We start from the raw sequence: 114,967 nt of genomic DNA, 5'->3' as shown, positions 1-114,967 counted from the left end.
GGGGCGAGGGCGGGCGCCTGTCCCGCTGGCGGAGCGGCGACCTCGGCGACGATCCCCGCGAGGCCGCGAAGGCCTCCGCCGATCTGGTGACCCGCGCGTTCGCCGACGTGGCCCTGGACGCCGAGCTCGTCCTCCCGGAGATCCGCGACGGCGGCGCCTTCCCCGCGTCCCTGGCGATCGGCTTCCACCTCGTCGACCTGGTCGTCCACGCGTGGGACGTCGCGGCCACGATCGGCGTCCCGTGGGAGCCCGCTGAGGACCTGGTCGGCGCGGCGCTGAAGGTCGCCGCGATCGTCCCCGAGGACGGCCGGGGTGCCGGCGAGCCGTTCGCCCCGTCCGTCCCCTCCCCGGACGGCGCCCGGCCGGAGGACCGGCTGCTGCGCATGCTGGGCCGCGCGCCCGGGTGGCGCTGACCCGTCAGGCCGTGGCGGTGGCGGGGGTGCAGAGCGCGGCGGCGTCCCGGTAGTAGCCGATCTTCGTCTTGATCTGCTCCTGCTGCGCGCGCAGCGTCGCGATCTGCTCCTCGACCCGGCGGTCGTGCTCCTGCAGCAGTTCGAGCCGCTCATGGACGGTCTCGCCTCCGCCGCGGGCCAGCTCGGAGTAGCGCAGCATCTCGGCGATCGGCATCCCGGTGCCGCGCAGGCAGCGCAGCATCCCGAGCCACTGCAGGTCGCCGTCACTGAACACGCGCCGCCCGGACGCGTTCCGCGCGATCCCCGACAGCAGCCCGATCTTCTCGTAGTAACGCAGCGTGTCGATGCTGAAACCGCTCTTCTCGGCGGTCTCCGCGGGAGAGTAGTGACTCACGTCTCCCAGGATCGCACCTGGAGTGCACTCCAGGTCAACGCCGGCCGCACTTGACCTGGAGTGCGCTCCAGGTCACAGAGTGGGAAGTGACGGCTGAGAAAGCGAAGACCCGCTACGAGACGTGAGGGACGGCCATGCGCGTTGGACTCCAGATTCCGAGCTTCACCCACCCCGGCGGCCCCGAGGAGATCGCCCCGGCGTTCGGGCGCATGGCCCGCGAGGCCGACCAGGGCGGGCTGCACTCGCTGTGGGTGATGGACCACTTCTTCCAGATCCGCGGGGTGGGGCCCTCGGAGGACCCCATGCTCGAGGGCTACACCGCGCTCGCCTACGCGGCCGCGCTCACCGAGCGGATCACGCTCGGGACGATGGTCACCGGCGTCACGTACCGGGAGCCCGGCATCCTCGTCAAGACGGTGACGACGCTGGACGTCCTGTCGGGCGGGCGGGCCTGGCTCGGCATCGGCGCGGCGTGGAACGAGGAGGAGTCGCGGGGCCTCGGCGTCGCGTTCCCGCCCACCGCGGAGCGTTTCGAACGGCTGGAGGAGACGCTGCGGATCGCCCGCCAGATGTGGGAGGGCGACGAGGCGCCGTTCGAGGGCGAGCACTACAGGCTGGAGCGGCCCCTGAACTCGCCGCCCGCGCTGCGCCGCCCGCACCCGCCGATCCTCATCGGCGGAGGCGGGGAGAAGAAGACGCTCCGGTTCGTCGCGAAGTACGCCGACGCCTGCAACCTCTTCGACGGCGACGAACTGCCGCACAAGCTGGACGTGCTGCGGGAGCACTGCGAGCGCGAGGGCCGCGACTACGGCGAGATCGAGAAGACGGCGCTGACACTGCTGGAGGGCACGCCGTCGGCCGACCAGGCCGCCGACACGATCGGGCGGCTCGCGGAGCGCGGCATCGACCACGCGATCTTCTCGCAGCGCACCGGGCAGGACCTCGCCCCCGTCCTCGCCGAGGCCCTCACCCGGACCGAGAAGATCGTCCCGGCCGGCCGCTGAGCCGGACGCTGGGCGGCCTCACGCCGCGGCGGGGGTGAACACCCACTTCTTGTACGACCAGTAGCGGAACGCCGAGCCGAGCCCGACGCCGGCGAGCAGCCCGAGGTTGTAGGCGACCCCGCCGTGGAGGCCGAGGGTGTAGTAGGTGAAGCCGGTGCACAGCACCTGGATCAGCAGGCCGACGCCGTTCAGCGCGAAGAAGATCGCGACCTCCCGGCCGGAGCCGTCGCTGTCGCGGTGCCGGAACGTCCAGAAGCGGTTGAGCAGGTAGGAGGACAGCGTGGACACCACGGCCGGCACCACGACGCTGGTGACCGGGCTGCCGCCGAGCCACGCGCGCATCAGGTTGGCGCCGAAGATCATGATCAGCGTGCCGACGCACCCCACGAAACCAAAACTGAGGAGTTCACGGAGGAATGTCCGGTACGCCGGGGCGGACGAGACCGTTTTAGCGGGTCTCGACCGCTGCATGGTGTCCACCCGCCCAGACCTTACCTGAGTAGGACATATACGGAAGTCGCAAGCCGGTCAAAGATCAGGATCCGTGACCGGCCCGCGACCCGCCGTGGCGGCCGCCGGGGCCAGCAGGACGATCAGCCCGGCCAGCGCCACCGGGACGGCCAGCGCCCACGTCAGCCCCACGCCCTGCGCGACGAACCCGATGACCGGCGGGCCGCCGAGCAGGCCGAGGTAGCCGACCCCGGTGACCCGGGAGATCCCGGCCGCGGCGGGCACGCCGGGGACGTTGCCGGCCGCGCTGAACGTGACGGGCGCCACCACCGCGACCCCGAGGCCGAACAGCGTGAAACCGGCCACCGCCGCGGTCGGGTCGCCGGCCGCGAGACCCAGCCCGAGACCGAGCGCGGCGAGCAGCGAGCCCGCCCGCAGCACCCGGACCGGCCCGAAGCGCGCGACCACCTGGTCGCCGGTGAGCCGCCCCACGGTCATCGCCACCGCGCACCCGGCGTAGCCGAGGCCCGCCACGCCGGGCCCGGTGCCGAGGTTCTCCCGCAGGTGGATCGCGCTCCAGTCCGCCATGGCGCCCTCGCCGACGAACGAGCACAGCCCGATCACGCCGAGCATGAGCAGCGGCCACCGGGACCGCGGCCCGGCGGCGGGCACGGCGCCGGCCGGCTCGGGCACGGCGTCCGCGGAACGGTCGAGCAGGTTCCTGCAGGACGCCAGGACCAGCACGGCGAGGACGGCGGCGGCCACCGCCAGGTGCAGCGGCACGGGCACCCCCGCGTGGGCGGCACCCGCGCCGGCCAGCGCGGCGAGCAGCGTCCCGATGCTGTAGGAGCCGTGCAGGCCGGACATCAGCGGGCGGCCGTACCCGCGCTCGACGGCCACGCCCTGCGCGTTCATCGCCACGTCCATCAGGCCGAGGGAGGCGCCCATCAGCAGCAGGGCGCAGATCAGCGCGCCGAGGTTCCAGGCGAGGCCGAGCGGCACCAGCGACACCGCGCAGGCGACCCCGGCCCCGGCCGTCGCCGCCCGGCTCCCCCACCGCGCGACGATCGGGCCCGCGAACCGCACCGCCGCGACGAGGCCGGCGGGCGCGCCGAGCAGCGCCACGCCCATCGCGCCCTCGCCCAGCCCGAGATGCTCCTTGATCTGCGGGATGCGGGCGACCCAGGCGGCGCCGATCAGGCCGTGCGCGGCGAACACCAGCGTCACCGCGAGACGGGCGCGCCCGAGCACCGCGAGATTCTCCGTGACCACCGGCCCGACTGTACGTGCCCGGCGGTCGGCCCTCACACCAGATCGGCGAGCGGCACGGCGGCGTCGGCGAGACGGACCGCGTCCACCGGCCGCCCGGAGCGGATCAGCGCCTGCACGTCCCCGGTGACGTCCCACACGTTGACGTTCATCCCGGCGACGACCCGGCCGCCGGACAGCCAGAACGCGATGAACTCCCCTCCCTCGGCGTCGCCGCGGTACACGATCTCGTCGTACTCCCCCGGCGCCACGGCGCCCGACATCTCCATCCCGAGGTCGTACTGGTCGCTGAAGAAGTAGGGGACCCGGTCGTAGACGACGTCCTGGCCGAGCATGGCGCGGGCGGCGGCGGGCCCGCCGTTCAGCGCGTTCGCCCAGTGCTCCACGCGGATCCGGCGCCCGAGCAGCGGGTTGTAGGCGTTGGCGGCGTCCCCGGCCGCGAAGATGTCGGGGTCGGACGTGCGCAGCGACTGGTCGACGAGGATCCCGTCCGACACCTCCAGCCCGGCCGCCTCCGCGAGCGCGGTGTCCGGCTTCACCCCGATGCCGACGATCACCACGTCCGCGGGCACCTCGGCGCCGCCCGAGGTGACGACGGCAGACACCTGCCCGGCGCCCCAGAAGCCGGCGACGCCCTCGTCCAGCCGCAGGATGACGCCGTTGCGGCGGTGCAGGTCGGCGAACCTGCCGCCGAGCTCGGGCCCCATCGCGGCGTGCAGCGGCGTCGGCTCCGGCTCGATGATCGTCACGTCGTTGCCGTAGGCGCGGGCGGCCGCGGCGGTCTCCAGCCCGATCCAGCCCGCCCCGGCCACGACGACCCGCCGCCCGCCGTGCGCGAGCGCCTGCTTCAGCGCCGCCGCGTCGGCCATCGTCCGCAGGTAGTGGATGCCCTGCAGCTTGGACCCGGGGACGTCCAGCCGCCTCGGGGTGGCGCCGGTCGCCAGCAGCAGCCGGTCGTAGGAGATCGGTTCCTTGGTGGACAGCCTGACCTGGTGCGCGTCCCGGTCGATCGACGCGACCGACATACCGACCCGCAGCTCCACGTCGTGCTTGTCGTACCAGTCCGCCTCGTGGACGTGGGCCTTCTCGCGCGGCTCCTTGTCCAGCAGGAAGCCCTTGGAGAGCGGCGGCCGCTCGTAGGGCCGCTCGATCTCGTCCCCGACCAGGACCACTCTGCCCGCGAAGCCCTCCTCGCGCAGGGTCTCCGCCGCCTTGGCACCCGCCAGGCCGGCACCGGCGATGACGAACGTCTCCTCGGGCATGGCGACCTCCTGTAGTTGACCTGTAGCTATCCCTACAGCGGCCTCCGTAACGAGACAAGGGCCGCCGATGGGCGCGTCGGGGCATATTCCTCCCCCGCGCGCGGCCCCCCGGGACGTCAGCGCGCGCGATCGCCCAGCCTGCGGTGCCGGGCCACCGCGGACAGGTCGGTCAGCGAGGCGATCTGGTCGATCACGGCGCGCAGCCGGGCCGCGTCGTCGCCGGCGTCCACGAACGCGTCCTGGAACCCCGGGTCGAGGGTGCCGGGCGCTCCGGCCAGCATCATCTCGGCCAGCTCGGTGATCAGCGTCCGCTGGCGGGCCCTGATCTCCTCGTGGCTGATCCACACGTAGTGCGCCGTGATGCCCTTGAGCAGCGCGTTCTCCAGCCGCTGCGCGCGCGGGACGATCAGCTCGGCCGCGTACCGGGTCAGCGGGCGGTCGCCGTAGGCCTCCCGGGTCGCGGTCTCGGCGGCCAGACAGAACCGCCCGATGAGGGTACTGGTCAGGTTCTTCAGGGCGGCGAGGCTGCGCGGGGTGCCGTCGTAGCGGTCCGGCCAGCACGGCTCGGCCAGCAGCGCCGCGAAGCACTCCTCCAGCTCGGCCGGCGCGGCGTCCGGGCAGTACAACTTGGCCGCCGTCGCGGCGACGAGGCGGCGCTCGGCGGGATCGGCGAGCCGGACGAAGTCGACGTGCCCGGCGACCAGCGCGTCCTCCAGGTCGTGGACGGAGTAGGCGACGTCGTCGCTCCAGTCCATGACCTGGGCCTCGAAGCACGTCCGGCCCGGGGCGGCGCCCTCCCGGACCCAGCGCGCCACGTCCACGTCGTCGTCGTAGACGCCGAACTTGCCGTTCACGGCCTCCGCCTGGGACCACGGGTACTTCATCGCGGCGTCCAGCGCGGCCCGGGTCAGGTTGAGCCCGACGCTGCGCCCGTGCAGCGGCGGGCCGTCCGGCGCGAACGACTTGGGCTCCAGCCGCGTCAGGACGCGCAGGCTCTGCGCGTTGCCCTCGAAGCCGCCGCAGTCGCGGGCGACGATGTCGAGCGCGTACTCGCCGTTGTGGCCGAACGGCGGGTGCCCGATGTCGTGCGACAGGCAGGCCGTCTCCACCAGGTCGGGGTCGCAGCCGAGCGACTTGCCGAGCTCGCGGCCGACCTGCGCGCATTCGAGCGAGTGGGTGAGCCGGGTGCGCAGGCTCTGCACGGTGTCGGCGGCGGCGTCCGCGCCGGGCGAGGCCACCTGCGTCTTGGCGGCCAGCCGCCGCAGCGCCGCGCTGTGCAGCACGCGGGCCCGGTCGCGCTCGAACGCCGTCCGGTCGCGGCGCTTGGCGGGCTCGGGCGCCCACCGCCGCCGGTCGCGGTCGGCATACCCCTGGTTCGCGTTGGTCGTCATGGCCCTATCCAGGGTAAAGGGGCGCGGTGGGCATCAGCCGCCCGGCGAGGCGGGCGGGGCCGAGGTGGCCGTCTCGGAGGGGTCGATGCGGATGCGCTTGATGGTCTCGTCCGGCACCTGGACGCTCTTGCCGAGCAGCACGTACGACAGGTACCCGCCGGTCTCCCGGAGGATGTAGTTGAACTGGGTGTCGCGGGTCTGCACGCTCGGGCCGCTGCGGGTCGGCGAGGCGGCGGCCTCGATGCCGTTGTCCTCGGCCATCTTCTTGGACCGCAGCCCGTGCCACGGGTCGGTGACGATCACGCCGGACGACCAGTGGTGCCGGTCGAACTCCTTGCCGACGGCCCTCATGCTCTCCAGCGTGTCGCGGCCCACGGGCACCGCGAAGACCCTGGACGCGGGCACGCCGCCCTTCTCGATCAGCCAGGTGCGGCCGGTGCCCGCCTCGGTGTAGTTGTCGCCGGGGGCCTTGCCGCCGACGGTCACGATGGCGGGCGCGACACCCTTGCGGTAGAGGTCGAGGGCGTGCTGGAGCCGCCACTGCAGCGTGGGGGACGGCGCCCCGTTGTACTGCGCGGCGCCGAGCACGATGATCGCGTCGGAGCGGGGGCGCTCGTCCTGGCGGGCCTGGTACCAGATCCGCGCCCCGACGACGGCGGGCGTCAGCACGGCGATCGCCAGCAGCCCGGTGACGATGCCGAGCGGGACCGTGATCCACTTGGGCCTGCGGCGCCGGACGCGCTTCTTCGGCTCGGGGGCCTCGTCCCCGGGCTCGTCCGCTCCGCGGTCTTCAGGCGGCGGCTCCGGCAATTCCACTTCCAACGTCATCGCATCGGACACGTTAGTGAGATGGTCCGGCACATGCGCCAGGTTCGCCAGGACGGTGTGTGGCGTTGGTCCCTTTCTTCCCCGGCGGGCCCGGTGGACTCCCGGCGGCACGCCGCCGTGAGGCGCGGCGGGCCGCCGGGAGGGGCGCTCAGCGGCTGTCGCTGCCGCCGGACTCCGCGTCCGCCTCGATCGCGGCGCGGCCCGCCTCCAGCCGGGCGACGGGGATGCGGAACGGCGAGCAGGACACGTAGTCGAGGCCGACCTCGTGGCAGAAGTGCACCGAGTCGGGGTCGCCGCCGTGCTCGCCGCAGATGCCGAGCTTGATGCCGGGGCGCGCCCTGCGCCCCTCCTCCGCGGCGATCCGGACCAGCCGCCCGACGCCCTCCCGGTCGAGGGTCTCGAACGGCGACACCCCGAAGATGCCGAGCTCCAGGTAGCGGGAGAAGAACGCCGCCTCGACGTCGTCCCGGGAGAAGCCCCAGGTCGTCTGGGTGAGGTCGTTGGTGCCGAAGGAGAAGAACTCGGCGGCCTCGGCGATCTGCCCGGCGGTCAGCGCGGCCCGCGGCAGCTCGATCATGGTGCCGATCAGCGCGGGGACGTCGACGCCGGTGTCCCGCCGGACCGCCTCCAGGATCTCGCGGGCCTCGTCCCGGACGGCCTCCAGCTCCTGGACCGCGCCGACGAGCGGGATCATGATCTCCGGCCGCGGGTCGCCGCCGGCCCGGCTGCGGGCGGCGGCGGCCTCGGCGATCGCGCGGACCTGCATGGCGAACAGGCCGGGAATCGCCAAACCGAGCCGCACTCCGCGCAGGCCCAGCATAGGGTTCTGCTCGTGCAGCCGGTTGACCGCCTCGAGCAGCCTGCGGTCCTTGGCGTCCGCGTCCCCGCCCGCGAGCGCGACCCTGACCGACAGCTCGGTGATGTCGGGGAGGAACTCGTGCAGCGGCGGGTCGATGAGCCGGATCGTGACCGGCAGCCCGTCCATGGCCTCGAAGATGCCCTCGAAGTCGCTCTTCTGCAGCGGCTCCAGGGCGTCCAGCGCGGCCTGCCGCTCCTTGCCGTCCTCGGCGAGGATGAGCTTCTCGACCAGCTGCCGGCGGTCGCCGAGGAACATGTGCTCGGTGCGGCACAGCCCGATGCCGGCCGCGCCGAACCGGCGCGCCCGCGCCGAGTCCCCGGGGTTGTCGGAGTTCGCGCGGACCTTGAGCGCGGCGCGCGCGTCGGCGTGCGCCATGACGCGGTCGACGGCCTTGACGAGGTCGTCGCCGTCCGCGGCCGTCAGCTGCCCCTCGAAGTACTGGACGACCGGGGAGTCCTCGACGGGCACCTCGCCGAGGTAGACGTCGCCGGACGTCCCGTCGATCGAGATCACGTCGCCCTCGCGCACCGTCAGGTCGCCGGGGGCGGTGAAGTGCCCGTTCTTGACGTCGACGTCCAGCTCCTCGGCGCCGCAGACGCAGGTCTTGCCCATGCCGCGGGCGACGACGGCGGCGTGCGAGGTCTTGCCGCCGCGGGACGTCAGCACGCCCTGCGCCGCGACCATCCCGGCGAGGTCGTCGGGGTTGGTCTCCCGGCGGACGAGGATCACGTCCTCGCCGCGCCCGGCGAGCTCCACGGCCCGCTCGGAGGTGAACACCGCCTTGCCGACGGCGGCGCCCGGCGAGGCGTTCATGCCCTTGGTGAGCTTGCGGACGCCGTCGACCCGGGCCGCGAAGCGCGGGAACATCAGCTGGGCGAGCTGGTCGCCGGTGACGCGGCGGGCGGCCTCGTCCAGGTCGATCAGCCCCTGGTCGAGCAGCTGGCAGGCGATGCGGAACGCCGCGGCGGCCGTCCGCTTGCCGACCCGGGTCTGCAGCATCCAGAGCTTCCCGCGCTCGATCGTGAACTCGATGTCGCACATGTCGCGGTAGTGGTTCTCCAGCGTCTCCATGATCTGGAGAAGCCGGTCGTAGGACGCCTTGTCGATCCGCTCCAGCTCCTTCAGCGGGACGGTGTTGCGGATGCCGGCGACGACGTCCTCGCCCTGCGCGTTCTGCAGGTAGTCGCCGTAGACGCCCTGCTGCCCGGACGCGGGGTCGCGGGTGAACGCGACGCCCGTCCCGGAGTCCATGCCCATGTTGCCGAAGACCATCGAGCAGATGTTCACGGCGGTGCCGAGGTCGACGGGGATGCGCTCCTGGCGGCGGTACAGGATGGCGCGGGGCGCGTTCCAGGAGTCGAACACCGCCTTGACGGCCAGGTCCATCTGCTCGCGCGGGTCGGTCGGGAAGTCCCGCCCCGCCTGCTCCTGGACGATGCCCTTGAACCGGCCGACGAGCTCCTTGAAGTCCTCGGCGGTCAGGTCCGCGTCGTCGTCGCTGCCGCGGGCCCGCTTGACCTCCTCGACCGCGTCCTCGAACAGGTCGCCGTCGATGTCCATGACGGTCTTGCCGAACATCTGGATCAGCCGCCGGTAGGAGTCCCAGGCGAACCGCTCGTCCCCGGCTTGCGCCGCGAGGCCGTGCACGGACTCGTCGTTCAGCCCGACGTTCAGGACGGTCTCCATCATTCCCGGCATGCTGAACTTGGCCCCGGAGCGCACGCTGACGAGCAGCGGGTCGTCGCTCTGGCCGAGCCTCTTGCCCATCGCGGACTCCAGCGCGGCCAGGTGCCGGTTCACCTCGTCCGCCAGCCCCTCGGGCAGGGTCCCGTGCTCGAGGTAGTGCCGGCAGGCCTCCGCGGTGATCGTGAACCCGGGGGGCACGGGCAGTCCGAGGTTGGTCATCTCGGCCAGGTTGGCGCCCTTGCCGCCCAGCAGATCCTTGAGGTCCTTGTTTCCCTCAGTGAAGTCGTACACGAACTTCGGCACGGGGAGCTCCTTCTCGCTCCGGTTCCACCCAGTGACAGTTCCGGGTCCGCCCGCACGAGGGCGCGCGACGTCGCGTTCCCCCAGGCGGCGGCGGGTCCGCTGTCCTGTTTGCCGGGACTGTACCCGCGAAGTCGGGACTTGCTCGGCGCCCCATGCGCCGGGGCGCGTTATCCCAGCTCAGACTGCGGATAATGGTCTATTCCACTGGTGAGACCGGGGACACACGGCGGCAACGCGCGACCCGGCGGGGCCGTCCCGGACCATGGCACGCACGACTGGCATACCCACCGCGCTGGAGAGGGAATGATGGATCAAGGAGGTGAGGTTGTGAGGCCGAGAGTCGCCGGCGGCCGGGCGGGAGATCCGTTCGCCCCCATAGCCGATTTCGGGTTCCTGTCCGACTGCGAGACGACCGCCCTGGTCGCGCCGAGCGGCAACATCGAGTGGATGTGCCTGCCGAAGATGGACTCCCCGAGCGTGTTCGGGTCCATCCTGGACCGGGACGCCGGGTACTTCCGGGTCGGCCCCGCGGGCGTCGAGGTGCCCGCGGCGCAGCGCTACATCCCCGGCACCATGGTGATGGAGACCACCTGGTGGGTGCACGGCGGCTGGCTCGTCGTGACGGACGCGCTGCTGATGGGCCCCTGGCACCACGAGACGGAGCGGTCCCACACCCACCGCAGGGCGCCCACCGACTACGACGCCGACCACGTCCTGCTGCGGATGGTCCGGTGCGTGAACGGCCAGGTCCAGGTCCGGCTCGACTGCATGCCGGTGTTCGACTACGGCCAGACCCCGGCGCGGTGGGAGCACACCGGCGCCGGGTACCACGAGGCCGTCGCGCGCGGGAACGGCGTGGGCCTACGCCTCAGCACCGACATGAACGTCGGGTTCGAGGGGTCGCTCGCCACGTCCCGGACGCTGCTCAAGCAGGGCGAGTCCCGCTTCGTGGCGCTGTCGTGGAGCGAGCACGCGGCGCCGTCGTCATGGGAGGAGGCGCAGGAGCGGCTGGTGTGGACCGTCCACCACTGGCAGCACTGGCTCGACCGGGGCCGCTTCCCCGACCACCCGTGGCGCAGCCACCTGCAGCGCAGCGCGCTCACGCTGAAGGGCCTGACGTTCGCGCCGTCCGGGGCGGTCGCGGCCGCCGCGACGACGTCGCTGCCGGAGACGCCGGGCGGCGACCGCAACTGGGACTACCGCTACACCTGGATCCGCGACTCCACGATGGCGCTGTGGGCCTTCTACACGCTCGGCTACGACTGGGAGGCCAACGACTTCTTCTACTTCATCACCGACGTCGCCGAGGCCGCCGAGGGCAAGCTGCAGATCATGTACGGGCTGGACGGGCGGGAGGAACTGCCCGAGTCCACGCTCGAGCACCTCTCCGGCTACGACGACGCCCGCCCGGTCCGCATCGGCAACGAGGCGTACATGCAGGCGCAGCACGACGTGTGGGGCGCGATCATCGGCTCCATCTACCTGTTCGTGCGCCGCCGCGACCGGCTGGACGACCGGCTGTGGAAGATCGTCGTCAGGCAGGTGGAGGACGCCCTCGCCAACTGGCGGACGCCCGACTGCGGCATGTGGGAGGTGCGCGGCGAGCCGCAGCACTTCACCTCGTCCAAGATCTTCTGCTGGGTCGCGGCCGACCGCGGCGCGCGGCTCGCCCGCGTCCGCGGCGACCAGGAGCGGGCGCGCCGCTGGCAGGCCGCCGCCGACGAGATCCACGCCGACGTCCTCGCCAACGCGCTGGACGAGCGCGGCGTCTTCACGGCCCACTACGGCGCCACCGCCCTGGACGCGTCGGCGCTGCTGATCCCGCTGCTCGGGTTCCTGCCGTCCGACGACAAGCGCGTCCGCGAGACCGTCCTCGCCATCGCCGACGAGCTGTCGGAGGACGACCTCGTCCTGCGCTACCGGGCGACGGAGACCGACGACGGCTTCGACTCGGAGGAGGGCACCTTCACCATCTGCTCCTTCTGGCTGGTCAGCGCACTGGTGATGATCGGCGAGCTGGACCGGGCGCGCGCCCTGTGCGAGAAGCTGCTGTCCTACGCGAGCCCGCTGCAGCTGTACGCCGAGGAGATCGACCCGCACACCGGGCGGCACCTCGGCAACTTCCCGCAGGCGTTCACCCACCTGGCCCTGATCAACGCGGTCATGCAGGTGATCCGCGCCGAGAACGGCGAACCCCAACCGCCCCTGGCCTGACGCCGCGGTGGCCGGGGCCCGCGCCCCGGCCACCCGGTTCCTTGATCACAAGTCGGCGACGACCGCCAGAAATGCCGCTTTTCCGGAGAGTTCCGGCTACGTTTCCGCCGTGACCACACCGCCGCCCGCTGACAACGTCCCGGACACCCCTGACTCTCCCCCGGCCTGGGCCCCGCCCGACGCCCCCGAGCCCGCCGCGTCCACCGAACCGCCGACCGGCTTACCCGAGCCCCCACCGGAGGCCGAGAGCCCGGCCGGCAGCGTCCCGCGGCGAACGAACACGCTCGCGGTGGTCGCGCTCGTCACCGCCCTCCTCGGGCTCGTCCTGCTCGGGATCGGGTTCGCCGTCGCCGCGCTGGTCCAGACCGGCCGCCGCGGCGAGAAGGGCAGAGGCCTCGCCATCGCCGCCCTCGCCGCCTCGGTCGTGTGGCTCGCCGCCGCGGCGGGCACGGCGGCCGTGCTCGGCGGCTCCGTGTTCTCGCCCGGGAGCAGAGGATCCGACCCGTCCCGGCCTGACGGCTACGTGCTGCCCTCGACGCTGAAGGTCGGCGACTGCTTCACGGCGAAGACCCACGACTCCGCCGACCCGCTGGTGTTCCCCAGCGCCTGCGACCATCCTCACAACGGTGAGGTCATCGCCAAGGCGACGCTGCCCGCCGGCCCGTACCCGGGAGCCTCGAAACTCGCCGAGCAGGCCGGGGCGGTGTGCAAGGAGCACGTCCCGGACAAGGTGAAGGACGTCATCGACGCCGACTTCGACCCGCGGGCCGGGGTTCCCGGCCGAGAGGACTGGAACGACGGGAAGCGCGAGGTGACGTGCATGCTCGTCTACGTCGGGAAGAACAACACGCTCACCACGCCGATCGCGGGCGCGTACATCCTTCCGCGGACCTTGAGGCCCGTGAACCCGGGCGACTGCATGGAGAAGTGGGTGGTTTACGGCGGTCAGCCCCTCGTCGAGTGCACCGACGAGCACCGGGTCCAGGTACTCGCGATCTTCGAGATCCGGGGGAAGGACTACCCGGGAAAGAAGGCGATCGAGGAAATCGCCATCAAGGGCTGTGCCGAGCGCGGGGCGGCGATCTGGAAGGGGGCACCACCGCCGCTCGACCTCGTCGACTTCGCGTACGTCACGCCGACGAAGGCGAGCTGGCGATCGGGTGATCGCGAGGTGACCTGCCTCCTGGAGGCCAGGGAGGGCACGCTGCGGCGGTCGCTGGTGCCGGCGCAGTGAGCGTGGGTGCCGCCGGCGCCTTGGGGGGCGCCGGCGGCACCCTGTGTCAGACGACGGCGCCGGAGTCGTCGGGGGTGCGGTGGGTGGGCTTGCGCTTGCTCTTGGGCTGCGGAGGCGGGGTCTTCGTGTGGCGCTCCAGGACGACGGCGATGGGCGTCGCGGTGAAGACGCTGGAGTACGTGCCGACGACGATGCCGATCAGGAGCGCGATGGCGAAGTCGGTCAGCGAGTCGCCGCCGAGGAACGCCAGCGCCGCCAGGATGAACAGCGCCCCCATCCCGGTGTTGATCGTCCGCGGGACGGTCTGCAGGGTGCCCCGGTTCGCGATGTCGGCGAAGCGGCCCTTGGGGTTGGCCGTCCACTTCTCCCGGACGCGGTCGAACACCACGACCGAGTCGTTCACCGAGTACCCGATGATGGTGAGCAGCGCGGCGAGGAAGACGCCGTCGATGGGTTTGCCCAGCCAGGCGAAGATGCCGGTGACGATCGCGATGTCGTGGAACATGGCGATCACCGAGCCGGCCGCGAACGTCCAGCGGAACCGGATCGTCAGGTAGGCGAGCTGCACCAGCAGGGCGACGCCGAGGGCGATGAGCGCCTTCTTGCGCAGCTCGTCGCCGAGGCTCGGGCCGATCAGCTCGTCGCGCTGCTTGGTGGCGCCGCCGCCCTCCTTCGCGAGGGCGTCCTTGATGCGCTGCTCCTCCTCGTTGGTGAGGTCGGTCGTCCGGACGGAGATGTCGTCCTGACCGGACGTCTGGACGACGGCGCGCGGGAACCCGGCGGAGGCGACGGCGGAGCGGGCGGTGTCGATGTCGACGTGCCGGCTGGTGGAGTACTCGACCAGGCGCCCCCCGGTGAACTCGACGCCGAAGTTCAGGCCCCGGGCGAAGATCCCGGTCACCGCGAGGACGACGGCGAGGGCGGAGACGCCGAGCCACAGCCGGCTGCGCTTCATCAGGTCGGGGCCGCTCTCCTCCAGCCACCGCCGGATCCGGCCGGCGCCGCCGAGGCCGCCCGCCTTCCCCTTGGCGAGCCTCGGCATGCGCGCGGCGGCGGCGTCGGTGAGGACGCGGCTCACCAGCATCGCGGAGATGAGGGAGCCGATCACGCCGATGGTCAGGGTGACGCCGAAGCCCTTGACCGGGCCGGAGGCCAGGAAGAACAGCAGGCCGCCGGCGAGCAGCGTGGTGACGGCCGAGTCGGCGATCGCCGACCACGCCTTGTCGAAGCCGACGGCCAGCGCCGCCCGCGCGCTGCGGCCGGGCGCCGCGGCCCGTTCCTCCCGCGCCCGTTCGAAGGCCAGCACGTTGGCGTCGATCGCCATGCCGATGGCCAGTACGAATCCGGCGAGTCCGGGCAGGGTGAGGGTCGCGCCGACCGCGACGAGGGCGCCGTAGGAGATCAGCGCGTATCCGGCGAGCGCGACGGTGGCGAGGAAGCCGACGAGGCGGTAGACGGCGACGATGAACAGGCCCGTGAGGATGATGCCGATGACGGCGGCGCGGGCGCTGGCGTCGATGGCCTCGTCGCCCAGCGTCGGGCCGACCACCCGCTGCTCGATGATCTTCACGGGGACGGGCAGCGAGCCGCCCTGGATGAGCGCCGCGAGGTCCTTGGCCTCGCCGGCGCTGAAGTCGCCGGTGATCTGGGTGGACCCGCCGGTGACGCCGACGCCGCAGCTCACGCTCTCGGTGACCTGCGGCGAGGAGATCACCTTGCCGTCCAGGACGATCGCGACGCGCCGCTCGTCGCCCATCGCGCAGGCCGCCTTGGCGGTCACCCTCTCCCAGGTCTTGCCGCCGTCGCCCTTGAACTTGACGTTGACGGCCCAGCCGCCGAGGTTCTGCGGGTCGTAGGAGGCGCTCGCCTCGCCGATCCCGGCGCCGGTGAGCGCCGCGGGGCCGATGATGATCGGCTGCCCGCTCTCGTCCGGGATCAGCTGCTGCCCCTTGTCGGGCTTGCCGTCGTTGGGCACCACGGGGTGTGCGGTGAGCTGCGCGGTCTTGCCGATCGCCGCGGTCGCGCGGGTCGGGTCCTGGACGTCGGGCAGCTCGACGATCAGCCGCCGGTCGCCGGACCGGGTGATGGACGACTCGGCGACGCCGAGCGCGTCGACGCGCCGCTGCAGGACCTCCCGGGCGCGGTCGGTGGACTCCCGGTCGGCCTTCACCGTCGGGGAGTCCTGGGTCTCGAGAACGATCTGGGTGCCGCCGCGCAGGTCGAGGCCGAGGCGGGCGGGCTTGGACCAGGCGAAGTAGAACGATGTGGCGAGCACGGCGAACGCCAGTACCGCCCGCACCACGTTGGCGCGAGTCAAAGGGAAACCTCCACACGGGCTCGGCGCCGCACGTCCCCGTGCGGCACCGCGGAAAGGGGAAAGCTCAGATCCGTGTGGCGGCGGGCGGGGCGCGCCCGCGCGGGACGCCGCGCGGCGCGAGGTCCGGCGCGGCCGGCGCGGCGGCGGGCGGGGCGGCGCGCCGCGACGGCGGCCTGACCTCGATGCCGGACGCGGGGAGGGTCGCGTGGGCGGGCTGGGCGTGCGGTGCCGCCGCCCCCGCCGCGTGGAGCGCGACGGCGGTGATGACGGCCTGGACCCGGCCGGGCGTCCGCGGCTTGGTGGCGGCCCGGGGGCGGGCGGGCGCGGTCTGCGCCGGTCCGGTGCGGACGCCGGCGATCGTCCCGTGGGGGGACGTCCCGCCCTGGACACCGGGTGCGGCGGGCGCGACGACGAAGCCGAAGAGGCCGAGGGCGAGGACGAGCAGGCGCGCGGCGGGCGGCCGGAGCGCGGCCAGGGAGGAACGGCCCGGGTGGCGCATTCCGGTCCTCCCTCCGTGGTCTCCGGCGGACGTCCGCGGCCGGCCGTTCCCGCCAACCTAACCCAGGATCCGGGGGCGGGGGACGCCGTTCACCGTCCGTTGCCGGAACACGGAAGCGCGCGGCCGTCAAGGCGGCCCGGCGTGACAAAGAGGTTGCCGAACCCTCACCACGGCCCCTTACCAGCAGACACTGGCAAGTGTCCCAATCCGGCCAGGCCGCAATCGGCCGCCATCCATTGCCCCCGCCCCATACGCGAATTACTTTCGCGTATGCCCACCCCGAACCGGACAGAGGAGTTTCCGGTGGCACGTTTGAGACGAACCGCGATCATCGGGACCGCCGCCCTGGCCGTCCTCGCCGCGGGGGTCGCCCCCGCGTCGGCCGCGACCACCACCATCCGCCAGGGCTCGGCCACGGCCGACCCCTACGCCGGCAACGTCCAGGCCTCGCTGCTCGGCACCGCCACGGTCTCGACATCGATCGGTGAAGGCTCCTGCACCGAGTCGGTCATGACCGGGTCCATCCAATCCGACGGAAGCAACCTCAGCGTGAGCAGCGCCACCTTCAGCGGCGACGGCGGCGGCCCCTGCTCCGGGACCACCAGCGCGACGATCGAGACGCTGAACCTGCCCTGGACGGGCGGCAGCGTCGCCTTCGACGAGGGCCACACCGGCGGCCGCGACGCCACGGTCACGATCGCGAACTTCAGCGTCCGGGCCACGGTGGACATCTTCGGCGGCATCACCTGCGAGTTCGGCGGCAACCTGACCGCCAACGGCTTCAACGGCGACAACGCCTCGCGTCCCGACACCGGCAGCTCCGAGGCGCAGGTCGGCGTCCAGAACGCCCAGGTGAGCAAGACCGGCGGCAGCTTCCTCTGCCCGTCGACCGCCACCGTCACCGCCACCTACGCGCTCAAGGGCGAGACCGCCGCCGGGTCCGGCACCTTCGACCAGTCCCTCTACGTCACGAGCTGACCCGGACGCTCCCGGAAAGAACGCTCCCCAAAGGACACGCTCCCAGGTGTGCTCCCAAAAAAGCGGGCCGCCCCCATCACGCGGGGGCGGCCCGTAGCGGTCTCCGGCGGTGCCGGCGGTCCGCGGTGTCAGCAGCCGACGAGCTGGGCGGCGAGGAACGCCTCGACCTGGCCGATCGCGATGCGCTCCTGGCTCATCGTGTCACGCTCCCGGACGGTCACCGCGTCGTCGTCCAGGGTGTCGAAGTCGACGGTGACGCAGAACGGGGTGCCGATCTCGTCCTGGCGGCGGTAGCGGCGGCCGATGGCGCCGGCGTCGTCGAACTCGACGTTCCAGTTGCGGCGCAGCCGCGCGGCGAGGTCGCGGGCCTTCGGGGACAGGTCGGCGTTGCGCGACAGCGGAAGCACCGCGACCTTGACCGGGGCGAGCCGGCGGTCGAGCCGCATGACGGTGCGCTTCTCCATCTTGCCCTTGGCGTTCGGCGCCTCGTCCTCGGCGTAGGCGTCCATCATGAACGTCAGCGTGCAGCGGTCGACGCCCGCCGCGGGCTCGATCACGTACGGGGTGAACCGCTCGCCGGACTCCTGGTCGAAGAACGACAGGTCGGCGCCGGACGCCTTGGAGTGCGTCGTCAGGTCGTAGTCGGTGCGGTTGGCGATGCCCTCCAGCTCGCCCCACTCGCTGCCGACGAAGTCGAACTTGTACTCCACGTCCACGGTCCGCTTGGAGTAGTGCGACAGCTTCTCGGCCGGGTGCTCGTACAGCCGCAGGTTCTCCTTGCGGATGCCGAGGTCGACGTACCACTGCATGCGCTCGTCGATCCAGTACTGGTGCCATTCCTCGTCGCTGCCGGGCTTGACGAAGAACTCCATCTCCATCTGCTCGAACTCGCGGGTCCGGAAGATGAAGTTGCCGGGCGTGATCTCGTTGCGGAACGACTTGCCGATCTGGCCGATGCCGAACGGCACCTTGCGGCGCGCGGACTGCTGGACGTTCAGGTAGTTGATGAAGATGCCCTGCGCGGTCTCGGGACGCAGGTAGGCGAGGCCGGACTCGTCCTCGACCGGGCCGAGGTAGGTCTTGAGCAGCCCGTTGAACATCTTCGGCTCCGTGAAGGAGCCCTTGACGCCGCAGTTCGGGCAGGAGATGTCGGCGAGGCCGTTGGCGGGCGCGCGGCCGTGCTTCTCCTCGTAGGCCTCCTCCAGGTGGTCGGCCCGGAAGCGCTTGTGGCAGGACTGGCATTCGGTGAGCGGGTCGACGAACGCCTGGACGTGGCCGCTGGCCTCCCAGACCTCGCGCGCCAGGATGACGCACGAGTCGATGCCGACGATGTCGTCGCGGCCCTGCACCATGGACTTCCACCACTGGCGCTTGACGTTGTTCTTCAGCTCGACGCCGAGCGGCCCGTAGTCCCAGGACGCGCGGAGCCCGCCGTAGATCTCGCTCGACGGGTAGACCAGGCCCCGCCGCTTGGCGAGGTTGACGATCGTGTCCAGCACATCGGAACGGCGTGCCATGAAATATTCTCCATCCGGCTGGCGGTCGGCGGGACAGTGAGTGCGCCCCGGTCCCGCGGCGACGGCGGGCGGCGGCGAGTGCGATCCCCGGTGAGTGCCCCGGCGCGGGCGTCGCCGCCGCCGGAGAGCATTTCCCAGCTTAGGGCACCCGGACGGCTGAGCAGGCCCTAGTAGACGCGCCCGTCGACGATGTTGCTGTCGATGTTCAGCGTGACGCCGCCGTGCCGCTCCCGGTGGCCGCCGCGGTACTGCTTGATCCGGCGGTGCGGGGACCACAGGTGGTCGGGGAAGTACGGGTCGCCGTACACATCGGCCCGCCCGTCCCAGTTGGCGAACCAGATGGCGACGGGCTTGCTGATCCCCTTGGCCCGGCTCACGTCCCGGATGCCGGACTTGGAGCTGCTGTACAGGCCCGGGACGTAGCCCTCGCGCTTCAGCCGGTCGACCCAGTTGTCCACGAACCGCAGGACGGCGGCCTTGCAGGCGCGGTTCCGGTGGCGGTACGCCTCCATGTCGAAGTAGACGGGGTTGCCCTCCGGAATGCCCAGCCTCCTGGCCTTGCGGGCGGCGTCCACGGCCGCCTTCGTGCCCTCCGAGGAGGCGTTGCGGGTGGTGAAGCGCTGCCGGCGGCTGCCGCAGGGAGCCTGCAGGCCGACGTAGGTGGGCGTGATGCGGTAGCCCATCGCCCGGACCTGCCTCACCCACGAGGCGCTGAGGTTCGGCTGGGCGCACCCGCGCGCCGCGCCGCCGATGTAGATGTTGGTGACCTCGAACGAGGACCGCCACGCCTCCATCGTGGCCAGGGACGGGGCGGTGCAGGTGTCGAACCCCTTGCCTCGCACCCACGGGCGCTCCAGGGCGGGAGCCTGCCCCTGCCCGGAGGGCGTGTCCACGGGGGGCGGCGGGCTCTCCCCCGGCCGCAGGCCCGTGCCGGGCGGTGCGGCGGCCCCTCCCGCGGACAACCGGGTGCCGCGCAGGATCCGCTGGAGCCGCGCCGGGTCCGTCCCGTACACACCGGTGATCGTCACCCCGGCCTCGGGGAGGGTGAAACGCGCCTCGTGGTCGGCGGACGGCGTCACGGTCAGCGACGCGAGAGCGGTGCCGTCCACGACCGTCCGGGCGGCGCGGCGGTCCCCGGCGGGCTCGGTGTGCCTTCCGGCGGGTTCGATGTGCCTTCCGGCGGGCTCGATGTGCAGGGCCTCGGTGCGGCCGACGACGCGGGCCGGGCAGTCCGGCTGCGGCCCGGGGCGGCCGAGGTAGACGGCGTGCCGGTCGAAGCGGACGCACCGGGACGGGTCCCGGTCGAGCCGGTGCACCTCCCAGCCGGCCGGGACGGGGACGCGCAGCCCCCGGTACTCGACGACGCGCGGCGCCCCGGCAGCCCCGGTCAGCGCGGCGGGCGGTTCGTGCGCGGGCCGCGCGGGGGCCGTCCCGGCCGCCGCGAGGACGGGAGCGGCGACCGCCACCCCGGAGAACACGCTGAACAGGACGGCATGGCGCATCACAACTCCCCCCGCGGCGGACGGCATGATCATCTGCGGCAAGGATGACCATGGCCGCGCCCGCCGAAACCGGGCCGGGACGCTTCTTGCCCGCCGGTTTCCCGCATCCTGACGGTGGCCCGCGACGGGCGGTCCGGCGCTCAGGCGGAGCTTGCTCAGGCGGAGCTGACGACCTCGTACGCGCCGGGCTCGTCCACGGCCATGGCCGCGAGCGGCATGAACAGGAGCCGCACGTCGTAGGCGCCGATGGCGCGGCGGTAGTGGCCCGCGCCGTCCCATTCGGTGACGAGGGCCCAGAGGCCGGGGTCGTCGACGGTCCTGGCGAGGCGGCCGGAGCGGAAGCCGGGGCTCGCGGACAGCGCCGCGAGCACCGCGGTCATGTCCTCGGCGAAGCCGCCCGAGGCCTCTCCCGGCACCCGGTACCGGGTTATCGCGATCATCCGCCCATCCTGGCAGTACGTTGGGCATGTGGAGACATCGGATGAGCGGCGGACGGGGCTGCGGGCCGCCGTCGAGCGGCGCAGCGCGGCGCCGGTGGTGTTCCTGCACCGGATGCCGCGGTGGGTCCTGCTGGTCGCGGTGTTCGCGCTGCTGGTGGTCGGGATGGCCGGGACGGGCTGGGTCGCCGCCGCCGGGGTGCTGGTCCTCGCCGCGGCGCTGGCCTGGTTCGCCTATCTGAACTGGCCCGCGCTGGACGGCCCGGGAAGGATCCTGCGGCTCGTCGCGTTGGCCGTTCTGGTGGGTTTCGCCCTGGGGCGTGGTTTCGGCCGGTTTTGACAACCGTTTTCATCTTCGTCCATAATCGGACGGTGCCCCCCACTCGCGCCGCCCTCCGGGCCCTGCCGGCGACCGCCCTGGCTCTGGCCGGCCTCGCCGCGGGGCTGACGGGCTGCGCCGACGCCGGCGCCGACGTGCCGCCCGGCAAGACCGCGGTGGTCGCGTCCTTCTACCCGATGGCCTGGCTGGCCGGGAAGGTCGGCGGCGGCGACGTCTTCGTCCGGACGCTGACCAGGCCGGGCACCGAGCCCCACGACCTGGAGCTCACCGCCCGGCAGGTCGCGCACGTCGCCGACGCCCGGCTCGCCGTCCACGTCAAGGGCGTCCAGCCCGCCGTGGACGACGCCGTGCGCACCCACGCGAAGGGCCGGTCCCTCGACGCGGCGAGCCTGGTGCGGACGCTGCCGCCGCCGGAGGAGACCGACGACGAGGAGGCCCACGACGGCGTCCGGCACCGGGAGGCGTCCTACGACCCGCACATCTGGCTCGACCCGAGCCGGATGGCGGCCGTCGCGACCGCGCTCGGCGGCCGCTTGGCCGCCGCCGACCCGGCCCACGCCGCCGGGTACCGGGAGCGCGCCCGCGCCACCGCCGCGGCGCTCGGCCAGCTCGACCGCGACTTCCGGGACGGCCTGGAAGCGTGCAAGCGCAGGGAGATCATCACCGCGCACGCGGCGTTCGGCTACCTGGCGGACCGCTACGGGCTGCGCCAGATACCGGTGGCCGGGGTGGACCCGTCGGGCGAGCCGTCCCCGAAGCGGCTGGCCGCCCTGACCCGGCTGGTGTCGGCCACCGGCGCGACGACGGTCTTCAGCGAGACGCTGGTCAGCCCCAAGGTGGCCGAGTCGCTGGCGCGGGAGACGGGGGTGCGGACCGCCGTCCTGGACCCGGTCGAGGGCATCGAGGACGGCGCGTCCGGCGACTACATGACGATCATGCGAGAGAACCTGCGGACCCTGCGGCCCGCGCTGGAGTGCTCATGACCGACCGACCGCCCGTGAACGGTGAGACCGCGACCGGGGAGACCGCGCCGCCGTTCGCGATGACCGGCGGGCACGTGCGGCGGGACGGCCGCGAGGTGCTGGCCGGCGTCGACCTGCGGGTGGACGCCGGCGACGTGCTCGCCGTCCTCGGCCCGAACGGCGCGGGCAAGTCCACGCTGGTCAAGGCGCTGCTCGGCCTCGTCCCGCTGGCCGGGGGCCGCACCGCGATCTACGGTGAGCCGCCCGCCCGGTTCCGGGACTGGACGCGCGTCGGGTACGTCCCGCAGCGGCTGCCCATGGGCGGCGGCGTGCCGGCGACGGTGCGGGAGGTCGTGGCGTCCGGCCGGGTGGCGCGGCGGTCCCGCTGGCGGCCCGCGGTGCTCGCCGACCGGGCGGCCGACCGCGCCGCCGTCGACCGCGCGCTGGAGACGGCCGGCCTCACCGGGCGCGCCCGCGACCCGGTGCACCTGCTGTCGGGCGGCCAGCAGCAGCGGGTCCTCATCGCCCGCGCCCTCGCCGGCGAGCCCGACGTGCTCGTGATGGACGAGCCCACCGCCGGGGTGGACGCCCGCAGCCAGGCGGCGCTCGCGGCGGCCCTGCGCGAGCCGGCGGTCGACGGGCGCACGGTCGTCCTCGTGACCCACGAGCTCGGGCCGATGGAGCCGCTCGTCACCCGCGCGATCGAGCTGGGCCACGGGCGCGTCGTCCGCGAGACCCGCGCGCACGAGACCCTCGGAAGGCCCGCGTGACCGAGATGCTGCAGTACGACTTCATGCGCGTCGCCCTGGTGATGGCGGTGCTCATCGGCCTGACCGCCCCCGCCGTGGGCACGTTCATCGTCCAGCGCAGGCTGTCGCTGCTCGGCGACGGCATCGGGCACATCGCGCTGACCGGCATCGGGCTGGGCCTTTTGACCGGCACCTCCCCCGTCCTCGGCGCGCTGGCCGTGTCGGTGCTGGGCGCGGTCGTCATCGAGGTGCTGCGCGCCCGCAGCCGCAGCGGCGCCGACGTCGCGCTGGCCCTGCTGTTCTACGGCGGGCTGGCGGGCGGCGTGATCCTCACCGGCGCCGAGGGCGGCGGCTCGGCGAGCCTGCAGTCGTACCTGTTCGGCTCGATCAGCAGTGTGACGGTGGCCGACCTGTACGTGGTCGCGGGCCTCGCCGCCGCCGTCCTCGCCATCGTGGCGCTGTTCGGCCGCGAGCTGTTCCTGCTGTGCCAGGACGAGGAGGTCGCGCGGGCGGCGGGGCTGCCCGTCCGGTTCCTCAGCGTGCTCATCGCCGCGACCGCCGCGGTCACCGTGGTGATCTCGATGCGCGCGATCGGGCTGCTGCTGGTCAGCGCCCTGATGATCGTCCCGGTGGCGGCGGCGCAGCAGCTCGCCCGGGGATTCTGGAGCACGATGCTGGCCGCGATGGGGATCGGTGTACTGTCGGCCGTGTCGGGCCTGGCGGGGTCGTTCCAGTACGATCTCCCCCCGGGGCCGTCGATCGTGCTGCTGGCGCTCGCGGTGTTCACGGCCGCGGTCGCCGGAGGGGCGGTCGTACGCCGCAGGCGCGCCCGCGCCGTCGCGGCCGGGGACGCCGTCTCCGGCCGGCCCGGTGTCGAGGCGCGCGTGGACGCGGAGGCGGAGGTGCTAGGGGGATGACGACGGCCCGCCGGGACGCCGTCCGGCAGGTGCTCGCCGGCTGCGAGGGGTTCCGCAGCGCGCAGGACATCTACGCCGACCTGCGCGCCGACGGCTCGAAGATCGGCCTCACCACCGTCTACCGGGCGCTGCAGGCGCTCAGCGACGCGGGCGAGGTCGACGTGCTGCGCACCGACGAGGGCGAGGCCGTCTACCGCGCCTGCCGCACCGAGCAGCACCACCACCACCTGGTCTGCCGCGACTGCGGCCGGACGATCGAGGTGGAGGGCCCGGCCGTGGAGCGCTGGGCCGACGCGATCGCCGCCGAGCACGGCTTCACCGGCATCACGCACACCGTCGAGGTGTTCGGGACGTGCGCGGACTGCGCCGCGAAGAACTCCTGAGCACCGGCTGAAGGCGCGCTGACCGCTGGCAAGACCCGCAGTTCACACGCTCTGTGCGCGTTTCTTGGCAAATTGTCATATCTACTTCTGAGTAGCTTTCATGCCATAAATGTCCCCGTCGCCACTGCAGGCCCGACGGGCGGGCCCTCCGGGGGGGTGCGTGGCGCCCGCACGAGAGGGCGTTCATGACAAGACGGGCGTTCACCAGCCGACGGACCGTGCTCCTGGCCTCGGCGACCCTGCTCGCGACGGCGGGCACCGCGGTGCCCGCGTCCGCGCGGCAGGCACCGTCCCCACCGGGCCCCCGCGCCGCCGCCGAGCAGGCGCTCCGCTCGCTCACCGCCCGCGGCGCCGAGGTGCGCGGCGGGGACGGGCAGAGCTTCAAGGTCGTCGGCGTCCTCACCGACCGGGACGGCTCCTCCCACACCCGGATGACCCGCGCCTACAACGGCCTGCCGGTGCTGGGCGGCGACATCGTCGTCCACCAGACCCCGGCGGGCAAGTGGCGGGGCAGCAGCCTCACGCTCGCCAAGGCGCCGGTCGCCGCCGGCCCGCGGGTCTCCGCCAAGACCGCGAAAAAGCGCGCCCTCACCAAGAACCGCAAGGCCGACGGCGCCCCCGCGCTCGTCGTCGAGGCCCGCACCGCCGACCACGCCCCCCGCCTCGCCTGGCGGGTGCTGACCGTCGGCAAGCAGGCGGACGGGACGCCCAGCCGGGTCTACACCTCCGTGGACGCCGCCACCGGCAAGGTCCTGCTGCGCGAGGAGACGATCCACACCGAGGCGGGCGACGGCAAGTCCCTCTACACCGGGACGGTGCCGCTGGAGACGACCGCGTCCGGCGGCGCGTTCCAGCTCAAGGACCCGTCGCGCGGCAACACCTACACCGGGGACGCCGAGAACGAGACCGACCTCTGCATCCTCATCTGGTGCCTCCGGCGCGCCCCCGCCACGCTGTTCACCGACGCCGACAACCACTGGGGCAGCGGCACCACGTCCGACCGCGCCACCGTCGCCGTGGACGCCCAGTTCGGCACCGCCGTGACCTGGGACTTCTACAAGAACGTCTTCGGCCGTGCCGGCATCGCCGGCGACGGCAAGGGATCGTTCAACCGCGTCCACTACGGCGACGGCTACGCCAACGCCTTCTGGGACGACTCGTGCTTCTGCATGACCTACGGCGACGGCGACGGCAGCCAGCTCGGCCCGCTCACGTCCCTCGACGTCGCCGCGCACGAGATGAGCCACGGCGTCACCAGCTCCACCGCCAACCTCACCTACAGCGGGGAGTCCGGCGGGCTGAACGAGGCGACGTCCGACATCATGGCGGCGGCCGTCGAGTTCTACGCCAACAACTCGGGCGACGTCGGCGACTACCTGGTCGGCGAGGAGGTCGTCCTGCCCGGGCTCGGCCGGGCGGCGCTGAGGTTCATGGACAAGCCCAGCAAGGACGGCGACTCCGCCGACTCCTGGTCGTCCAACACCAAGAACCTCGACGTGCACTACTCCTCGGGCGTCGGCAACCACTTCTTCTACCTGCTGTCCGAGGGCAGCGGCGCGAAGACGATCAACGGCGTCTCCTACAACAGCCCCACGTCCAACGGCTCCACCGTCACCGGCATCGGCCGGGACGCGGCCGTGAAGATCTGGTACCGGGCGCTGACCACGTACATGACGTCCTCGACCGACTACAAGGGCGCGCGGACCGCGACCCTGAACGCGGCCAAGGACCTGTTCGGCGAGGGCAGCACCCAGCACGCCGCCGTCGCCGCCGCGTGGTCCGCGGTGAACGTCGCCTAGGACCCCTGTTCCGGGGACGGAAGGCCCCGTGCCCGCGACCGATGTGACGCGCGGGCACGGGGCCTTCCGGTCTCCGCCCGGTCGAAGACGGGGACCCCGACCCGCCGATTGCGCGGGTTCGTGATCTGGGACGCGGGGCCATGGTGAAGAATCGGGGCATGGCTACGACACGTACTGCGAACGCGCACTGGGAAGGCTCACTGCTGGAGGGCCAGGGGACCGTCTCGCTGGACTCCTCGAAGCTCGGCACCTACGACGTGACCTGGGCATCGCGGTCCGAGGAGCCGGGCGGCCGGACGAGCCCGGAGGAACTCATCGCCGCCGCGCACTCCACCTGCTACTCGATGGCGCTCTCGCACGGCCTCGCCGGAGCCGGGACCCCGCCGGAGAAGGTGGACACCAAGGCCGAGGTCACCTTCCAGCCCGGCGAGGGCATCACCGGCATCCACCTGACCGTCCGGGCGAGCGTGCCCGGCCTGTCCGCCGCCGACTTCGAGAAGGCCGCGCAGGACGCCAAGGCGGGCTGCCCCGTCAGCAAGGCCCTCGCGGGCACCACGATCACCCTCGACGCCGGGCTGTATTGATTGCATTTCTCTCCTCCTTCGGGCCTGGCGGCCCTCCATCGTCGAGAAACGCGGGCGATCGCTGCATCGCTCCGGCTCGCCTGGCGGCTCGCTGCGCGATCAGGGTCTCGCTTCGCTCGTCCCTGCCTTCGGACGCGATCGCAACCGTGGAGGTTGTTGCGTGGTTGGGGTGACGGCTGAGGTCAGCGGGGTAGCAGGTGCAGGCAGTCCCGCACGTGCGGGTGATTCGATCGCTCCGGCTCGCCTGGCGGCTCGCTGCGCGATCAGGGTCTCGCTTCGCTCGCCCCTGCCCACGGACGCGATCGTTGCGGGGTTGCTGTGGTGGCTGAGGTCAGCGCAATGGTTAGTGCAGGTGCTCTCGATCGCTGAGGTCGCTGGAGGCCGGGCGCGGGGTCGCCGGTCAGGTGTCCGTGGGCGCCTGGCCGGCGGCGACCGCGTTGGGGACGGCGCCGCCGTAGCGGCGGTCGCGGGAGGCGTACACCTCGCACGCGTGCCAGAAGTGGCGCCGGTCGAAGTCGGGCCAGAGCGTGTCGAGGAAGACCATCTCGGCGTAGGCCGACTGCCAGAGCAGGAAGTTGGACGTGCGCTGCTCCCCCGACGAGCGCAGGAACAGGTCCACGTCCGGGATGCCGGGCTCGTCCAGGTAGCGGGCGAAGACCCGCTCGTTGATCTTGCCCGGGTCGAGCCGGCCGTCCCGGACGTCCCGGGCGATCGCCGCCGCCGCGTCCACGATCTCGGCCCGGCCGCCGTAGTTCACGCAGAACTGCAGGGTGAGCACGTCGTTGTGGCGCGTCATCTCCTCGGCCGTCTCCAGCTCCTTGATGACGCTGCGCCACAGCCGCGGCCGCCGTCCCGCCCACCGCACCCGGACGCCCATCGAGTGGAGCTGGTCGCGGCGGCGGCGGATCACGTCCCGGTTGAAGCCCATGAGGAAGCGCACCTCGTCCGGCGAGCGCTTCCAGTTCTCCGTCGAGAAGGCGTACGCCGACAGGTACGGGACGCCCAGCTCGATCGCGCCCATGATCACGTCGAAGAGCGAGTCCTCGCCGCGCTTGTGGCCCTCGGTGCGCGGCAGCCCGCGCTCCTTGGCCCAGCGGCCGTTGCCGTCCATCACGATGGCGACGTGCCGGGGCACCAGGTCCGCGGGGATCGGGGGCGGCGTCGCGCCGCCCCGGTGCGGTTCCGGGGGTGAAACGGCCCTGCTCAAACTCTCTCCCTGTCGGTCTCGTCGTCGCGCGTTCCGCGCTCCTCGGGCCCGCGCGCCTCGCGCTCGACGTGACGCAGTGAACGGATCCCGTGCTCCAGGTGCCACTGGAGGTAGGCGGCCACCAGGCCGCTGGTCTCCAGGCGGTGGCGCTGCTCGCTGCCGTCGGCGTACTCCCAGTCGCCGCGCAGCAGCGCCAGCATCAGCGCGAACGTCGGCGGCGCCGGGGTCGCGGCGCCCGGCTGGCGGCAGCCGGCGCAGACCGCGCCGCCCGCCGCGATGGCGAACCCGCGCAGCCCGCCGCGGACGCCGCACCGGCAGCACTCGTCGAGCGCGGGCGCCCACCCGGCCACCGACAGCGAGCGCAGCAGGAAGGCGTCCAGGACGAGCCGGGGGTCGTGGACGCGCTCGGCGAGCGTGCGCAGCCCCCCGACCAGCAGCAGGAACTGCCGGAGCGCCGGCTCGCCCTCCTCGCTGGTGAGCTTCTCCGCGGTCTCCAGCATCGCCGTCCCCGCCGTGTAGCGGGGGTAGTCGGTGACCAGCGCCTCCCCGTACGGGCGCAGCGTCTCGGCCTGAGTGATGAGGTCGAGGGAGCGCCGCTCGTACAGCTGGAGGTCGACGTGGGTGAACGGCTCCAGCCGCGCGCCGAAGCGGGACCTGGTCTTGCGGACCCCCTTGGCCGCGGCGCGGATCCGGCCGGTCCGCCGCGTCAGCACCGTCACGATGCGGTCGGCCTCGCCCAGCTTCTGGGTGCGCAGGACGATGCCTTCGTCGCGGTACAGGGTCACCCGTTCATTCTGACGCACGTCACCGGATGCCTCGGCGCCCGCCCGGCATCTCCCCAGGATCTGCACAAGTCACTCGACGATGCCGCTGCGCGCCGCGACGATCACGTACCGTGACCGGATTCGGCCGTAGCGTCCTTCCGAAAGTTGTGGCCCGGACCACAGGGACCTGGCAGCGTTGGGGCATGAGATGCCACATCGTGCCACCGCACATGCTGGAGCGGATCGCCCGCGACGCCGATGACCCGGCCATCCGCGACCGCGCCCGCCGTACGCTGGCGCTCACCTCCGCGCAGTACGCCGAGCGGCGGACGTCCGCGGCCGGGGCCCCCTCCCCGTCCGAGGACTTCGTCCCCAACCGGACGATCAAGGACGCCGGGCACCGCGAGGAACTGCCCGGCCGGACCGTGCGCGCGGAGGGCGCACCGGCCACCGGCGACCGGACGGCCGACCGCGCCTACGACTGGCTCGGCGCCACCTTCGACTTCTTCGAGGCCGCCTACCGCCGCAACTCGATCGACGGCGCCGGGCTCGGGATGGTCTCGACCGTCCACTACGGCGACCGGTACGACAACGCCTTCTGGAACGGCGAGCAGATGGTGTACGGGGACGGCGACGGCGTCGTGTTCACCGACTTCACCGGCCCCCTCGACGTCACCGGCCACGAACTCGTGCACGGCGTCACGCAGTACACCGCGAACCTGGAGTACTACGGCCAGTCCGGCGCCCTGAACGAGTCCCTGTCGGACGTCTTCGGCTCGCTGGTCAAGCAGTGGCATCTCGGGCAGACCGCCGACCAGGCCGACTGGCTCATCGGGCAGGGCCTGCTCGCCGAGGGCGTGAACGGCGTCGCGCTGCGCTCCATGAAGGAGCCCGGCACCGCCTACGACGACCCGCGCCTCGGCAAGGACCCCCAGCCCGGCCACATGGACCACTACGTCGAGACCTACCGGGACAACGGCGGCGTCCACATCAACTCGGGCATCCCCAACCACGCCTTCTACCTCGCCGCCGCCGGCATCGGCGGCAACGCCTGGGAGAAGGCGGGCCGGGTCTGGTACGACACGCTCACCGGCGGCGAGCTGGCGGCCGACGCGGACTTCACCGCGTTCGCCGCCGCGACCGTCCGGGCCTCGACCGCGCTGTACGGCGCCGACGCCGTCGAGACCAAGGCCGTGAGCCGGGCCTGGACGGGGGTAGGCGTCTCCCTGGAGGCGAACGGATAGCAGTGAAAGTGACAGTCGTCCGCAGCGGGGGATTCGCGGGTATCGAGCGGCGCGCCGAGTCCGACAGCGCCAGCGATCCCATGCTGTCGAGGCTCGTCGGCCGCGTCGACCTGAAAAGCGTCCCGCCGCCGGGCCGAATCCCCGACCAGTTCCTGTACGAGATCGACATCGACGGTGACCGGACCACCATCGGCGAGGCGCAGCTCCACGGCGCCCTCCGCGAGCTCGTCCACCACGTCCTGGGCCGCGCCCGCTGAGCCCGCGCCCGCCCCCGGCGGCCGGGCCGGGGGCGGGCGGGCTAGGGCCGCGGGACGTCCTTGACGAACACGATCCCGTCGATCCGTGCCAGATGGCCGGGATCGAGCGGGGCGTAGCCGAAGTAGGGGGACGCGCGGGGGGCGGGAGCCGCGTCACCGAAGGCGGCGGCCAGGCGGCGCGGGTCGACGAGGAACCGGTCCTCCGGCAGGGCGTACAGGAGGCCTTCGAGGGTGTCGCGAGGAGGGGCGTCCACCCCGCGATGCCGGATCGTGCCCAGGCCGGTGGCCAGGAAGGCGTACTCCGGACCCAGCCGGGTGCTCACGAGGGCGCCGGCGCTCCACCACTCGACCCGCTCGCCGCCCATGCGCATCGAGCTCCTGTCGCGCTGGAGATGGGCGTTGTGGGCGTGAACGAACACATCACCCCGTCCGGCGAGGGCGAGGAGGTTCGCGGCCATCATCTGGTCGCGCACGCCGACCAGCCGCGCCAGGCGCGCCGGTGAGTCGTCGGCCATCCAGTAGTGGTAGCGCAGCAGGCCGACGGCGGTGCGGCCGTACAGCCGCGCCCGGTCCCAGCCGTCCCCCGTGGCGGCGAGGTCCGGCGCCCGCGCGCCGAGCAGCGCCACGAGATCGTCGGCCAGCACCCGCAGTTCCCCGGCGTCGGCCGACCGCCCGACGGACCGGGACGGGTCCATCATCGCGGCGGGCTCGGTCCACCGGTCGTCGGCGCCGAGCAGGCGGTCGAGCGTCTCCGCGGTGCAGGGGAGCAGGCCGGCACCGACCTGGTTCGCGAGGTAGCGGTGCAGCGCGGTGAGGGCCTTTCGGGGGCTCGCGGCCGCGGTGATCTCCAGCGGGCCGTCGAAACCGGCGAAGCGGACGTGTTCGGACGCCGGCCGGCCCTCGTTGCGGGCGCGCATCCAGCGCACGAGCTCGCGGTTGGCGGCGGAGGCGCCCCAGCCGTGGCTGAACCCGCGCTCCATGACCTCGTCGAGGGTGCCCGTGCCCGAGGTGACGTGGTCGTCCACGACGAGGCCCATCAGGCAGTCGCTCTCGATCGCGATCGTCCGGCGGCCGTCCTCCTCGACGAGCCGGCGGAAGAGGTCGTTGCGGACGTCGAGCAGGACGTCCTCATCATGGGTCGGCTCGCCCAGGGCGAGCAGCCGCGGCCGGGCCGGGAGCAGGCCCATGACGGCGGTCGGGTCGACGGCCTGGACGGTGTCCGTGATTCCGGTAGCCATAAGATAAACGGTATCGTTGAACTTTCGGTTGAAACTTTATGGAGATTGCGGCGCAGGTATGGGACGAAAGCTTCAAAACGGAGGACGGCTCAGGCCGGTCGACCTGGCGCGGGAGCACGGCCTGTCGACGCAGGCGGTCAGGAACTACGAGGAGGTCGGCATCCTTCCGCCGGCCGGCCGGACGGCCCACGGCTACCGCACCTACACCCCGTCCCACGCGCAGGCCCTGCGCGCGTTCCTCGCCCTGGTGCCGGGCCACGGCCACCGCACCGCGACGTCGATCATGCGGGCCGTGAACGAGGGGGCGGCCGAGGAGGCGTTCCGCCTGATCGACGAGAGCCATGCCCAGCTCCTCGACGACCGCCGGACCCTCCGGGCGGTGGAGGCCGCCCTGCGCGACCTGGACCCGGGCGCGGTCACGGAGTCCGGCGCGGCGCCGGCGACCGGCCGGGCGCCGGCGTCCGGGAGGGCGTCCGGGCCCCGCGAGACCTTCATCGGACCGCTGGCGCGGCGGCTCGGGATTCGGCCCGCGACGCTGCGCAAGTGGGAGCGCGCGGGGCTGGTGCGTCCGCGCCGCGACCCGCGGACCGGGTACCGCGTCTACGACGAGGCCGCCGTGCGGGACGCGCGGCTGGCGCACCAGCTCCGGCGGGGAGGCTACCTGCTGGAGCAGATCGCCCCGCTGCTCGCGCAGGTGCGGGCGGCCGGCGGGCTGGAACCGCTGGAGGGCGCCCTGCGCGACTGGCACGGCCGGCTGTCGGCCCGCGGGCGCGCGATGCTCGCCGGGGCGGCCGAGCTGGACGCCTACCTCCGCGAGCGGTGAGCGCGGGGACCGCGGGCGCCTCCCAACACCCGCGGCCCCCGGTCCCCCGGGTCAATCGCGGTCGATGGTGAAGGTGGTCGTGGTGTTCCTGATGTCCTGGTGGTTGTTCGACAGTTCCAGGCCGTTGAACGTCGCCGAGCCGACCGCGGGGCCCTGCCCGGGTTCGGGCAGCTCGTTCACCCAGATCCCGAAGCCGGACTTGGCGTCGAACTCGTCACCGCTCTTGCGGGCACCGGAAATGCTGACGTTCGTCAGGACGGTGTCGGTCACGGGGTTGAGCGGCTGGCCTCCCGAGTACTTGGTCTGGAACATCATCCCGGAGTAGGTCGGATCGGTGATGTCCACGTCGCTGATGCGGATTCCCCGGAACGCGTACTCCGCCGAGTACAGCCACAGGGCCGGGAACGTCTGCTGGCCCCAGAAGTGGCCGCCGTCCCGGACCAGCGAGATGTTCTCGAACCTCGTTTGGGGGTTCGCCTCGAATCCGAGGGCCGGAATGCTCCCGAACCTCAGCGTCCCGATCGTGATCCCGGAGTAGACGAGCGTGTCGGCGATGTGGATGTCGCGGAAGGTGTTGCCGCCTCCCCCGTAGACGGCGAGGCCGGCGGCCCTCCAGGTCAGCAGCGAGGTCAGGTCCTCGTAGACGTTGCCCGTCTGCTGCTCGTTGCGGTGGTCGATCGCCGGGAAGAGCGCGAAGCTGTCGTCGCCCGTCGTCCGCGTCTCGACGTTCGCGACGTGGTTCCCGCTGCTCCCGTTGGTGAAGTTCAGGCCGTCCGCCCATGTGTCGCGGATGCGGCTGTTCTTGATGGTGGAGTCGTCGACGTTGGTGCCCCAGAACAGGCAGACCACGTGCTCGGCCCAGATGTCGTCGATCGTCATGTCGCTGACGTTGGAGAAGTCGAACACCTTCCCGGGCCCGTCGACGCGGGACGTGTAGTTGCCGAAGAACCCGAAGCCGGAGAACGTCGAGCCGTTGGCGGACGCCTCCGTCCGGAACCCGGCGTCGGTGTTCTGCCGCGCCGCGGGCGTGCGGAACCGCGTGAACCACGGCCCGGCGCCGACGATCTTCACCGCCTTCCCGTAGACCTGGAACTTCTGCGCGGTCTCGTAGGTGCCCGGAGGGAGGTAGACACCGGTCAGGTTCGCGTCCTGGCGGACCTTGTCGAGGGCGTTCTGGACGTCCTGGTGCGTGAACCCGGCGGGCTCCGCGTACTTGGCGGGGTCCGGGTTCGGCGCGGCCGTCGCGAGTTCGGTGTTGATGAAGTCGATGGCGTAGGTGGTGGTGTTGGCGGCGTCCTTCTGCAGCTTGATCCTGCTGCCGGCCGGGACCGTCCGGCCGAGCATCAGGTTCGCCTCGTCGTAGATGTGGCGGGGCGGCCCAGCGCCCGGCGAGTCGCTCGGGCTCGCCTCGTTCCCGTACACCCACGTGTACTTGGACGTCAGGTCGACGGCCTTGAGGAACGTCCCGTCGACGTAGACGTTGAGGGTCGACTCGATGCCGCCGCCGCCCGCCGCGTCCGGGATGGAGTACCGGGTCACGAGCGTGTTGGTGGCCGCCCCGGTGGTGAACTCGACGCTGCTTCCGGTGGTGTTCAGCGTGACGGCGCGGCGGCCGGACGCCTCCCCCGCGAGGTCGCCGACCGTGCGGTTCGGGCCGACGGTCGCCGCGCCGCCGCCGAGCACGCCGTCCTCCGCCTCGTACATGTCGAACGGCAGGTGCGCGCCGCGGCCGACGGACAGGGACTGCTCGGACGTGTTGTTCGCGCGCTTGACCGGGACCTCGTTGGCGTCGTCGTCGACGACGGTCCGCACCGTGAACCGGCCGTTCGCGGCCGTCCAGGTGCCGAGGTCGATCGGTGCGGTCGAGGCGCCGGGGGCGAGCGACCCGCTGTAGGAGCCGGTCAGCGTCTTCACCGCGGCGTCGCCGTCCAGGACCTGGAGGGTGATCCCGTGCGCGCCGCCGGCGGTGGCCCGGGTGCCGTTGTTCCGGAGCGTCACCGCGAAGGTCACGGTGTCGCCCGCCCGCGGGTTGCCGGGGTTCCAGGTGACGGCCTGCGCGACCAGGTCGGAGCTCGGCACCGGCGCCACCGTCAGCTGCGCGCCCGCCACGTTGTCGGTCTCGTTCAGCTCGATCTCGTCGTCGCCGGCGTCGGCCTCGGCGGCGACCGCGTAGGTGCCCGCCTCACGCGTCCCGATCGACGCGGACACCGTCGTGGACGCGCCGGCCGCCAGCTCGCCGACCTGCGCGGACGCCGCCTTCCGGCCGCCGGCCAGGAAGTCGAGCGAGGTCGGGCCGGCGGTGCCCGTCCCGATGTTGCGCACGGTCGCGCGCAGCGTGACGTCGTCGGTCTCGACCGGGGACGCCGGGTCCCACGCGACATCGGTGACCGTCAGGTCCGGGGTCGGCGCCGGGGTGCCGATCACCTGGACCTCGGCGGCCTGGCCGCCGGGCGCGCCGGAGTTGGACGTGAACGCCAGCCGCACGCCGGCCGCGGTCGCGACAATAGGGATCGACACGGTGTTCCCGCTCGCCGGGTCGAAGGTGTACGCGGCGGCCGGCTTGATGGTCGTGAAGGAGCCGTTCGGGGTGCTCCGGCCGAGCACCTCGATCGTCTGGGTGCGGGTCGCCCACGCGGCGTCCGGGTTCAGCTTCACGACCGCGAAGGTGAGGTCGGCCTTCGCGCCGAGATCGACGGTCAGCGTGGCCGGATAGGCGCCCGGCCCCGACTCCCAGTACGTCGCGAGGTCGTTGTCGTTGGCGTTCGCCGCGGTGAACGCGAAGACGTGCGAGGACGCCGTGATCGGCTTCCCGGCGGCGAGGTTCGTGTCGGCCGCCGCGGGCACCGCCGCCGGGCCGGTCAGCCCGGCGGCGGCCAGTGCCGCGGCCAGCAGGATGCGGAGGGACTTCTGTCTCATCGCTGGTTCTGCTCCCTGTCGGTGATTGCGGGGGGTGGGACACCTGCCTGGGAGGAGCGGCAGAAGTTCGCGGACGCGGTCAGCGCAGCCAGACGGCCGTGTCCGGGGGCAGCGCCCCGTCCTGGAGGGGCCCGCTGGCCAGCAGGACCTCGCCGGTCACCGGGGCCGGCTCGGTTCCGAGGTTCACCACGCAGGTCAGGCCTGAGTCGCGGATGAAGGCCAGCACGCCGGCCGCGGACGGGAGCCAGGTGAGGGAGCCGTCGCCGAGGTGCTCGCGGCGGAGCGCCAGGGCGTCCCGGTAGAGGTTCAGCATCGAGCCCGGGTCGGCGTCCTGCGCCTCGACCGTGAGGTCCTTCCAGTCGGGCGGCTGCGGCAGCCACGGGTCGCCGCCGAACCCGAACGGCGGCTCGTCCCCCGCCCAGGGCAGCGGCACACGGCAGCCGTCGCGGCCGGGGTCGGTGTGGCCGGAGCGGGTCCAGATGGGGTCCTCGCGCACGTCGTCGGGGAGGTCCTCGACCTCGGGCAGGCCGAGCTCCTCGCCCTGGTAGACGTAGACGGCGCCCGGCAGCGCCATCGCCAGCAGCGCGGCGGCCCGCGCCCGGCGCACGCCGAGCGCCCGGTCGGTCGGCGCGCCGTGCCGCCGGTCCTGGAGGTCGAACGAGGTGTCGGCGCGGCCGTACCGGGTCACGGGGCGGACGACGTCATGGTTGGACAGCACCCAGGTCGCCGGAGCGCCAAGCGGCACGTGCGTCGCGAGCGTCGTGTCGATCACCCTGCGCAGCGCGTCCGGCTCCAGCGCGCAGTTGAGGAAGTCGAAGTTGAACGCGGTGTGCATCTCGTCCGGGCGCAGGTAGCGCGCGAAGCGCTCCTGGTCGGGCAGCCACACCTCGCCGACGAGCATCCGCTCCGGATAGGCGTCGGTGACCTTGCGCCAGCCCCGGTAGATCTCGTGGACGCCGTCCCGGTCGGTGAAGGGGTCCTGGCCGTCGGGCCCGCCGTCGGGTTCGGCGTCGGGGTCCTTCACCAGCAGCGCGGCCGAGTCGATGCGGATCCCGTCCACGCCGCGGTCGTACCAGAACCGCAGGACGTCGTGGAACTCGTGGACGACGTCCGGGCTGTTCCAGTTGAAGTCGGGCTGCTCGGGGGCGAACAGGTGCAGGTACCACTCGCCGTCCGGGACGCGGGTCCACGCCGGCCCGCCGAAGATCGACCGCCAGTCGTTGGGCGGCCCGCCGTCCTTGCCGGGCCGGAACCAGAACCGCTCCCGCTCCGGTGAGCCCGGCCCGGCCGCGAGCGCCTCCTGGAACCAGGCCGCCTGGTCGGAGGCGTGGTTGGGCACCACGTCCAGGATGATCCGCAACCCGGCCCCGTGCGCCTCGCCGATCAGCGCCTCGGCCTCGGCGAGCGTGCCGAACACCGGCGCGACGTCCCGGTAGTCGGCGACGTCGTAGCCGCCGTCGGCCATCGGCGAGGGGTACCACGGGTTCAGCCACAGCGCGTCGACGCCGAGCCCGGCGAGGTAGGGCAGCCGGCCGCGCAGGCCGGCCAGGTCGCCGACGCCGTCGCCGTTTCCGTCGGCGAAACTGCGCGGGTAGACCTGGTAGATCACCGCGCCGCGCCACCAGTCTTCGGGCATGCGAGCAACTCCTTAGTGCAACGGGGACGGGGGCCTGACGGGGGGGTCAGCCCTTCAGGCCGCCCGCCGTGAGACCGGCCATGATGTGCCGCTGGAAGACGAAGAAGACGACGATGGTGGGCAGGCTCGCGATCACCAGCGAGCCGATCAGCACGTTCTGCGGCACCTGCACCGCGAGGGAGGCGATCGCGACGCTGATCGTCTTGCGTTCGGTGTCGGGCAGCACGAGCAGCGGCCAGACGAAGTCGCGCCAGACGTTCACCACCGTGAAGATCGACACGACGCCGAGGATCGGCCGGGACACCGGCAGCACGATCGACCACAGGATCCGGGCGGGCGACGCGCCGTCCACCTCGGCGGCGTCCAGCAGCTCGGTGGGGATCGAGTCGAAGAACCGCTTGAGCAGGAAGATGTTGAACGCGTTCGCGGCGGCCGGCAACCAGATGGCCCACGGGGTGTTGAGCAGGTTGACGTGCAGGATCGGCAGGTCCTTCACGGTCAGGTAGGCGGGCAGCAGGATGACCATCGGCGGGATCATCAGCGTCGCCAGCATCATGCCGAGGACCGCCCGGCCGAGCAGCGGCCGCAGCTTCGACAGCGCGTACGCGGCGGTGACGTCCACGCCGAGCGTGAACAGCCAGGCGCCGACGGCGTAGACCGTGGTGTTCCACATGTACTTGCCGAGGTCGAGCTGCCGCCACGCCTCCCGGTAGCCGCCCAGGTCGATGCCGCGCGGGAACACGCTCGGCGGGATGTCGGCCAGCTCGTCCGGCGACTTCATCGCGCCGGTGACCATCCAGTACAGCGGGAAGACGAACACGAACGTGAAGGTCACGAAGACGGTGGTGAAGACCGTCCAGTAGACCGCCTTGCCGCGGCGGGTGCCGAGCGCGTGCGGCGAGACGAGGGTCCGCGTCTCCGCCATGCCTACCTCGCTTCCTCGCGCGAGACGCGCAGGTAGACGACGGAGAACACGATCAGGACGAGCATGAGCATCAGCCCGAGCGCGCCGCCTCCGCCGAAATTCGTGAAGTTGAACGCGTACTGGTACATCAGGTAGGCGACAGTGACGGTGGCGTCCTCGGGCCCGCCGCCGGTGAGCAGGAACGGCTCGATGAACACCTGCATCGTCGCGATGATCTGCAGGAGCAGCATCACGAGGAGGATCAGCCTCGTCTGCGGGACCGTGATGTGCCGGATACGGCGGAACAGCCCGGCCCCGTCCAGCTCCGCCGCCTCGTACAGCTCGCCGGGGATGGTCTGCAGCGCGGCCAGGTAGATCAGGGTGCCGCTGCCGAGGTTCATCCACGTCGACACCAGCACCAGCGACACCAGCGCCGTCGAGGTCGAGTCGAGCCAGCTCAGTCCCGGAAGCTGGAAGAACCCGAGGATCTGGTTGAACAGCCCCGGCCCGGGGTCGTAGAACCACTTGAACAGCAGCACCGCGACCGCGGGCGGCAGCATCACCGGCAGGTACACGACGAACCGCAGGTAGCCGCGGGCGTGCCTCAGCTCGTTCAGCACGATCGCGATGGCGAACGGCACGACGTACCCGATCACCAGCGCCAGCAGGGTGAAGATCGCGGTGTTGACCCAGGCGTCCACGAACACCGGGTCGCGGATCACGGTGCGGAAGTTCTCCAGGCCGACCCACTCGGCGTCCCCGACGAAGTTCGTCCGCTGGAAGCTGAGCAGCACCTCGCGGACGATCGGGTACCAGGAGAAGAACGCGAAGCAGATCAGCGCCCCGGACAGGAACCCGTAGGCGGTCAGGTTGCGCCGCGCGCTCCGCCGGGCGCGGCCGGGCGTGCGCGGGGCCGCGGGCCGCTCGCGCTCGGAGGGCCGCGCCCGCGTCCGCACTGTGGTCATGGTCGGTGTCCCCTCGGGAGGCCCGGGACGCCGGCGGGGTGGCCGCCGGCGGCCCGGTGGCGGGCGTCAGCTTCCGGACCGCGCGAGCGCGGCGTCGGCCTTCTTCTGCGCGTCCGCGAGCAGCTGGTCGATGTTCGCGTCACGCCTGGTCAGCACGGCCGAGACGGCCGAATCGAGGATGGCGTAGAGCTGCTGCGCCTGCGGCGGCTCCAGCTTCCCGGGGACGCTCGGGTAGGCGTCCTCGTACGGCTTGAAGTTCCGCACCGGCAGGTTCGCGGACGCGGCGCGCAGGTCCCGGTCCTTCTGCCCGGTCGCGTTCTGCCCGAAGAGCTTGGGCTGCGGGAGCCCGACCGGGCGCCCGTCCTTCGCGGCCCGTGCGTAGTTCAGCTGCCCCCGACCCGGCGTGATCATGGCGAAGTCGAGCCACATCAGCCCGGCCTTGATCTTCTCCGGTGACGCCTTCGGGTTGATCATGTAGCCGTCGCCGCCGAGCAGCGTGCCCGTCGCGCCCGGGATCGGGCCCATGCCGTAGTCCTCGTAGTCGCCCTTGAACTGGTCGACGAGCGCGGTGGCGTTGTCGGGGGCGCCGAGGTACATGCCGAGCTTGCCGGCCGCCATCATCCGCTGGATGTCGGCGTCGACGAGGAGTTGCTTGCCGCCCATCGAGTCGTCCGTCCAGCGCATGTCCTTGAGGTTCTGCAGGACGGCCCTGCCCTGCGGGCCGTTGAACGCCGACTTCCTGCCGTCCGGGCTCACCATGGAGCCGCCCTGGCTGTAGAGCGAGGTGGTGAAGTGCCACCCGCCCTGGTTCTTGGCGCTCAGCTCGGCGTAGCCGACGACCCCGTCGCCGAGGGCGCTGATCTTCTTGGCGGCGTCGCGGACCTCGGCCCAGGTCTTGGGCGGCGCGTCCGGGTTCAGGCCGGCCTTCTCGAACAGCTTCCGGTTGTAGAACAGGCCCATCGTGTAGTTCTGGCGCGGCAGCCCGTACACCTTGTCGGCGTCCTTGAAGACCTTCATGACGGCCGGGTCGAGGTTCCCGTACTGCTTGACCTGGCCGAGGTACGGGGTGATGTCGGCGGCCTGGCCGTGCGCGACGATGTTCCTGACGTCGGTGAAGTAGACGTAGAAGACGTCCTCCATCTGCCCGCCCGCGAGCTTCGCCTGGAAGGTCTGCGGGTCGATGCAGGGGAAGGCGTCCTTGCCCTCGACGGTGATGTTGGGGTGCAGCTTCTGGAACGCGGCGGCGTCCTCGTTCCACTCCTTGCGCTGGGCCGCCTGGCTCTTGGCCGGCATGCAGCCGACCGTGATCGACACCTTGGTGCCGGCGTCCAGGGGCGCGGTGTCCTTGGCGTCGGAGCCGTCCCCGCCGCAGCCGGCGGCGGTCGCGCCGAGCACCGCGGTGAGCATCGTCAGGGTGGCGAGTATCCGGGGTCTCATGGGGGTTCCTCCTGGGCCGTCGGGTCGGCCGATTGCGAGGAACATACAGAGAGCTACATCACAATGCAATAGATGAATCGACATGCGCAAGTAGTCGACAAAATGACCGGTCACCGCTGCAAACAGACGTCGGACACGCGAAAGCCGCCCTGCGAAAGGGCGGCTTCCGGACGGTCCTCAATCGGCGCGGCGTCAGGCGGCGCGGACGGGCGCGGTCGACGCCCGGACGACGAGCTCCGGCTCGTACAGCAGTTCCTCGGCGGTCACCGAGCCGCCTTCCACCTGGTTCACCAGCAGCGCCACCGCCGCGCGCCCGATGGCCTCGATCGGCTGCCGGACGGTGGTCAGCGGCGGGTTCACGCAATTCATGAACGCCGAGTCGTCGTAACCGACGACCGAAACGTCGTCCGGCACCGACTTGCCGAGCCGCCGCACCGCGCGGATGACGCCGAGCGCGAGGGGGTCGCTGGCGCAGATGATGCCGGTCACGCCGTCGCGGATGAGCCGGCCGGTGACCGCCTGCCCGCCCTCCAGCGAGAACATGCTGCGCCTGACCCACGCGTCGGGCAGGTCGACGCCGGCGCGCTCGGCGGCGTCGCGGACGGCGGCGAGCTTGCGGCTGCACGGCACGTGGTCCTCGGGTCCGAGGACGATCCCGATCCGCTCGTGCCCGAGCGACAGCAGGTGCGCGAACGCCTGCTCGGCGGCCACCGCGTCGTCGGTGGAGACCTGCGGGAAGCTCAGCTTCTCGGCCGCCGCGTTGACCAGCACGACGGGCAGCCGCACGTCGAGCAGGCGGTGGTAGTGGTCGTGCGGCGCGTCGGCCTCGGCGTACAGCCCGCCCGCGAAGACCACCCCGGACGCCTGCTGCTGGAGGAGCATCTCGACGTAGTCGGCCTCCGACAGGCCGCCCGGGGTGAGCGTGCACAGCACCGGCGTGAACCCGCGCTGGGCGAGGGCGCCGCCGACGACCTCGGCCAGCGCGGGGAAGATCGGGTTGCCGAGCTCGGGCAGCACGAGGCCGACCAGCCGGGCCCGCTCGCCCCGCAGCTGGGTGGGGCGCTCGTAGCCGAGCACGTCGAGGGCGGTGAGCACCGCGGCGCGGGTCGCGTCCGACACGCCGGGCTTGCCGTTCAGGACCCGGCTGACGGTGGCCTCGCTGACCCCGACCTTCTTGGCGACCTCGGCCAGTCGACGTGTCATGCCGCAACTATACGACGCCGCCCTGCAAGTTCAGCAGGGCGGGCGCAAACCGCTTACATTCCTTGCGCGCGGGCGACGCGGTTGACCGCGGACAGCATCGCCTTGAGGGACGCGGTGACGATGTTGCCGTCGATGCCGACGCCCCACACCGTCGTCCCGTCCCCGTCGCCGAACCGGACGTCGCACTCGACGTAGGCGGCGGCGCGCGCGTCGCCGCCCGCGCTCATCGCGTGCTCGGCGTAGTCCAGCACCCGCACGCCGATCCCGACCGTGTCGAGCGCGTCCTGGAACGCCGAGACCGGGCCGTTGCCGACGCCCTCGATCTCGCGGATCTCGCCGTCCACCCGGACGTCGCAGCTGAGCGCGTCCTTCTCGTCCACGCGGGACGTCGTGCGGTGGGCCAGCAGCCCGGCGCGCGGCCCGTTGGCGAGGAACTCCGACTCGAAGATCTCCCACATCCGCTCGGCCGTGACCTCGCCGCCCGCGGTGTCGGTGTGCTCCTGCACGACCCGGGAGAACTCGATCTGCAGCCGCCGCGGCAGCTCCAGCGCGTGCTCGGTCTTCATCACGTAGGCGACGCCGCCCTTGCCGGACTGGCTGTTGACCCGGATGACGGCCTCGTAGGTCCGGCCGACGTCGTGCGGGTCGATCGGCAGGTACGGGACCTCCCAGCGGTACTCGTCCACCGGCACCCCGGCGGCCTCGGCGTCCTTGCGCAGGTGGTCGAAGCCCTTGTTGATGGCGTCCTGGTGCGAGCCGGAGAACGCGGTGTACACCAGGTCGCCGCCGTAGGGGTGGCGCTCGTGCACGGGCAGCTGGTTGCAGTACTCGACCGTCCGGCGGATTTCATCGATGTCGGAGAAGTCGATCCGCGGGTCGACGCCCTGGGTGAACAGGTTCAGGCCCAGCGTGACCAGGCACACGTTGCCGGTGCGCTCGCCGTTGCCGAACAGGCAGCCCTCGATGCGGTCGGCGCCCGCCATGTAGCCCAGCTCGGCGGCGGCGACGGCCGTCCCGCGGTCGTTGTGCGGGTGCAGGGACAGGATGACGGAGTCCCGGTAGGCCAGGTTCCGGTTCATCCACTCGATCTGGTCGGCGTACACGTTCGGGGTGGCCATCTCGACCGTGGCCGGCAGGTTGACGATGACCTTCCTGCCCGGCGCCGGCTTCCACACGTCGTTGACGGCGTTGCAGACCTCGACGGCGTACTCCAGCTCGGTGCCGGTGAACGACTCGGGCGAGTACTGGAAGAAGATCTCGGTGTCGCCCATGTCCTCGGCGAGCTTGGCGCACAGCTTGGCGCCCTCGACGGCGATCGCGGTGATGCCGTCCCTGTCCTGCCCGAACACCACGCGGCGCTGCAGGGTGCTCGTCGAGTTGTACAGGTGGACGATCGCCTGCTTCGCGCCGCGGACCGACTCGAAGGTCCGCTCGATCAGCTCGGGGCGGGCCTGCGTCAGGACCTGGATCACCACGTCGTCGGGGATCCGGTCCTCTTCGATGATCTGCCGGACGAAGTCGTAGTCGGTCTGGCTGGCCGCCGGGAACCCGACCTCGATCTCCTTGTACCCCATCCGTACCAGCAGCTCGAACATCTTGAGCTTGCGGTGGGCGTCCATCGGGTCGATCAGGGCCTGGTTGCCGTCGCGCAGGTCGACGGCGCACCAGCGGGGCGCCTCGGTGATGACGGCGTCCGGCCACGTCCGGTCGGCGAGCCTGACGGGGGCGAAGGGCCGGTAGCGCTGGAAGGGCATGCCGGAGGACTGCTGTTGCGGATACATCCGTTGGGGTCTCTCTGCTCGAACCTCGCGGCCGACGTCCACGTTGAACTCCCGCAGCGAGGGAGCCGACCTGGTTACAGGCCCCCGCTGCGGCCGCTAAGGAGGAGCAGCTCACGCAACACGAGGGCCAAGTTAACAGATGGCATCCGAGTCACGGAAACCGGCGTCCGGATGATGAGACGGTCATTCCCCGTCCCGTCCGGGGACGAGCACGCTGAGGCAGGTCACGCAGCCGTCCAGCGCCTCGAACTCGCTGATGTCGACGCTCGTGACGCGCAGCCCGTCCGCCGCGAGGGACGCGGCCGTGCGCGGCGCCGCCGCCGACATCAGGACGTGGCCCGGCCCGAGCAGCACCACGTGCGCCCCCTCCGGCTCCGGCGCGACGCGCAGGCCGGGCAGCACCGAGGTGTCCACCATGTCCGGGACGCCGATCAGGCCGCCGTCCGGCAGCGCGGTCATCGCCGACTTCAGGTGCAGGCAGCCGCTGATGCCCACCGGGACGACCTTCCGCCCGCCCAGCAGGCGCGCGAGCTGGCAGATGCCCTCCTCGTTCGTCCGGGCGCCGCGCCCGACGTAGACCGTGTCGCCGACCGCGAGGACGTCGCCGCCGTCCAGGGTCCCCGGCGCCGTGATCCGCTCGACCCGCAGGCCCAGCTCCCGCGCCGCCCGCTCCGCCCCGGCGAGCTCGCCGCGGCGGCCCGGCGCGCCCGACCGGCCGAGGATCGCCAGGCCGCCGCAGACGACCAGGGCGTCCTCGACGAACACCGCGTCCGGGTGGTCGTCGGCGGGTGCGACGTCGCGGACCCGCCAGCCCGCCGACCGCAGCGCCGCGACGTACGCCGCGTGCTGGCGCGCCGCGAGGGCGGTGTCCACCGGGCGGGGCGCCGCGTGCGTGACGATCCCCTCGGCCAGCCGCGGGCCCGGCGCCCGGACCAGCGCCCTCCCGGTGCCGCGCGGGCCGGTGGCAGGGCCCATGTCGCCGGTGGCAGGGCCCATGTCAGCGCGCCGCCCCCTCCGTGGTCACGATGACGCCGAGCGCGTAGGCGCGGGACATCCCGAGCAGGTCCGCGACACCGTGCAGGGCCAGCCGCTCCCCCTCGCCGAGCGGCCCGTCGGCCAGGCCGATCCGGACGGCCTGCGCGAGGAACCACTCCTTGGCCTCCACGGCGAGCTGGGCGCCCGCCCGGACGACCTCCTGCTCCAGGAAGGTGCGGCGCAGCGCGAGATCGGCGTCGACGGCGTCGCCGTCGTACTCCGGCTCGCCGTACCCGGTCACCGTCGCGACCGCGCGGGCGCGGGACGCGGCGTCGGCCGGGTCGCCGGCGCGCAGCACCAGGGCCGCCGCCGCCCGCATCCCGGCGGCGAGCGCCTCGGCCATCTGCCGGGCGGTCGGCGTCCGCAGCGCCGACACCGGGAACCGGCCCCGGCACGTCCGGCACTCCACGGCGTGCCCGAGCCGCCACAGCGGCACCATCGGGACGAAGAACACCGAGAACCAGCGGCGCCCGGCCCGCCGCCGGTAGGCGCGGTCGCCCCCGCACTGCGGGCAGTGGAACGTCCCCTCGCTGACGGTACGGAACACCGCCGTCAGGCCGAAAACGAGCAACACCGGGGCTCTCCTCCCATAACGGACTTCGTTCCAAAGTACCGATCCGGCGCCGCCGCCGGGGGCGTCCCGGACAATGCCGTTCCTGCGTTTACGCTGGGTCCATGACCGGTGACCTCGGATCCGACGCGGAGCGCGCGCGGTCTCGCCCGACCTTCCTGCCGCCCGTCGACGGCTACCCGCCGCCGCCGGCCACCTCGACCGGCGACGGGGCCGTCCCCGCCGGATACCCGCCGCGGCGCGGCACGCCCTGGATCCTCGCCATGATCGTCGCGGCGTCGGCGCTGCTGGTGGCGGCGTTCCTGCCGTGGGCGCGGGCCCAGGTCGTCGTCGACCTGTTCGGCCGCACGCTGAGCCGCGACATCGGCAGCCTGGCGGGCATCGACGCCGACGGCACGGTCCTCGCCGTCCCGGTGCTCGCCGTGGTCTCGATCGCGCTGGCCGCCTGGGACCTGATCGGGCGGGACGCGCGGATCGGCGCGCTCGCCGCCGTCCCCGGCATGCTCGCCCTGCTGGTGTGCGGCCTGTTCGTGCTGCGGCTCGACGACGTCCGCGACAACCTGCCCGACACCGGGCTGGACCTCGGCTACCAGATCACCGTCCGGTTCGGCTGGTACCTCGCGGTCATCGCGTCCCTGCTGGTCGTCGGCTTCAGCCTCGCCCGTCCCATCAGCGAGCGGGTGTCGGCGCACCGGGAGGCGGGGCAGCCGCACCATCCGCAGTACGCGCACCCGGACCAGCGGTATCCGGACCAGCAGTACCCAGACCAGCAGTACCCGGACCAGTACTCGAACCAGCGGTACTCGACCGGCGAGTACGCCGCCTGGCCGTCGGAGGACCAGGCGTGGGGCCGCGAGGAGCATGCGGCGCACGCGGACGCGGCACCGGAGCCCCGGCCCGACGAGCAGCCAGAGGACCAGGCCCCCGGGCGGGACGCCGGTCAGTCGTAGAACCCGAGCCGGCGGAGCTGCTTGGGGTCGCGCTGCCAGTCCTTGAGGACGCTGACGCGCAGGTCGAGGAACACCTTCGTGCCGAGCAGCGCCTCGATCTGCCGGCGCGCCGCCGCGCCGACCTCCCGCAGCCGCGAGCCCTTGTGCCCGATGATGATCCCCTTCTGGCTGGGGCGCTCGACGAACAGGTGCGCGTAGACGTCGATCATGTCGTCGCGGCCCTCGCGCGGGCCCATCTCGTCCACGGTGACGGCGATCGAGTGGGGCAGCTCGTCGCGGACGCCCTCCAGCGCGGCCTCGCGGATCAGCTCGCCGACGAGGACCTGCTCGGGCTCGTCGGTGAGGTCGTCCTCCGGGTAGAGGGGCATGCCCTCGGGCAGGTGGCCGATCAGCAGGTCGCCGACCAGGCCGACCTGGAACCCGCTCTCGGCGGAGCACGGCACGATGTCGGCGAACTCGCCGAGCCGCCCGACCGCGAGGAGCTGCTCGGCCACCCGCTCCGGCGCGGCCAGGTCGGTCTTGGTGACGATCGCGACCACCGGCGTCTTCTTCACCGAGGCCAGCTCCCGGGCGATGTACTTGTCGCCGGGCCCGACCGGCTGGTCCGCCGGGACGCAGAACCCGATCGCGTCCACCTCGGTCAGCGTCGACCGGACGAGGCTGTCGAGCCGCTCCCCGAGCAGCGTGCGGGGCTTGTGCAGGCCGGGGGTGTCGACCACGACGAGCTGCGCGTCCGGCCGGTGCACGATCCCCCGGATGGCGCGCCGCGTCGTCTGCGGGCGGCTGCTGGTGATCGCGACCTTGGTGCCCACCAGGGCGTTCATCAGGGTCGACTTGCCCACGTTCGGGCGCCCGATGAAGCACGCGAACCCGGCGCGCATGGTCATTGCGGTGTCCTCCTCGTTCGGGCCCGGACAGTGTAGTCGTGTCGGGTCATGCCGCGGTGCCGAGCCGGTCGAGCGCCGCGGTGGCCGCCTCGATCCAGTAGGTCGCGCCGAGGCGGGCGGCGACGTCGGCGGCGCGCCTGTAGTGCCCGGCCGCCACGTCCGCCGGGCGGTCGAGGAGGCGGGCGAGGTCGCCGAGGATGTGCGCGACCGGGCCGACCGTGGCGATGGCGGTGGCGCCGCCGGAGAAGTGCCCCTCGTAGGGCAGGAGGCGCGCGTAGGCCTCCTCGGCCAGGGGGCGGTCGCCCAGGGCCACGGCCCGGAGCCCGCGGATCGCCATGGTGAGGTCGTAGAAGTAGTCGAGCCGGACGGGCCCCGTCCCGGCGACGGCCCGCCGGGCGTCCGCGGCGCGGCCGGCGGAGGCCAGGGCGAGGGCGTACACGTCGGCGGTGGCCGCGACGTGCCCCCACTGCCCGTGCAGCCAGGCGGCCTCGTCCACCATCTCCCCGGCCCGCCCCTGGACCACCCGCAGGCAGAACGGGCCGAGGACCGCCATGCCGCGCTCGCTGAACCAGATGTTGGTCCGGCCGATGGCGCGGCCGACCTCGGCGAACGCGTGCTCCGCCTCCTCGGCCGGGGCGGTGAAGGCGCGGACGAGGCCCGCGTACCAGTCCGCGATGCTGGCGAGCAGCGGCAGCCCGTACTGGTCGGCGAGCCGCCGCCCCTCCGCGAGGTGCCGGTGCGCGGCGGGCAGGTCCAGGGCGGCGACGCTCGCCTGCTGGAGCTGCAGGTGCGCGAGGACGCGGTAGGTGCCGAGGTCGTGCTCGGTCGCCACGTCGAGCAGTTCGGAGGCGATCCGGAGGCGCTCGGCCAGGTCCTCCGCCGTCCGGTAGCGGTTGATGTAGGCGCCGTTGAGCGCGACGGCGATCAGTTCGGGGTCGTCCAGGTCGCGGGCCGTGCGCAGCGCCTCCTCGGAGGCCGTCAGGCCCCGGTCGTTCTGCTCGCCCTCCAGCTCCATGGCCAGCGTGGTCAGCAGCCGGACGCGCAGCTCCCGCTCGTCCCGCGGGAGCCGGGCGAGCGCCTCGTCGGTGGCGTCCACCACGGCGTCGTCGCGGCTGCCGTACTCGCGGCTCGTCCACAGCGTCGGGATGTCGAAGCCGACGATGATCCGGGAGAGCAGCCGGACGTCGCCGAAGGCGCGGGCCTCGGCGATGGCCGCGCGCCGCCGGTCCCGCGCGTCCACGACCTGCCCGGCGAGCGCGGTGGAGCGGATCGCGGCGGCCTCGGCCTCCAGCCGGTCCGGGGCCGCCTCCGGCCCCTGGGCGCGCAGGGTCTCCACGACGCGGACCCACAGGTCGGCCGCGGCGGCGTGCGCGTAGCGGGCCTCGGCGGCCGCGGCGGCGCGCCGCGCGTACCGGACGGCCTTGGCCGGGTCCGTGCCCGCCTCCAGGTAGTGGTGCGCGATCGCGGCGGCCTCGCCGGGGGCGTGCCGTTCGAGGGCGGCGGCGACCCGGCCGTGGAGCCGGCGCCGGCGGGCCCGCGAGACCCCGTCGTAGAGGGTGTCGCGGACGAGCGCGTGCGCGAACCGCATCCGGCCGGGCGCGGGCTCGGTGACCAGCCCGCTGCCGAGGCCGGCCTCGACGGCGTCGATCACCGTCTCCTCGTCCCCGGCCAGGTCGGACAGGACGCGCAGGTCCGCGTCCCGGCCGAGGACGGCGGCGTCCCGCAGCACGGACCGGGCCGGTCCCGGCAGCCGGGCGATGCGGCGGCGCAGCACGTCCCCGACGCCGGCCGGCACCCGGCGCGTCGCGGCGGGCAGGCCCTCGGCGTCGATGAGCCGGGCCGTCTCCCGGGTGAAGAACGGGTTGCCGCCGGTCCGCTCGGCGATCGCCGCCAGCTCCGCGTCGGCCAGGTCGGTGTCGCAGGTGCCGCGGACGAGGACGGCGACGTCGGCGGGCGACAGGCCGCCGAGCTCGATCCGCACGGGCTCGTGCCGGGCGAGGGCGGCCAGCGCGGCGGCGAGGCCGTCGGGGACCTCGGTCTGCCGGAACGTGGCGAGCAGCAGGACGGGACGGTCCCGCAGCCGCCCGGCGAGCCGGACCAGCAGGGCGAGCGTCTCCTCGTCGGCCCAGTGCAGGTCGTCCAGGACGAGCAGGAGCGGCGCCGTCTCCGCGACGCCCGCGAGGTAGTCGCCGACGGCCAGGTGGAGCCGGAACCGCCCGGTGCTCACGTCGGCGTCGCCGGGGCCGGTGACGGCGTCGTCCAGCAGCGGGCCGAGGCGCTCGGCCGGCCCGGCGGCGGGCGGCGCGGCGGCGGCCAGCTCGCGCAGCAGCTCGGCCCACGGCCAGGCCGCGGGCGCTCCCCCGGTCTCCGGGGCCCGGCCCCAGGCGCACGTCCAGCCGCGCTCGGCGAGCCGCCGCGCGAACCGTTCGGCGAGCGCGGTCTTCCCCATGCCCGCGTCGCCGCCGACGAGGGCGACGGCGGCCCGGCCCGCCTCGGCGGCGCGGGCGGCGTCCCCCAGCCTGGCCAGCTCCTCGGCGCGCCCGACGAACGCCGCCCGCTCCCGCGGTCCCGGCGCCGGCCGCAGGACGGGGCGGCTGCGCGGAGCCTCCTCCGCCCCCAGCGCGGGCGCCTGGGCCAGGATGTCGATCTCCAGGCGGCGCAGGGCCGGGCCGGGATCGACGCCCAGTTCCTCGCTCAGCGCCGCGCGGGCGCGCCGCAGGGCGGCGAGGGCGTCGCCCTGCCGTCCGGCCCGGTACAGGGCCAGGGCCAGCAGCCGCCACGCCTCCTCGCGCAGCGGGTTGCCGGCGGCGTGCGCCTCCAGGTCGGGGACGGCCTCCGCGGCGGCGGCGAGCCGGAGCATCGCCTCGGCGCGGCGCTCGACGGCGAGGCGGCGGCGCTCGTCCAGCCGGGCGGCCTCGGCGGCGGCCCACGGCAGGTCCGCGAACTCGGCGTAGGCGGGCCCGCGCCACTCGGCGAGCGCGGCCTCCGCCCGGCGGCGCGCCTCCGCCGGGTCGCCGGCCAGCAGCTCGGCGGCCTCGTCGATCAGCGCGTCGAACCGCCACGCGTCGACGCCGCCGGCCGGCAGCCGGAGCGCGTACCCCGGCGGCTCGGTGACCAGGACCCGCGCGGGCGTGCGGGGCGGGCGGTCCGGTTCGAGCGCGCGGCGCAGGTGCGACACGAAGGACTGCAGGCCGGCGGCGGCCCGCGGCGGGGCCGTCCCGGCCCACAGGTCCTCCACGAGCCGGTCCGCGGTCACCATCGCGCCCCGCGCGGCGACGAGGCGCGCGAGCACGGAGCGCTGCCGGGGACCGCCGAGGTCGGCGGCAACCCCCGCCACCTCGGCGCCGAAGGCCCCGAGAACGCGTACGACAGGCGACATGTCCCGCTCAGCCTAACCGGGACATGCCGCACCATCGTGATCACTCCCCCGGTTACGCCCCGGTGGGTTCGAGCTCCCGCTCGGCCGCCCCCGCCGGTTCGGCACCGCCGTGCAGGTCGATGTCCGGCAGGACGCGGGCGAGCGGCCGCGGAAGCCACCAGTTGGCGCGCCCGAGCAGGGACATCGTGGCGGGCACCAGCACCAGCCGGACGACGGTCGCGTCCAGCGCCACGGCCACCGCGAGCCCCACCCCCATCTGCTTGATGACCAGGCCGGGATCGGCGGCGAAGCCGAGGAACACCGCCACCATGATCAGCGCCGCGCTGGAGATGACCCGCCCGGTCGCGGCGAGCCCCCGGGTCACCGAGCCGCGCGCGTCGCCGTGCCGCAGCCACTCCTCCCTGACCCGCGAGAGCAGGAAGACCTCGTAGTCCATGGACACGCCGAACAGGACCGCGAACATCAGCAGCAGGATGAACGACGACACCGGCACGCTGTGCGGGAGGCCGAGCAGCTCGGCGCCCCACCCCCACTGGAACACCGCCGTCAGCACCCCGTACGCGGCGCCGATCGACAGCAGGTTCATCGCGGCGGCCTTCAGCGGCGCCAGCAGCGACCGGAACACGATCATCAGCATGAGGAACGAGGTCGCCACCACCGCGCCGATCACCGGCCACAGCCGTTCGGACAGCATCCGGGACAGGTCCACGTAGGCGGCGGTCAGCCCGGTGATCTCCGCGTCCGGCGGCAGCGCGTCCGCGCGGATCCGGTCGACGAGGCCGGTCACCCGCTCGTCCTGCGGCCCGTACTCCGGCGTGACCATGATCACGGCGGCGTCGCGGCCCGGGGACAGCTGCGGCGGCGACACGGCCGTGACGCCGTCCGTGCGGGCGAGCCGCTCCCCCAGCCCCGGCAGGGCGCCCGGATCGGTCTTCGCCAGGTCGACCGCGACGACGAGCGGGCCGTTGGCGCCGGGCCCGAAGCCGTCCGCGACCAGGTCGTAGGCCTGCCGGACGGTGTTGGACGTCGGCTCGCTGCTCGCGTCGCTCGGCCAGGTCCGCATGCCCACCGCGGGCGCGGCGAGAGCCAGCATCAGCACCGCCGCACCGAGCAGCCACGGCCACGGGTGCCGCCCGACGTGCCCCGCCCAGCGCCGCACCCGCGGGGAATCCACGCCGATCGCCGCGCCGGCGGCCCGGTCACGGCGGCGCAGCACCCGGCGCCCGGCGAGCCCCAGCACCGCGGGCAGCAGCGTGACGGCGCTCAGCACGGTGGCCGCGACGACCAGCCCGGTGGTGAAGCCCATCGTCATGAACACCGGGATCCGCGACAGCACCAGGCCGCACAGCGCCAGCAGCACCGTGAACCCGGCGAACAGCACCGACAGCCCGGCCGTCGCGATGGCGCGCCCCACCGCCTCGGGAACGTCGAGCCCCTCGGCCAGCCCCTCCCGGTGCCGGGTGAGGACGAACAGCGCGTAGTCGATGCCGACGCCCAGCCCGACCATGGTCGCCAGCGTCGGCGCGGTGGTCGCGACGTCGGTGACCGCGGCCACCAGCGTGATCCCCGACACGCCCACGCCGAGCCCGGCCAGCGCCACCGCCAGCGGCAGCCCCGCGGCCACCACCGACCCGAACGCCAGCAGCAGGATGACGAGCGCGGCCACGATCCCGATCGCCTCGGCCACCCCGCCGGGCGCGGTCACGTTCTCCGGCACCTGGCCGCCGAACTCCACCTGGTAGCCGGCCACGTCCAGGTTCTTCGTCGCCGACCGCAGCAGGTCCAGCGTCTCCCCGGGCTCCAGATCCGTGACCGGCACCGAGTACCGGACGGTCACCAGCGCGGTCGCGCCGCCCTTGCCGACCTGTGCCGGATCCACCGCGCTGACGTGCGGCAGCCCCCGCAGCTCCGCCGACGCCGCGTCCAGCTTCGCCCGGTCGACCGCCCCCGCCTTCGCGTGGACGACGACGCGGGCGTCCGCCCCCGACAGCGCCGGGAACCGCTCCTCCAGCAGATCGGTGGCCCGCTGCGACCCCGTCCCGGCCAGCGTGTAGTCGTCGTGCAGCGCACCCCCGGCGACCCCGGCCAGCCCGGCCATCGCCGCGACGAGCACCACCCACACGGCGATGAACCGCCAGGGCCGCACGGCGGCGGCCCTCCCCAGCCGATAAAGCAGACGGGACATCACGTCTCCCCCAAGAACGACAGTGTTCAACGCCCTAACCCTCACAAAGCCCCCTTGTCACCCACTTGCGAGCGACTTGAGGGCTCACGAGCCGACCGGGGTCCGGGGCCGAGCGGGGCCGTAGGCTTGGGGGGTGAGCAAGCTGAACGCCGAGGACGCGAAGATCATCACCCTGGCCAGGTCGGCGCGGGCGCGGGCGGGCGCCGCGGAGGGGGCCGCCGTGCGCGACGAGACCGGCCGCACCTATTCGGCGACGAGCGTGGACCTGCCGTCCCTGAAGCTCTCGGCCCTCAAGGTCGCCGTGGCGATGGCCGTCTCCAGCGGCGCCGAAGACCTGGAGGCCGCCGCCGTCGTCACCGCCGCCGAAGCACTGGACCCGTCCGACGTCACCGCCGTCCGCGACCTCGGCCCCAAGGCCCCGGTCCTGGTGGCGGGCCCCGACGGCACCGTCCGCACCACCCTCACCTGATCCGTGTCTCTGACCTGATCCGCCTCCCGGACGTACCACTTTCGACGCTCTCGGGTTCGAAGCTCAGCCGGGGTCACGGGCAGGCGCGTGGAGCGAGTGCAGCGAGCGGGGGCGCATGCCCGTCGAGCCGGGCGACCGCAGCGACGTCACCAACCCGCACGGTCGCAGCGACCCGCGCCGTGGCGTGAGGATCGACCGGCTCGTGACGGGGGTTCCAGGGGGTCGCCCCCTGGGTCAACTTCGTGAGGAGCGACCGGCGCGTGACGGGGGGTCCAGGGGGTCGCTCGCCTGGGTGGGCCTGCTCCCCCGGACCAGCACCGTGCCCACGCGGTTGCGGCGGCCGGCTATGGTCTCCGCCTTCAGGGTCAGGGTGGGGCCGCCGTCGCCGGTGCCTACCTCGGCGGTGGAGCCTTCGATGGGGACGCGGCCCAGGGCGTGGGCGAGGAGGCCGCCGACCGTCTCGACCTCCTCGACGTCGATCTCGACGTCGAAGAGCTCGGCGAGGTCCTCGACGGGGAGGCGGGCGGTGACGCGGGCGGCGCCGTCCTCCAGCCAGGTGACGGGTGGGGTCTCCACGTCGTACTCGTCGGTGATCTCGCCGACGATCTCCTCCAGGATGTCCTCGATGGTGACGAGGCCGGCGGTGCCGCCGTACTCGTCGATGACGATCGCGACGTGGGTCTGCTGGGCCTGCATCTCGCGCAGCAGCTCGTCGATCGGCTTGCTGTCGGGGACGTAGGTGGCGGGCCGCATGACCGAGCCGACCGTCTCGGCCTCCTCGCCGCCGGGGTTCTCCTGGCTGCGGCGAACGATGTCCTTGAGGTAGGCGATGCCGACGACGTCGTCCTCGTTCTCCCCGACGACGGGGATGCGGGAGAAGCCGCTGCGCAGGGCGAGGGACATCGCCTGCCGGAGCGTCTTGCCGCGTTCGACGAACACGATGTCGGTGCGCGGGACCATCACCTCGCGGACGAGGGTGTCGCCCAGCTCGAACACCGAGTGGATCATTTCGCGCTCGACCGGTTCGATGAGGCTGCGCTGCTCGGCCAGGTCGACCAGATCGCGCAGTTCCGCCTCGGAGGCGAACGGGCCCTCCCGGAAGCCCTTGCCGGGGGTCAGCGCGTTGCCGAGCGCGATCAGCAGCCGGGGCAGCGGCCCGAACACCCGGGTCACCGGGTGGATGACGGCGGCGCCGGCGAGCGCGATCCGGTCGGCGTGCTGGATGCCGAGGGTGCGCGGCCCGACGCCGATCACCACGTAGCTCACCACGATCATGATCGCGGCGGCGGTGACGTAGGCGCGCCACGTCTCGTCCAGCCAGGAGATGCACAGGTCCGCGACGATCACGGTGGCGACGAGCTCGCAGCCGATCCGCAGGAGGAGGACCATGTTGACGTAGCGGGCCGGGTCGGCGACGACCTCGGCGAGCCGCGCGGAGCCGCGCCGCCCCTCCCGGACGACCTCCTCGACGGTGACGCGGGACACCCGGGCGAGCGCCGTCTCGGTGCCGGCCAGCAGGCCGGCCATGAAGACCAGGCCCACCGCCAGGGCGGACAGCCACGCCTGCGCGGTGCTCATCAGCCGCCGCGTTTCTCCCGCCAGGAGGTCAGGAGCCCGGCCTGCAGGCCGAACATCTCCTTGTGCTCCTCCGGCTCGGCGTGGTCGTAGCCGAGGAGGTGCAGGATGCCGTGCGCGCACAGCAGCTGCAGCTCGTCCTCGGTGCTGTGCCCGGCGTCGCGCGCCTGCCGCTCCGCGACCGCGGGGCACAGGACGACGTCGCCGAGCAGCCCGGGGTCGGTCTCGCCGTCCTCGTCGGCGCCGCCGGACATGTGGCCGGGGCGCAGCTCGTCCATGGGGAACGACAGCACGTCGGTGGGGCCGGGCTCGTCCATCCACTTCTCGTGAAGCTCGGTCATCGCGGCCTCGTCGACGAGGAGCACCGACAGCTCGGCGAGCGGGTGGACGCGCATCCCGTCCAGGACGTGCCGGGAGAGCCCGGCGAGGGCCTGCTCGTCGACCGGGACGCCGGACTCGTTCAGCACCTCGACGGTCACCGCCGCCCCCGCTTGCGGGACCCGTCGCGCGCCGCCGCGCCGCGCTTGAAGTCGGGCACCTGCTTCTCGTCGTAGCGGTTGTAGGCGTCGACGATGTCGGTGACCAGCTTGTGGCGGACGACGTCGCGGCTGTCGAGCCGGCAGAAGTGGATGTCCTCGACGCCGTCGAGGATGTCCTGCACGACGCGCAGGCCGCTCAGCTGCCCGTTCGGCAGGTCGACCTGCGTGACGTCGCCGGTGACGACGACCTTCGACCCGAACCCGAGCCGGGTGAGGAACATCTTCATCTGCTCGGGCGAGGTGTTCTGCGCCTCGTCCAGGATGATGAACGAGTCGTTCAGCGTGCGGCCGCGCATGTAGGCCAGGGGGGCGACCTCGATCGTGCCGGCGGCCATCAGCCGCGGGATCGAGTCGGGGTCGACCATGTCGTGCAGCGCGTCGTAGAGCGGGCGCAGGTACGGGTCGATCTTCTCGTAGAGCGTCCCGGGCAGGAAGCCGAGCCGCTCGCCCGCCTCCACGGCCGGGCGCGTGAGGATGATCCGGTTGACCTTCTTGTCCTGCAGCGCGCGGACGGCCTTGGCCATCGCCAGGTACGTCTTGCCGGTGCCGGCCGGGCCGATCCCGAACACGATCGTGTGCTTGTCGATCGCGTCGACGTACCGCCGCTGGTTCAGCGTCTTCGGGCGGATCGTGCGGCCGCGGCTGGACAGCACGTCCAGCGTGAGGACCTCGGCGGGACGCGCGTCGGTCTCGCCGCGCATCATCGCGAGGCTGCGCTCGACGGCGTCGGGCGTGAGCTGGGTGCCGCCCTTCAGCAGGTCGAGCATCTCGGTGAAGAGCCGGGAGACCAGGTCCGTCTCGCTCTCCGGGCCGGTCACGGTGATCTCGTTGCCGCGGACGTGGATGTCGATGTCGTCGCCGAACGCCTGCTCGATCGCGTGGAGCAGCTCGTCCCGGGAGCCCAGCAGGCTCACCATCGAATGGTCGTCCGGCACTACGATCTTGATCTGCGAGCGCGAGCCGTCGCGGTCGTCGCGCCCCGTGCGAGTTGACCTCGTGTGAGTTGATTCGACCATCAGCCGGGCCTTGCGGCCTTCGGACCTGCCTTCTGTCTGCTCCGGGTGTCGGTGTGTGCCGGTTCCATCGTACCGACGACCCCCGACGACGCGCCGACGGTTTTCCGGCGGCCGGGATCCGCTCAGCCGGGCGGCCAATTCAGGCCACGCCCGCCCAGCACGTGCGCGTGCACGTGGAACACCGTCTGGCCCGCCTGGGCGCCGGTGTTGAACACGACCCGGTAGCCGGACTCGGCGACGCCCTCGTCCACCGCGACCTGGTGCGCCTCGCGCAGCACCTCGGCGAGCAACCCGGCGTCGGAGGCGGCGAGCTCACCCACGGTGGGGTGATGGTCACGCGGGATGACCAGCACGTGCGTCGGCGCCTGCGGGTTGATGTCGCGGAACGCCACCGTCCCCGCGGACTCGCGGACGATCTTGGCGGGCACGTCCCCGGAAACGATCTTGCAGAACAGGCAGTCGGTCATCTGTCTCCCCTCGCGGGCGGTCCGCGACCGCTACGGAATCCTATCGAGACCCCCGCCGCCATGGCTTGCGGCGCCCTCCCCCGGATAGTGTTTCCGGGACCGACCTCCGGTTGCGGTCGGCATGACGACCGGGCACTGGTTAAGGTTGTCAGCTCAGGCGTACCCCCCGGTTCGCAGGGCATGGCGGCGCGCCGTGGACGGGTGGGGACGCCCCCATTCATGCCACCCGAGGGCGACCGCCCGAATGGACGGCCGGGGCCGGCAAAGGCGGCGGATAGGTGACCGAGGCAGACCGAGACATGCCCTTTCGTAAACCGAGCGACGAGGGCGCGCGTCCCACTGACGTGACCGAGACCCTCGTGGCCAGGGGCACGGCGGGAGCGGTGGCCGTCGCCTGGGACGCCGATCAAGCGGTGACCGCCCTCTACAGTGCCAACTACCGATCGCTGGTGCGGCTGGCGGCCATGCTCGTGCGGGACGCGGGGACGGCCGAGGAGGTCGTCCAGGACGCGTTCGTCGCGATGCACGGCGGCTGGCGGCGGCTGCGCGATCCCGACAAGGCGCTGTCGTACCTGCGCCAGTCGGTGGTCAACCGGTCGCGCTCGGTGCTCCGGCACCGCGCCGTCGTGGAGAAGTACGCCCCGAAGGGCCTGCCGGACGCGCCGAGCGCGGAGGCCGGCGCCATCGGGGAGCTGGAGCGGTCGGCCGTCATCGACGCGCTGTCCCGGCTTCCCGCCCGCCAGCGGGAGGCGCTCGTCCTTCGCTACTACGCCGATCTGTCCGAAGCGGAGATCGCCAACGCGATGGGCATCTCGCGCGGTGCCGTGAAGAGTCATACGGCGCGCGGAATGACCGCGCTCCGCAACGTTCTGGAGCAGTTCTCATGACCACCGACCCCCACGACGAGCACGGCGAGATCCTCCGCCGTGCCCTGCACGCGGAGGCGGACTCGGTCAACCCCGCGGGCGACGGCCTGGAGCGCATCCGGGCCCGCATAGCCGACGGCCAGGGCCGCCGGTTCGGTTTCGGACGGTTCGGCCCCGCCCGCTTCGGGTTCGACCGGTTCACCGTCAACTGGGCGCGGCCCGTGCTGGCCGTCGCCGCCGCCGTGGTGATCGCCGCGCTCGGCGTCACGGCGCCGCAGACGATCGACCTGATCCAGCAGTCCGTCGGCAACAGCGGGCCGTCCCACAACGGCGGGAACGGCACCGACGGCGACCGCACCGACGCCGGCGGGAACCCCGAGTTCCCCGCCCCGTCGTCCCCGGGCGGCAGCACGCCGGGCGGTCCCAGCAGCTCGCAGCCGCCGAGCTCCACCTCCCCGCCGGGGATGTCGTCCTGCCAGATCCCGCCGCCGGACGGCGCCACGACCGCCGCCTCGCCCGGCACCGCGGCCGCCCCGAGCCCGTCGGCCACGGCGTGCCCGAGCGACACGCCGACGCCGCCGACCTCCACGACACCGACGCCGCCGACGTCCACGACGCCCGACCCGGGCACCACGACCGACGAGCCGGCGCCGCCCACGACGAGCCCGCCCACGAAGACGTCCGAGCAGGGCGACGGGCCGTCCACCCCCTGACCGGGGCTACCAGCGCCCGGTGGCGGCCAGCAGCACGCTGGCCGCCGCGACGCCCGCCGTCGAGGTGCGCAGCACCGTCGGGCCGAGCCGGGTGACCCGCCCGCCGACCCCGGCGAACAGCTCCAGCTCTTCCTCGGTGATCCCGCCTTCGGGGCCGACCACGAGCACGATCTCGCCGTCCGCGGGCGGCCGCACGGCGCTCAGCGGCGCCGCGGCCTCCTCGTGCAGGACCAGGGCCAGGGACGCGGCGCCGATCCGGCCGGCGACGTCGTCGGTGGACGCCGGGTCCGCCACCACCGGCAGCCGGCCGCGCCGGGCCTGCTTGCCGGCCTCCCGCGCGGCGGCGCGCCAGCGGCCGAGGGCCTTCTCGCGCCGTTCCGGCCTCCACCGGGTGACGCAGCGCGCCGCGGGCCACGGGACGATCTCGTCCACGCCGACCTCGGTCATGGTCTCGACCGCCAGCTCGCCCCGGTCGCCCTTCGGCAGGGCCTGCACGACCACGATGCGCGGCGCGGGCGGGGGCTGCCGGTGCCGGGCCAGCACGTCCAGCGTGAGGGAGGCCCGGTCGGCGGCGGTGACCACGCACTCGGCCAGCAGGCCCTCGCCGTCGGTCAGGTCGACGCGCTCACCGGGCCGCAGCCGCCGCACGGTCGCGGCGTGCCGCCCTTCGGGCCCGTCCAGCAGGACCGAGTCGCGCCGGAGCGCGTCGGTCCCGGCGAGGAAGACCGGCGGGCTCATGCGGTCTCCGTTCGCTCACGGGCGATCCCCGGTGCCGCCCTGCTCGGTGTCGCCGCGGCGGCCCTCCCGGTAGGCCTCCGCCACTGCGCTTCAGTGCTGGTTGAACACGTCCTTGATGCGGGAGAACACCCCGCTGCGCTGCCCGGGGGCGAACTTGCCGGGCGGGCGCTCCTCCCCACGCAGCGCCGCCAGGCGGCGGAGCAGGTCCTCCTGCTCCTCGTCGAGCCGGTTCGGCGTCTCCACGTTCACATGGATCATCAGGTCGCCGCGGCCGCTCTCGTTGAGGTGCCGGACGCCCCGGTTGTAGAGCGTGATGACCTGCCCCGACTGCGTGCCGGGCTTGATGTCGACGCTCTCGGCCGCGTCCAGCGTCTCGATCGTGACGCTGGTGCCGAGCGCCGCCGCCGTCATCGGGATCTCGACCGTGCAGTGCAGGTCGTCGCCCTCCCGCTCGAAGATCGGGTGCGGCTTCTCCACGATCTCCAGGAACAGGTCGCCGGGCGGGCCGCCGCCGGGGCCGACCTCGCCCTCGCCGGCGAGCTGGATGTGGATGCCGTTCTCCACGCCCGCGGGGATCTTGACCTTGACGGTGCGCCGGGTGCGGACCCGGCCGTCACCGGAGCACTCGGTGCACGGGTTGCGGATCAGCGAGCCGAAGCCGCCGCACGCCGGGCACGGCCGGGCCGTCATGACCTGACCGAGGAACGAGCGCTGGACCTGCTGCACCTCGCCGCGCCCGTGGCAGGTGTCGCACGTCTCCGGGTGCGTGCCGGGCGCGCAGCCCGACCCCTCGCACGTCGCGCAGGCGACCGCGGTGTCGATGGACAGCTCCCGGGTCGTGCCGAACGCGGTCTCGGCGAGGTCGAGCTCGACCCGCAAGGTCGCGTTCCGGCCGCGCCGCGCCCGCGACCGGGGGCCGCGCGAGGTCGCCGTGCCGAAGAAGGCGTCCATGATGTCGCTGAACGGGAACCCGGCGCCGCCGAACCCGCCGGCGCCCGCCCCGCCCGCGGCCGCGAACGGGTCCGCGCCGAGGTCGTACATCTCGCGCTTCTTGGGGTCGGAGAGCACCTCGTAGGCCTGGGTGATCTCTTTGAACTTCTCCTGGGTCTCCGGATCCGGGTTGACGTCCGGGTGGAGTTCCCGCGCGAGCCGGCGGTAGGCCTTCTTGACCTCGTCGGCGCTGGCGTCCCGCCGGACGCCGAGGGTCGCGTAGTAGTCGTTCGCCACTTACGACCCCGCCAGGATCTGTCCCACGTAGCGTGCCACTGCCCGTACCGCTCCCATCGTGCTGGGGTAATCCATGCGTGTCGGCCCGAGCACTCCCAGCCGGGCCAAGGTGAGGTCGCCCACCCCGTAGTCGGCGGCGACGACCGACGTCGACTTGAGCCCCTGGTCGGGGTTCTCGGTGCCGATCCGCACCGTAACTGTAGAGGAGTCGCCGGTCTCTCCGAGCAGCCGCATCAGGACGACCTGTTCCTCCAGCGCCACGAGCACCTCCCGCAGGCTCTGCGAGAAGTCCACGGCGGCGAGGTTGGCCGCGCCGGCGAAGACGATCTTCTCCTCGTGCTTCTCGACGAGCGTCTCCAGCAGGACCGACAGGACCGCCGCGGCGACCGGCCGGTCGTCCGGGCCCACCCTGTCGGGCAGGTCCGCGACGGCCGCCGGGACGTCGCCGAGGCCCAGCCCGTCCAGGCATGTGTTCAGCAACGCCCGCAGGTGCCCGATCGATTCCTCGGAGATCGGCCCGGTCTCGATGACGCGCTGCTCGACCCGCCCGGTGTCGGTGATCAGGACGAGCAGCAGCCGGCCCTCGGCGACCGGGACCAGTTCCACGTGCCGCACCGTCGAGCGGGTCAGCGACGGGTACTGCACCACGGCGACCTGCCGCGTCAGCTGCGCCAGCAGCCGGACCGTGCGGCCGACGACGTCGTCGAGGTCGTACGCGCCGGACAGGAACGTCTCGATGGCGCGCCGCTCCGCGACCGACAGCGGCTTGATCGTGGACAGCCGGTCGACGAACAGCCGGTAGCCCTTGTCCGTGGGGACCCGCCCGGCACTGGTGTGCGGCTGGGCGATGTAGCCCTGCTCTTCCAGGACCGCCATGTCGTTGCGGATGGTCGCCGGCGACACGCCGAGGTTGTGCCGGTCCGCGAGCGCCTTGGAGCCGACCGGCTCGTTGGTGGACACGTAGTCCTCGACGATGGCGCGCAGGACCGCGAGCTTCCGGTCGTCCAGCACGTTTCCCACCTCCTTCGTCGGCCGGGTGCGCCGCTGGCACTCCATACTCCCGAGTGCCAAGTGTACGGCCCCGGGAGGCCCTCCGGCGTGCCCGCGGCCGCCCCGTGCGGCTGCGCGATCCTATCCGTATCGGACGTCCGCGCCACGCCGAGGAACGAGGGACGACGCCGCGCGGGCGTCCCGCCGGGTTAATGTGCGGACCCGTGCGGAGTAAGAACTACGGAAACGACGTGCTGGCCGGCGACTGGCGCAGGCCCCGCAAGGGGCTGATCCCGGAGGTCCCGGCCGAGCCGGGGCTCGTCGCCGAGGACCCCGACAGCGGCTTCTGCGGCGCCGTGGTCGCCTGCGACAAGTCCGGCGTCACCCTGGAGGACCGGTTCGGCAAGCGGCGGGTGTTCCCGCTGACGAAGTCCGGGTTCCTCATCGACGGCAGGCCGGTGACGCTGGTCCGGCCGGAGGCCGCGCCCAGGGAGCCGGCGCGTTCGGCGTCCGGGTCCATCGCCGTCCAGGGGCTCCGGGCGCGGGTGGCCCAGGAGAGCCGCATCTACGTGGAGGGCGTCCACGACGCCGAGCTGGTCGAGAAGATCTGGGGCCACGACCTGCGCGTGGAGGGCGTCGTCGTGGAGTACCTCGAAGGCGTGGACGACCTGCCCGCCATCGTCGAGGAGTTCGCGCCGGACGAGGGGCGCCGCCTCGGAGTCCTCGTCGACCACCTCGTGGGCGGCTCCAAGGAGTCGCGCATCGCCGCTCGGATCACCTCCCCGCACGTGCTCGTGACCGGCCACCCGTTCATCGACATCTGGGAGGCCGTCAAGCCCGCGGCCGTGGGCATCGGCGCCTGGCCCCGCATCCCCCGCGGCGTCCCCTGGAAAGAGGGCGTCATCGCCGAGCTCGGCTGGGGCGACGACACCGGCGCCGCCTGGAAGCGGATCCTCGCCTCGGTGGACACCTACACCGACCTCGAACCGGCCCTCCTGGGCAGGGTGGAGGAACTCATCGACTTCGTCACGGCGCCCTAGGCCAGGTCTCGGAGGACGGCGTCGGCCAGGAGGCGCCCCTTCTGGGTGAGGACGGCGCGGCCCTGCTGGTAGGGCGCGGGCTCTATCAGGCCGTCGTCGATCGCCCTGCGGACGGATTTGTCGTCCAGGAGGGTGGCGGGGCAGCCCTGCGCCAGGCGCAGTTCGAGCATGATGCGCTCGAAGTGGCGGTCGTCGTCGTCCAGGATCTCCCTGGCGTGCGCGGGCGTGGTGCCCTCGGCGAGGCGGGCGGCGTACGCGGCGGGATGCTTGACGTTCCACCACCGGGTGCCGCCGACGTGGCTGTGGGCGCCCGGCCCGACGCCCCACCAGTCGGCGCCCGTCCAGTAGAGCATGTTGTGGCGGCAGGCGGCGCGGGGGTCGGCGGCCCAGTTGGAGATCTCGTACCAGTGCAGGCCGTGCGCGCTGAACAGCTCGTCGGCGATCAGGTAGCGGTCGGCCATGGCGTCGTCGTCCGGGGCGGCCAGCTCGCCGCGCCTCACCTGGGCCGCAAGGCGGGTGCCCTCCTCGACGATGAGCGCGTAGGCCGAGACGTGGTCGGGCTCCGCCGCCAGCGCTGCCTCCACGGACGCCCTCCAGTCGTCGTCGGTCTCCCCCGGCGTCCCGTAGATGAGGTCGAGGTTGACGTGCTCGAACCCCGCCTTGCGCGTCCACTCGACGACCTGCGGGACCCGTCCGGGCGTGTGCGTGCGCTCCAGGACGGCCAGGACGTGCTCGCGCGCGCTCTGCATCCCGTAGGAGACGCGCGTGAAACCGGCCTCGCGCAACCGGTGGAGGTACGCCTCGTCCACCGACTCGGGGTTGGCCTCCGTGGTGACCTCCGCGCCCGGGGCTAGGCCGAACTCCGCATCGACGGCCGCGAGGACGCGGCCCAGATCGTCCGGCGGGAGCAGGGTGGGGGTGCCGCCGCCCACGAAGACCGTCTCCACGGGCAGGTCCACGTCGCCGAGGACCCGACGCGCCATCCGGACCTCGCCGATGGCGGTGGCGGCGTAGGAGTCGCGGCTCGCGCCCGGCCCGAGCTCCGTCGCCGTGTAGGTGTTGAAGTCGCAGTACCCGCAGCGCGTCACGCAGAACGGGACGTGCACGTAGAAAGCGAACGGCCGCTCCCCCAGCCCCTCCAAGGCGCTGGCGGGCAGCGCACCGTCCGCCGGTACTGGGTCACCATCAGGAAGCGTCGAGGGCACCCCTCAAGTCTGCCCCGCCGCGGGGGCTGCTCCGTCCGGTCAGGCCTCGCCGAGCTTGGCGCGGAGCCAGTCCGGGATGTGCTCGTCCGCGCGGGGGAAGCGGTCGAGGTCCAGGGCGTAGGCGGACGGCGCGAGGGGCGGGGTGAACTCGGGCTCGCCGTCGTAGTCGAACTCGGCGCTGAAATGGCCGGAGCGCTCGACCTGGAGGCGCGCGGTGAACCACGCGCCCTTGTCGGCCCGGTACATCACACGGCGCAGCTCGTCCATCCGCCCGACGGCCTGGCCGGGCGGCAGGGCCGTGCGGCGCCCGCCGCCGGCGTCCTCGACCTCGAAGGAGGCGCTGTCGATGCCGACCGTCGCGCGGAACTCGAAGTCGAGCCGCTCCCAGCCCGCGGGGGCGGCGGCGCGCAGCGCGCGGACGGCGCCGTTCACCGTCTCCCGCTCCTTTTCGGATCGCAGAACCTGCTCGGGCTGGGTCACGCTGCCTCCGGAGGACTGTCGCGGTCGGTTGATCAGGCACGCTACCCGTCCGACCGTACCGGCGAACACCGCCACGCCCGGCGGCGGGCGCCCGTGTCGCCCCGGCGGACGCGGCCGCGGGGCCGCGCGACCGCCTGAGCGACCATGATGAATGCGGATAAAGTCATCCGGATGCGGAACGAGGGTGTGGCCGGGCGTGACCGGGTGCCCGCGCGGGTGGTGGTGCGCGGGGAACCGGACGGGTGGCACTGCGTGGTGGTCGACGGCGCGGGCGCCGAGCAGCGCTCCGACTTCGCCGGGGCCGGGACGCGCTGGTCGGCCGGCGGGCGCGGCGACCCGGAGCCGGCGTGGTGGCGCCGCCGGCTCGCCGAGACGGCCGAGGGCCTGCGGGAGGCCGTCGCCGAGCGGCTGACCGACGCGACCTTCCGCGAGTTCGGCGCGGAGTCGGTGATCACCTGGTTCGCGGTGGAGGACCCCGTCGAGTGGGAGGGGATCGTCACGCTCCGGGAGGCCGACCCGGCCCGGTTCCCCGGGCGGGTGCCGCCGTTCGTGATCACGCTGGAGCCGGGCCGCGGGGCCCTGCTGCCGGACGCGAACCTGCTGTTCTCCACCCGCGCCGCGGACGCCTGGACGACCCTCGGCGCGGTCGCCGAGCGCTGCGGCACCCGCCCGCCGAAGGCGTCGTTCCTGTGCGGCTGGGCCGACCACCGCAGCGTCCGGGTGGGGCGCGGGACGCTCGCGCTGTCCACCGGCCGCGGCGAGGACGGCGTGGAGCGGCTCGCCGAGATCTTCGGGACGCGGGCGGCGGGCTGGAGCGGCAACCCGGAGATGCGGTTCCGGCTCGACGGCGTCGACCTGCTCGACGAGCCCGCCCGCGACGTCGTCACGCTGCTGCGGGAGCTCGGCCACGAGATCGTCCGGCGCGGCCGGACCGTCCGGCTGGCCGCCTCGGGCCTCACCCTGTACGAGCCCGACCGGCCCGGCCCCGCGGACCGGTTCACCGGAGTGGCCCTGCGGCTGCCGGACGCGCTCGCGCCGCTGTGGGCCGGATCCTGACGGCCCGGTCGCGACGGCCGCGCCCCGGCGCGCACGAAGCCGACACCCACAGGGGACCGTGCCGTCACCGGAACGCAACTCCGCCGCTCTAGGTTCGCCGATCATGAGAAGCCGTGCGCGTCATGCCGTCCTCGCCATGACCGGCGCCGCCCTCGCCGGCGCTCCCCTCGCCCTCGCCGTCACCCCCGCCCGCGCCGCCGCCCCCGCCCACGTCGCCGGGGCGGCGATCACCGTCCACCGCGGCGGACCCGCCCGGTCGCTGCCCTTCACCGCCGGCCGGGACGGGGAGGCCGTGATCTCCTTCGCCGCGTCCGCCCCCGGCGTGTCCTGGGCCCGCGCGGGCGCCGAGTCCGCCGTGGTGTCGGTCGCCGTCGACGGGCGCCACGTGACCGACCTCGTCGTCCCCTCGTCCGCGCCGATCCCCCGCAGCCTCGGCCTGGGGCACGTCGCGGAGGGCCGCCACACGGTGACGCTGCGGTTCGCCGAGGGCAGCGCCCCGGCCGCCCGCAGCGTCACCCTCCAGAGCCCCCGCGTGGCCATGCCCGAGGCGGACGCGCTCGCCCTGCGCCACGCGCCCGTCATCGTCGGGCGGACGGGCTGGCCGTTCGGCGACCCGTACCAGAACGCCAGGACCGACACCCCGCTGGTCGCCTGGCACGAGACCCGCCCCGCCGCGACCCCGGGGCATCGCGTCATCGAGTACTCGATGGTGTGGAGCAACGAGGACGGCGGCACCGACACGCCCGCCCTGATGGCCCGCTGGGGCCGGACGACCGACATCGAATGGGTCTACCGGGTCGAGGTGGACGCGTCCGGCAAGCGGGTGGAGGGCAGCGGCGTCTACCAGGCGCCCATGCACCTGACGTTCAAGTTCACCGGCCGCTACGAAGGCGACCACCCGGTCCTGCAGACCTGCACCGACAACAACAACCTGTGCGACGTGATCTCCCCGGACCCGCCGCTGCGGTTCCTGCTCGACGCGTCCGGAACCCGTCCGGACGGGCGCGCCCGCGAGGTCGTCATGGACCGCGAGCCGTGGACGTACCGGATCGCGGCCGAGGAGATGCTGCGCGAGGGCAAGATCGAGGAGCCGTCCGATCCGGCGACGCGCGAGGTCGGCGACCTCCGCACGTACCTGTTCGCGGAGTTCGCCAAGACGACCGGCGCGGCGACGCTGCCCGGCTCCGCGCCGGGGGTGGCGCTCGGCGTCCGGCTCAGGTCCGACCCGTCCACGCTCTACCGCTCCGACCACGACGAGCCCACCTGGTCGGTCGAACGCGACGGCGCCGCCACCACCACGGTCGAGCTGCCCGAGGGCACGACGGTCTCCGACATCGCGAGCATCGAGGCCGTCCGGCGGCCGACCAGGTGGGGCGACAACGGCGCGCCCGTCACCGTCACGTCCGTCAACCGGGGCTTCGTCCTGGACGACTCCTACCTGCCGCGGCCGTCGTCCGTCGCGTGGACCGGCTCGGTCACGCTCACGCCCGCCGAGCCGTCCGCCGTCATCTGGCGTCCCTGACGCATCACGCGGCCGGGCCCGTGGCGCGAAACGGCCACGCGCCCGGCCATGTGACGGAACCAGTGCGAACTCCAGGAGCGTCCAAGGAGTCATACTGTTCGCCAACAGCTCGCACAGCGAACCTTGAGAGGACGTCCACCATGGCCTACGGGCCTCCCCCGTCGCCCGGCCAGGGACAGCAGCCCCAATGGCAGCAGCAGCAACAGGCCCCTTGGCAGCAGCCCGGTAACGCCTGGCAGCAGCCACAGCAGCCACAGCCCGGCTCAGGATGGCAGCAGCCGCCCCAGGGCGGAGGCACCGCCCAGATGCCGGGCCACTTCGGCCCCGTCAGCGACGACGAGAAGACGTGGTCGCTGATGGCGTACGTGGGTCAGTTCCTCGTCGGCGCCATCGCGCCGGCCGTGGTCTACCTCGGCAAGGCCCGCTCACCGTTCGTCCGCAAGCACGCCGCCCAGGGCCTCAACATGGGCATCGCGGCGATCGCCGTGTGGGTCGTCTTCGGCCTGCTGTCGCTGGCCGTCGACTTCTTCATCTGGGTGCCGCTGCTCTTCACGGCCGCGGTGATGTTCTTCCTCGTCTACGCGGGACGGGCGGCCAACCGCGGCGAGTTCCGCCGCGTCCCGTCCGCGGTGGCCTGGCCGCTGCTGAAGTAGCGACTTTCCCGGAGCGGCGGCCCCCACCGGGGAGCGGCGGCTACTTCCTGCCCTTGTCGGTGTCGCCGCCGCCACCCGTGGAGAGCGCCGCGACGAAGGCCTCCTGCGGGACGTCCACCCGCCCGATGGTCTTCATCCGCTTCTTGCCCTCCTTCTGCTTCTCCAGCAGCTTGCGCTTGCGGGAGATGTCGCCGCCGTAGCACTTGGCGAGGACGTCCTTGCGGATCGCGCGGATGTTCTCCCGGGCGATGATCCGGGCGCCGATCGCGGCCTGGATGGGCACCTCGTACTGCTGCCGCGGGATGAGCTCCTTGAGCTTGGACGTCATCATCAGCCCGTACTCGCGCGACTTGTCCCGGTGCACGATCTGGCTGAACGCGTCCACCGACTCGCCCTGCAGCAGGATGTCGACCTTCACCAGGTCGGCCTCCTGCTCGCCGCTGGGCTCGTAGTCGAGCGAGGCGTACCCGCGGGTCCGCGACTTCAGCTGGTCGAAGAAGTCGAAGATGATCTCGGCGAGGGGCAGCGTGTAGCGGATCTCGACCCGGTCCTCCGACAGGTAGTCCATGCCGAGCAGCACGCCGCGGCGGCCCTGGCACAGCTCCATGATCGCGCCGATGTGCTCGGACGGGGACAGCAGCGTCGCCCTCACCACCGGCTCGTACACCGAGCCGATCTTGCCCTCGGGGAACTCGCTGGGGTTGGTGACGGCGTGCTCGGAGCCGTCCTCCATCACCACCCGGTACACGACGTTCGGCGCGGTCGAGATGAGCGACAGGTCGAACTCCCGCTCCAGCCGCTCCCGGACGATCTCCATGTGCAGCAGGCCGAGGAAGCCGCAGCGGAACCCGAACCCGAGCGCCGCCGACGTCTCCGGCTCGTAGACCAGCGCGGCGTCGTTCAGCCGCAGCTTGTCGAGCGCGTCGCGCAGCTCGGGGTACTGGTCGCCGTCCACCGGGTACAGGCCGGAGAACACCATCGGCTTCGGGTCGCGGTAGCCGCCGAGCGCCTCGGGCGCCGGGCGGGAGGCGATGGTCACGGTGTCGCCGACCCGCGCCTGCCGGACGTCCTTCACGCCGGTGATCAGGTAGCCGACCTCGCCGACGCCGAGGCCCTGCACGGGCTTCGGCTCCGGGGAGATCACGCCGACCTCCAGGGTCTCGTGCGCGGCCCCGGTCGACATCATCAGGCTCTTCTCGCGCCGCGACAGGTGCCCGTCCATGATCCGGACGTAGGTGACGACGCCCCGGTAGGTGTCGTAGACCGAGTCGAAGATCAGCGCGCGGGCGGGGCCGTCGGCGTCGCCGACCGGCGCCGGCACCTCCTCGACGATCTTGTCGAGCAGCTCCCGGACGCCCTCGCCGGTCTTGCCCGACACGCGCAGCACGTCCGACGGGTCGCAGCCGATGATCCCGGCCAGCTCCTCGGCGTACTTCTCCGGCTGCGCCGCCGGCAGGTCGATCTTGTTGAGGACGGGGATCAGGTGCAGGTCGGCTTCGAGGGCCAGGTACAGGTTCGCGAGCGTCTGCGCCTCGATGCCCTGGGCCGCGTCCACCAGCAGGACCGCGCCCTCGCACGCCGCGAGCGACCGCGACACCTCGTAGGAGAAGTCGACGTGCCCCGGCGTGTCGATCAGGTTCAGGACGTGGTCGGTGCCGCCGGACGTCCAGGGCAGCCGGACCGCCTGGCTCTTGATGGTGATGCCGCGCTCGCGCTCGATGTCCATGCGGTCGAGGTACTGGGCGCGCATCTGGCGCCCCTCGACCACACCGGTCAGCTGCAGCATCCGGTCCGCGAGGGTCGACTTGCCATGGTCGATGTGCGCGATGATGCAGAAGTTGCGGATGATCGCGGGATCGGTCTTGTCGGGCTGAGGCGCTGGCACCGGGGTCCGTTCGCAAAACTCACTGGTTGACAGAGATCTGTGCGTCCCATGGTCCCATGCCCGGCGCGATGCTCCGTGCGCGGCCCGGTTTGGGCCGGGCCCCGGTGATTGGTAGGCTGTGCGACTGCGTGTGGCGTAGCGTCGTGCCCCGGGGGCACCGTCCCGCCCCCGTTCAGACATTCCCGTTGGCGCCTGCCCGTCCGCAGGCAAGGATCGCAACCAAGCTGAGGCACTACGACGTGGCTAACATCAAGTCCCAGATCAAGCGCAACAAGCAGAACGAGAAGGCCCGCCTGCGCAACAAGGCCGTGAAGTCCGAGCTGAAGACGGCGATCCGCAAGTTCCGCGAGGCCGCGGACGCCGGAAACGTCGATGTCGCCGTCGCCGCCCAGCGCGAGGCCGCCCGCAAGCTGGACAAGGCCGTCAGCAAGGGCGTCATCCACAAGAACCAGGCCGCCAACCGCAAGTCGGCGATCGCCAAGCGCGCCGCCGCCCTGCAGGCCGCCGAGTAAGAGCCGCACGCACGGGGCCGGCCGTCACGCCGGCCCCGACGCATGTCCGATGGACGAACGCCGGCTGGTGAAGATCTCCAAGTATCTCGCCAAGCATCTGCGGCACCGCCCCGAGCGGATCGGCCTCACGCTCGATCCGGGCGGCTGGGCGGACGTCGGCGACCTCATCGCCGCGTCCGCGCGCCACGGGTTCGCGCTCACCCGTGACGAGATCGAGCACGTCGTGGCCGCCAACGACAAGCGGCGCTACGAACTGGACGGGAACCGCATCCGGGCCGTCCAGGGCCATTCGGTCCCCGTCGACCTGGGCCTGCCGGTCGTGCCTCCGCCTGACCTGCTCTACCACGGCACCGTGGGCCGCTTCGTGGAAGCGATCCTCCGGGACGGCCTGCTGCCGATGGAACGGCACGCCGTCCACCTCTCCCCCGACCGCGAGACCGCCCGGCGCGTCGGCGCCCGCCGCGGCGAACCCGTCGTCCTCGTGGTCGAGGCCGCGCGGATGGCCGCCGGCGGGCACGAGTTCCGCGTCAGCGCGAACGGCGTGTGGCTGGTCGACTCGGTTCCACCGGAATATCTTCGCGGATGACCCGCGCGGCGTCCCAGTCCGGCACGTGCCGCACCCAGTCGGGCCCCGCCTTCGGCCCGAACAGGTACCGGTAGGGCACGATCTCGCGGACGGCGTCGTGCACGTCCAGCCGGTCGTCGATCATGTGGGTGATCCCGAGTTCCGCGCAGTGCCGCGCCTTGTCCCGCCGTTTCCGGCAGAACCGGACATTGCTCCTCGGTATGCCCGTCCGCGCGTAGAAGTCGTGGTGGTCGAGCCAGGCCAGCGTCCTCTTCTGCACCCGCTCGCCGCACTTGGAGATGATCCAGGCCCGCCCCCCGAACGCCTCGACCAGGCCGGGCAGCACCTCGTAGACGCCCTCGGTCGCGGACGAGGCGAGCGCCTCCTCGAAGGTCCCGTCGAGGAACACGGTGTCGTCGTCGCCGGGGGCGAGCAGCCCGCCGTGGATGACCCGGCCGAAGTCGACGCCGAGCCGCGGTTCGATGTCCATGCCCACAACTCTCCAGCCCGCGACTCTAAAGCAGAACTATAAAATCAACGACCGCCTATAGTTCTTGACTATGGACCTGGCACGCCTCTCCACGGACGCGCTCGCCTCGTTCGCCGTCTTCGCCGACCACCTCAACTTCACCCGCGCCGCCGAGGAACTCCACATCTCCCAGCCGGCCCTCCACGTCAAGGTGCGCAAGCTCACCGAGACCCTCGGCCGCCCCCTCTACACGCGGCACGGACGCCGCCTGGTCCTGACGCCCGCCGGGGAGCAGGTCGCCCGGTTCGCCCGTGACCTGGACGCCCGCGTGACGGCCTTCCTCGCCGGCGTCCACGGCGCCGAGCCGGGGCGCGTCCCGACCCTGGCCGCCGGCGAGGGCGCCTACCTGTACCTGCTCGGCGACGCCGTCCACCCCGGCATCCGCCTGATCAACGGCGACCGCGCCCGCACCCTGACCGCCGTCCGCACCGGCCGCGCCGACGTCGGCGTCGCCGTCCTGGACGTCCTGCCGTCCGACATCGAGGCGGTCCCGCTGGCCACCTACCCGCAGGTGCTGGTCATGCCGGACGACCACCCGCTCACCGCCAGGACGCACCTCACCCTGGCCGACCTCGCGGACGCGGCGCTGATCGTCCCGCCGCCGTCCGGCCCGCACCGCGTCACCCTCGAACGCGCGCTGCGCGCCGCCGAGGTGCCCTGGTCGATCGCGGTCGAGGCGGAAGGCTGGCCCCTGATGCTGCACTTCGCGTCCCTGCGCGTCGGCCTGGCCGTCGTGAACGGCTGCGTCCCGCCCCCTCCCGGCCTCGCGGCACGCGAGATCATCGACCTGCCCGCCGTCCCCTACTACGCTCTCCACCTGCCCGGCCGCGCCGACGATCCCCTGGTCGCCGACCTGCTGACCGCCATCCGCACCGCGCTGAGGAGCACTCCGTGCACTTCGAGATCTCCGTCGACATCGACGCCGCCCCGGAAACCGTCTGGCGCATCCTGACCGACGTCGAGCGCTGGCCCGACATGACCGACTCGGTGGACCGCGTCGAGATCCTCGACAAGCCGTTCGCCCTCTCCAGCCGCGCCCGCGTCCACCAGCCGAAGCTCCCCGCCGCCATCTGGACGGTCACCGATTTCACCGAGAACGAGAACTTCACCTGGGAGTCCCGCTCCCCCGGCGTCCGCACGACCGCCGGCCACGACGTCCTCCGCACCCCCAACGGAACGACCACGGTCCGCCTGACCATCGACCAGACAGGCCCCCTGGCCCCCGCCATCGCCCTCTTCACAGGCCGCCTGACCCGCCGCTACGTAACCATGGAAGCCAACGGCCTAAAAGCAAAAGCAGAAGCCAAGCCAACCTGAACAACGGAGCCCCGACCACGCCTACAAGGCCGCCGCGACCTCGGCAACCTCGTCCTCGCCCGCGACCTCACCACCCACCAGACGGTCCCACGCGACCGCATCCCATGATCACCACCCGACCGACCCCCCGCACCACCACAGGACCGGTTTCAGTAGTTGCAGGACGCTCCGCAGGCCCGCGCACCGATCACCGGGTCACCGCCGCGCGGCGACAATCTGAGCAACCGTCTTCTCCAGGGCATACGCCGGATCGGCTGCACCGCCCTTGACCTGCTCGTCCGCCTCAGCGACCGCGGTCAAGGCGCGCGCGACGCCGTCGCCGGTCCAGCCGCGCAGCTGCCTCTGCACTCGGTCGATCTTCCACGGCGGCATGCCCAGCTCCTTCGCCAGGGCCGCGCCGCGCGCCCCCCGCGGGGCGCCGCCGACCTTCGCCAGCCCCCGCACGCCCTGCGCCAGCGCACTGACGATCAGCACCGGCGCGACGCCCGTCGCGAGCGCCCAGCGGAGCTGTTCGAGCGCCTCGGCCAGTTGCCCCTCGATCGCCTTGTCCGCCACGGTGAACCCGCTGACCTCGGCGCGCCCCCGGTAGTACCGGGCGACGGCCGCGTCGTCGATCTTCCCTCCGGTGTCGGCGACGAGCTGGCTGCACGCGGCGGCCAGTTCCCGCAGGTCGTTGCCGACCGCCTCGATGAGCCCGCGCGCCCCGTCCGGCGAGATCTTCCCGCCCGCGTTGCGGATCTCGGTCCGGACGAAGTCGACGCGCTCCCCGGCCTTGGTGACCTTCGGGCAGGAGATCTTGCGGGCCTTGAGCTTGGTCAGCCCGTCCACGAGCGCCTTCCCCTTGGCCCCGCCGTGATGGACGGCGACGAGCACGACGTCCTCCGCGGGCGTCCTGGCGTACTTCAGCACCTCGGCGGACAGGTCCTTCCCGAGGTCCTGGGCCGCCCGCAGCACGAGCACCTTCCCGCCGCCGAACAGCGACGGCGACGTCAGCTCCGAGATCCGCCCGGTCTCCAGCCCGCCCGGCGCAAGATCGATGACCTCGACCTCCGGATCTTCCACCCGCACAGACGCGACGACGTCGCCGATCGCGCGCTCCACAAGCAGCTCTTCGTCACCGACGACCAGAATGATGGGCTCAACCGACACCCCTGCAGCATGCCACGCCCACCGACCGACCGCGCTCCCGTCACCGACGTATGGTGAGCCGGCCACGCACCGCGGACCGCCACCAATACGTCCTCCCCACCGGGCAGGCCTGCCGCGATCCGGCGCCGCCACGGCCCCGCCCCCACCGTCCCAGACATCGCCCAAGACAGATGTACCGACACCACCGCCCGGGCACCGGATGCGGCGGCCGCCTTGTAGGCGTCGGCGAAACGCTCGGGCGCCGGGCGGGATGTGGTGACGGGGTGCCATCGCGTCGGCATCTCTCCCCCCGGCGAGGTGTAATGATCACCCGCGCCGCTGTGGTGTGGCTGGGGCGGGGATTGGTGGGCTGGGTGGAGGGGCGTTCGGCGCTGTCTGGCGTGGTGGGATGGCGACGGTCGCCATGCGGACGTTGGGTAGGGGCCATCCGGGGTCTTTCTGGTCGGCGTTGGTGGTCGTCTGTTGCGCGTTTTGTGGCGAACGGCGGGGGTCAGTTGCGTGGGATGACGGTGATGCCGGCTCTGGCGCTTGCGAAGGCTATGTCCCCTTCCTTGTCGGTGCGGTGGATCTGGGAGCGGAGGCGTTGCAGGAGTCCCAGGGTGGCCGGGGACGGGTGGCCGTAGTCGTTGTGGGCGCCTACCGAGATCACGGAGATGGGGGCGCGCGCAGCGGCCAGGAAGCCGGGGGCCTGGCTGCGGGAACCGTGGTGGGGGACCTTCAGGACATGGACGCGAGGGACCGCGGACGCCAGGGCGCGCTGGGCGTCGGCCTCGATGTCGCCTGCCAGGAGGGCGCTGAAGCCCGGTCTGCGGGCGACGAGGACGACGCTCGCGTTGTTGATCGTGGTGCCGTCGTCCTTCGGGGAGAGCGCGGGAGTGGTGGTCTGCGGGGCGAGGATCGACAGGGTCAGGTCGCCGACGCGCCACTGCTGGCCCGCGTGGGCGGGGCGCATCGGGAGGCCGTGGGCGAGGCGGGCTTCGCGGCCGGACGTGCGGGAGGTCGTGAGGATCGAGTGAACGGTTCGGTTGTTCATGACGCCGGATGTGCCGTTGATGTGGTCGGCGTGCGGGTGGGTCAGGATCAGCAGCGGCACGTCCTCGATGTGGAGGCGTCGCAGGCAGCCGTCGACCAGGGCCGGCTCGGGACCGGTGTCCACGACGACGGCCTGGCCGGGGCCTGTGGAGAGGGCCAGCGCGTCACCCTGGCCTACGTCGCAGGCCACCATGTGCCAGCCCGGCGGGGGCCAGGAGGGGGCCAGGACGCGCATCGCGACGACCGCGGCGAGGACGCCGGTCATGGCCGCGGCCGCGCACAGGCGGAGGCGGCGGCTGCGCAGGAGCAGGACGGCGGCGCCGCCCGCGAGCAGGAGCGTCACGGCGCCGAGACCGCCGGTGGTCCAGGGGATCGTCGCGTAGGGCAGGTCCGCGGTGGTCCTGGCCACCCGGATGATCCAGGCGACGGCGAGGCCCGCGGGCCACACGATCACCCGGGCGAGCGGCAACGAGGCGGGGGCGGTGACGGCGGCAAGGGCTCCGAGGAGGGTGGCGGGGGCGACGGCGGGGGCCGCCAGCAGGTTCGCGACGACTGCGAGCACTCCGATCTCGCCGGACAGCATCACCAGGACGGGCGCCACGGCCACCTGGGCCGCGGCGGCGACGGCGAGGGCGTCCGCGAGGGGGCCGGGGAGGCGGCGGGCCAGGCGGTCGCGCCACGGCGGCGCCAGGACGAGGAGGCCCGCGGTCGCGAGCACCGACAGCGCGAAGCCGTACGAACGCGCCAGCTCCGGGTCGATGAGGACGAGGAGGAGCACGGCGGCGGCCAGGGCGGGGATGCCCTGGCGGCGGCGGCCGGTGAACAGGGCGAGCAGGCCGATGAGGCCCATCACGGTCGCGCGCAGGACGCTCGGTTCCGGACGGGCGACGACGACGAACGCGAAGACCGCGAGGACGGCGACGGGCGGGGCCCGGCGGTGTCCGAGGCCCGCAAAGCGGCACAGCCCGAGGACCGCCCCGATGACGATCGCCAGGTTCGCGCCGGAGACCACCAGCAGGTGGGTGAGCCCGGCGGTCTGGAAGTCGTCCGCGAGGTCGGGGGCCAGGCGCGAGGTGTCGCCGACGACCATGCCGGGCAGGACGCCGCGCTGGTCAGGTGGCAGCCGAGCCACGGCCGCCCGGAGCCGCGCCCGCACGTGCTCGGCGGCGCGCTGGATCGTGGACGGTGGGCCGAGGACGGCGGGCGGTCCGCGCACGATCACGACCGCCGCCAGCAGGCCGGGGCCCTTGGGCGGAACGAACCGCCCGCGGAGCCGCACCCGCTGGCTGGGCACCAGGCGGAGCCAACGCGGGTCGCCCGCGATCAGGAGGACGGGAACGCGGACCTTGGTCCTCTGTACGGCCTCCGCTCGGGCACGGACGATGGCGATGCGGCGCCCGTTGCCCGGCTTCGCCCGCGGGTCGGCGGTCACGACCGCCTCGGCCGTCGCGAAGCGCCCGGCATCGGCGAGGCCGCGGACCGGGCCGTCGCTCACGGCGGTCGTCCGGAACGCCACCCCGGCGGCCGACGCCGCAGAGCAGGCCAGCACGACTCCGAGGATCATCCTCCGCCCGGACCGATTCCTACTAGTACGGCTGGCAACGTGGAGCACGTTTCCAGCAGAATCGCGCCTCGGGCCTGGGTCTTCGCGATCGTTGGAAGGACCGGACCGCGCCGCACTTCGGAGGCGAACGTGGAAACGCGTCGGGGGACGGTGTCCGGGAGGGTCGCGGCTCGGATTCGGGTCCGTGCCGTGGTTGGGCGGGGTCGGTCCTCGGGTGATCAGCAGGTACAGGGACGTCCCGGCGAAGGCCGCCGCCACGGCGTAGACGACGGGCGGGGGCAGGCCGATGGTGGTGGCGGCCGTCAGCCAGACCGCGAAGGCGGGGGCGAGCAGGCGGAGGTCGTGGGTCACACGCGGACCTTCGGTTTCAGGTCGGCGAAGCGGCGGGCGCCGATGCCGCTGACGTCCTGGAGCTGGTCGATGGAGCGGAAGCCGCCGTGCTCGGTGCGGTAGGCGACGATGCGCTGGGCGAGGACGGGCCCCACCCCGGGGAGGTCGTCCAGCTGGTCGGCGGTGGCGGCGTTGAGGTCGACCGGGGCGCCGGGTGCGCCCACGCCGGGCGGGGCAGCACCGTCTGGGGCGGGCGGGGACGGTGACGGCGCCCGGATGCCGACCGGGATCTGCTCGCCGTCGACGAGTTGGCGGGCGAGGTTGAGGGTGCCGGTCTTCGCGCCCTTCCGCACCCCGCCCGCGGCCTTGATCGCTTCGGCGACGCGCGAGCCGGACGGCAGCGTGACGACGCCCGGGTGCTCGACCTTGCCGAGGACGTGCACGACCACCGAGGACGAGGCCGCCGCCGGGCTGGCCGCCGGGGCGGGGCGCGGTTCGGCGAGCGAGGCGCTCGCCGGCGGGCCGGGCGCCGGCTGGGGGCGCGGCCGGGCGAGCCACAGGTAGCCGGCCCCGGCCAGCGCGGCGATGACGCCGACGAGGACGAGAATGCGGACGTGCGGTCGCTCGGGCGTCGACCGTGAGAAGGCGGCAGGCGGGTCGGCGGGTGGCTTCCACCGTCCCATCAGGGATTGGAGGCGGTCCTGCGTGTCGGGTCTCATGGCGACCGACGCTAAGGAGCCGCCGAGATCGGCTGCCGGGGAACCGCCGGTTGTGGATAACTCCGGGTCAGCGGTTCCTCGCGACGGCCGCGGCGAGAACGAGCAGGGCCGCCAGAGGCACCGTGACGTGGGTGAGCGTGCCGGGTTCCGAGAGGTAGAGGCCGCCGAACAGGGCGATAGCAAGGACGTTGGACAACAGCGTCCCGGTGTTGGTGAGCGCGGACACCGAGGACGCCTGGGCGGGCCCCACGGCCCCGGTGATGCGGTCGACGAGGGGGCTGAACCCCGCCGCGTGACCGGCACCGGCGGTGTACAGGAGGGGGATCGACAGGGAGACCGGCCAGCCGTCTCCCGCGAGCACCGGCAGGATCGACACCGCGACGGCGAAGCAGAGCAGGCCGATGGTCGGGAGGTTCGTCCGGGCCCGCCGGGGCAGACGCGTCCAGCCAAGACCAGCCGTGGCGAAACCAACGGTGTACGGGACGAACGTCAGCCCGGCCTCAAGCGGTGAGAAGCGGAGCACGTTCTGCAGGTAGAGGGCGAGCGTGAACAAGAACCCCGTGTAGGCACCCATCACGGCGCACGCCGCGAACAGTCCTGGACGCACAGAGCGTCTGCGCAGCACGGAGAGGTCCAGCAACGGCGATGAGGCCCTCAGCTCATGGACGCAGAACACGCCGAGCACTACACACCCCACTGTCAGGGAGGGCCACGTCCAGAACGGCCAACCCTGCTCCCTCCCCAGGACGAGCGGCACGATGAGCGCCGCAATCCCGAAGGAGAGGAGTCCGACACCGGGGATATCCAGGCGCACCTTCTTACCGGCCGCCGGTGGCATGAGCCTGGGTCCGACGCCGAGGAGCAACGCGCCAACAGGCACGTTCACGAGGAAGATGGGCCGCCAGCTACCGCCGACGGTCACGATGACGCCGCCCACTATCTGTCCCAGTGCGACCCCGAGCGCGAGCACCATCGAGTACAGGCCGAGTGCTCGGGCACGGGCGGGCCCCTCGAAGGAGAGCTGTATCAGCGACAAGACCTGCGGCAGCAGCAACGCAGCCGACGCGCCCTGGAAGACTCTCGCGGCCACTAGGACGGCGCCGTTAGGCGCCAGCCCGCAGGCCAGGGACGCGGCCGTGAAGCCGAACAGTCCGAGAAAGAACATCGTGCGGTGACCGAGCTTGTCGCCCAGCCGCGCCCCCGTGACGACCAGCACGGCCAAGGCGAAGATGTATCCGCCTGTGACGAGTTGCAGGAGGGCGCCCGACGCGTGCAGCCCGGACGCGATGTCGGGCATGGCCACCGCCACGATGGAGCCGTCCATCGAGACCATCGTCTGTCCCGTGAGCAGCACCACGAGCAGCCATCGTTTCGCCATTCCGCGAGTGTGCACGGTGCCCCGCCGAGGGCGCTTGAAGAAGTTTGTCCCTGCGTACGATGGCGGCCATGCACGAGTCGACGACCGTGGCGGAGACGGAGGGCTTCGCCGTCCACGCGGTGCGCTGCGCCGGGCGTCGGCCCGGCTGGTCGGAACCCGAGCCGTCCACCGCCCACCAGATCGTCCTGGTGCGTAAAGGACGGTTCCGCATGCGGTCGCGGCACGGGCGGGTCGTGGTCGACGCCGCGACCGGTTATGCGCAGGCGCCCGGCGAGGAGGGCCAGTTCGCGCATCCCGCGGGCGGCGACGTGTGCACGGCCATCACGCTCCACCCAAGCCTTGCGCGCCGGCCTTCCGGGACGGTCAGAGTCGGCGCGCGCGCGGACGTGGCCCACCGGCTCCTCCTGCGAGCGGGGCCGGACGTGGCGTACGAGACGGCCGAGCGGCTCATGAGCCTGCTCGTCCACCTGGGTCTGGACGAGCAGGGCGGGAAGCGGCGCGCGCTGGCCGACGAAGCCCGTGAGGCCATCGCCGGTGACCACCCCCAGGCGGGGAGCCTCGTCTCGCTGGCCCGGCTTCTGGAGGTCTCTCCGTCCCACCTGAGCCGGACGTTCCGAAGGCAGACCGGCATGTCAGTCACCCGCTACCGCAACCGCATCCGGGTCGGGCGGGCCCTCGACCGCATCGAGCAGGGCGAGCAGGACCTGTCCCGCCTCGCCGCCGACCTGGGTTTCGCCGACCACGCCCATCTCACCCGGACGGTCAAGGCGGAGACCGGCCGTCCGCCGGTCGCGCTCCGCCGCCTCCTGACCGCCTGACTCACAGCTGCGGCGCCACGACGACACCGAGCATGCCGGGCCCGACGTGGGCGCCGATGACCGGCCCGACCTCGCCGACGTAGACGTCCTGGACGTGCGGGACGCGTTCGCGGAGGCGGGCGGCGAGGGTCTCCGCGCGGGCGGACGCGGCGAGGTGCTGCACGCCCAGGTCGACGCTCCGGTCCCCCGCCGCGGCGACGGCGAGTTCCTCCAGCCGCGCGAGCGCCCGCGAGGACGTGCGCACCTTCTCCAGCGGGGCGAGCCGGCCGTCGGCGATGTCCAGCAGCGGCTTCACCATCAGCGCGGAGCCGACCAGAGTGGCCGCGGCGCCGATCCGCCCGCCGCGCCGCAAGTGTTCGAGCGTGTCGACATAGATCAGGGACCGGGTCAGCCCGGCACGGCGAACCGCGGCCGACACCGCCTCCTCCGCCGTCCCGCCCGCCAACGCCACGGCCGCCGCGGAAAGGGCGGCGAACCCGAGCCCCATCCCGATGGTCCCGCTGTCCAGCACGCTGACGGGAACCGGCGCATCCTCAGCCGCCAACCTCGCCGCCTCCACCGTCCCAGACATCGCCGAAGACAAATGCACCGACACCACCGCCCGAGCGCCGGACGAGGCGGCCGCCTTGTAGGCGTCCGCGAAACGCTCGGGCGCCGGACGGGACGTGGTGACGGGATGCCATTCTTTCAGCGCTTGGGCGGCTTCGGCGGTGGTGATGTCGCCTTCGTCCCGCGTGGCACCGCCGACCGCGATCTGCAGGGGGACGATGGTCAGCCCGTGCCGTTCGGCGAGCCCCGGGGGAAGGTAGGCGGTGGAATCCGTGACGACCGCGACCGCACTGCCCATGGTGGCGACACTACCCGCCCGCCAGGCGCGTCGCGGACGGCGGGAACCTCGCGGCCGGCGGAACGGGTCAGGGCTGGACGGGGACGCCGCCGCGCCAGACCCGCAGGGCGCGCAGGCCGAACGCCCACGCGAACGCGCCCTCGTGGTCGGCGTCCCACAGGACGAGGTCGGCGAGCATCCCGGGCGCGAGCGAACCGCGGTCGCCGACGCGCAGCGCGGCGGCTCCGCCGAGGGTGGCGGCGCGCAGGGCCTCGTTCACGCTCAGCCCGAACATCGCGACGGACAGCCCGATGACGAGGGGCATGGACGTGATGCCGCACTGGCCGGGGTTGTGGTCGGTGCCGAGGGCGACGGTGACGCCGCGGTCGAGCATCTGCCGGACGGGCGCGGGCGCGCGGCTGCTGTTGAGGGAGCTGCCGGGGCAGACGGTGGCGGTGACGCCGGCGTGCGCGAGGGCCTTGATGTCGTCGTCGCTGGCCTGGGTGAGCAGGTCGGCGGACGCGCAGCCGACCTCGGCGGCGACCTGCGCGGCGCCGATGCGCTCGTTGGCGCAGGCGTGCATGCGCGCCTTCAGGCCGGCGCGCTTGCCGGTGAGGAGCAGGGCGCGCGCCTCTTCGGCGGTGAAGTGGCCCTCGTCGCAGTAGACGTCGATGCTGTCGGCGCCCGCGACGGCGGCGTCGCCGGCCCACAGCCGGACGGCCTCGATGTAGTCGCGGCGGCGCCCGAAGAACTCGGGCGGCAGGATGTGCGCGGCGAGGAAGGTGGCGTGGATGCGGGGCATGGACGGCTCGCCCTCCAGCGACCGCAGCATCCGGATGTCGGCCAGCTCCCCGTCGCGGGTGAGGTGGTAGCCGGTCTTGGCCTCGACGGTGGTGGTGCCGGCGAGGATCCACTGGCGGAGCCGCTCGCGGACGCCGTTGCAGAGCGTCCAGGGGTCGGTGCCCCGGGTGACGGTCACGGTGGAGTTGACGCCGCCGCCGGCCGCGGTGATGGCGGAGTGGGACGAGCCGCTGGTCCGCATCGCCAGCTCGGCCCAGCGGTTGCCCGCGTAGACGGGGTGCGAGTGCGCGTCGATGAGGCCCGGGGTGACGAGGCCGCCGCCGAGGTTCTCCACGTGGTCGACGTCGACGATGTCGTCGATGATGCCGGGGACGCTCTGCGGGAGGTCGGACGCGGGGCCGGCCCAGACGACCCGGTCGTCGTGGATGAGCACCGCGGCGTTGCTGCAGACGTCGGTGCCCGTCCAGAGCCTGCCGATGTTCGTCAACAGCCGTACCGTCATAGGGTCACCGACCTGGGTGGGGCCATGCGCGCCGGAGCGCGGAACCGGGCGCCGTGTGGCGCTGGAAGGGGCCGCCTGCCCTCGTGCCGGGGTTCGGACCTGCCATGGTTGGGCCACCTGCTCTCGATCCGAAACGCCGGCTGGGTGCCGGCGACTCCACCGCTGGAGGGTCGGGTGACCGGGAGGCCACCATCGGCAACGAGACCGGAGATATCGGTTTCGTCACGGTAGTGCACTGAAGGTCCGTCGGACAACCTCTGATCGCAGCGCATCGACACCCATCACCCCGCCCCTAGCTCTACGACCGTACGGATTTCAACCGGACCGTCAAGCGGATTGGGCAAGCTGTCACCGTTCGGCGACCAGGAGGCGCCTTTAGTCGTCCCCGAAACGATCGTCCCGGTAGTCCCAAAATCCACCGGACCCCCACAAAAGGGGGCCCGGTGGAAAGGATATTCAGACCGTGGGCGAGACGGTCTCGTAGCGGGCCAGTTCGCTCGCGAGAACGGCCGGCACGCGGGCGTGCAAGAGCGTCCCTTCGGCGATGTGCTCCTGCTTGAGGACCTCGCCCCGCTCGTGCACCTGCGCGACGACGTCGCCGCGCTCGTAGGGCACCAGGAGGCGCAGCTCGCTCTCCAGCCCCGGCAGGTTCGCCTCGATCGCGGCGCGCAGCTCCTCGATGCCGAACCCGGTGCGGGCGGAGACGACGACGCTGTGCGGCTCGCGGCGCTGCAGGCGCGCGATCGCCAGCTCGTCCGCGGCGTCCGCCTTGTTGATGACGACGATCTCGGGGATCCGGTCGGCGTCGATCTCGCGCAGCACCTCGCGCACCGCGTCGATCTGCGCCTCGGGATCGGGGTCGGAGCCGTCCACGACGTGCAGGACCAGCCCGGCGTCGGTGACCTCCTCCAGCGTCGAGCGGAACGCCTCGACCAGCTGGTGCGGCAGGTGCCGGACGAACCCGACGGTGTCGGCCAGGGTGTAGGCGCGGCCGCCGGGCGCCTCGGCGCGCCGGACGGTCGGGTCGAGGGTGGCGAACAGCGCGTCCTCCACCAGCACCCCGGCGCCCGTGAGCCGGTTGAGCAGCGACGACTTGCCCGCGTTGGTGTAGCCGGCGATGGCGACGGCGGGCACCTGGTGGCGGCGCCGCTCGCCGCGCTTGGTGTCGCGCGCCTTGGACATGCCGGCGATCTGCCGGCGCAGCTTGGCCATCCGGGTGCGGATCCGCCGCCGGTCCAGCTCGATCTTGGTCTCGCCGGGGCCGCGGCCGCCGATGCCGACGCCGCCCGCGGCGCGCCCGCCGACCTGCCGGGACAGGTTGCCGCCCCAGCCGCGCAGCCGCGGGAGCAGGTAGTTGAGCTGCGCGAGCTCGACCTGCGCCTTGCCCTCGCGGCTCTTGGCGTGCTGGGCGAAGATGTCGAGGATCAGCGCGGTCCGGTCGATCACCTTGACCTGGACGGTCTCCTCCAGGTGGCGCAGCTGGCTCGGCGCCAGCTCCCCGTCGCAGATGACGGTGTCGGCGCCGGTGGAGATGACGACGTCGCGCAGCTCCGCGGCCTTGCCGGAGCCGATGTAGGTGGCCGGGTCGGGGCGGGACCGGCGCTGGACGAGCCCCTCGAGCACCTGCGAGCCCGCGGTCTCGGCGAGCAGCGCCAGCTCGCGCAGGGAGTTCTCGGCCGCCTCGGCCGTGCCCTCGGTCCAGACGCCCACGAGGACGACCCGCTCCAGCCGCAGGGCGCGGTACTCGACCTCGGTGACGTCGGTCAGCTCGGTGGACAGGCCCGCGACGCGGCGCAGTGCCCGGCGGTCCTCCAGGTCGAGCTCGCCCGGCAGGGGCTCGTACTCGATCTCGATGCCTTCCGGAACGTGGGTCTGGTCTGCAGAGAAAGGTTGAGTCATATGTCCTCGGTAAACGCCGCGTCGCGGCCGTATCTTCCCGGCGATCGTCTCACGCATCGTCCCCGGTGGTCACGTGGTTATCCCCCGCGTTCCCTCCTGGATTGACCCCGCCCCGTGCGGGGAGGGGCAGCCGGGGACCCCCTTTGACCGGGCCTCGCACCGCCGAGTACCGTTCTCCACGTAACAGAAGTGGAATTTCGCTATACGAAAGGGCAGGGCAGATGGCTGGACTGGAAGGCATCGAGGTCACCGGACCCCTCGGCGAGCGCTACGAGGAGATCCTGACCCCCGAGGCGCTCGGCCTGCTCGCCGCCCTGCAGCGCGAGTTCGGCGCCCGGCGCGAGGAGCTGCTGGAGGCCCGCGCGGAACGCCAGCGCAGGCTCTCCGAGGGCGGGACCCTCGACTTCCTGCCGGAGACCGCCGGCGTCCGCGAGGACGACTCCTGGCGCGTCGCCGAACCGGCGCCCGGCCTGGTGGACCGCCGCGTCGAGATCACCGGGCCGACCGACCGGAAGATGACGATCAACGCGCTGAACTCGGGCGCCAAGGTGTGGCTCGCCGATTTCGAGGACGCCAACACGCCCCTGTGGGACAACATGATCGAGGGCCAGCTCAACCTCCGGGACGCCCTCGACCGCACCATCGACTTCACCGACGCCAAGAGCGGCAAGACCTACGCCCTCAAGGCCGACGAGGAACTCGCGACGATCGTCGTCCGGCCCCGCGGCTGGCACATGGTCGAGAAGCACCTCCTCGTCGACGGCGAGCCCATGTCCGGATCGCTCTTCGACTTCGGCCTGTACTTCTTCCACTCGGCGCGCCGCCAGCTGGCCAAGGGCAAGGGCCCGTACTACTACCTGCCGAAGATGGAAAGCCATCTTGAGGCGCGGCTCTGGAACGACGCGTTCAACCTCGCGCAGGACGCCCTGGAGATCCCGCGCGGCACCATCCGCGCGACCGTGCTGATCGAGACGATCCCGGCCGCGTTCGAGATGGAGGAGATCCTCTACGAGCTGCGCGACCACTCCGCGGGCCTCAACGCCGGCCGCTGGGACTACCTCTTCTCCGTGATCAAGAAGTTCCGGGACCGGGGCGCCGACTTCGTGCTGCCGGAGCGGAACGCGATCACGATGACCGCGCCGTTCATGCGGGCCTACACCGAGCTGCTCGTCCGGACCTGCCACAAGCGCGGCGCGCACGCGATCGGCGGCATGGCGGCCTTCATCCCCTCCCGCCGCGACGAGGAGGTCAACAAGGTCGCGCTGGAGAAGGTCCGCGCCGACAAGACCCGCGAGTCCGGCGACGGGTTCGACGGCTCCTGGGTCGCCCACCCCGACCTCGTCCCCGTCTGCCGCGAGGTGTTCGACGGCGTCCTCGGCGACCGGCCGAACCAGCGGGACCGGCTCCGCGAGGACGTGCACGTCACCGCCGCCGACCTGCTCAACGTCAAGGACACCCCCGGCGAGATCACCGAGGCCGGCCTGCGCAACGACATCGACGTGGCGCTGCGCTACCTCGCCACCTGGCTCGACGGCGCCGGCGCGGTCGCCATCCACAACCTGATGGAGGACGCGGCCACCGCCGAGATCGCCCGCTCCCAGGTGTGGCAGTGGATCTACAACGGCGTCTCCACCGCCGAGGGCCGGAAGATCACCAAGGAGTGGGTGGAGCAGCTGCTCGACGAGGAACTGGGCAAGATCCGCGCCGAGCTGGGGCAGGCCTACAACGAGCCCCGCTACGACCAGGCGGTCGCCCTCTTCAAGGAGGTCACGCTGGCCGACGAGTACTCCGAATTCCTCACGACCCCCGCCTACCAGCAGTTCCCCTGACTCCCAGGGGGCTCCTGCGGCTACGGACCGGAGGCGGGATCTTGCGGCAGGTGGTGGGGCGGAGGATTGTGGAGGTGATGGACTCCTTGCGAACGCTCGCCCCCCGGTTGGAGGGGCTGCTCGGGGCGGACCGGGTGATCACCGACCCGGTGCGGCTGCGCACGTACGAGTGCGACGGCCTCACCAACCACCGGTCGACGCCCGGGATCGTCGTGCTGCCCGACACGGCCGAGCAGATCGCCGCGATCGTCCGGGAGTGCGCGGCCGCCGGGATCCCCTACGTGGCGCGCGGGTCCGGGACGGGCCTGTCCGGCGGCGCGCTGCCCCGGGCGGACGGCGTGCTGATCGTCACCTCCCGGATGCGCCGCGTCCTGGAGATCGACATCCCGGGCCAGCGGGCGGTGGTGGAGCCGGGCGTGATCAATCTGGACGTCACGCGGGCGGTCCGGCCCTACGGGTACTACTTCGCGCCCGACCCGTCCAGCCAGCAGATCTGCTCGGTCGGCGGGAACGTCGCGGAGAACTCCGGCGGCGCGCACTGCCTGAAGTACGGGTTCACCGCGCACCACGTGCTCGCCTGCGAGGTCGTCACGCCGGACGGCGAGCTGGTCGAGCTGTCGGCGGACGGGCCCGGCTACGACCTGCTCGGCGTGTTCGTCGGCGCGGAGGGCACCCTCGGCATCACCACCAAGATCACGGTGCGGCTGACGCGGGTGCCGGAGACCGTGCAGACGCTGCTGGCGGCGTTCGACTCGATCGAGGCGGGCGGCACCGCGGTGTCGGCGATCATCGGGGCGGGCGTCGTCCCGGCGGCGATCGAGATGATGGACGCGCTGGCGATCGAGGCCGCGGAGGCGGCGGTGCGCTGCGAGTACCCGGCGGGCGCCGGCTCGGTTCTGATCGTGGAGCTGGACGGCCCGGACGCCGAGGTGGCCGCCCAGTTCGCCGAGGTGGAGCGGCTGTGCCGGGACGCGGGCGCGTTCGAGATCCGCATCGCCGCCGACGACGCGGAGCGGGCGCTGATCTGGAAGGGCCGCAAGTCGGCGTTCGCGGCGGTCGGCCGCATCAGCCCGGCGTACCTCGTCCAGGACGGCGTCATCCCCCGCACGGTGCTCCCCGACGTCCTCGCCGGCATCGACGCCCTGTCCGCCCGGTCCGGGGTGCGGGTCGCGAACGTCTTCCACGCCGGGGACGGCAACCTGCATCCGCTGGTGCTGTTCGACGACTCCGAGCCCGGCGCGGAGGAGCGCGCGGAGGAGGTGTCGGGCGCGATCCTCGACCTGTGCATCGAGCACGGCGGCTCCATCACGGGCGAGCACGGCGTCGGCGTCGACAAGTCCCGCTACATGCCGCGCATGTTCACCGACACCGACCTCGACACCATGCAGATGGTCCGCTGCGGCTTCGATCCCGCGGGACTCTGCAACCCGGGGAAGGTCTTCCCCACGCCGCGCCTCTGCGGCGAGGTCCCCGGCAAGCGCAAGGGCCCCCACCCGTTCGAGGGAAAGGCGGACATCTTCTGATGCGGCCCCTGGACGCCCTGGCGAAGGTCTGCGGGGACGTGCGGCCCGGTGAGCCCGCGGAAGGCGTGCTCGGCGTGGAGCCGGCGCTCGTCGCGGCGCCGAAGAACCTGACCGAGGCCGCCGACGTGATGCGGGTGGCCGCCGAACACGACCTCGCCGTCGTGCCGCGCGGGGCCGAGACCCGGCTCGACTGGGGGACGCCTCCCGAGCGGTGCGATCTGCTGGTCGACACGCACCGGCTGGACGGCCTGGTCGAGCACACCGCCGGAGACCTGGTCGCCAAGGCCGAGGCCGGGCTGCCGATGGACCGGCTCGCTGAGAAACTGGCGGAACGCGGGCAGCGGCTCGCGCTCGACGTCCCCCTGCCGGGGTCCACGGTCGGCGGCACGATCGCCACGGGCGCGGCCGGTCCGCTGCGGTCCCTGTACGGGACGCCGAGGAACCTGGTCATCGGCCTCACCATCGTCCGGGCGGACGGGCAGATCGCGCGATCGGGCGGGAAGGTCGTCAAGAACGTCGCCGGGTACGACCTGGGGCGGCTGTTCACCGGCTCCTTCGGGACGCTGGGCCTGATCGTGGAGGCCACGTTCCGGCTGCATCCGATCCCCGCCGCGTCCGCGTACGTGACGTGCGCCGTGGACGGACCCGAAGGCGCGCACGACGCGGTCCAGAGCGTCCTGCACGCCCCTGTCGCGCCCAGCGCGGTCGAGTACATCGGCCCGGCCACGGTCGCGGTCCTCCTGGAGGGGGTACCGGACGGTGTCGCCGAGCGCTCAAGGCAGACCGTGGAGCTGCTCGGCGAGAAGGCCGAGATCGTAGAAACGGCTCCGGACGGCTGGGGCCTCTATCCGGACGGCACCACCCTCATCGACATCACCGCCCCGCCGCCCTCGCTCCGCGAGGTCCTCACCGCCCTCGGCCCGGACGCCGCCGTCACATGGAGCGGCAGCGGCCACGGGCACGTGGGCCTGCCGTCGTCACTCGAACCGGACAAGGTGGCCGACGTGCTGGGCCGCCTGCGGGACATCCTCACCCGGCACCGTGGTCACGCCGTCGTCCGCTACGCGCCGCAGGAGGTGCGCGGCGAGATCGATCTGTGGGGGCCGATCCCGGCGCTGACGCTGATGCGGCGGGTGAAGGACCAGTTCGACCCCGGCCATCGCCTGTCCCCCGGCCGTTTCGCAGGAGGTATCTGATGAGCGCTCAGGACGACCTCCCGAATCTGCTCAACGACTGCGTGCACTGCGGTTTCTGCCTGCCGACGTGCCCGACGTACGTCCTGTGGGGCGAGGAGATGGACTCGCCCCGGGGACGTATCCACCTCATGCAGCAGCACGTGGAGGGCGAGCCGCTCAGCGACGCGATGGTCGAGCACTTCGACCGCTGCCTCGGATGCATGGCGTGCGTGACGTCCTGCCCGTCCGGGGTGCAGTACGACCGGCTCATCGAGACGACCCGCGCCGACGTCGAGCAGGAACACCCGCGGTCGCTGAAGGAGAAGGCCCTGCGGGAGCTGGTCTTCCAGCTCTTCCCCTACAAGCGGAGGCTTCGCGCTCTGCGCGGCCCCCTCCGGGCCTACCAGAAGTCGGGCCTGGAGCGGCTCGTCCGGCGCAGTGGCGTGCTGGAGCGCATCTCACCGTCCCTCGCCGCGATGGAGCGGCTCGCGCCTCCGCTCGGCGCGTCGCCCCGGCTGCCCGAGCGGGTCGCCGCGCGCGGCGGGCGCCGCGCCACGGTCGCCATGCTGACCGGCTGCGTCCAGGGCGAGTTCTTCCCCGGCGTCAACGCGGCCACGGCCCGCGTCCTGGCCATGGAGGGCTGCGACGTCCTCATCCCGAGGCACCAGGGGTGCTGCGGCGCGCTGTCCATGCACTCCGGGCGCGCGGAGGAGGCCCGCGCCTTCGCCCGCCGGACGATCGAGACGTTCGAGGCCGCCGACGTCATCGTGGTCAACTCCGCGGGATGCGGGTCGGCGATGAAGGAGTACCGGGAGCTGCTCTCGGACGACCCGTCCTGGGCGGGACGCGCCGACGCGCTCTCGGCCAAGACGCGGGACCTCGCCGAATACCTGGTGGAACTCGGGCCCCGCGCGCCGCGCAGGCCACTTCCGGTCACGGTCGCCTACCACGACGCCTGCCACCTCGCCCACGCCCAGGGGGTGCGGAGCCAGCCGCGCGACCTGCTCGCCGCGATCCCCGAGCTGACCGTCCGCGAGATCGCCGAACCGGACATCTGCTGCGGCTCCGCGGGGACCTATAACCTGTTCCAGCCGGAGGCCGCCGGCGAACTCGGCGACCGCAAGGCGGTGAACGTGGACGCCACCGGAGCCGAACTACTGGTCGCCGCCAACCCCGGCTGCTCGATGCAGATCGCCACCGCGCTGCGCCGGCGCGGCGCCGGCATCGCCGTCGCGCACACCGCGCAGGTGCTGGACGCCTCCCTGCGGGGACTCGGCCGCGACCCCCTCGTCGCGCGCCGTTCGTAACCCGCTGACCTGGACCGCCGTCGTTCCGGGCGTCCGGTATCGTGTCCTGCCGCCGGAGACAGGACGCGCTGACTGAGCCTGGAGAGGGCCGAGGGAGCACGCACGACCATGTCGAACAGCTACCAGCCGCACCGCTCGCACCGCCGGAGAAGGAAGAGCCACTCGGGCAGGCTCGGCCTGGCCGGGGCCCTGACCGGGGCCGTCGGGATCGCCGCGGTGGCCGGCGCCATCGTGTACCTGCGGCCCGGCACGGGCGAGCGGGAGTCCACCGAGCCGGCGCTCGCCAGCCAGGGCGGCGCGGGCCGGCAGGGCACGTCCGTGCCCGCGCCGAAGGCCGGCCCGCCGGTCAACTTCACCACGCCCGAGGGCTACGGCTACAGCCTCGCCGCCGTCAAGGCGGGGACGAACCGTCAGCCGCTCGGCGCGACCGAGGCCCCGCCGTCCGGGACGACGTACGCCTACGCCGACTACATCCTCACCAACAACCAGCGGCGGCCGGTCCTGCTGGACTACCCCGCCGACCTGTTCATGCCCAAGGCGCAGGTGCCGGAGGACGCGCAGGAGCGGTGCATGCCGCAGGCCGGGATCGCCGCCGACATGTGCACGCTGCCCAACCACAGCAAGATCACCGGGCTGATCGACGGGTCGAAGGCACCGGTCGACGACAACGGCACCGCGATGATGCCGGCGGGCGCCTCCTACGTCGTCCGCATCGCCTCCGACCTGCCGGTCAAGGAGGGCCTCTCCGCCGACGACCTGCAGGTCTACGTGTGGAACGCCCGCTACACCAGCGACCGGAAGGGCATCCGGCTCGCCTTCCCCTGACGGTCACCGCCGCGTGAACCCGACGTCCTCGTAGGCGGGCTCCAGGAAGCCGCAGGCGCCGAGGTTGGCCAGGCCCGCACGGACCGCGACGAGCTGGGGGCGCTGGTAGAGCGGCAGGACCGACGCCTGGCGCCAGATGAGCGCGTCCGCCTCGTTCACCCGGGCGCGGGTCCGCACCGGGTCGGTCTCCGCGATGGCCCGGTCCATCGCCGCGTCGATCGCGACGGTTCCGGTCCGAGAGTAGTTCTGCCGGACGCCGCGACCGTCCGGCCGCGCGAACACCGCCTTCATCGGCGACACCGGGAACGCCGTCCCCAGCCAGGAGAACGGGACGATGTCGAAGTTCCCGGGCGTGACGTACCGGTCGAAGACGTCATCGGACGGGGCGACCTCGACGTCCACCTGGACGCCTATCCGTTCGAGGAGCGCGCGCGTCAGCTCCCCTTCGCGCTTGCTGATCGGTACCCCGGACGGCACCACGAAACGCAGGGAGAGCGTCCGTCCGGCCTTGGCGCGGTACCTGCCATCGAGTCTCCAGCCCGCCTCGTCCAAGAGCCTGCGGGCGCGCGCCGGGTCGTACCTGCCGAGCGGTCCGGAGTTGTCCCGATAGCCCTCCTGCGTGTTGACATAGAAGTGGTTGCCCATCGTCTCGACCGGCACGCCGAGGCCGGACAGGTCGGACCGCGCGATGGCGCGCCGGTCGATGCCGAGCACGATCGCCTGCCGTACGCGTGCGTCGGACAGGACGGGCCCCGCCGCGTTGAGCGTGAGGTTCCGCCAGTCGGGCCCGCCCGCCCTTCGGACGGCGGCGCCGTCGACCCGACCGGCGCGCTGCAGGGCGCCGGCGTCGAGCCCGATGTCCATCAGATCGATCTCGTGGTTGGCGAACGCGCCGGGCATGGCGCTGGTGTCCATGGCGCGGTACACGATCCGGTCGAGTTTCGCGGGGGCGCCCCACCATGCCGGGTTCCGTACCACGGTGAGGGTTTTGGCCGTCCGATCGATCCTCTGGACTTTGAACGGTCCCGCAGTGACGGGCAGTCGGTCCACCCAGCCGGTGTTGAATGCGCGTGCGGTCGAATAGGCGACCGCCGGATAGAGAGGGCTGAAAAGGCTGCGCCACTCCGCATACGGCTGCGTGAACGTCACCTTGACTACATGCTCACCCGTGCCGCGTTCAATGCGCTTGATCTGCCGGTAGCCGGTAGTGGTGGAGACCTCGTGGCGCGAGTCCCGTCCCGACAGGGCATGGGCTTGCGCGACGAAATCGGCGTATCCGATGGGCCTGCCGTCCGACCAGCTGGCGCGCGGGTTCAGCTTGTAGATGACCGTCTGGCCGTGGTTGGTGCGCTTTGCCTTGGCCGACTCCAGATATTCCGGGACCGGATGCGGAACGGCCTTCTCATCGGAGCGCATCAGATAGGGCAGGACGCCGTGGATGACGCGAGCGACCGTTCCCTGGGTGCCGTTGACATGATGGAAGTTCCACTGTGATGGAAACTCCGGCAATGGCCAGCGCAGTGTTCCGCCGTCGATGACACGGTCGCGCGGGGCAGGGTTCACATCTGACGCGGGCAACGGCTCGATTGTCCCGGTCATCGAGGTCGGAGTGGCAGAGCATCCGGCACCGGGCATGAGCGCACCCGCGGCGAAGATCACGGCGAGTAGCCGTTTCACCCTCCGCTCCCTGCAGCGACGGCGTGGCAGGCGACTGAGTGGTCATTGTTCTTTTCAGGCTTCACAGGACGTAATCCCGGGTCGTTCTCTTCGCATAGGCGCCTGTCGACGGCGGTGAGCGTGACGTACTTCGGGCAACGGGCACGGAAACGGCATCCCGCTGGTGGAACGGTTGGATCGGAAGGGTCTCCTCGCAAGAGAACGCGGTCGCCGTCGGGGTGCGGGCGCGCCCCCGGAAGCGCGGCCAGAAGGGCGCGCGTGCAGGGATGGCGGGGTGCGCCGTACACGTCGCCGACCGAGCCGATCTCGACGATGCGGCCCCGGGACATGACGGCCACCCGGTCGGCGATCCCATGGACGAGGTCCAGGTCATGGGCGACCAGAAGGAGCGCGAGACCGAGCCGAGCACGCAGGTCCCGCAGGAGGTCCATGACACGGGCCTGCGCGGCCTTGTCCAGGGACGACACGGGCTCGTCCAGCAGGAGCAGGCGCGGTTCCAGGGCGAGCGCCCTTGCCATGGCCACCCGCTGACTCTGACCACCCGACAGCTCATGCGGGTAGCGCTGGGCATGACCGGGTTCCAGCCCCACCAGTTCCAGCAGCCGCCCCACGCGGTCCCCGACCGGCACACCGTGCGCGGTCAGCGGCTCGGCCAGGATGGCGGCCACCCGCATCCGCGGGTTCAGCGACGCGCAGGGGTCCTGGAAGACGACCTGGACCTCCCTGCGTAAACCCTTGCGGTGGGCGGCACCCAGAGACGACGTGTCACGGCCCAGGATCGTGACGCGTCCCTCCGGCGGACGTGACAGCCGCAGGATCTCCATCAGAGCCGTCGTCTTGCCGCTACCCGACTCCCCGACGAGCGCGAGCGTCTCCCCCTCCCGGACGTCGAAACCGATGCCGTCCACGGCGGGCACTGTCCCGGTCCTGCGGCGCAGCCTCGGGGTATGTACCGCGTGGTGGCGGACGAGACCGTCCACTTCGAGCACGACGGCACGGTCGGACCGGGGCGAAGGCGCCTTCACGGCCCGGGGCGGCGCCTTCAGCCGCTGCGCCGGGCCGCCCTCCACGGCTCGCCCCTCACGCATCACCATGAACCGGTCGGCGAACTCCGCGACGACCGCAAGGTCGTGGCTGATCACGACGATCGCGGCGCCGGTCGCCCGCTGCGCGTTCCGCAGCACGTCCAGGACCTGTGCCCGGACGGTCACGTCCAGCGACGCCGTCGGCTCGTCCGCCACGATCGCGACCGGATCGCCGGCGAGGGCCATGGCGATCATCACGCGCTGCCGCATCCCGCCGGAGAACTCGTGCGGGAACCCCCGGGCCCGCCGCGCGGCGTCGGGGATCCCGACGAGGTCGAGCAGCTCGGCGGCGCGTGCGCGTGCCGCCGCGCGGGACGTCCCCGAGTGGATCCGGACGGCCTCGGCGATCTGGCCGCCCACGGTGCGGACGGGCGTGAGCGCCGACAGCGGATCCTGGAACACGATGGCCAGGTCCTTACCGCGCACGCGGGACAGCTCGGCGTCGGTGCGTCCGAGCAGTTCCCTCCCGCACAGCCGCACGGACCCCGTCACGTGCGAGCCGTCCGGCAGAAGCCCCATCAGGGCGAGAGCCAGCGTGGTCTTGCCCGCCCCGGACTCACCGACGATCCCGAGGGTCTCCCCTGACTCGACGGTGAAGCTCAACCCGTGCACCGCCCGCACGCCGGACGTATGACCGACCGTCAGATCGGCGACCTCCAGGACCGTCACCCCGCGTCCTCCGGGTCGAGGACGTCCCGCAGCCCGTCGCCGAGCAGGTTGACGGCGAGCACCGTCAGGACGAGCAGGCCCGCGGCGGCCCCGGGCGCCCACCCGAACGCGGAGGCGGCGTGGCCGTCGGCGAGGACCGTCCCGAGCGAGACGTCCGGCGGCCGCACCCCGAAGCCCAGGTAGGACAGCCCGCTCTCCGCGGTGATCGCGACGCTGACGTTCAGGCTCGCGTCCACGGCGAGCAAGGACGCCATGGGCGGCAGCACATGCCGGACGATCACCCGCGGCGCGCCCGCCCCGAGGAGCCTGGCGGCGACCACGTACTCGCGCTCGCGCAGCGAGACCGTCGTGGCCCGCACCATCCGCGCGGTCACCATCCACATGAACGCCGCCAGCAAGGGCACGAGCACGGGCCACCCGCCGCCCAGCCGCGGTGCGAGCACGACGAGGACGAGGAACGGCGGGAGCACCAGCAGGAGGTCGGTGCCCCACATCAGCGCCCGGTCGAGCCGTCCGCCCGCGAATCCGGCCACGGCACCGGTGACGGCGGCGAGGCCGGTCGCCAGCAGGGCCGCGCACAACCCGATCAGCAGCGACCGCTGCGCGCCGCGCAGCGTGAGGGCGAGAACGTCCCGCCCGCTCTGCGTCGTGCCGAGCCAGTGGCGCGCGGACGGCCCTTGCCCGAAAGCGGTGAGGTCCGTCTCGTCCCATCCCCACGGCGACCAGAGCGGCCCGGTGAACGCCGTGGCACCGAGCAGGACGAGCAGGGCAAGCCCGGCGACGACCCGGCGACTGCCCTTGAACCCCAAGGCCAGGCCGCCCACGCTCATCGCGCCGCCCGGAAACGGACGCGCGGGTCGAGGGCGGCGGTGAGGACGTCCGAGGCCAGCCCCGCCAGGAGCACCGCGCAGACGGCGACGCACTCGATGGCGGCGACCGCGTTGACGTCCCCGCGCCTGATGGAGTCGGCCAGCCACTCCCCCATCCCGTGCCGACCGAAGATCTTCTCGATGAACACGCCGCCGAGGAGCAGCGGGCCGGACGTGTAGGCGAGATACGTCGCCATCGGCACCAGCGCGACCGGGAGCCCGTGGCGCAGGAGGGCGCGCCGCCTCGGCAGGCCCTTGGCCCGCGCGGTGCGCACGAAGCCGGCGTGCAGGACGTCCAGCATCAGGCCGCGCTGGTAGCGGCAGCAGAGCGCGAGTTGCGCCAAGGCGATCGTGACCGTCGGCAGCAGCAGATGCCGCGCCCGGTCCGCGACCGCACCGATTCCCGAGACACCGGGTGTGTACTCGCCCACCCACACGAAGGCCTGGACGCCCATCGCGTCGTTGGCCTCGCTCGCGGCGATCTGCAACAGCACCGCCAGAACGAACACGGGCGCGGCCACCAGGAGGTAGGAGCCGAGCGAGATGATCCGGTCGGCCGCGCGTCCGCGCTTGACGGCCGCACAGGCGCCGAGGGCGACACCGAGCGCGCTCCCCAGCACGGCCCCCGGCGAGACCAGCCGCAGGCTCACCCCGAGACGGCGCCGGAGCTCGGCGGCGACCGGTTCGCCGTCCCATGTCCGGCCGAGGTCGCCGTGCAGGACGCCCCTGGCCCAGGTGAGGTACCGCGTGGCCAGGGGCGTCCGGTCGTTCATGTTGAGCGCGTCGAGGCGGGCCTCGATGACGGCGTCCGGCGGGCGGGGTGCCCGGTCCGCGACGTTCGCGCGCGGGTCGAGCGCCGCGGCGGCGAGCAGGTAGCCGAGGCCGGTGGCGCCCAAGGCCAGCACGACGCGGTTCACCAGCCGCCGCAGCAGGAATCCCGCCAACGTCTCCCCTCCCGCACCAGCCCGAAGTCACGGAATGCTATCGAGCGGACACGTAGTGGGACAGGAGAACGTCAAGGATCGCCAGGGGAAGGTCAAGCCGGAACAGGTTCGCGGCTCACGGTGGGCTCTTCTCCGGTACGTCCGCGCATGGCGCCGAGCACGAAGAGCACCAAACCGGCGACGGCCCATGCCGCCAGGACGGCGAGCGCCCCGCCGCCGCCCGCGCCGTCGAAGAACGCCGTCGACCTCAGCAGCGTGACCGACGCCCCGGGAGGCAGGAACTGGCCGAGCTCGCCCCAGGGCTGCGGCAGCATCTCCGGCGCCGACGCGGCCGCCGACAGGGGGTTGCCGAGGAGCAGCATGGTGAGCGCTCCGACACCGATCCCGGCGCGCCCGATCGCCGCCGCGAGGCCTGCGATCGCGCCGGTGACGGCGAGCACGGTCAGCGACATGACGCCGGCGACGGCGAGGTAGGAGCCGGGCAGCAGCGACAGCCAGCCCTGCGCGACCCCGGCGACGCCGAGCCCGCCGAGCGCCGCGAACAGGACCGCGCCCGCGGCCCGCCACCCCGCGGCCGGGATCGCGAACGTCAGCAGCACCGCGGCGGCGATGCCGGACATGACCAGCGGGAGCGCGAGGGCGCCGAAGCCCGCGCCGCGCGGGTCGTCGGAGTCGGCGGCGACCACGTCCTCGGCGGGCGAGGAGGCCGCGCCTCCGCCGAGCCGCGCCGCGACCGCGCCGAGCTGCTGGGCGATGGCGGGCGAGGCCGCGGAGGCCGTGAGCACCTTCGGCCCGGACGGCGTGGCGACGATCGCGCCGTAGGCCTCGCGGTCCTGGAGCGCGACCCGCGCGGCCGCCTCGTCCGGACGGGTCCGGACGTCGAACGCGCCGGGCCGCTCCCGGTCGAGCCGGTCGGCGACCGCGCCGGCCTGCGGACCGGTCACGACGATCGGGACGTCGCGCGGCTCCGTGCGCGCGGCCGGCCAGGAGAAGGCGATGATCATGATGAGCTGCAGCACCGCGGCGGCGACGGCGACGCCGGCGGTGCGGCCGGCGAGCGAGGACCGCATGGGGGCCACCTCCAAAAAACGAATGTCCGTTCTCTTATATTCGCCAGGGTCGCATCGCGGGCCCTCGCTGGTCAAGAACGGACGTTCGTTTTATATTGGCGCCATGCCGAGAGTGAGCGAAGAGCACCTGGAGCGCCGCCGCCGCCAGATCCTGGAGGCGGCCCGCGCGTGCTTCGTCCGCAAGGGCATCCACGAGACCTCCATGCAGGACATCTTCGCCGAGGCCGGGCTCTCCGCCGGCGCGGTCTACCGGTACTTCAAGAGCAAGAACGAGATCATCGAGGCGAACGTCGCGACCGTGGTCGGCGAGCTGCACGCCTTCTTCGACGAGCTCGGCCGCAGCGAGCCCCTGCTCCCGGTCGACCAGGTCATGGAGCGCCTCGCCGGCAAGGTCGTCGAGCTGTCCGGCGAGGACGGCCCGCTCCGGCTCGCCCCCCAGGCGTGGGCGCTCGCCCTGCACGATCCCGAGATCGCCACGTACGTCGCCGAGAACGTCGCCGGCCTGCGCCGCACGTGGACGGCCTACATCCGCCGCATGGTCGAGGCCGGCCTGCTTCCGGCCGACATCGACATCGAGGCCGCCGCCAAGACGCTGTTCTCGCTCATGCCCGGATTCCTCGTCCAGCGCCTCGTCCTCAAGGACTTCTCCCCCGAGGAGGTGGGGCGCGGAGTGCGGGCGCTGAGCCGCGACAGCATGTTGACTCTGCTGGCCTGACCCCGCTGCCGGTCCGCCGGCCCGCCCGGTCGGCGCGGGCGGCGGCCGAACCCGCCCCTGTCAGAGCTCAGCCGCGCCGCCTGCGCCGTACCGCCCGGCCGGCGAACGCGGCGCGCCCCCGGCCGCCCGCCCCCCCATCCGGGCCACTCTGACCTGCGCCTTCCGTTCAACTCGCCGGGTTCCGCGGTTACCATCACGTGCACGCGCACGTACACCGTGGCCGGGCCAGTGTCCACCGGGCCGGATCCCGGTGTCCTGAGGCGGACGCCCTTTTTACTGCAGGACAGGGAGCAGGACGTTTTAACATTCCATTACTTTCGGGCGGGGAGCGGCTTCATGGAGACGGAAGAACACGACCGCGGAGCGAGGCGCGTGGGCGTTCTCCTCGCGCTGGCCGCGGTCGCGTCCGTCGCCGCCTCCCTCGCCGTCGGCGCCCGGCTGCCCTCCGGCCTGCGGATGGTGTGGTGGCACCCGGAGATCCTGGTCGCGCTCGCCTGGACCCCGGTCGGGGCGGTCCTGCTGCGGCACCGGCCCGGCCTGAAGGTCGCCTGGCTCATGGTCGGGTCCGGGTTCAGCGCGTCGGTGTACGTCCTGGCGCTCAACCTCGGCCCGTGGTTCGAGCTCCACGGCTGGCCCGCGACCGGGTTCGTCCAGTGGCTCGCGACCTGGCTGTGGGCCGTTGACACCTACGCCCTGACCCTGATCCTGCCGTTGATCTTCCCGGACGGGCGGCTGGTGTCGCGCTGGTTCCGTCCCGTGCTCGTCCTCGCCTGCCTCGTCCCGGTCATCGTCTGCGTCCACCTGACCATCGACCCGGACGTGCGGCGCTGGCACAACGGCGTCTCGGTCTACCCGTTCGACCGGATCCCGCTGGCGATCAGCGCGATCATCCTCCTCTCCCTGGCCGCGGGCCTGTTCTCGGTCGCCGTGCGGTTCGTGCAGTCGCCGCCGGACGTGCGGCGCCAGATCGGCTGGGTGGTCTACCCGGGCCTGGTCGCCGAGGCGATCATCTTCGCCGGCGAGAACAGCCCGATCGGCGACCCGCTGCGCAACATCACGATCGTCGCCGTCCCGATCTGCATCGCCATCGCCATCACCCGGTACCGGCTCTACGACATCGACCTCGTGGTCAGCCGGACCCTCGTCTACGCCGGGCTCGTGGTCGTCATCACCGGCGTGTACTTCGCGCTCGTCGGCACGGCCAGCCTGCTCGCGCACGGCAGGGGCACCCTCGCCGGGCTCGCCGGCGCCATCGTCGCGGGCGCGGTGTTCGAGCCCGTCCGGCGGCGGCTGCAGCGCACGGTGGACGGGTTCATCCACGGCGAGCGCGACCCGTACCGGATCGCCGACCGGCTCAACCGGCGGCTGCAGACCGCCGCGGACCCGGGCGCCGCGCTCGCGGTCGCGGCCGAGGTGGCGCGCTCGGCCCTGCACGCGACCGGGGTCGCGCTCGAGGTGCTGGACCGCGACGGCCGGACCATCTCCGCGGAGGACGGCGTCCTCGGCGAACGGCCGCAGCTGATCCCGCTGGTGTGGCACGGCGAGCCGGTGGGGCGGCTGCTGTTCGGCGTCACCCGCACCCCCGACGCGCGGCTGTCCGGCGTCCTCGCCCGCAACCTCGCGGAGCTGGCGAACGCGGCCCGGCTCGCCGCCGACGTCCAGCGGTCCCGCGAGCACATCCTGCGCACCCGGGAGGAGGAGCGCCGCCGGCTGCGCCGCGACCTGCACGACGGGCTCGGCCCGACCCTCGCCAGCCTCGCCATGACGGTCGACGCCGCGCGCATCACGCTGAAGACCGACCCGGAGGCGGCCGACGAGCTTCTGGAGGAGCTGCGCGCCACCATGGGACACACCATCGGCGACATCCGGGAGCTCGTGTACGGCCTGCGTCCCCCCGCACTGGACGACCTCGGCCTGGAAGGCGCGATCCAGGCGCTCGGCGGCGTCGTCGCCACCGGCGACGGCCCGCAGGTGGACGTGCACGTCGAGGGCGACCTGAAGCGCCTGCCGGCCGCGGCCGAGGTGGCCGCGTACCGGATCGTCCAGGAGGCGCTGACGAACGTCCACCGGCACGCCAACGCGGGCTGCGCGGAGGTCCGGCTGTACCTGAACGGCGATCTGCACGTCACGGTCGGGGACGACGGCGTCGGGCTTCCCGCACAGGTGCGCTCCGGCATCGGCATGTCCTCGATGCGCGAGCGCGCGGCCGAACTCGGCGGATCCTGCACGGTGGGGCCCGGCCCGAGGGGCGGGACTCTCGTCCGCGCCAGGCTGCCGGTCAACGGCGTCCATCCCTGAGCCCGGCGTCCACCCGGTGGGAGGGCCGGTGACCGCCCCCCGCCAAGAAGGTCGCCACCGGCCCTCAGGCTCCGTACGGCTCCGGGGCTCCCATCCCGGTCCATACGGGCCATTCACCAGAGGGTGTGCAAGAAAGAAGTTATGCGCTGAAAGGTCCCGGCGGTGAGGGACAGCTGTCCCGTTCGTGCCGGGACCGCCCCCGACGCGCCGCAATCCCTGGTGAGACGGGGATTTCGCTAGATCCAGCCGGGGCGCGTCTCGCCCTCGGCGACCAGCACCGCCGGGCCCCTGAGATGGCTGGTCTCGCCGTCGAGGGTGACGGTCACGCGGCCGCCGGGGACGTCCACCGTCCACGCGGCGCCCCCGGGCCCGCCGAGGCCTCCGGTCGCCGCGAAGGACGCCGCGGCGGCGACCGCCACCGTCCCGGTCCCGCACGAACGGGTCTCGCCCGAGCCGCGCTCGTACACGCGCATCTCGACGTGCCGTTCGCCCAGCGGGCGGAAGAACTCGACGTTCACCCCTTCGGGGAACACCGCGGGATCGAAGTCCGGCGCGCGCGACAGGTCCAGCGCGGCGACCGGGCCGTCCACGCGGCACGCCAGGTGCGGGTTCCCCACGGAGACCCGTTCCCCGGTGAAGCCCGTCCCCGCCAGGGACGCCTCGCCGCGTCCGAGCAGCTCCGGCGGGCCCATGTCGACGCTCACGTCGCCGGACGGGCCGAGCGTGACGCGCCGGAGCCCCGCGCGGGTCGCCACGTCCCACTGGCCCGGCGCGGCCAGCCCCTCGTCGACCAGGTAGCGGGCGAAGACGCGGATCCCGTTGCCGCACATCTCGGCGATGCCGCCGTCGGAGTTGCGGTAGTCCATGAACCACTCGGGGTCGGCCTCGACCTCGGCGGCCTTCGTCCGGACGGCCCGCAGGACGCCGTCCGCGCCGATGCCCGCCCGCCGGTCGCACAGCCGCGCCACGGCGTCCGGCGTGAGGTCCAGGACGCCGTCCGGGTCGGGCAGGATCACGAAGTCGTTCTCTGTGCCGTGCCCCTTGACGAACCGCATTCCCCGATCATATTGGGCTCCACGGACCGCTCAGCCGAGCAGGGCGAGCGCGCGGTCGACCAGGTCGGGCGCGTCGTGGGGAAGCCACCGGACGCGCGGGTCGCGGCGGAACCACGACTCCTGCCTGCGGGCGAACCGCCGCGTCGTCCGGACGGTGTCCTCCCGGGCCTGCTCCTGCGTCCACTCCCCCGCGAGGAAGCGGAGCACCTGGGCGTACCCGAGGGCGCGTCCGGCGGTCAGGCCGTCGCGCAGGCCGCGCTTCTCCAGCGCCCGGACCTCGTCGACCAGGCCGGCGTCCCACATCCGCCCCACGCGCAGCGCGATGCGCTCGTCCAGCACGTCGCGAGGCACGCTCAACCCGATCTGCACGACCCCGTCGTAGCGGTACCGATGCTCGGGCAGGGTCGCGGTGAACGGGCGGCCGGTGATCTCGATCACCTCCAGGGCCCGGACGATCCGGCGGCCGTTGCTCGGCAGGATCGCCTCCGCCGCCGCCGGGTCCAGCCCGCGCAGCCGCTCGTGCAGGGCCGCGGGCCCGGCCTCGGCCAGCTCGGCCTCCAGGCGCGCCCGGACGGCGGGGTCCGTCCCGGGGAACTCCATGTGGTCGAGGGCCGCCCGGACGTACAGGCCGGAGCCGCCGACCAGCACCGGGAGGCGTCCCCGGCCCCGGATGTCCGCGATAGCCCCGGCGCTCAGCCGCTGGTACTCGGCGACACTCGCCGTCTCGGTCACGTCCCAGACGTCCAGCAGGTGGTGCGGGATCCCGCGCATCTCGGCCGCGGACAGCTTCGCGGTGCCGATGTCCATGCCGCGGTACAGCTGCATCGAGTCGGCGTTGACCGCCTCGCCGTCCAGCCGCAGGGCCAGCTCGACGGCCAGGTCCGACTTGCCGGCGGCCGTGGCGCCGACGACCGCGAGCACGCCGGGGCCGGGGCGCGCGACCGGGGGCGGCGTCCCCGCAGCGACGGCGGCAGGGTCATTGGATGGGGTCACGAGATGATTGTGGCAACAGAACGGGTATAGCCGGGTTGTACGGGTGCCGCGCGGACCCGCGCCGCACCGATCGAGACGAGGGATCCGGGGGGAATTCGGTATGTCCATCGTCGACAAGGTCAAGCAGATGCTGGGGCAGCACCCCGACAAGGCCAAGCAGGGCACCGAGAAGGCCGGGGACATGTTCGACCAGCGCACCGGCGGCAGGTACGCCGACAAGACCGACAAGGCCCAGGATCAGGCCGGCAACTACATCGACCGCGAGAGCGGCCAGGGCGGCGAGCCCGGCCAGCCCGGCCAACCCGGCCAGCCCGGCCAGGGCGGCGGCCAGCCGTCCTAGGCGGACGACCCGCCGGTTCGTGACCAGCCGGCCACCAGATAGCCGACTCCGTACGGCGCCTCGTCGGCGAGAAGCTCGCCGCTGAAGGCCCCGCCGGCGGCTGCTCCCGCGAGCACCTGCCACGCCGCCCGCCCGGCCGCCTGGACGTCCCGGGAGACTCCCGGGTCCAAGGCGGCCAGGGCGGCGGCGTCGGCGTGTCCGAGGGCGCGGGCCACGCGCCGGTCATGCGGGAGCGCGCGCTCGTCGAGGTACCCGGGCGCCTTCTCCGAGCGGGCCGCCGACCCGTCGCCCATCACGAGGAGAGCGACACGCTCGCCCGACCCGGCGAGTTCGGCCCCGAGGGTCAGGCACTCCCGTGGCCGGGCGTCGAACGCCACCGCCTGGTAGCGCGCGCCCGCCTCGACGCCCTGCCGTCGCAGGAGCCAGTGCCCGATGGTGAGGGAGAGCGGCAGCGCCTCGGCGCCGTCCTCGGGCTCGCCGGGGCTCGTCCAGTCGAGACCGTACGGCCGGAGCGTGGCGTACGCGTCCGGTCCGTAGGCCCGCGTCTCCGTCCCGCCCCCGACCACGATCAGGGCGTCGCACCCGGACAGAGAGCGGACGGCCCTGTCGCAGGCGGCTCTCAGCGCGTCCAGTTCCGGCGCGGCCTCCCCCGCCATCTCCGGGACGATGATGGGCGGATGCGGGCACACCGCCGCCGCTACGAGCACGCTGCCTCCTTGAAGACGGGCCGGTCACCGGCACCGACCCGATCATGCCGGAGTCAGGGACGGGCCGAGCAGCCCGACACGGGCGCCGGGGTCTCGGCGGGCCGCCCGATCGACGGCATGCCGAGCGAGACGCCCTTCTGCCCGCCCTGTTCCCGGCGGGCCTCCCACGCGTCGCCCGCCCGCGTCCGGCGGACGTCCAGGACCGGCTTGTCGGCGACCAGGTGGTGCGGCGCGGCGTAGGTGACCTCGACGGTGACCATGTCGCCCGGACGGACCGGCCGGTCCGGCGCGCCGAAGTGGACCAGACGGTTGTCGGGGGCGCGGCCGGACAGGCGGCGCGTCGCCTCGTCCTTGCGGCCCTCGCCCTCGGAGACCAGGACCTCCAGGGTGCGGCCGAGCTGCTTCCTGTTCTCCGCCCAGGAGATCTCCTCCTGGAGGGCGATCAGGCGCTCGTACCGCTCCTGGACGACCTCCTTGGGCAGTTGCCCGTCCATGGTCGCCGCCGGGGTGCCGGGGCGCTTGGAGTACTGGAACGTGAACGCCGACGCGAAGCGGGCCTCCCGCACCACGTGCAGGGTCTCCTCGAAGTCGGCCTCGGTCTCGCCGGGGAAGCCGACGATGATGTCGGTGGTGATCGCCGCGTCCGGGATCGCCTCCCGGACCTTCCCGATGATGCCGAGGTAGCGCTCCTGCCGGTACGACCGGCGCATCGCGCGCAGCACCGCGTCCGACCCGGACTGCAACGGCATGTGCAGGGACGGCATCACGTTCGGGGTCTCGGCCATCGCGGCGATGACGTCGTCGGTGAAGTCCTTCGGGTGCGGGGAGGTGAACCGGACCCGCTCCAGCCCGTCGACACCGCCGCAGGCGCGCAGCAGCCCGGCGAAGGCCGACTGCCCGCCCTCCGTCATGGCGCGCACCTCGCCGGGCGCGTCGGCGAGACCGCCGAAGCCCGACCCGTAGGCGTTGACGTTCTGCCCCAGGAGGGTGACCTCCAGGACGCCCTCGGAGACGAGCGCCTCGACCTCGGCGAGGATCTCGCCGGGGCGGCGGTCCTTCTCCTTGCCGCGCAGGGACGGGACGATGCAGAACGTGCACGTGTTGTTGCAGCCGACGGAGATCGACACCCACGCCGCGTACGGCGACTCCCGGCGCGTCGGCAGCGTCGAGGGGAAGGTCACCAGCGACTCTTCGATCTCGACCTGCGCCTCGCGCCGCACGCGCGCCCGCTCCAGCAGCGCGGGCAGCGAGCCGATGTTGTGGGTGCCGAACACCACGTCCACCCAGGGTGCGCGCTTGACGATGGTGTCGCGGTCCTTCTGCGCCAGGCAGCCGCCGACGGCGATCTGCATGCCCGGATGACCGTCCTTGACCGGCCTCAGATGGCCGAGGTTGCCGTAGAGCCGGTTGTCGGCGTTCTCCCGCACCGCGCAGGTGTTGAACACCACCACGTCGGGCTCGGCGTCCTCCGCGCGGACGTACCCGGCCGACTCCAGGAGCCCGGACAGCCGCTCGGAGTCGTGGACGTTCATCTGGCACCCGTAGGTACGGATCTCGTACGTACGGGTGGCCGTCTCCATAGGCGCACTCATGACGGTTACCAAGGGTACGGGCCGTGCGCGACATGACGGAACGGGTTCGCAGGCACCCCGCCGAGCTTTGATGATCACTCTCCGCCACGAAGGACCCCGTCCGACATGGGGATTCGTGATCGTATCGGTACCGCGCGGCAACTCAGGCGATGACGGCCATGACGTAAAGTCCGAGCGCATGACGGACAGCGAAAGCGGGCCCGACCTCACCAAGACCGGGCCGGAGGACTCCACCCCGGAGCCGGGCACCGACGGTGACCGGCCCCTCGTCGTGGTCGAGCACGTCGACAAGCACTTCGGCGAGCTGCACGTCCTCAAGGACATCAACCTCACCGTGAACTCCGGTGAGGTCGTCGTGGTGATCGGCCCGTCCGGCGGCGGCAAGTCGACCCTGTGCCGGTCGATCAACCGGCTGGAGCCGATCGACGGCGGCAAGATCCTCGTGGACGGCAAGGAACTGCCCAAGGAGGGCAAGGAACTGGCGAAGCTCCGCGCCGACGTGGGCATGGTGTTCCAGTCGTTCAACCTGTTCGCCCACAAGACGATCCTGGACAACGTCATGCTCGGGCCGGTGAAGGTCCGCAAGCAGGACAAGCAGGACTCGCGGAAGCACGCGATGGAGCTGCTGGACCGGGTCGGCATCGCCAACCAGGCGAACAAGTACCCCGCGCAGCTGTCCGGCGGCCAGCAGCAGCGCGCCGCCATCGCGCGGTCCCTCGCGATGAGGCCCAAGGTGATGCTCTTCGACGAGCCGACCTCGGCGCTGGACCCGGAGATGGTGAACGAGGTCCTGGACGTCATGACGGGGCTGGCCCGCGAGGGCATGACGATGATCGTCGTCACGCACGAGATGGGCTTCGCGCGCAGGGCGGCCCAGAAGGTCGTGTTCATGGCGGACGGCCAGATCGTGGAGGAGAACACTCCCGACGAGTTCTTCACGAACGCGCGCACCGAGCGCGCGAAGGACTTCCTTTCCAAGATCCTCACGCACTGAGCCGCGGGGCTCCGGCAGAGAGCAGAGGTAGGACCAGAAATGCGAGTACGTCGTTTCGGCGCCCTGATCGGGGCGGGGATGGCGCTGTCACTGGCGCTCAGCGCGTGCGGCAGCGACACCGAGAAGACCGAGGCCAAGACGGTCGTCCAGAAGGCCAAGGACGACAAGAAGCTGACCATCGGCATCAAGTTCGACCAGCCGGCGCTCGGGCTGAAGAAGCCCGACGGCACCTTCGACGGCTTCGACGTCGACGTCGCCAAGTACATCGCCAAGTCGCTGGGCGTTCCCGAGAGCGGCATCACCTTCAAGGAGACCACCTCCGCCAACCGCGAGTCGTTCCTCGGCGGCGGCCAGGTCGACCTGGTGATCGCCACCTACTCCATCACCGACGCGCGCAAGCAGCAGGTGACCTTCGGCGGGCCGTACTACGTCGCCCACCAGGACACGATGGTCCGGACCGACGACAACGCCATCAAGAAGGCCCAGGACCTCAAGGGCAAGAAGCTGTGCAAGGCCGCCGGGTCCAACTCCTTCCGCCGCGTCACCGAGGGCCCGCCGGACGGCAAGCTCAACATCAAGGGCGTCACGCTGGTCGACGCGAGCAGCTACTCCGAGTGCGTGAGCAAGCTGAAGTCCAAGGCGCTGGACGCGGTCAGCACCGACGACCTGATCCTCGCCGGGTTCGCCAACCAGCAGAAGGGCTCCTTCAAGGTCATCAACGACCCCTTCACCGACGAGAAGTACGGCGTCGGCCTGAAGAAGGGCGACACCGAGACCTGCGAGGCCGTCAACAAGGCCATCACCACGATGTACTCCGACGGCACCGCCAAGACCCTGCTGGAGAAGCACTTCGCCGGCACCGGGCTGAAGCTCGTCACGACCGTCCCGCAGATGGAAGGCTGCGCCTGATCCCAGGCCGCGCATGACGCCCGTCACGCCGGTGCGTCCCCCCGCACGACCGGGGGCGCACCGGCATGGCCTGACCCCTGCTGGAACGCCATGAAACAGCTGAGCAATGTTTGACTTCAGCCCGTTCTTCGACAACTTCAACGAGATCATGCAGGGCTTCTGGGCGACCATCCGCCTCGCGGCGGCGGCCGCGGTGCTCTCGCTGATCATCGGAACGCTGCTGGCGAGCTTCCGCGTCGCGCCCGTCCCCGTGCTGCGCGCCTTCGGCACGGGCTACGTCAACGTCGTGCGGAACACGCCGCTGACCCTGGTGCTGCTCATGTGCAGCCTGGGCCTCAACGACATCCTGGCGCTGAAGTTCTCCGAGAACTCCTCGACCACCTACTACTGGTGGGCGGTCCTCGGCCTCTCCGCCTACACCGGGGCCTTCGTCTGCGAGACCCTCCGCTCCGGGATCAACACCGTCCCGCTGGGGCAGGCCGAGGCGGCGCGCTCGATCGGGCTGACCTTCACCCAGTCGCTACGGGTGATCATCCTGCCGCAGGCCTTCCGCGCGATCATCGCCCCGCTGGGCAGCGTGTTCATCGCGATGATCAAGAACACGACGGTGGCGGCCGCGGCGAGCTACGCGGAGGTGGCGCTGGTCACCAAGACCATCGTCGACAAGCCCACGTTCGCCAACGGGGTGATCCCGCTGTTCCTCGGCGTGGCCATCGGGTTCCTGATCCTCACCCTCCCGACCGGCTACTTCTTCGGCTGGCTGGCTAAGCGGATGGCGGTGGCGCGGTGAGCAAGGAAGCGACCGTACTCTTCGACATTCCCGGGCCGCGGGCGCGCGCGCGGAACACGGCGCTGACCGCCATCGTGTCCGTGGTGCTCGTCGCGATCTTCGCCGCCCTCGTCTGGCGGCTGAACGACAAGGGCCAGTTCGAGAGCAAGCTGTGGACGCCGTTCACCGAGTGGACGGTCTGGCGGCACCTGCTCCTGCCCGGCCTGATGAACACGCTGAAGGCCGCCGCGGTGGCCACCGTGCTGGCGCTGCTGTTCGGCGTCGTCTTCGGGCTGGCGCGGCTGTCGGACCACTGGTGGATCCGGGTGCCGGCCGGGGCCGTCGTCGAGTTCTTCCGCGGCATCCCGCTGCTGATCCTGATCTTCCTGGCGTTCTTCGTCCCGAACAAGATCAGCCCGACCATCGCCGAGTCGCCGTTCGGGCAGCTCCAGCGCATGTCGGTGGACTACTTCTTCTCGATCTTCGGGGTGGAGAGCAACGCCGGGACGGTCACCGTGCCCGCGTTCGCCGCGGTGGTGTTCGGCCTGACGATGTACAACGGCTCGGTGCTCGCCGAGGTGGTGCGCGCCGGCGTCCTGTCGATCCCGAAGGGGCAGTCGGAGGCCGCCTACTCCATCGGGCTCCGCAAGAACGGCGTGATGCGCCTCGTCCTGCTGCCGCAGGCGATCACGGTGATGATGCCGGCGATCGTGAGCCAGATCGTCGTCCTGCTCAAGGACACCGCGCTCGGGTTCATCATCGCCTACGGCGAGTTCCTGCAGGCGGGCTTCAAGCAGGTCCCCGCCAACTACAGCAACAACGTCCTGCAGGCCGGCATCATCGTCGCGATCATCTACATCGCGATCAACATGTCGCTGAGCCGGGTGGCGACGTGGCTGGAGGCGCGCAGCCGCCGCAGCCGCAAGACCGAGGCCAAGACGATGGGCACGGCCGGCCCGCCGCCGGCGGCCGGCGTCGGGGTCGCCGATCAGGGCGTCCCGTCGGTCTGACGGTTCGCTCGTCCGGGAAGGGCGCCGCCGGCTCCGGCGGCGCCCTTCGCTGTCACGGCGGGCCGGTGCGCGGGCGGGCCGGGGCCGCGCAGCCGTGTTACCGGCGGGTTTCCGTCCGGCGGCCTTGTATCTTTCCGACGTCAAACGGCCCGTCATGGCCCCAACCGATACCCGTATGCGGGACGATTCCTGTTATGACCGCTCGTGCGACCCTCCCCTACGGCTCATGGCCTTCACCCATCTCTGCGGCCGATGTCGCCCGCGCCCGGCTGCGCCTCAGTTTTCCCACCGTCGCGGGCGATGACGTGTGGTGGCAGGAGACCCGGCCCGAGGAGGGCGGGCGGACCACGGTCATCCACCTGAAGGGCGGTCGCCGGACGGAGCTGCTGCAGGCGCCCTGGGACGCCCGCACCCGCGTCCACGAGTACGGCGGACGGTCGTACCTGCCGGTCCGCACCGGCGACGGCTGGTCGATCGTGTTCTCCAACTACGACGACCAGCGGCTCCACCGGCTCGACGAGGGCGACCCGAAGCCGTACCCGCTGACGCCCGAGCCGGCCGTCCCGGCGGGGCTCCGCTTCGCCGACTACGTGCTGTCCCCCGACGGGACGGAGATCTGGTGCGTCTGCGAGGGCCACATCGCCGCGCCGGCGCAGGAGGGCGCGGAGGCGCCCGCGGACGCCGCCGGCATCCGGCGCGCCATCGTGGCCGTCCCGCTCGACGGCACCGCCGCCACGGACGCCGGCGCGATCCGCGAGCTGGTGACCGGCGCGCAGTTCTACGCCTCCCCCGCGCCGTCCCCGGGCGGCGGGCACCTGGCGTGGGTGCAGTGGAACCACCCGCGCATGCCCTGGGACGGCACCGAGGTGCGGGCGGCGGCGATCGAGGACGGCGCCGCGGTCGCGCCCCGGACCGTCAAGGGCGGCCTCACCGAGTCGGCCGTGGCGCCGCTGTGGCGCGACGAGGAGTCCCTCTACGTGATCTCCGACTGGCCCGGCTGGTGGAACATCTACCAGGTCGGCCTGCACGGCGAGTCGCCGCAGGCGCTGTACCCGGCCGAGGAGGAGTTCACCGGGCCGCTGTGGCAGCTCGGCGGCATGCCGTACGCGCTGCTCGGCGACGGGCGCCTCGCCGTCCTGCACGGTGAGGGAGACCTGCGGCTCGGCATCTACGACACCGACACGCTCGACCTCGTCGACGTGGAGGTCCCGTACCGGAACTGGGCGACGCAGCTGTCCACCGACGGCACCACGATCGTGGGGATCGCGGGCGGGCCCGACCTGCCGACGTCGGTCGTGCGCGTCGACACCACGACCGGGCGCGTCGAGGGGCTGCGCCGCGAGATGGCCGAGCTGCCGGACGTCGCCTACCTCTCCAAGCCGCGCACCGAGCGCCTCGAAGGGCCGTTCGGCCGTCCCGTCCACGCCTACGTGTTCCCGCCGACCAACCCGGAGGCGGCGGGGCCCGAGGGCGAGCTGCCCCCGTACGTGGTGTTCGTGCACGGCGGCCCGACCGGGCGCGTCAGCACCTCGCTCGACCTGGAGCGGTCGTACTTCACCAGCCGCGGCATCGGCGTCGTCGACGTCAACTACGGCGGGTCCGCCGGCTACGGCCGCGCCTACCGGGAGCGCCTGCGCCGCCAGTGGGGGGTCGTGGACGTCGAGGACGCCGTGGCCGCCGCGCGGGCCCTCGTGGACGGCGGCATCGCCGACCCCGCGCGGCTGGCGATCCGCGGCGGCTCCGCGGGCGGCTGGACGACCCTCGCGTCCGTCACGCAGACCGACGTGTTCAAGGCGGCGACGTCCTACTTCGGGATCAGCGACCTGCAGAGCTTCGTCGAGGCGACCCACGACTTCGAGTCGCACTACCTGTTCGGCCTCATCGGCCCCCTGCCCGGCTTCGAGCGCGCCTACGAGGAGCGGTCGCCGCTCAACCGCGCCGACAGGACGGCCTGCCCGGTCCTGCTCCTGCAAGGCCTGAACGACCCGGTGGTGCCGCCGGACCAGTCCGAGCGTTTCGCCATGGCGCTGGCGGAGAAGAAGATGCCGTACGCCTACCTCACGTTCGAGGGCGAGTCGCACGGCTTCCGGAAAGCGTCCACCGTCATCCGCTGCCTGGAGGCCGAGCTGGCGTTCTACGGCCAGACCCTGGGCTTCGAGCCGCGCGGAGTGGAGCCCGTGCCCCTGACCGTCGGGTGACGGCTCAGGGGACGAGGTAGGAGTAGATGTCGATCAGTGAGTGGCCGGCGCCGAAGAACGACACGGTGTCGCCCGAGGTGTTGTTCAGGAAGCCCGCGGTCAGCCCGTTGTAGTAGGCGTCGGGACGGTTCGTCCCGGGGCCGACGTGGACGCGCAGCAGGCTGCCGGGCGGGATCACGTACCCGGCACCGATCCTCATGAGGTTGCTCCCCTGGTCGCGCAGGTGGCCGCCGCTCACGTCGATCGGCCGGGACGTGGTGTTGCGCAGCACCACGTGCTCGCTGTTCTCCGGCTGGACGTCGTCGCCGCTCGGGTTGGGGAAGACGCTGTCGACGACGACGCCGGTGGCGGCGGGGAACGGCTTCCGGCCGTCCAGGATCCGGCGTGCCGCGGCGGCGAAGTTCGTGGTGACCCAGTCGTAGCCCTGGTTCGCGGCCATCGAGACCTCGGCGGGACTGTCGACCGGGTCGCTGATCACCTTCAGTCCCCTGCGGTGCGCGCGCCCGACGTCGGCGGCGCTCGTCGCCCTCGGGTGCGCGTACACGCCGATCGTCCAGCCTTTCAGGGCGTCCAGCTCGTCGTCGGCGAGCATCCTGCCGCCGGTCAGGTAGGAGAGCTGCACCTTGGGCGCGGACGCGTGGAACTCCCTGAGCGCCGCCTGGTCCCGTGAGTGGACCTGTACCCGGTAGGCGCCCGACGGGAGCGTCCGGCCGTCGGTGAGCTTCGCGGCGTTCAGTTCCTGAGCGAGCAGTGTGGCGACGCCCGGGCTGTTGGCGGGCGACTTGAGTTCCAGGCTGAGGCCGGTCCGCTCGCCCGCGACGGACAGCAGGTCCTTCAGGGTCGGCACCCGCTGCCCCTTGAACCGGGAGTCGAACCACGAGCCGGCGTCGAGCCTCTTGATCTCGGCGAGCGTGAACTGGCCGACCCGCCAGGGTTCCCGGCCGGGGTAGACCTCCTCCACGTTGGTCGTCCTGGCGAGCGTGTCGTCGTGCAGCAGCACGATCCGGCGGTCGGACGTCAGCTGGACGTCGCCCTCCAGGACGTCGGCCCCCTCGCGGACGGCGTTGCGGTAGGAGGCGAGCGTCTCTTCGGGCGCCTGCCCCGGCGACCCGCGGTGCCCGACGACCACCGCGTGGTCCCGCCCGCCCGCATGCTCCGGCGCGGCCTGGGCGACACCGGTGAGGGCGACCACCGCGGCCAGCACGGCCCCGCTTCCGAGGATGGCGACCTTGCGCATCATGATCCTTCCGCCGACCACCCCCTGATCATTAAGGGGGGAGGTGGCGGGGACCAGGCCCAATCGTGAACGGGCGCGGGTCAGCGGGCGAACTCGATCGCCCGCGACTCGCGGACGACGGTGACGCGGATCTGGCCCGGGTAGGTCAGCTCGTCCTCGACCTGCTTGGCGATGTCGCGGGCGATGACCTGCGCCTGGATGTCGTCGACCGCGTCGGGCTTGACCATGACGCGGATCTCCCGCCCGGCCTGCATCGCGAAGACCTTCTCCACGCCGTCGTGCTTGGCGCGGGCGATCTCCTCCAGCCGTTCGAGCCGCTTGACGTAGGCCTCCAGGGACTCCCTGCGCGCGCCGGGCCGGCTGCCGCTCACCGCGTCCGCGGCCTGGGTGAGGACGGCCTCCACCGTCCGGACCTCGACCTCGTTGTGGTGCGCCTCGATCGCGTGGACGACGTCCTCGTGCTCGCCGTAGCGGCGGGCGATCTCGGCGCCGATCAGCGCGTGGCTGCCCTCCACCTCGTGGGTGAGCGCCTTGCCGATGTCGTGCAGCAGCGTGCACCGCTTGGCGACCTCCACCGGCAGCCGCAGCTCGCTCGCCATGACGCCCGCGATGTGCGCGGACTCGATCAGGTGCTTGAGCACGTTCTGCCCGTAGGACGTCCGGTACCGCAGCTGCCCGAGCAGCGCGATCAGCTCCGGGTGCATGTCGGCGATGCCGACCTCGACCAGGGCGTCCTCGCCGGCCCGCACGCACAGCTGCTCCACGTCGCTGCGGCTGCGCTCGTAGATCTCCTCGATGCGCTGCGGGTGGATCCGGCCGTCCAGGACGAGCTTCTCCAGGGTCAGCCGCCCGACCTCGCGCCGCACCGGGTCGAAGCAGCTCAGCAGGACCGCCTCGGGCGTGTCGTCGATGATCAGGTTGACGCCGGTGGTCGTCTCGAACGCCCGGATGTTGCGGCCCTCGCGGCCGATGATGCGGCCCTTCATCTCGTCGCTCGGCAGGTGCAGCACCGACACGACCGACTCGGCCGTCTGCTCGCTCGCGACCCGCTGGATCGCCAGCGTCACGATCTTGCGGGCGCGCTTCTCGCCCTCCGCCCGCGCGCTGTTCTCGATCTCCCGGACGATCGGGATGGACTCCCGCTTGGCCTGGTTCTCGATCGCCGCGACCAGCTCGCCCTTGGCCTGCCCGGCGGTGAGGCCGGCCGCCCGCTCCAGCACCCTGCGCCGCTCCTCGGCGACGCCGTCGAGCTCCTCCTTGCGGGCCTCCAGGGCCTTCTTGGTCTCGGCGAGCCGCCCCTGCCACTCCTCCAGCCGGCGCACCTCCCCGTCCAGCCGCTGCTCCCGCTCCGCGAGGCGCGCCTCCCGGCGCTCCAGGTCCTCCCGGATGGTCCGCAGGTCGTCCCGGAGGGTCCGGCCCTCCTCGTCGAGCTCCGCGCGCGCCGCGACGGCGATCTGCTGCGCCTCGCGGTCGGCCTTCTCCAGGAGCTCCTTGGCGTCCCGCCGGGCCTGCACCCTGATCTCGTCGGCCTCGCCGCGCGCCAGCGCGATCTCCGCGGCCGCCTTGCCGGGCATGCCGGGGCGCCGCAGGATGACGATCACGAGAGCGACCAGGGTCACCAGCAGCGCTGCACCCAGCAGGACGCTCTCCATGAGGCAGATCCTTCCTCGCCGCGGGCCCGTCCGGTTTGCGGGGCCCTGCCTAGCGAGGATTTACTCGCGCGCGGATGCACGACATCGCGGGACCGCGCGCGGCGCGCCCCCGGCGACCCGGCCGTATCCGGTCGACGATCCTGCCCTGTACGCCTCTCAGCTGCTGGAACGTGCTCGGTCGTATGGCAATCCGCAAGACGCGGAGTAACTCCTCACTGCCGTAACGGTAAGCGGCATAGAGGTAATGAGCAAGCAAACGTTGGGCATTCCGGACTAACCGAACGTCCGCGTGAGTCCTTCCTTACCGCTCCCCCTGACCATCCACACCCCCCGCGACCTGCACACCCGTCCCCCGGTCAGAGTCCGCCCCCGTCACCCCCGAGCAACCCATCCCCGCGCACGGGCGTGTCGCCCCGTCAACGATCAGTCGAGGGGCTCTTGGGGGTCGGGGACGGAGTCCAGGTCGGCGCCCTCCTCCGCCAGGGCTTCCTTGACCACCCGGTAGGAGAGGCCGGGCGGGTAGCCCTTGCGGGCGAGCATGCCCACCAGGCGGCGCATGCGCTTGGCGGGGTCGGCGCCTCGGGTGGCCCGGAGCCTGCGGGTGACGAGGGCGCGGGCGGTCTCCTCTTCCCGGGCGGGGTCGAGGGACTCGACGGCCTCGTTGACGGTGTCGTCCGCCACGCCGCGGTGGCGGAGCTCGGCGGCGAGGGCGCGCCTCGCCAGCCCGCGGCCGGTGTGGCGGGACTGCACCCAGGCCTGCGCGAACGCCTCGTCGTCGATCAGCCCGACGTCGGTGAACCTGCCGAGGACCCGTTCGGCGACGTCGTCGGGGATGTTCCTGCGGCGCAGCGCGTCCGCCAGCTGGGCCCGCGTCCGCGGAGACGCGGACAGCAGGCGTAGGCAGGCCTCCCGGGCCTTCGCCTCGGGGTCGGCCGGCGCGTCGCCGCGGCGCCCGCGCGAGTTCCCGGGCGGCGTCGAGGGACTCGACGGCGTCCCGCTCATCTACCCCCTCCTCCTCCTACGTCCACAGGTCGGTAGCCGGCACAGGTCGCGTCACCGCAGGTCGCGTCACCGCAGGTCGCGTCACCGCAGGTCGCGTCACCGCAAGGCCGGAGGCGCGGCGGCCGGAGCACGGCGGTCGGAGGCCCGGCGGTCGGAGGCCCGGCGGGTGGAGCAGAGCCTTGCGGGTGGAGCAGAGCCCCGCGGTGGAGCGGGGCCCGGCGGGTGGAGCGCGGCCCGCTGTGGGGGCGCGTAGGAGCGGCGGCGCCATCGGGGAAGGTCCGTGCACCGGTCGTGCGATGCCGGGTAAGGCGCCGCCGCCCTGCATACGAGATCATCGCTCACTCTTCGTCAAGAGTCACCCTTATCGGGGGATTCTTGGTCAGGAATCGCCCGGCTTTGCCTTGGCCGCCTTGCGTCCGGCGGCCTTGGCGGGGGCCGCCACGGGCGCGGCGGGGGCCTCGGGGGCGGCGTCCGGCGCGGCGGGCTCGGCCTCCTTGTCGACCTTCGGGCCGATGCCGAGCTTCTCCTTGATCTTCTTCTCGATGCCGTCGGCCATGTCGGGGTTGGCCTTGAGGAAGTTGCGGGCGTTCTCCTTGCCCTGGCCGAGCTGGTCGCCGTCGTAGGTGTACCAGGCGCCGGACTTGCGGACGAAGCCGTGCTCCACGCCGAGGTCGATCAGGCCGCCCTCGCGGCTGATGCCCTGGCCGTAGAGCAGGTCGAAGTCGGCGACGCGGAACGGCGGGGCCATCTTGTTCTTGACGACCTTGACGCGGACGCGGTTGCCGACGGCCTCGGTGCCGTCCTTGAGGGTCTCGATCCGGCGGACGTCGAGGCGGACGGAGGCGTAGAACTTCAGCGCCCGGCCTCCGGTGGTGGTCTCCGGGGAGCCGAACATGACGCCGACCTTCTCGCGGAGCTGGTTGATGAAGACGGCGGTGGTCTTGGTCTGGTTGATCGCGCCGGTGAGCTTGCGCAGGGCCTGCGACATGAGGCGGGCCTGGAGGCCGACGTGGCTGTCGCCCATCTCGCCCTCGATCTCGGCGCGCGGGACGAGCGCGGCGACGGAGTCGATGACGACGATGTCGATCGCGCCGGAGCGGATCAGCATGTCGGTGATCTCCAGGGCCTGCTCGCCGGTGTCGGGCTGGGAGACCAGCAGGGCGTCGATGTCGACGCCGAGCTTGGCGGCGTACTCGGGGTCGAGCGCGTGCTCGGCGTCGACGAAGGCGGCGATGCCGCCCAGCTTCTGCACGCTCGCCACCGCGTGCAGCGCGATGGAGGTCTTGCCGGAGCCCTCGGGGCCGTACACCTCGACGACGCGGCCGCGGGGCAGGCCGCCGATGCCGAGCGCGATGTCGAGGGAGATGGCGCCGGTGGGGATCACCTCGACGGGCGCCCGCGCCTCCTCACCCATCCGCATGACCGATCCCTTGCCGAACTGGCGCTCGATCTGGGCGAGTGCGGTCTCGAGAGCCTTCTCCCGGTCGTTCGCTGCCATTGAGATGTCCTTCTCGGTCGTGATGTCGGCTCTCGGCCGCTGGTGCGATGTCGAGGGCGACGTTACGGCGGGCCACCGACACTTTTCGAGTCCGGCGCGAATTGTGGATAAGGCCGCCGGCCGCGACCAGCTTACCGAACATCCGTTCGATCATCGTCCGGTCCGCCGATTCGGGGTGGAATCTCCGTGCGCTTCCTGGTCCGGACCCCGTACGCTGGCGGCGTCGACGGAGGGTTCCAATCATGACGCTGACCGTCCTCTTCTGCGTCGATCCGATCCATCCCCGGCGCGTTGACCCCCATTTCGCCCGCGAGGCCGCGGCCGTGCGGGACCACTACGGCGAGATCGTCCTGGTCGACCACGACGCGCTGCGGCGCGGCGACGCCGACGACGCCGTCGAGGCGGTGCCCGCCAACCTGGGGCCCGTCTGGTACCGCGGCTGGATGGTGTCGGCGGAGGAGTACGGCGCGATGGCCGCCGCCCTGAAACAGCGCGGGACGATCCTGCTGACGCACCCGGACGACTACCGGCGCGCGCACGAGCTGCCGGGATGGCACGACACGTTCGCGGGGCTCACGCCGCACAGCGTGTGGCGTCCGCTCGGAACCGGCCAGGATCCCGGCGACCTGAACGAGCTGGGCGAGCTGGTCAAGCCGCTGCGCAGCGGCCCCGCCGTGGTGAAGGACTACGTGAAGTCGTGCAAGCACGAGTGGGAGGAGGCGTGCTACGTCCCGGACGTGAAGAACCTCTCGCGGCTGCACGACATCGCGGCGAAGATGGTCGCGCTGCGGGACGACTACCTGGCGGGCGGTCTCGTCGTGCGCGAGTTCGAGGAGTACGACGAGGGCGAGGCGCGCGTGTGGTGGGTGGACGGTGAGCCCGCGCTGGTGGGCCCGCACCCGGACAGTCCCGGCGTGGACCTCGATCCCGATCTGGACGCGGTGGCTCCGGCCGTCCGCGCCCTGGGGTG

The 114,967-nt window shown here is 72.6% G+C and carries 100 protein-coding genes (2 of these 100 cut by a window edge); 42 read left to right on the top strand and 58 right to left on the bottom strand.

The window, feature by feature from the left end; translation table 11 throughout:
- Positions 1-413, top strand: partial view of a TIGR03086 family metal-binding protein gene (locus BM339_RS02165; protein ID WP_075019753.1) — the 3' portion only. The gene continues 193 nt to the left of window position 1, outside the view; the window shows 413 of its 606 coding nt (coding positions 194-606); its start codon lies off the left edge, out of view; its stop codon occupies positions 411-413.
- Between the two features lie 4 nt (positions 414-417).
- Here BM339_RS02165 and BM339_RS02160 read toward each other — a convergent pair whose 3' ends face one another.
- Entirely contained in the window at positions 418-807 is a 390-nt protein-coding gene (locus BM339_RS02160; RefSeq protein ID WP_075019752.1) for a MerR family transcriptional regulator, read from the bottom strand.
- Positions 808-941: 134 nt separating this feature from the next.
- Between BM339_RS02160 and BM339_RS02155 the strand changes: the two genes are divergently transcribed.
- Positions 942-1,811 (top strand): LLM class F420-dependent oxidoreductase, encoded by an 870-nt coding sequence (locus tag BM339_RS02155; RefSeq protein ID WP_075019751.1) that lies wholly within the window; start codon positions 942-944, stop codon positions 1,809-1,811.
- Between the two features lie 18 nt (positions 1,812-1,829).
- On the opposite strand, the gene BM339_RS02150 is transcribed toward BM339_RS02155, so the two are convergent.
- The 6 genes from BM339_RS02150 to ppdK form a co-directional block, all read right to left on the bottom strand.
- Positions 1,830-2,198 carry a GtrA family protein gene (locus BM339_RS02150; RefSeq protein WP_021596623.1) on the bottom strand — a complete coding sequence of 123 codons (369 nt, stop codon included), beginning with the start codon at positions 2,196-2,198 and terminating at the stop codon, positions 1,830-1,832.
- 141 nt (positions 2,199-2,339) lie between these two features.
- Positions 2,340-3,533: an MFS transporter gene (locus BM339_RS02145; RefSeq protein ID WP_075019750.1), complete on the bottom strand. Its 1,194-nt coding sequence runs from the start codon at positions 3,531-3,533 to the stop codon at positions 2,340-2,342.
- 32 nt (positions 3,534-3,565) lie between these two features.
- Positions 3,566-4,792, bottom strand: a complete 1,227-nt coding sequence (locus tag BM339_RS02140; protein ID WP_075019749.1) for an NAD(P)/FAD-dependent oxidoreductase — start codon at positions 4,790-4,792, stop codon at positions 3,566-3,568.
- A 116-nt stretch (positions 4,793-4,908) separates the two neighbouring features.
- Positions 4,909-6,183, bottom strand: coding sequence for a deoxyguanosinetriphosphate triphosphohydrolase (locus BM339_RS02135; RefSeq protein ID WP_021597810.1), 1,275 nt, complete (start codon positions 6,181-6,183; stop codon positions 4,909-4,911).
- A 33-nt stretch (positions 6,184-6,216) separates the two neighbouring features.
- Positions 6,217-7,011 carry a YdcF family protein gene (locus BM339_RS02130; RefSeq protein ID WP_024936011.1) on the bottom strand — a complete coding sequence of 265 codons (795 nt, stop codon included), beginning with the start codon at positions 7,009-7,011 and terminating at the stop codon, positions 6,217-6,219.
- A 148-nt stretch (positions 7,012-7,159) separates the two neighbouring features.
- Positions 7,160-9,859 (bottom strand): pyruvate, phosphate dikinase, encoded by a 2,700-nt coding sequence (gene ppdK, locus BM339_RS02125; protein WP_075019748.1) that lies wholly within the window; start codon positions 9,857-9,859, stop codon positions 7,160-7,162.
- A gap of 327 nt (positions 9,860-10,186) precedes the next feature.
- On the opposite strand from ppdK, the gene BM339_RS02120 reads away from it, so the two are divergent.
- On the top strand, positions 10,187-12,073 hold the full coding sequence (locus tag BM339_RS02120) for a glycoside hydrolase family 15 protein (RefSeq protein WP_021597807.1): 1,887 nt from the start codon (positions 10,187-10,189) through the stop codon (positions 12,071-12,073).
- 109 nt (positions 12,074-12,182) lie between these two features.
- Positions 12,183-13,307 (top strand): DUF4190 domain-containing protein, encoded by a 1,125-nt coding sequence (locus tag BM339_RS02115; RefSeq protein WP_143118263.1) that lies wholly within the window; start codon positions 12,183-12,185, stop codon positions 13,305-13,307.
- 46 nt (positions 13,308-13,353) lie between these two features.
- Here BM339_RS02115 and secD read toward each other — a convergent pair whose 3' ends face one another.
- Complete coding sequence (gene secD, locus BM339_RS02110; protein ID WP_075019746.1) at positions 13,354-15,624, bottom strand: protein translocase subunit SecD; 2,271 nt, start codon at positions 15,622-15,624, stop codon at positions 13,354-13,356.
- Positions 15,625-15,688: 64 nt separating this feature from the next.
- Entirely contained in the window at positions 15,689-16,123 is a 435-nt protein-coding gene (locus tag BM339_RS02105; protein ID WP_075019745.1) for a hypothetical protein, read from the bottom strand.
- A gap of 303 nt (positions 16,124-16,426) precedes the next feature.
- Here BM339_RS02105 and BM339_RS02100 point away from each other — a divergent pair, with 303 nt between their 5' ends.
- Positions 16,427-17,101, top strand: a complete 675-nt coding sequence (locus tag BM339_RS02100; protein ID WP_143118262.1) for a hypothetical protein — start codon at positions 16,427-16,429, stop codon at positions 17,099-17,101.
- A 128-nt stretch (positions 17,102-17,229) separates the two neighbouring features.
- Here the strand turns inward: BM339_RS02100 and BM339_RS02095 are convergent, their stop codons facing one another.
- From BM339_RS02095 to BM339_RS02085, 3 genes are all read right to left on the bottom strand, one after another.
- Positions 17,230-18,618 (bottom strand): glycine--tRNA ligase, encoded by a 1,389-nt coding sequence (locus BM339_RS02095; RefSeq protein WP_024934593.1) that lies wholly within the window; start codon positions 18,616-18,618, stop codon positions 17,230-17,232.
- A 167-nt stretch (positions 18,619-18,785) separates the two neighbouring features.
- Entirely contained in the window at positions 18,786-20,120 is a 1,335-nt protein-coding gene (locus BM339_RS02090) for a DUF1906 domain-containing protein (protein ID WP_075019744.1), read from the bottom strand.
- A gap of 155 nt (positions 20,121-20,275) precedes the next feature.
- Positions 20,276-20,560: an antibiotic biosynthesis monooxygenase family protein gene (locus BM339_RS02085; protein ID WP_075019743.1), complete on the bottom strand. Its 285-nt coding sequence runs from the start codon at positions 20,558-20,560 to the stop codon at positions 20,276-20,278.
- A 28-nt stretch (positions 20,561-20,588) separates the two neighbouring features.
- Here BM339_RS02085 and BM339_RS02080 point away from each other — a divergent pair, with 28 nt between their 5' ends.
- The 7 genes from BM339_RS02080 (at position 20,589) to BM339_RS02050 (ending at position 26,291) form a co-directional block, all read left to right on the top strand.
- Positions 20,589-20,897, top strand: coding sequence for a DUF6703 family protein (locus BM339_RS02080; RefSeq protein ID WP_021599306.1), 309 nt, complete (start codon positions 20,589-20,591; stop codon positions 20,895-20,897).
- 32 nt (positions 20,898-20,929) lie between these two features.
- Positions 20,930-21,880, top strand: a complete 951-nt coding sequence (locus BM339_RS02075) for a metal ABC transporter substrate-binding protein (RefSeq protein WP_075019742.1) — start codon at positions 20,930-20,932, stop codon at positions 21,878-21,880.
- Entirely contained in the window at positions 21,877-22,629 is a 753-nt protein-coding gene (locus BM339_RS02070; protein ID WP_420883406.1) for a metal ABC transporter ATP-binding protein, read from the top strand. Before BM339_RS02075 ends, BM339_RS02070 begins: the two co-directional genes overlap by 4 nt.
- Entirely contained in the window at positions 22,626-23,525 is a 900-nt protein-coding gene (locus BM339_RS02065; RefSeq protein ID WP_075019741.1) for a metal ABC transporter permease, read from the top strand. The genes BM339_RS02070 and BM339_RS02065 overlap by 4 nt, the downstream gene beginning before the upstream one ends.
- A complete protein-coding gene (locus BM339_RS02060; RefSeq protein ID WP_021599609.1) occupies positions 23,522-23,908 on the top strand; it encodes a Fur family transcriptional regulator in 387 nt (128 codons plus the stop codon). Before BM339_RS02065 ends, BM339_RS02060 begins: the two co-directional genes overlap by 4 nt.
- Positions 23,909-24,093: 185 nt before the next feature.
- On the top strand, positions 24,094-25,707 hold the full coding sequence (locus tag BM339_RS02055; RefSeq protein WP_075019740.1) for a M4 family metallopeptidase: 1,614 nt from the start codon (positions 24,094-24,096) through the stop codon (positions 25,705-25,707).
- Between the two features lie 158 nt (positions 25,708-25,865).
- Entirely contained in the window at positions 25,866-26,291 is a 426-nt protein-coding gene (locus tag BM339_RS02050; RefSeq protein ID WP_021599607.1) for an OsmC family protein, read from the top strand.
- 400 nt (positions 26,292-26,691) lie between these two features.
- Here the strand turns inward: BM339_RS02050 and BM339_RS02045 are convergent, their stop codons facing one another.
- Both BM339_RS02045 and recO read right to left on the bottom strand, forming a co-directional pair.
- Positions 26,692-27,498 carry an isoprenyl transferase gene (locus BM339_RS02045; RefSeq protein ID WP_024934597.1) on the bottom strand — a complete coding sequence of 269 codons (807 nt, stop codon included), beginning with the start codon at positions 27,496-27,498 and terminating at the stop codon, positions 26,692-26,694.
- The gene (gene recO, locus BM339_RS02040) at positions 27,495-28,283 is read right to left on the bottom strand and encodes a DNA repair protein RecO (protein WP_024934598.1); all 789 of its coding nucleotides are present in this window, start codon (positions 28,281-28,283) and stop codon (positions 27,495-27,497) included. Before recO ends, BM339_RS02045 begins: the two co-directional genes overlap by 4 nt.
- A 182-nt stretch (positions 28,284-28,465) precedes the next feature.
- Between recO and BM339_RS02035 the strand changes: the two genes are divergently transcribed.
- Both BM339_RS02035 and BM339_RS02030 read left to right on the top strand, forming a co-directional pair.
- The gene (locus BM339_RS02035; RefSeq protein WP_024934599.1) at positions 28,466-29,506 is read left to right on the top strand and encodes a M4 family metallopeptidase; all 1,041 of its coding nucleotides are present in this window, start codon (positions 28,466-28,468) and stop codon (positions 29,504-29,506) included.
- A gap of 2 nt (positions 29,507-29,508) precedes the next feature.
- Positions 29,509-29,763, top strand: a complete 255-nt coding sequence (locus BM339_RS02030) for a protealysin inhibitor emfourin (protein ID WP_024934600.1) — start codon at positions 29,509-29,511, stop codon at positions 29,761-29,763.
- A 41-nt stretch (positions 29,764-29,804) separates the two neighbouring features.
- On the opposite strand, the gene BM339_RS02025 is transcribed toward BM339_RS02030, so the two are convergent.
- Entirely contained in the window at positions 29,805-31,001 is a 1,197-nt protein-coding gene (locus tag BM339_RS02025) for an erythromycin esterase family protein (RefSeq protein WP_075019739.1), read from the bottom strand.
- A gap of 58 nt (positions 31,002-31,059) precedes the next feature.
- Between BM339_RS02025 and BM339_RS02020 the strand changes: the two genes are divergently transcribed.
- Positions 31,060-31,824 (top strand): TioE family transcriptional regulator, encoded by a 765-nt coding sequence (locus BM339_RS02020; RefSeq protein ID WP_075019738.1) that lies wholly within the window; start codon positions 31,060-31,062, stop codon positions 31,822-31,824.
- Positions 31,825-31,875: 51 nt separating this feature from the next.
- Here the strand turns inward: BM339_RS02020 and BM339_RS02015 are convergent, their stop codons facing one another.
- The 9 genes from BM339_RS02015 to BM339_RS01975 all read right to left on the bottom strand — a co-directional run bounded on the left by BM339_RS02015 (position 31,876) and on the right by BM339_RS01975 (position 44,275).
- Positions 31,876-34,740 (bottom strand): CARDB domain-containing protein, encoded by a 2,865-nt coding sequence (locus BM339_RS02015; protein WP_075019737.1) that lies wholly within the window; start codon positions 34,738-34,740, stop codon positions 31,876-31,878.
- 79 nt (positions 34,741-34,819) lie between these two features.
- Positions 34,820-36,376 (bottom strand): glycoside hydrolase family 13 protein, encoded by a 1,557-nt coding sequence (locus BM339_RS02010; RefSeq protein WP_021599047.1) that lies wholly within the window; start codon positions 36,374-36,376, stop codon positions 34,820-34,822.
- Between the two features lie 46 nt (positions 36,377-36,422).
- Positions 36,423-37,301, bottom strand: a complete 879-nt coding sequence (locus BM339_RS02005) for a carbohydrate ABC transporter permease (RefSeq protein WP_075019736.1) — start codon at positions 37,299-37,301, stop codon at positions 36,423-36,425.
- A 2-nt stretch (positions 37,302-37,303) separates the two neighbouring features.
- Positions 37,304-38,245, bottom strand: coding sequence for a carbohydrate ABC transporter permease (locus BM339_RS02000; protein WP_075019735.1), 942 nt, complete (start codon positions 38,243-38,245; stop codon positions 37,304-37,306).
- Between the two features lie 66 nt (positions 38,246-38,311).
- The gene (locus BM339_RS01995; RefSeq protein ID WP_075019734.1) at positions 38,312-39,682 is read right to left on the bottom strand and encodes an ABC transporter substrate-binding protein; all 1,371 of its coding nucleotides are present in this window, start codon (positions 39,680-39,682) and stop codon (positions 38,312-38,314) included.
- 192 nt (positions 39,683-39,874) lie between these two features.
- Entirely contained in the window at positions 39,875-40,885 is a 1,011-nt protein-coding gene (locus BM339_RS01990; protein ID WP_075019733.1) for a LacI family DNA-binding transcriptional regulator, read from the bottom strand.
- Between the two features lie 53 nt (positions 40,886-40,938).
- Positions 40,939-42,666, bottom strand: a complete 1,728-nt coding sequence (gene leuA, locus BM339_RS01985; protein ID WP_075019732.1) for a 2-isopropylmalate synthase — start codon at positions 42,664-42,666, stop codon at positions 40,939-40,941.
- 183 nt (positions 42,667-42,849) lie between these two features.
- Positions 42,850-43,662, bottom strand: a complete 813-nt coding sequence (gene ddaH / locus BM339_RS01980; RefSeq protein ID WP_256255159.1) for a dimethylargininase — start codon at positions 43,660-43,662, stop codon at positions 42,850-42,852.
- A gap of 1 nt (position 43,663) precedes the next feature.
- A complete protein-coding gene (locus tag BM339_RS01975; protein WP_024934604.1) occupies positions 43,664-44,275 on the bottom strand; it encodes a hypothetical protein in 612 nt (203 codons plus the stop codon).
- A 101-nt stretch (positions 44,276-44,376) separates the two neighbouring features.
- Here BM339_RS01975 and BM339_RS01970 point away from each other — a divergent pair, with 101 nt between their 5' ends.
- The gene (locus BM339_RS01970; RefSeq protein WP_075019731.1) at positions 44,377-45,222 is read left to right on the top strand and encodes a hypothetical protein; all 846 of its coding nucleotides are present in this window, start codon (positions 44,377-44,379) and stop codon (positions 45,220-45,222) included.
- Here the strand turns inward: BM339_RS01970 and era are convergent.
- The 3 genes from era to BM339_RS01955 are packed head-to-tail and all read right to left on the bottom strand — an operon-like array spanning position 45,213 to position 51,673.
- The gene (gene era / locus BM339_RS01965) at positions 45,213-46,109 is read right to left on the bottom strand and encodes a GTPase Era (RefSeq protein WP_021600055.1); all 897 of its coding nucleotides are present in this window, start codon (positions 46,107-46,109) and stop codon (positions 45,213-45,215) included. The genes BM339_RS01970 and era overlap by 10 nt on opposite strands.
- A 46-nt stretch (positions 46,110-46,155) precedes the next feature.
- Positions 46,156-49,488, bottom strand: a complete 3,333-nt coding sequence (locus tag BM339_RS01960; protein WP_075019730.1) for an ATP-binding protein — start codon at positions 49,486-49,488, stop codon at positions 46,156-46,158.
- Positions 49,489-49,540: 52 nt separating this feature from the next.
- A complete protein-coding gene (locus tag BM339_RS01955) occupies positions 49,541-51,673 on the bottom strand; it encodes an MMPL family transporter (RefSeq protein ID WP_075019729.1) in 2,133 nt (710 codons plus the stop codon).
- 133 nt (positions 51,674-51,806) lie between these two features.
- On the opposite strand from BM339_RS01955, the gene BM339_RS01950 reads away from it, so the two are divergent.
- A complete protein-coding gene (locus BM339_RS01950) occupies positions 51,807-52,142 on the top strand; it encodes a cytidine deaminase (RefSeq protein ID WP_075019728.1) in 336 nt (111 codons plus the stop codon).
- A 234-nt stretch (positions 52,143-52,376) separates the two neighbouring features.
- Here BM339_RS01950 and BM339_RS01945 read toward each other — a convergent pair whose 3' ends face one another.
- From BM339_RS01945 to BM339_RS01930, 4 genes are all read right to left on the bottom strand, one after another.
- The gene (locus tag BM339_RS01945) at positions 52,377-53,720 is read right to left on the bottom strand and encodes a hemolysin family protein (protein ID WP_021597203.1); all 1,344 of its coding nucleotides are present in this window, start codon (positions 53,718-53,720) and stop codon (positions 52,377-52,379) included.
- A complete protein-coding gene (gene ybeY / locus BM339_RS01940) occupies positions 53,720-54,196 on the bottom strand; it encodes an rRNA maturation RNase YbeY (protein WP_021597204.1) in 477 nt (158 codons plus the stop codon). The genes BM339_RS01945 and ybeY overlap by 1 nt, the downstream gene beginning before the upstream one ends.
- Positions 54,193-55,272 (bottom strand): PhoH family protein, encoded by a 1,080-nt coding sequence (locus BM339_RS01935; protein ID WP_024934607.1) that lies wholly within the window; start codon positions 55,270-55,272, stop codon positions 54,193-54,195. The genes ybeY and BM339_RS01935 overlap by 4 nt, the downstream gene beginning before the upstream one ends.
- A 122-nt stretch (positions 55,273-55,394) precedes the next feature.
- The gene (locus BM339_RS01930; RefSeq protein ID WP_021597206.1) at positions 55,395-55,739 is read right to left on the bottom strand and encodes a histidine triad nucleotide-binding protein; all 345 of its coding nucleotides are present in this window, start codon (positions 55,737-55,739) and stop codon (positions 55,395-55,397) included.
- Positions 55,740-56,038: 299 nt separating this feature from the next.
- Between BM339_RS01930 and BM339_RS01925 the strand changes: the two genes are divergently transcribed.
- Both BM339_RS01925 and BM339_RS01920 read left to right on the top strand, forming a co-directional pair.
- Positions 56,039-56,626 carry a SigE family RNA polymerase sigma factor gene (locus tag BM339_RS01925; protein WP_052357332.1) on the top strand — a complete coding sequence of 196 codons (588 nt, stop codon included), beginning with the start codon at positions 56,039-56,041 and terminating at the stop codon, positions 56,624-56,626.
- A complete protein-coding gene (locus BM339_RS01920) occupies positions 56,623-57,318 on the top strand; it encodes a hypothetical protein (protein WP_075019727.1) in 696 nt (231 codons plus the stop codon). The genes BM339_RS01925 and BM339_RS01920 overlap by 4 nt, the downstream gene beginning before the upstream one ends.
- Positions 57,319-57,324: 6 nt before the next feature.
- Here BM339_RS01920 and BM339_RS01915 read toward each other — a convergent pair whose 3' ends face one another.
- The 3 genes from BM339_RS01915 to hrcA all read right to left on the bottom strand — a co-directional run bounded on the left by BM339_RS01915 (position 57,325) and on the right by hrcA (position 60,294).
- Positions 57,325-58,056: a 16S rRNA (uracil(1498)-N(3))-methyltransferase gene (locus BM339_RS01915; protein ID WP_075019726.1), complete on the bottom strand. Its 732-nt coding sequence runs from the start codon at positions 58,054-58,056 to the stop codon at positions 57,325-57,327.
- A 90-nt stretch (positions 58,057-58,146) separates the two neighbouring features.
- Positions 58,147-59,283 carry a molecular chaperone DnaJ gene (dnaJ, locus tag BM339_RS01910; RefSeq protein ID WP_021597210.1) on the bottom strand — a complete coding sequence of 379 codons (1,137 nt, stop codon included), beginning with the start codon at positions 59,281-59,283 and terminating at the stop codon, positions 58,147-58,149.
- Positions 59,284-60,294, bottom strand: coding sequence for a heat-inducible transcriptional repressor HrcA (hrcA, locus tag BM339_RS01905; protein WP_024934608.1), 1,011 nt, complete (start codon positions 60,292-60,294; stop codon positions 59,284-59,286).
- 203 nt (positions 60,295-60,497) lie between these two features.
- Between hrcA and BM339_RS01900 the strand changes: the two genes are divergently transcribed.
- Entirely contained in the window at positions 60,498-61,313 is an 816-nt protein-coding gene (locus BM339_RS01900) for a DUF3097 domain-containing protein (RefSeq protein ID WP_256255157.1), read from the top strand.
- Here the strand turns inward: BM339_RS01900 and hemW are convergent.
- Both hemW and BM339_RS01890 read right to left on the bottom strand, forming a co-directional pair.
- Entirely contained in the window at positions 61,310-62,518 is a 1,209-nt protein-coding gene (gene hemW, locus BM339_RS01895; RefSeq protein WP_075019724.1) for a radical SAM family heme chaperone HemW, read from the bottom strand. The genes BM339_RS01900 and hemW overlap by 4 nt on opposite strands.
- 39 nt (positions 62,519-62,557) lie before the next feature.
- On the bottom strand, positions 62,558-62,998 hold the full coding sequence (locus tag BM339_RS01890; protein WP_075019723.1) for an antitoxin YezG family protein: 441 nt from the start codon (positions 62,996-62,998) through the stop codon (positions 62,558-62,560).
- Between the two features lie 171 nt (positions 62,999-63,169).
- Between BM339_RS01890 and BM339_RS01885 the strand changes: the two genes are divergently transcribed.
- From BM339_RS01885 to BM339_RS49540, 3 genes are all read left to right on the top strand, one after another.
- Positions 63,170-64,054, top strand: a complete 885-nt coding sequence (locus BM339_RS01885) for a hypothetical protein (RefSeq protein ID WP_075019722.1) — start codon at positions 63,170-63,172, stop codon at positions 64,052-64,054.
- A gap of 103 nt (positions 64,055-64,157) precedes the next feature.
- Positions 64,158-65,576 carry a hypothetical protein gene (locus tag BM339_RS49545; protein WP_075019721.1) on the top strand — a complete coding sequence of 473 codons (1,419 nt, stop codon included), beginning with the start codon at positions 64,158-64,160 and terminating at the stop codon, positions 65,574-65,576.
- Positions 65,577-65,716: 140 nt separating this feature from the next.
- A complete protein-coding gene (locus BM339_RS49540) occupies positions 65,717-66,229 on the top strand; it encodes a DUF4870 domain-containing protein (RefSeq protein ID WP_083597187.1) in 513 nt (170 codons plus the stop codon).
- Between the two features lie 40 nt (positions 66,230-66,269).
- On the opposite strand, the gene lepA is transcribed toward BM339_RS49540, so the two are convergent.
- Positions 66,270-68,114, bottom strand: coding sequence for a translation elongation factor 4 (gene lepA / locus BM339_RS01870; protein WP_075019720.1), 1,845 nt, complete (start codon positions 68,112-68,114; stop codon positions 66,270-66,272).
- Positions 68,115-68,353: 239 nt separating this feature from the next.
- On the opposite strand from lepA, the gene rpsT reads away from it, so the two are divergent.
- Both rpsT and BM339_RS01860 read left to right on the top strand, forming a co-directional pair.
- Positions 68,354-68,626, top strand: a complete 273-nt coding sequence (rpsT, locus tag BM339_RS01865; RefSeq protein WP_021597832.1) for a 30S ribosomal protein S20 — start codon at positions 68,354-68,356, stop codon at positions 68,624-68,626.
- Between the two features lie 49 nt (positions 68,627-68,675).
- Complete coding sequence (locus tag BM339_RS01860; RefSeq protein WP_021597831.1) at positions 68,676-69,212, top strand: RNA 2'-phosphotransferase; 537 nt, start codon at positions 68,676-68,678, stop codon at positions 69,210-69,212.
- On the opposite strand, the gene BM339_RS01855 is transcribed toward BM339_RS01860, so the two are convergent.
- Positions 69,154-69,681, bottom strand: coding sequence for a hypothetical protein (locus tag BM339_RS01855; RefSeq protein ID WP_021597830.1), 528 nt, complete (start codon positions 69,679-69,681; stop codon positions 69,154-69,156). The two genes, BM339_RS01860 and BM339_RS01855, sit on opposite strands and share 59 nt — an antisense overlap.
- Positions 69,682-69,751: 70 nt before the next feature.
- Between BM339_RS01855 and BM339_RS01850 the strand changes: the two genes are divergently transcribed.
- Complete coding sequence (locus BM339_RS01850) at positions 69,752-70,672, top strand: LysR family transcriptional regulator (protein ID WP_083597185.1); 921 nt, start codon at positions 69,752-69,754, stop codon at positions 70,670-70,672.
- A complete protein-coding gene (locus tag BM339_RS01845; protein ID WP_021597828.1) occupies positions 70,612-71,037 on the top strand; it encodes an SRPBCC family protein in 426 nt (141 codons plus the stop codon). Before BM339_RS01850 ends, BM339_RS01845 begins: the two co-directional genes overlap by 61 nt.
- A 195-nt stretch (positions 71,038-71,232) precedes the next feature.
- Here BM339_RS01845 and holA read toward each other — a convergent pair whose 3' ends face one another.
- The 4 genes from holA to BM339_RS01825 form a co-directional block, all read right to left on the bottom strand.
- Entirely contained in the window at positions 71,233-72,186 is a 954-nt protein-coding gene (gene holA / locus BM339_RS01840) for a DNA polymerase III subunit delta (protein WP_021597827.1), read from the bottom strand.
- A 490-nt stretch (positions 72,187-72,676) separates the two neighbouring features.
- Complete coding sequence (locus BM339_RS01835) at positions 72,677-74,767, bottom strand: ComEC/Rec2 family competence protein (protein ID WP_256255154.1); 2,091 nt, start codon at positions 74,765-74,767, stop codon at positions 72,677-72,679.
- 362 nt (positions 74,768-75,129) lie between these two features.
- The gene (locus tag BM339_RS01830) at positions 75,130-75,831 is read right to left on the bottom strand and encodes a ComEA family DNA-binding protein (protein ID WP_083597181.1); all 702 of its coding nucleotides are present in this window, start codon (positions 75,829-75,831) and stop codon (positions 75,130-75,132) included.
- A gap of 67 nt (positions 75,832-75,898) precedes the next feature.
- Positions 75,899-77,209, bottom strand: a complete 1,311-nt coding sequence (locus tag BM339_RS01825; protein ID WP_083597179.1) for an MFS transporter — start codon at positions 77,207-77,209, stop codon at positions 75,899-75,901.
- A 68-nt stretch (positions 77,210-77,277) separates the two neighbouring features.
- Here BM339_RS01825 and BM339_RS01820 point away from each other — a divergent pair, with 68 nt between their 5' ends.
- Positions 77,278-78,027, top strand: a complete 750-nt coding sequence (locus tag BM339_RS01820; protein ID WP_075020119.1) for a helix-turn-helix domain-containing protein — start codon at positions 77,278-77,280, stop codon at positions 78,025-78,027.
- 1 nt (position 78,028) lies between these two features.
- On the opposite strand, the gene BM339_RS01815 is transcribed toward BM339_RS01820, so the two are convergent.
- The 3 genes from BM339_RS01815 to hflX all read right to left on the bottom strand — a co-directional run bounded on the left by BM339_RS01815 (position 78,029) and on the right by hflX (position 82,055).
- Positions 78,029-78,874, bottom strand: a complete 846-nt coding sequence (locus tag BM339_RS01815) for a DegV family protein (protein WP_075019719.1) — start codon at positions 78,872-78,874, stop codon at positions 78,029-78,031.
- A 67-nt stretch (positions 78,875-78,941) separates the two neighbouring features.
- On the bottom strand, positions 78,942-80,156 hold the full coding sequence (gene hutI, locus BM339_RS01810; protein WP_021592993.1) for an imidazolonepropionase: 1,215 nt from the start codon (positions 80,154-80,156) through the stop codon (positions 78,942-78,944).
- Positions 80,157-80,612: 456 nt separating this feature from the next.
- A complete protein-coding gene (hflX, locus tag BM339_RS01805; RefSeq protein ID WP_075019718.1) occupies positions 80,613-82,055 on the bottom strand; it encodes a GTPase HflX in 1,443 nt (480 codons plus the stop codon).
- A gap of 221 nt (positions 82,056-82,276) precedes the next feature.
- Here hflX and aceB point away from each other — a divergent pair, with 221 nt between their 5' ends.
- From aceB to BM339_RS01780, 5 genes are all read left to right on the top strand, one after another.
- On the top strand, positions 82,277-83,884 hold the full coding sequence (gene aceB / locus BM339_RS01800; protein ID WP_021592991.1) for a malate synthase A: 1,608 nt from the start codon (positions 82,277-82,279) through the stop codon (positions 83,882-83,884).
- Positions 83,885-83,961: 77 nt separating this feature from the next.
- Entirely contained in the window at positions 83,962-85,407 is a 1,446-nt protein-coding gene (locus BM339_RS01795) for an FAD-linked oxidase C-terminal domain-containing protein (protein WP_024934616.1), read from the top strand.
- Positions 85,407-86,603, top strand: coding sequence for an FAD-binding oxidoreductase (locus tag BM339_RS01790; protein ID WP_021592989.1), 1,197 nt, complete (start codon positions 85,407-85,409; stop codon positions 86,601-86,603). The genes BM339_RS01795 and BM339_RS01790 overlap by 1 nt, the downstream gene beginning before the upstream one ends.
- A complete protein-coding gene (locus tag BM339_RS01785) occupies positions 86,603-87,889 on the top strand; it encodes a (Fe-S)-binding protein (RefSeq protein ID WP_075019717.1) in 1,287 nt (428 codons plus the stop codon). The genes BM339_RS01790 and BM339_RS01785 overlap by 1 nt, the downstream gene beginning before the upstream one ends.
- A gap of 108 nt (positions 87,890-87,997) precedes the next feature.
- Positions 87,998-88,714, top strand: coding sequence for a hypothetical protein (locus BM339_RS01780; RefSeq protein WP_021592987.1), 717 nt, complete (start codon positions 87,998-88,000; stop codon positions 88,712-88,714).
- Positions 88,715-88,717: 3 nt separating this feature from the next.
- Here BM339_RS01780 and BM339_RS01775 read toward each other — a convergent pair whose 3' ends face one another.
- The 5 genes from BM339_RS01775 to BM339_RS49535 all read right to left on the bottom strand — a co-directional run bounded on the left by BM339_RS01775 (position 88,718) and on the right by BM339_RS49535 (position 95,028).
- A complete protein-coding gene (locus BM339_RS01775) occupies positions 88,718-90,292 on the bottom strand; it encodes an ABC transporter family substrate-binding protein (protein ID WP_244938850.1) in 1,575 nt (524 codons plus the stop codon).
- A gap of 95 nt (positions 90,293-90,387) precedes the next feature.
- Positions 90,388-92,145 (bottom strand): dipeptide ABC transporter ATP-binding protein, encoded by a 1,758-nt coding sequence (locus tag BM339_RS01770; protein WP_075019716.1) that lies wholly within the window; start codon positions 92,143-92,145, stop codon positions 90,388-90,390.
- Positions 92,142-92,975, bottom strand: coding sequence for an ABC transporter permease (locus tag BM339_RS51125; RefSeq protein ID WP_083597177.1), 834 nt, complete (start codon positions 92,973-92,975; stop codon positions 92,142-92,144). Before BM339_RS51125 ends, BM339_RS01770 begins: the two co-directional genes overlap by 4 nt.
- Positions 92,972-93,958 carry an ABC transporter permease gene (locus BM339_RS01760; RefSeq protein WP_075019714.1) on the bottom strand — a complete coding sequence of 329 codons (987 nt, stop codon included), beginning with the start codon at positions 93,956-93,958 and terminating at the stop codon, positions 92,972-92,974. The genes BM339_RS51125 and BM339_RS01760 overlap by 4 nt, the downstream gene beginning before the upstream one ends.
- 92 nt (positions 93,959-94,050) lie before the next feature.
- Complete coding sequence (locus BM339_RS49535; RefSeq protein WP_075019713.1) at positions 94,051-95,028, bottom strand: hypothetical protein; 978 nt, start codon at positions 95,026-95,028, stop codon at positions 94,051-94,053.
- Positions 95,029-95,131: 103 nt separating this feature from the next.
- Here BM339_RS49535 and BM339_RS01750 point away from each other — a divergent pair, with 103 nt between their 5' ends.
- Both BM339_RS01750 and BM339_RS01745 read left to right on the top strand, forming a co-directional pair.
- Positions 95,132-95,743 (top strand): TetR/AcrR family transcriptional regulator, encoded by a 612-nt coding sequence (locus BM339_RS01750; protein ID WP_024934619.1) that lies wholly within the window; start codon positions 95,132-95,134, stop codon positions 95,741-95,743.
- Positions 95,744-96,079: 336 nt separating this feature from the next.
- Positions 96,080-98,041: a sensor histidine kinase gene (locus tag BM339_RS01745; RefSeq protein WP_033330634.1), complete on the top strand. Its 1,962-nt coding sequence runs from the start codon at positions 96,080-96,082 to the stop codon at positions 98,039-98,041.
- Positions 98,042-98,277: 236 nt separating this feature from the next.
- Here the strand turns inward: BM339_RS01745 and dapF are convergent, their stop codons facing one another.
- Positions 98,278-99,096, bottom strand: a complete 819-nt coding sequence (dapF, locus tag BM339_RS01740; RefSeq protein ID WP_075019712.1) for a diaminopimelate epimerase — start codon at positions 99,094-99,096, stop codon at positions 98,278-98,280.
- A 30-nt stretch (positions 99,097-99,126) separates the two neighbouring features.
- Entirely contained in the window at positions 99,127-100,017 is an 891-nt protein-coding gene (miaA, locus tag BM339_RS01735; RefSeq protein WP_021592977.1) for a tRNA (adenosine(37)-N6)-dimethylallyltransferase MiaA, read from the bottom strand.
- Between the two features lie 172 nt (positions 100,018-100,189).
- Here miaA and BM339_RS01730 point away from each other — a divergent pair, with 172 nt between their 5' ends.
- Complete coding sequence (locus BM339_RS01730) at positions 100,190-100,429, top strand: antitoxin (protein ID WP_075019711.1); 240 nt, start codon at positions 100,190-100,192, stop codon at positions 100,427-100,429.
- Here BM339_RS01730 and BM339_RS01725 read toward each other — a convergent pair.
- Together BM339_RS01725 and miaB are read right to left on the bottom strand one after the other, a co-directional pair.
- Positions 100,426-101,136 carry a class III extradiol ring-cleavage dioxygenase family protein gene (locus BM339_RS01725; protein WP_075019710.1) on the bottom strand — a complete coding sequence of 237 codons (711 nt, stop codon included), beginning with the start codon at positions 101,134-101,136 and terminating at the stop codon, positions 100,426-100,428. The two genes, BM339_RS01730 and BM339_RS01725, sit on opposite strands and share 4 nt — an antisense overlap.
- Positions 101,137-101,189: 53 nt before the next feature.
- Positions 101,190-102,728: a tRNA (N6-isopentenyl adenosine(37)-C2)-methylthiotransferase MiaB gene (gene miaB / locus BM339_RS01720; RefSeq protein WP_075019709.1), complete on the bottom strand. Its 1,539-nt coding sequence runs from the start codon at positions 102,726-102,728 to the stop codon at positions 101,190-101,192.
- Between the two features lie 271 nt (positions 102,729-102,999).
- On the opposite strand from miaB, the gene BM339_RS01715 reads away from it, so the two are divergent.
- The 5 genes from BM339_RS01715 to BM339_RS01695 all read left to right on the top strand — a co-directional run bounded on the left by BM339_RS01715 (position 103,000) and on the right by BM339_RS01695 (position 108,608).
- Complete coding sequence (locus BM339_RS01715; RefSeq protein ID WP_075020117.1) at positions 103,000-103,722, top strand: amino acid ABC transporter ATP-binding protein; 723 nt, start codon at positions 103,000-103,002, stop codon at positions 103,720-103,722.
- Between the two features lie 39 nt (positions 103,723-103,761).
- Positions 103,762-104,631, top strand: a complete 870-nt coding sequence (locus BM339_RS01710; protein WP_024934622.1) for a glutamate ABC transporter substrate-binding protein — start codon at positions 103,762-103,764, stop codon at positions 104,629-104,631.
- Between the two features lie 106 nt (positions 104,632-104,737).
- Positions 104,738-105,421 carry an amino acid ABC transporter permease gene (locus BM339_RS01705; RefSeq protein ID WP_021592971.1) on the top strand — a complete coding sequence of 228 codons (684 nt, stop codon included), beginning with the start codon at positions 104,738-104,740 and terminating at the stop codon, positions 105,419-105,421.
- Positions 105,418-106,410, top strand: coding sequence for an amino acid ABC transporter permease (locus tag BM339_RS01700; RefSeq protein WP_021592970.1), 993 nt, complete (start codon positions 105,418-105,420; stop codon positions 106,408-106,410). Before BM339_RS01705 ends, BM339_RS01700 begins: the two co-directional genes overlap by 4 nt.
- 194 nt (positions 106,411-106,604) lie before the next feature.
- Entirely contained in the window at positions 106,605-108,608 is a 2,004-nt protein-coding gene (locus BM339_RS01695; protein ID WP_024934623.1) for a S9 family peptidase, read from the top strand.
- A 4-nt stretch (positions 108,609-108,612) separates the two neighbouring features.
- Here BM339_RS01695 and BM339_RS01690 read toward each other — a convergent pair whose 3' ends face one another.
- The 4 genes from BM339_RS01690 to recA all read right to left on the bottom strand — a co-directional run bounded on the left by BM339_RS01690 (position 108,613) and on the right by recA (position 113,997).
- Positions 108,613-109,845, bottom strand: coding sequence for a glycerophosphodiester phosphodiesterase family protein (locus BM339_RS01690; RefSeq protein WP_177287605.1), 1,233 nt, complete (start codon positions 109,843-109,845; stop codon positions 108,613-108,615).
- 80 nt (positions 109,846-109,925) lie between these two features.
- Positions 109,926-111,497, bottom strand: coding sequence for a ribonuclease Y (rny, locus tag BM339_RS01685; RefSeq protein ID WP_075019708.1), 1,572 nt, complete (start codon positions 111,495-111,497; stop codon positions 109,926-109,928).
- 423 nt (positions 111,498-111,920) lie between these two features.
- Positions 111,921-112,499, bottom strand: a complete 579-nt coding sequence (recX, locus tag BM339_RS01680) for a recombination regulator RecX (protein ID WP_021592966.1) — start codon at positions 112,497-112,499, stop codon at positions 111,921-111,923.
- A gap of 379 nt (positions 112,500-112,878) precedes the next feature.
- Positions 112,879-113,997, bottom strand: a complete 1,119-nt coding sequence (gene recA, locus BM339_RS01675) for a recombinase RecA (protein WP_075019707.1) — start codon at positions 113,995-113,997, stop codon at positions 112,879-112,881.
- Positions 113,998-114,239: 242 nt separating this feature from the next.
- On the opposite strand from recA, the gene BM339_RS01670 reads away from it, so the two are divergent.
- Positions 114,240-114,967 carry the 5' portion of an ATP-grasp domain-containing protein gene (locus tag BM339_RS01670; RefSeq protein WP_021592963.1) on the top strand. It continues 139 nt past the right edge of the window, so only the first 728 of its 867 coding nucleotides appear in the window; its start codon is at positions 114,240-114,242; its stop codon lies beyond the right edge, outside the window.

The sequence above is a fragment of the Actinomadura madurae genome (assembly GCF_900115095.1).
In the GTDB taxonomy this organism is placed as follows: domain Bacteria; phylum Actinomycetota; class Actinomycetes; order Streptosporangiales; family Streptosporangiaceae; genus Spirillospora; species Spirillospora madurae.
Note: the sequence above shows the minus strand (reverse complement) of the source record. Positions and strands in the feature narration are given on the sequence as shown.

Excerpts from the sequence above, each read along its gene's own strand:
- BM339_RS02155 (WP_075019751.1), top strand. The coding sequence starts at position 942 with ATGCGCGTTGGACTCCAGATTCCGAGCTTCACCCACCCCGGCGGCCCC.
- BM339_RS02140 (WP_075019749.1), bottom strand. The coding sequence starts at position 4,792 with ATGCCCGAGGAGACGTTCGTCATCGCCGGTGCCGGCCTGGCGGGTGCC.
- BM339_RS02135 (WP_021597810.1), bottom strand. The coding sequence starts at position 6,183 with ATGACGACCAACGCGAACCAGGGGTATGCCGACCGCGACCGGCGGCGG.
- BM339_RS02130 (WP_024936011.1), bottom strand. The coding sequence starts at position 7,011 with ATGACGTTGGAAGTGGAATTGCCGGAGCCGCCGCCTGAAGACCGCGGA.
- BM339_RS02105 (WP_075019745.1), bottom strand. The coding sequence starts at position 16,123 with ATGCGCCACCCGGGCCGTTCCTCCCTGGCCGCGCTCCGGCCGCCCGCC.
- BM339_RS02095 (WP_024934593.1), bottom strand. The coding sequence starts at position 18,618 with ATGGCACGCCGTTCCGATGTGCTGGACACGATCGTCAACCTCGCCAAG.
- BM339_RS02090 (WP_075019744.1), bottom strand. The coding sequence starts at position 20,120 with ATGCGCCATGCCGTCCTGTTCAGCGTGTTCTCCGGGGTGGCGGTCGCC.
- BM339_RS02085 (WP_075019743.1), bottom strand. The coding sequence starts at position 20,560 with ATGATCGCGATAACCCGGTACCGGGTGCCGGGAGAGGCCTCGGGCGGC.
- BM339_RS02070 (WP_420883406.1), top strand. The coding sequence starts at position 21,877 with ATGACCGACCGACCGCCCGTGAACGGTGAGACCGCGACCGGGGAGACC.
- BM339_RS02060 (WP_021599609.1), top strand. The coding sequence starts at position 23,522 with ATGACGACGGCCCGCCGGGACGCCGTCCGGCAGGTGCTCGCCGGCTGC.
- BM339_RS02055 (WP_075019740.1), top strand. The coding sequence starts at position 24,094 with ATGACAAGACGGGCGTTCACCAGCCGACGGACCGTGCTCCTGGCCTCG.
- BM339_RS02050 (WP_021599607.1), top strand. The coding sequence starts at position 25,866 with ATGGCTACGACACGTACTGCGAACGCGCACTGGGAAGGCTCACTGCTG.
- BM339_RS02035 (WP_024934599.1), top strand. The coding sequence starts at position 28,466 with ATGAGATGCCACATCGTGCCACCGCACATGCTGGAGCGGATCGCCCGC.
- BM339_RS02025 (WP_075019739.1), bottom strand. The coding sequence starts at position 31,001 with ATGGCTACCGGAATCACGGACACCGTCCAGGCCGTCGACCCGACCGCC.
- BM339_RS02020 (WP_075019738.1), top strand. The coding sequence starts at position 31,060 with ATGGGACGAAAGCTTCAAAACGGAGGACGGCTCAGGCCGGTCGACCTG.
- BM339_RS02015 (WP_075019737.1), bottom strand. The coding sequence starts at position 34,740 with ATGAGACAGAAGTCCCTCCGCATCCTGCTGGCCGCGGCACTGGCCGCC.
- BM339_RS02010 (WP_021599047.1), bottom strand. The coding sequence starts at position 36,376 with ATGCCCGAAGACTGGTGGCGCGGCGCGGTGATCTACCAGGTCTACCCG.
- BM339_RS02005 (WP_075019736.1), bottom strand. The coding sequence starts at position 37,301 with ATGGCGGAGACGCGGACCCTCGTCTCGCCGCACGCGCTCGGCACCCGC.
- BM339_RS02000 (WP_075019735.1), bottom strand. The coding sequence starts at position 38,245 with ATGACCACAGTGCGGACGCGGGCGCGGCCCTCCGAGCGCGAGCGGCCC.
- BM339_RS01995 (WP_075019734.1), bottom strand. The coding sequence starts at position 39,682 with ATGAGACCCCGGATACTCGCCACCCTGACGATGCTCACCGCGGTGCTC.
- BM339_RS01990 (WP_075019733.1), bottom strand. The coding sequence starts at position 40,885 with ATGACACGTCGACTGGCCGAGGTCGCCAAGAAGGTCGGGGTCAGCGAG.
- leuA (WP_075019732.1), bottom strand. The coding sequence starts at position 42,666 with ATGTATCCGCAACAGCAGTCCTCCGGCATGCCCTTCCAGCGCTACCGG.
- ddaH (WP_256255159.1), bottom strand. The coding sequence starts at position 43,662 with ATGGGCCCTGCCACCGGCGACATGGGCCCTGCCACCGGCCCGCGCGGC.
- BM339_RS01970 (WP_075019731.1), top strand. The coding sequence starts at position 44,377 with ATGACCGGTGACCTCGGATCCGACGCGGAGCGCGCGCGGTCTCGCCCG.
- era (WP_021600055.1), bottom strand. The coding sequence starts at position 46,109 with ATGACCATGCGCGCCGGGTTCGCGTGCTTCATCGGGCGCCCGAACGTG.
- BM339_RS01960 (WP_075019730.1), bottom strand. The coding sequence starts at position 49,488 with ATGTCGCCTGTCGTACGCGTTCTCGGGGCCTTCGGCGCCGAGGTGGCG.
- BM339_RS01955 (WP_075019729.1), bottom strand. The coding sequence starts at position 51,673 with ATGTCCCGTCTGCTTTATCGGCTGGGGAGGGCCGCCGCCGTGCGGCCC.
- BM339_RS01945 (WP_021597203.1), bottom strand. The coding sequence starts at position 53,720 with ATGAGCACCGCGCAGGCGTGGCTGTCCGCCCTGGCGGTGGGCCTGGTC.
- BM339_RS01935 (WP_024934607.1), bottom strand. The coding sequence starts at position 55,272 with ATGGTCGAATCAACTCACACGAGGTCAACTCGCACGGGGCGCGACGAC.
- BM339_RS01930 (WP_021597206.1), bottom strand. The coding sequence starts at position 55,739 with ATGACCGACTGCCTGTTCTGCAAGATCGTTTCCGGGGACGTGCCCGCC.
- BM339_RS01925 (WP_052357332.1), top strand. The coding sequence starts at position 56,039 with ATGCCCTTTCGTAAACCGAGCGACGAGGGCGCGCGTCCCACTGACGTG.
- BM339_RS01920 (WP_075019727.1), top strand. The coding sequence starts at position 56,623 with ATGACCACCGACCCCCACGACGAGCACGGCGAGATCCTCCGCCGTGCC.
- BM339_RS01915 (WP_075019726.1), bottom strand. The coding sequence starts at position 58,056 with ATGAGCCCGCCGGTCTTCCTCGCCGGGACCGACGCGCTCCGGCGCGAC.
- BM339_RS01885 (WP_075019722.1), top strand. The coding sequence starts at position 63,170 with ATGCGGAACGAGGGTGTGGCCGGGCGTGACCGGGTGCCCGCGCGGGTG.
- BM339_RS49545 (WP_075019721.1), top strand. The coding sequence starts at position 64,158 with ATGAGAAGCCGTGCGCGTCATGCCGTCCTCGCCATGACCGGCGCCGCC.
- BM339_RS49540 (WP_083597187.1), top strand. The coding sequence starts at position 65,717 with ATGGCCTACGGGCCTCCCCCGTCGCCCGGCCAGGGACAGCAGCCCCAA.
- BM339_RS01860 (WP_021597831.1), top strand. The coding sequence starts at position 68,676 with ATGGACGAACGCCGGCTGGTGAAGATCTCCAAGTATCTCGCCAAGCAT.
- BM339_RS01855 (WP_021597830.1), bottom strand. The coding sequence starts at position 69,681 with ATGGACATCGAACCGCGGCTCGGCGTCGACTTCGGCCGGGTCATCCAC.
- BM339_RS01850 (WP_083597185.1), top strand. The coding sequence starts at position 69,752 with ATGGACCTGGCACGCCTCTCCACGGACGCGCTCGCCTCGTTCGCCGTC.
- BM339_RS01830 (WP_083597181.1), bottom strand. The coding sequence starts at position 75,831 with ATGAGACCCGACACGCAGGACCGCCTCCAATCCCTGATGGGACGGTGG.
- BM339_RS01825 (WP_083597179.1), bottom strand. The coding sequence starts at position 77,209 with ATGGCGAAACGATGGCTGCTCGTGGTGCTGCTCACGGGACAGACGATG.
- BM339_RS01820 (WP_075020119.1), top strand. The coding sequence starts at position 77,278 with ATGCACGAGTCGACGACCGTGGCGGAGACGGAGGGCTTCGCCGTCCAC.
- BM339_RS01815 (WP_075019719.1), bottom strand. The coding sequence starts at position 78,874 with ATGGGCAGTGCGGTCGCGGTCGTCACGGATTCCACCGCCTACCTTCCC.
- hutI (WP_021592993.1), bottom strand. The coding sequence starts at position 80,156 with ATGACGGTACGGCTGTTGACGAACATCGGCAGGCTCTGGACGGGCACC.
- hflX (WP_075019718.1), bottom strand. The coding sequence starts at position 82,055 with ATGACTCAACCTTTCTCTGCAGACCAGACCCACGTTCCGGAAGGCATC.
- aceB (WP_021592991.1), top strand. The coding sequence starts at position 82,277 with ATGGCTGGACTGGAAGGCATCGAGGTCACCGGACCCCTCGGCGAGCGC.
- BM339_RS01795 (WP_024934616.1), top strand. The coding sequence starts at position 83,962 with ATGGACTCCTTGCGAACGCTCGCCCCCCGGTTGGAGGGGCTGCTCGGG.
- BM339_RS01790 (WP_021592989.1), top strand. The coding sequence starts at position 85,407 with ATGCGGCCCCTGGACGCCCTGGCGAAGGTCTGCGGGGACGTGCGGCCC.
- BM339_RS01785 (WP_075019717.1), top strand. The coding sequence starts at position 86,603 with ATGAGCGCTCAGGACGACCTCCCGAATCTGCTCAACGACTGCGTGCAC.
- BM339_RS01780 (WP_021592987.1), top strand. The coding sequence starts at position 87,998 with ATGTCGAACAGCTACCAGCCGCACCGCTCGCACCGCCGGAGAAGGAAG.
- BM339_RS51125 (WP_083597177.1), bottom strand. The coding sequence starts at position 92,975 with ATGAGCGTGGGCGGCCTGGCCTTGGGGTTCAAGGGCAGTCGCCGGGTC.
- BM339_RS49535 (WP_075019713.1), bottom strand. The coding sequence starts at position 95,028 with ATGCGGTCCTCGCTCGCCGGCCGCACCGCCGGCGTCGCCGTCGCCGCC.
- BM339_RS01750 (WP_024934619.1), top strand. The coding sequence starts at position 95,132 with ATGCCGAGAGTGAGCGAAGAGCACCTGGAGCGCCGCCGCCGCCAGATC.
- BM339_RS01745 (WP_033330634.1), top strand. The coding sequence starts at position 96,080 with ATGGAGACGGAAGAACACGACCGCGGAGCGAGGCGCGTGGGCGTTCTC.
- dapF (WP_075019712.1), bottom strand. The coding sequence starts at position 99,096 with ATGCGGTTCGTCAAGGGGCACGGCACAGAGAACGACTTCGTGATCCTG.
- BM339_RS01730 (WP_075019711.1), top strand. The coding sequence starts at position 100,190 with ATGTCCATCGTCGACAAGGTCAAGCAGATGCTGGGGCAGCACCCCGAC.
- miaB (WP_075019709.1), bottom strand. The coding sequence starts at position 102,728 with ATGAGTGCGCCTATGGAGACGGCCACCCGTACGTACGAGATCCGTACC.
- BM339_RS01710 (WP_024934622.1), top strand. The coding sequence starts at position 103,762 with ATGCGAGTACGTCGTTTCGGCGCCCTGATCGGGGCGGGGATGGCGCTG.
- BM339_RS01705 (WP_021592971.1), top strand. The coding sequence starts at position 104,738 with ATGTTTGACTTCAGCCCGTTCTTCGACAACTTCAACGAGATCATGCAG.
- BM339_RS01695 (WP_024934623.1), top strand. The coding sequence starts at position 106,605 with ATGACCGCTCGTGCGACCCTCCCCTACGGCTCATGGCCTTCACCCATC.
- BM339_RS01690 (WP_177287605.1), bottom strand. The coding sequence starts at position 109,845 with ATGCGCAAGGTCGCCATCCTCGGAAGCGGGGCCGTGCTGGCCGCGGTG.
- rny (WP_075019708.1), bottom strand. The coding sequence starts at position 111,497 with ATGGAGAGCGTCCTGCTGGGTGCAGCGCTGCTGGTGACCCTGGTCGCT.
- recX (WP_021592966.1), bottom strand. The coding sequence starts at position 112,499 with ATGAGCGGGACGCCGTCGAGTCCCTCGACGCCGCCCGGGAACTCGCGC.
- recA (WP_075019707.1), bottom strand. The coding sequence starts at position 113,997 with ATGGCAGCGAACGACCGGGAGAAGGCTCTCGAGACCGCACTCGCCCAG.